The sequence below is a fragment of the Shewanella goraebulensis genome (assembly GCF_030252245.1).
In the GTDB taxonomy this organism is placed as follows: Bacteria; Pseudomonadota; Gammaproteobacteria; order Enterobacterales; family Shewanellaceae; genus Shewanella; species Shewanella goraebulensis.
Genome location: NZ_CP126972.1, coordinates 3229604 through 3344946 on the forward strand (window position 1 = coordinate 3229604; position 115343 = coordinate 3344946).

A 115343-nucleotide genomic window follows, 5' to 3' on the forward strand; every position below is an offset into this window, starting at 1 on the left:
CTAATTTTGCTGCCGCAATGATATCCGCTTTAGACGAATAAAGTGGTCAGCTTTCAACAAACATAGGTAAAATAATCTCAATAGAACCAAATTTGAGTATGAGCTTTGACCAATTTAACCACTGACTTCCCTATAGTTACCCGAGATTGTGCAACAATATCGACTAATTTTCCAAGTAGTTACTGTCAAAACCCTAATTATGCAGCAAGCATAAGGCATTATTATGAAACTGTCTTGTCAGATAAGCCAAACTCTCACAAAACCTTGTGTATTGGTCAGCTTGGGTTTGGAATTGGCATGGAAGTCATGCTGCTTTGGCAATTATCTGAACAATTTAGCCAATCGATCCACCTCAGTGTATTTGATGCATACAGCATTAATGCATTTGAACTAAGTCAGTTGATTCAACAAGCTCAGATTCAATTGACCCAAGATGTAACAAGTCATGAATTAACAACTCTTTCTTCCCCTTGGCATGATTATGTTGTGCAATTAACAACATCCTCTATTGCCAATATTAACGGATGCCAGCGGCTCAGTTTTAACCAAGGTCAATTTGTTGTTGATGTTTACTTTGGTAATCTACACAACAGCATTCAAACTCTTCCTTTTAGCCAACAAGGCCAGCTAGAGCACTGGCATTGCTTACCTCATACGACGCAAGAAGAGTATTTAGATCAACACTTCACTCAAAAGCTATTCTGGCAAATGGGTAGGATCAGCCTCGACAGTGCTAGCTTTTACACTTTTGATGAAAGAAATGCTCCATCAAAGCTAGTCCATTACGCTGAGAGTGCTGGATTTACCTTAGTTTCAAATCCGCAGAAACGTGAAAATGGCGTTTTAAAACTGCTTAATAATGAAATTCCCCTATGTGAGCGAAAAGCACTTCGCCAATTATTATTAAGCGAGTATGCCTATTGTTTACCTCACGAAAATTTGCCCGCTAAAGATGGTAATGAGTCCATTGCGATTATAGGCGGTGGCATTGCAGCCGCTCACCTTGCTTTGTCACTGGCTGAAAAAGGTAAAAATGTCACAATTTATTGTAAGGACCAAATGCTGGCTGATGGCGCATCAGGTAACAAACAAGGGGCTATTTACCCACTTCTAACTCCCGATAACGGTTTAATGAGCCAATACTTTCAACAAGCCTTTTTGTACAGTCGTCGCCGTTTAGAGGAGTTAACTGCTGCGGGCCATCAAATAGATCATCAGTTATGCGGCGTGTTGCAAACGGGCTTTGATGAACGTAGTGATGCAAGGTTAAATAAGATTATTGATGGTCAGCCTTGGCCAAACGAAATAGCATTTTCCGTAAGTTCCGCCAAAGCGAATGAGCTTGCCAATATTCAAATAGATAAGCCCGCATTTTATTACCCGTTAGCAGGCTGGATTTGCCCCCAAGAGTTTGCAGTGGCTGCAATAAAACAAGCACAGAAAATAGCCTCAAGTAAAGGCAATGAAGTGATTGTAAAGCTTAACTGCAAGATTTCAGCATTAACCAAAACAGATTCAGTTTGGCGACTAACCTCAACGGAGCATAATGAGTTAGGTACGCAGCATTATGAACACCCCATAGCTGTTGCAGCATCAGGCGCGCAGCTAACGGAGTTTGCACAAACTCGTTCACTGCAAGTCACAGGGTTTCGCGGCCAAGTGAGCCATATTCCCTCAAAAGGTAAACTTGCCGAATTACAAACGGTAATTTGCGCTCATGGTTACCTCACCCCTGAAAATAACCAGCATCATTGTGTGGGGGCAAGTTACGTTAAGTCACCTGACAACCTTGATTACTGTCCTGATGAACAACGAGAGAACGCTCAAAAAATGCATCATAGTTTCCCCGACAGGGATTGGGTAAATGATGTGGATGTTTCAGATGAAAAAGCTAGAGTCGGCGTACGAATGGTCACTCGAGACCATTGCCCTATGATGGGATTAGCGCCAGACATCGATAGCATATTCGCGCAATATCACACTGAGCCATTAGCAGACCATCAACTCACTGTTGCCAGTCGTAAATTTTGGCGCCAGCACCGCGCACCTTCACATCAAGGTTTATACGTTTTAGGTGGGTTAGGATCAAGAGGGTTAAGTTCAGGGCCGCTAGCTGCTGAGGCATTAGCCTCCATTATTTGCGAGCAAACGCCGCCAATCAGTTACGACATGTTCGCAATGTTAAACCCCAATCGCATGTGGTTAAGAAAGTTACTCAAAGGCAAATCTTTGATGGTCTAATTTTCTAATTTAACTAAAGTCTTCAGTCAGCAAAATGATGAAAACTCACTTAACATCCATACCCGAAACTTGCTATAGGAAGTATTATGAACCAAAGGATCCACCAAGCTTATTTAGGCGAGTTGTACGGCATCGCCTTTTTTACTTTATTTCAGAATGTAGAACAAAACCCTCAACGTCAGCTCCTTTGGAATAAGCTTGTTGAAGTAGAAACACTAACTGCTGAGTTACTATTATCATACCTGTTAAAGCAATCTGAACGCTTTAGCTACCCAGTCGATAAAATGACACAGAAAGGCCATGAAGATGCACAGAAGTGGCTGGGGTTAGAGTGGACTGAACTACTGCAAACTCTAAAGACTTGGGTGGAACCCTTTGAGGCAGAATACCGTCAATGGGCAAAAGACTGTACAGAAAATCAGGAGGTATTTGATTTAATCGCCGCCCATGAGACCGCCATACTGCAATGCTTTGAAGCCGAAATAATCCAAAAAAATGGCCAAGTTAAACTTGACCATTTTATTCAGCAACATAGTAAACCAGCTTAACGCTATTTGAGCCAAGTTTTGACTTTGGTGCGATTATTATTATCGCGACTCTCACGAATAAGCTCATCATCAGCCGCTACTTGGGCACTTTTTGATAAACGGTCATATAACAATACATTGACCGATGCCGCCAGATTCATACATCCCACAGTCGGTACATATACAACGTCATCTGCAGCATCAATAATTTGCTGTGGAATGGTGCCATCTTCAGGGCCAAAGATATAAAAAGCATTTTGCGGATGTTCAAATAACGGCAACGGCGTGGCACCAACCACTAAATCAACACAAATAATTTTAGCACCTTCTGGTGCTTGCTCAAGCAACGACTCCACCCGTGTTAACGGAATCGTTTTGGCTGCATTTTTAGTATCAACGTCATATTGCGCTTCGCCTGAGCGAGCAGCAAGTTCGTAACGATTACCAGTGTAAAGTACTGACTTTGCTTGATAACAACCCGCAGCGCGCATAATACCACCTACGTTAACTGGGGTTTTAGGGTTAACAAGACCAATAGCAGCCCTTGAGTGTTCGAGGGTACTATCGATAGTATTGATTTGTTCAGTCATGCAATATCACTTACTTTTACTATATATTTAATATCAGTGCTTAGTTAATAACTAATGCTTAATTAATAACTAGTGTTTAGTTGATATCGGGGCTTAATTCATTTCTGAGCTTACGTAATATCGCGTTATTTGATATCGCTGATAATTTGACGTAATTGTTGCCAAGCATTTTGCACTAATTCAAAGTCTGCTTGTTCTAATTCATCGTTAGCCAGTGCCAAACAATCAACCATTTTTTCATCTAACGCTTCAATACCGCTAAGTTGTTCTTGTTCAAGCTGAGAAAAAACCACTGCGATATGGCCTTGTAAGTAACCACTTGCAAATAGCGCGTCATCATCACCATTGGCAACTGTATGTTCAATCCAACCTTCTAATGCCGCATCGTACTTCTCTAACATGCTCTAACTCTCCGATAAATCTGGGTTGGCGACTTGGTACATCACGTAATCGTGGTATCCAGTGGTAATTTTATAATAACCAGCAAGCGCACTATCTAATTCAGGGTCGCCACTATCCACAATTAATGGCCTTCCTTCAAGTGCTTTTAACTTAGTTTTTGTTGCTAGAATAATAATATTGTCTTTTCCAATACGTTTAATCAGCTGTGGCGATAGTTGCTGATTACCTCGACCGAGAATATGCCCTTGTCCACCAATGAGGGTAATTACTAACTTTGCTGGTTTGTCTTCAGTTAATTCAAGTAACTGTTTTGCCGTTACATCTGATGCGATAAGTTGTTGATGCTGAATAACATCTACACCTAATAAGGTATTGTCGAGATGCAAGTCTTCCATCACTGCGGCAACCGTTGAGCCACTGCCAATAATATAAAGCTCATCTTCCATTTGATTAATAACATCTGCTGCAATATCTGCCAGAACTAATTCATCCACTTCTTTACCGCCCATTTTTACCGCTTGAATGTAACGCGGCTCGGCAGGTACTAGCATTTCACCAAAGCGTTTTGCTCTAACCGTGCCCTGCCGGAAAGCTTGTTCATCAATGTCCATCACATCGGCGCTCATCAAGCTAACTAACTCGCGTTTTAGCAACATACTGACGACGATACCCGCTGCATGTGGGGTAATGGCATAAACGCCAGAATGAATTTTCACGCCTGCAGGGACGCCTAAAACGGGCAATTGTGCAGGTAATGAGTCATCCATTACGGCATAAATATCACGGGCCGTGCCATCTCCGCCAGCAAACAACAATAAATCTAACGATTCATTTAAAAGAGCTTTGACAGCCTGCTGCGTATCATCAGCAGATGATTGATATACGGAGGATGATTGATTTGAGTCGGATGATTGCAGAGCAGTATCATTAGCTTGATATGAATGAATACAAGTGACTGAAAACCCCATCTCAACAGCAAGGTTTTGCCCCATATCGCCTGAAGCCGTAATTATATCAATTTGGTCTTTAAACGGCTCGATGACAGCCAAGGCTTGCTGCATTCTTAGACCTGCTTTGGGCTCAGCGCCTTTTTCAAACGCCAATTGCGCCACATTGTCAGAGCCTTTCAGACCGACACTGCCACCTAATCCTGCCAATGGGTTAATAATCAAACCTAATCTAAAACGCTTCACTGCAATGAATCCTTTATTTTTACCTTAAATCAGATGTGTAAATCTAATATCAAAACTAACAAGTGCTTTGACTATTTGGTTTTGTCTCTTTAATCGCAGCAGCTGCGATTAACGATAGTAGTGCACAAAAAGAGGCAAACAACCAGGTTTGGCCTGAGCCTGAACCGTCGCCCCATATCATTCCGCTTATCCATATCCCTATCGCGCCACCTAAGCCAAAACTTAAACTAGCATATAAGGCTTGGCCTTTACTGCGATGAGCAATATCAAAATTTCGATGAATAAACTGTATCGACGCAGCATGAGTTAAGCCGAAAGTGAATGCATGTAATGCTTGACTGATAGACAAGAGCAAAAGATTATCGACCCCGTAGGCAAGCAAAACCCATCTTAATACTGTAAAAGCAATACTGACAATCAATAATATCTTCACGCCAAATCGCCCCAGCAGTCTAGGCGCTAGCATAAACATTAAGATTTCAACAACCACGCCAAAAGCCACAAACAGCCCTGCTACGCCCTCAGAGTATCCTGCTTGTTTAAGATACAAAACGAAGAAACCATAAAATGGCCCAACACTCATTTGTAATAAAATCGCAGAAATCAGGAACCAAATAATAGGAGAAGTTAACTTCAGAGGAGGTCTAGAGGCGGCATCGCCAAGTGAGGCTCTATTATTTGGTAAGGCTAAGGCACATAGAAACATACCCACAAATAGCACCATGCCAATTGATGGCACAATTTCAGCCCCATACTCACTAATTGCAAAGCCTGCGAAAATCACTAAACAAATATAACCTACACTTCCCCAACTTCGTATAGCACCGTAACGATGCGATTCATCCCCTAAACTTTCAAGAGTAATGACTTCAAGTTGGGCCAAAATAGCATTCCAGAAAAAGGTATAGACCATCAGGCTTAAGGCAAGATACGTTAAGCTGCCGTCAAAGAAAAAGCTGATATAGGTTATCGCAGCGGCAGCTGAACCGAATTTGACTAATTCAGAACGCATTCCCGTTCTATCAGCCACCATAGCCCATACATTAGGCGCAATAATGCGCGTCCCCATGAGTATCGCCATCAGAAATCCAATTTCTTGCGCATTAAAGCCTCGGTTATCAAAAAAGACACCAAGATAAGGAACCATTAACCCAAGAATTGAAAAAAAGAAAAAGTAACAAGCGCTGAGCCAACGGACGTTAGGCTCAGCAGATAACGCATTAGGCATTTATTTCATACCGATAACAGGGGTTTGAGAAACCACATCCTGATTTTGAGCGCGATGACGAAGCAAGTGATCCATAAGAACAATCGCTAACATCGCTTCTGCAATAGGTACTGCTCGAATACCAACACAAGGGTCATGACGACCTTTGGTAACAACATCAGCCGTTGTGCCTTGTGCTGTCATACTTTGCCCTGGCACTGAAATGCTTGATGTTGGTTTTAGCGCTATATGAGCAACGATAGGCTGACCAGAAGAGATGCCACCTAAAACGCCGCCAGCATGATTTGACTCAAACCCAGCTGGAGACATTAAGTCGCGACCTTCTGAACCTTTTTGGGTCACGACGCCAAAACCGTCACCGATTTCAACCCCTTTTACCGCGTTAATACCCATGAGTGCATGAGCTATATCAGCATCTAGTCGGTCAAATACTGGTTCACCTAATCCAACAGGAACTCCTGTTGCTGCAACAGTAATTTTAGCCCCGACAGAGTCGCCTGATTTTTTTAAATCACGCATGTACTCATCAAGTTGCTCTAATTTAGAGGCATCAGGAAAGAAGAAAGCATTTTGCTCTACTTCATTTAAGTCAACCGAATCAGCGCAGATAGGCCCAAGTTGGGACATGTAACCGTTAATTTCGATCCCATGAACTTGTTTAAGGTATTTTTTAGCAACGGCGCCGGCTGCTACACGCATCGCAGTCTCACGGGCAGATGAACGTCCACCACCACGATAATCACGTAGACCATATTTTTGCTGATAAGTGTAATCAGCATGACCTGGACGAAATAAGTCTTTGATATTTGAATAATCTTGACTGCGCTGGTCAGTGTTCTCAATTAACAAACCAATTGAAGTACCTGTTGTTTTATCTTCAAAAACACCAGATAAAATGCGTACTTCATCAGGTTCGCGGCGCGCAGTTGTATAACGTGAGGTACCCGGGCGACGGCGATCTAAATCGTGCTGCATATCTTCAACCGTCAGTTCAAGACCTGGTGGGCAGCCATCAATAATACAACCTAATGCAACACCGTGACTTTCACCGAAAGTCGTTACGACAAAATTCTGACCTATGCTATTTCCCGACATGCTATCTGATTACCTCAACGTGATATATTTTTCTAATCGTTATTATTCACTATCTTTATAGATGGCGAAAAGTGATTCATTTTCAACTAGCTGATCATAGGTAAGAACAAACACACCGTCTCCGCCATGTTCAAACTCGACCCAAGTGAATGGAACATCTGGGAATTGCTCGTTCAAATGCACCATCGAATTGCCGACTTCGACAACCAATAAACCATCAGGAGTCAGATAATCTGCTGCATTAGCAAGAATACGCTTGGTTAAATCTAACCCATCACGACCTGATGCTAAGCCTATAGCTGGCTCATGACGATATTCATCAGGCATATCGCCGATGTCTTCTTCATCTACGTATGGTGGGTTCGATACGATCAAATCGTAATGTGGACCTTTTTCAATCGATGAGAAAATATCAGATTGAATGGGAAAAACTCGGTCTAATACATTTAATGATTCAATATTAATTTGAGCAACTTCTAGCGCGTCTTCACTGATATCCAATGCATCAACCTCAGCATCTTCAAACGCATAAGCACATGCAATAGCAATACACCCACTGCCAGTACATAAGTCCATAACACGTGACACTGGCTTGTTGTACAGCCATGGGCTGAAACCGTTATTGATCATTTCAGCTATTGGTGAGCGTGGCACTAACACACGCTCATCAACATAAAACTCTAGATCAGCAAAGCGGGCTTTGTTGGTTAGGTATGGAACCGGTAAACGCTCACGTACACGACGAATAATTAATTCAACAATCTTGTGTTTTTCACTGCTAGTCAGGTTTGAGTTAACCACCTGCTGACCGATTTCTTCAGGAAGATGTAATGCATGGAAAACCAAAGAAATAGCTTCATCCCAAGCATTATCAGTTCCGTGCCCATAATAAATGTTAGCATCGTTAAAACGGCTCACAGCCCAACGCAACATATCGCCAACGGTTCTTAATTCGGTGACAGCTTCATCTACAAAGATTTTATCCAAAACATAACTCCTGAAAAATTGTTCCTGACCATTGTAACTGAAGTCTATTAAGATGACCTAGAATTCAATACAATAGCGCTATGAATAAAGAAAATAATCCTGACTTTGCGCTGTTTTCAGAGCAATTTGACGGCGTTAAACCGTTAAATCAAGATAAACACCATTTTAAGCAGTCGGTCAAATCCAAACAACAAGTCGAAATAAAAGAGCAGCAAGTATATGCTGATAGTTATTTCTCGGATAATTATCAACCTATCTTGCCTGTTGAAGGGCCAATGCGCTGGTTGAACGAAGGCGTTGAAAAAATTGAGTTGAAGCGATTACGTCGCGGAGATTATCAGCCTGATTTATTACTTGATTTACATGGTATGCGCCAAGCTGAAGCTAAACTTGAATTAGCTGCGCTACTGCAGGCATGTGTCAAACAACATATTCTTTGCTGCTGCGTGATGCATGGTTACGGTTCTGGGATCTTAAAGCAACAACTACCTATGTGGCTCGCACAGCACCCAAAAGTGAAAGCTTTTCATCAAGCACCTAAAGAATGGGGCGCTGATGCAGCTTTACTCATCTTGGTTGATATTGGCGACCATGCTCATCGAAGATAATTTTAATAACAGTTTATGAGTGCTCGGTATTTCGATAACCAAGCACTCACAGACTTCACACTTTACAAAATGACTGAAACTAGATTTAAGCACTCATTTGCGTAGGGGTTTGCATCAATTCAAAATGACCGCCATGTTCATTTCGCTCAATTGACGCGATAGCTGAAGTGGCAAAAATAGGTGGTTCCATTCCGGCGACTAATTCACTGACCATGTAACCTAGAATGGGCATGTGAGCAATGACTAACACCTTGTTAGCGTCATAATTTTCTGCATAAGCCAAAATCGCATCAACAGCAATTTGTGGGCTTCCTGAAGGCGTAATATCATCTAAAACTAACCACTTATTCGGCTCTGGTAAGTGTTTAGCGACCTCTTGCCACGTTTGCTGAGCTCTTAAGTAAGGACTCACAATCACTAAATCTACACTAGCGACTTTTTCAGTTAGCCAGTTTGCCATGGCATTAGATTGAATGCGGCCTAATTGCGACAGCATTCTTTCTCTATCAGATGGTGCATCAAAGCTTGCTTCACCATGTCGCATCAAAAATAGCTGCATACTTCTATTGCTGCTCATTGTCGCCACTCATTATTATTGTGTTTGTTTTTCAATTGTAGCCTTAAAAAGGCCATCTACAAAGTATCAATGAAGTAAAATTAATTAGTCTTTAGTCGATATTTTCATTAGATATTTGCTAAAAGTCGTCAACGAGATCAATATATAACAAGCCTTCTTATCTGGAGCATTATCTTGACCATAAAGCCAGACACAGCACTTGATGCAAAAAATAACATCGTTACTAGCCCAAATGACCATCGCCAATATCGCCATATTGAGCTCGATAACGCATTAAAGGTCTTACTCGTTGAGGATAACACTTCGACACAAGCGGCTGCTTCCATGACAGTCTCTGTAGGCCATTTTGATGACCCAATTTCTCGCCCTGGCATGGCTCATTTTCTAGAACACATGTTATTTTTAGGCACCGAAAAATTCCCTGATTCTGGCGAATATCATCAATTTATCAACCAGCATGGTGGCTCAAATAACGCTTGGACTGGCACAGAACAAACCAATTTTTTCTATAGTATCGATTCCGAACACTTCGAAGAGTCATTAGATAGATTCAGCCAATTTTTTATTGCGCCAAAATTTGATTTAGATCTTGTTGACAGAGAAAGGAATGCCATCGACTCTGAATACAGTTTAAAACTAAAAGATGATATTAGACGTGTTTATCAAGTTCAAAAAGAGTCGGTTAATCCCGAACACCCTTTTAGTAAGTTTTCAGTGGGCAACCTTCAGACCCTTGCAGGGGATGAAGCAGAAGTCAGACAGGAACTTCTAGACTTTTATCGGTCGAAATACAGCGCAAATATTATGACGCTTTGTTTAGTTTCTCCACTTTCATTGGATGCTCAGGCTAAATTGGCACAACACTTTTTCAGCCAAATCAATAATCGAAATGTTGAGCTTAACTATCGTGATGTGCCTTATCTTCATGAAGATGCAAAGCTTAAACACATCAATATCTCACCGGTGAAAGACCAAAAAAGATTAAATATCAGTTTTGCCCTTCCTTGTATTGAGCCATTCTACCAACGTAAACCACTTACATTTATCAGCCACTTATTAGGCAATGAAAGCCCTGGTAGCTTGCTGTCTTATTTAAAAGAACAAGGCTATGCCAATAATTTATCAGCAGGTGGTGGCGTCAATGGCTACAACTTTAAAGATTACAGCATCAGTATTCAGCTCACAGAGAAAGGGCTTCAGCAAGTCGATACGATTATTGAATGTACTTTTGAATATATTGAGCTAATACGCACTTCAGGAATAGAACCTTGGCGTTATGATGAACGTTCAAGTCTGTTATCTACAGCCTTTAAATATCAAGAGCAAATAAAAATACTCGATTTAGCCAGCCATTTAAGCATCAACATGCAGCATTATAAGGTCGAAGATATTGTCTTTGGCGACTATCGTATGGATGGGTTAAATCCTGAAGAAGCATTAAGCTTATTAGAGATGTTCTCCCCATCCAATATGCGTACTCAGTTGGTTTCCAAAGAAGTCAGTACTAACCAGCAAGCTAAATGGTATTTTACCCCCTACTCAGTTGAAGATATTCCTGCTGAGAAAATAGCCCATTGGCAACAGGCAAAACCTAGAGCAGAATTGTCACTACCAACAAAAAACCCGTTTATTGTGAATAATCCACAATCTCGTGACGAAGCCAGTAACAGTGATGTACCTGTTGTGGTTGCTGAAGATGAAGGTTATCGAATTTGGCATCGTAAAGATGATGAATTTAACGTACCTAAAGGCCATTTGTACCTTTCTTTGGATTCAGAAAATGCGAGCCCAACACCTAAACATGCTGCATTAACGCGGTTATACGTTGAGATGGTTTTAGATTACTTAACAGAATCAACTTATCAAGCTGAAGTTGCTGGGCTTAATTACAACATATACCCTCATCAAGGCGGTATAACTCTACATCTAACCGGCTTTACAGGTAATCAAGAAACCTTATTGGCTTTAGTGATTGAAAAAGCAAGAGAGCGTAATTTTACTCAAGAGCGCTTTAAACTCATTAAAAAGCAGCTACTAAGAAGTTGGACTAACGTGGCTCAAGCTAAGCCTATTGCTCAACTATTTACTAGCCTTACAGTCACACTACAAAAACGCTCTTATGAGCCCGCGAAAATGGCAGAGATGCTCGAAGATGTCACCTTAGATGAGCTTCACGATCATGTGAGTGCATTTTACGAGAAAATTTATGTAGAAGGTTTAGTTTATGGCGACTGGCTTGTTAGCGAGACTCAGCAACTCGCAAAACGATTAAAGCAGGTTCTATCTTTAGTCACAAAGCCAAGCTCTGAGTCCAGTCGCGAACTGATAAACCTTAGTGACAGAGGCACGTTAATGCGTGAACTTTCTGTTGAACATCAAGACAGTGCAATCATCGTTTACTATCAGTCAAATGAAACCACAGCTAATACTGTTGGTTTATTTAGTTTGCTAAACCACACAATGTCGTCTACTTTTTTTCATGAACTAAGAACAGAAAAACAGCTTGGTTACATGGTCGGAACAGGATATCTACCACTTAATCGCCACCCAGGGATGATATTCTACATACAATCACCAACTACCGGACCTCGCGAATTACTCGAAGCCATTGATGAATTTATCGCTGACTTTAACTATGCAGTAATGCAAATTACAAAAGAGCAATGGGAAACGACTAAGCTAGGCTTAATTAATCAAATATTGGAAAAAGATGCCAACCTTAAAAGTAGAAGTCAGCGTTACTGGGTTTGCCTTGGCAATAGAGATTATGACTTTAAACAGCGAGAAAGAGTCGTTGAAGAAATCAAGAAATTTACTCGTGCAGACCTTATTAAGTTTATCGTGAGCAATATGCGCAGTAAACACAGTGACAGATTAGTGATGTTTAGTGCTGGTGAGCAACACACTCAATTAGAGCCAATGCCTACAGCGCAAGTGATTACGGACTTAAGAGGATTTAAACAAGATGCCAATAAGTTTGAATTCTAGTGATTTACAAGACGTTTAAAAATTTTTACAGAATTTATAAAATTATCATCATCGGTGCTTTTTACAGTGTAAAAAACTGCCTTATGAAGTAAATGGAGTCTATTTAGGATGATTTTTAATCATTGTAAGCCATTGTTTGTATAAATTTAATACAGAGTGTTGAAATATATTTTTTTTATTCTTACCAATTTTTGACAAAGTATTAACTTTCTGAAAAAGTGGAGTATTACGTTGAATAATTCTAAATCACAGAAGATAAAAGTATCCTGTTTATGCAAATGATAAGTCGGTTGTTAATTTGTACATTTCTCCTTGCTCATGCATTGACGAGCCTTGCTTTTGCTGATTCTGGTTCAAATTATGATCTGACACTTAATACAGAGATTTATAATACTGAAGATGGTTTATCTCAAGTAACTGTAACTAGTATTGTTGAGGATAAAGATGGGTTTGTATGGTTAGGTACCGTTAATGGACTCAACCGTTTTGACGGTACAAATTTCAAACACTTTTTTGCCGAAGATAATAATTCAAATTTACCCAGCTCTTTCATTAAAAGTTTACTCGTAGATAGTCAAAATAGGCTTATTGTTGGTACGGATTTAGGGTTAGCTTTATACAATGATACCTCAGAAACTTTCTCTTCAATAGAAGTCGATAGCAAGCCATTAACAGAAGCGATATGGTCTATATCTGCACTTTCTAAAGGTGTGGTCATTGGTCTAGACAACAAAATTTTAATTCTTAATGAAAGTTTAACAAGAGTTTTATGGGACTTTAATAGCGAAGTATTACAAGAAGTTAAAAAGGTTGTTGAGATTGAAGAAAGCTTATATATAAGAAATTATAATGGAATAGTCTTTAAATTAGAAGATAATAAACTATCAACCATAGCCTATAAGTCAAATGACATAGGTCTAATATCTAATCGGCTAATTATATCTACAAACGATGGTTTATTTAGCATTAAAAATAACAATAAAGAAAAAATTTCCGATGTTGTTATGACGTACTTAGAGCCTTCTAGAGGAGGTAATGAATTAACTTCTATTATTGATTCAGATATTGTTAGAATTGACGAAAATAACACTATTAAAAAAATTGGTTTCATTGATCAAGATGCATCTAGAAAACGTCCATATATAAAAGAAACCAAATCAGCGATATTTATAACTGATGTAAACTTGGGCGTAATAAAAATTGATAGAAACAGAAATTTAATTAAAAGTTCAAAGTTTATAAAAGATAATATTTGGGCTGCGACACAAACTGAAACCAATATATTCCTTGCTACTGACTCTCTTGACGTTAGAGTGTTAGACAAATCTTTAAAGTACCTTTACTCAATTGAAATTGAGAATGCTTCAGGCCCAAAATCAATAAGAGTATTAAATAATAATCTATACACAGGCAATATTACAGGTTTAACTAAAACTGATTTATCCACCTTAAATACCGTTCAAATACTTGACAGACATATAAGTAATGTAAAGTTGAGTGAAAATAAAGATTATATCTTCGCTTCAACAATTAACGGTAAAATTTTTGTAGTAAAGGATTCCACAGTGGTTGAAACACTAACTACTGGAGAACGTTACCCTATATTTGATTTAATTGAGAGAAATAATGAGTTATGGGTAGCCTCTCAGGGAGGATTATTTAGAATTAAAAATGGTAAACCAGATAAAATCTTCTCGGAGAGTATGGTTACCACCTTAAAATTCGACGGAAATGAACTCTATTTTGGTACCAGAAATTCATTACTAAGATTGAATATAGAAACCAATGAGTTAAAAGAAATATTCAAACATAACAAACTAATTTATTCGATTGAACTGTTTAACAATTTTTTAGTTTCAGCTTCCGCTATGGAATTGAACATAACCAATAAAACGAGCTTTAAAAATCTCAAGTTAACAACTAGAAATGGCGCTCAAGCTGATTATAACTCCCTAGCTTCAATAAAAATTGGCGATTACTCATTATTTGGCGGAGCTAAAGGTTTAAGTATTGTAAACCCAAATGAAATCTATAATGAGATTTTGATTTCTGGTAGTACAAATGCTGCACTGATTGATTTTTTATTATTTAATGTATCTGAAAGCATTGATGGTGGGATTCTTACACAGCCAATAAATAAACAAAAAAATATTACTTTAAAGTATTCCGATTACCCATTCACATTCACTTTTGTAACTCCAGGCCAGCCGCTAGAAGAGTTTGAGTTTTATTACCAAATGGAAGGTCTAAATGATAATTGGCTTCCTTCACAGAACATTAACTCAGCAACATACACAAACCTTTCTTCAGGAGTATACAATTTCCATGTTTACGCAATTAATAAATTATCAGGAAAACAAGGTGAAACAAAAACCATTCAAATAACTGTCACTCCACCTTGGTACTACTCTTTCGAAGCTAAACTTTCATATACTTTACTTGGCTTTATATTGTTCTTTATCATAACTAAAATAGTTTTACGACGACGTGAAATACAAAAACAGATTGCATTAAGTGAAGAAAGATTAAAGTTATCGCTCTGGGGAAGTGGCGATGAAATGTGGGATTGGGATATAGAGACTGGCGAGATTTACCGCTCTAATATTTGGGGAACACTAGAATTTCCTCAAGATGGACAACGTTCAGGTAAACCAGGTGAAGAAAGTAATATCCATCCTTTAGACCAAAATCGCGTTAAAACTGCGTTAAACGACCATTTTAAAGGTCTAACAGACCATTTTGAAGTGGCTTATCGTGTAAAAAGTCGCGAAAATCTGTGGATGTGGATTTTAGATAGAGCAAAAATTGTAGAAAGAGATCACAAAGAAAATCCTGTTCGAATGACGGGTACCATTAAAAACATCAATAACCTTAAACAAACAGAAGAACAGTTACGATTATTCGAACGTGCAATTGAAAATATTTCCGAAGGGATGTTTATCTTAGATGAAAAATATCGTTTTGTTGAAGTCAATGACGCTTGTTGTGAGTTAACAAACCAATCTCGAGAAGAGTTTATTGGCGGTTTATTTACTTTTGGACGTTACCCTGAGTCTTACACAAACCAAATACATGCCTCCCTTTCTCAGCAAGGTCGCTGGAGTAATGAATTAGAAGCAAATAAAGGCGATGGTAGCCACTTCTTAATGGAGTTAACAGTAGATGCCATCTATAACCAACAAGGCGAAACAACTCACTACGTTGGTGTTTTCTCAGATATTACCCGACGAAAACAGCAAGAAGAAGAACTTAGAAAATTAACCAACAGTGATATTTTAACCGGTCTACCAAACCGTTCTAGTTTACAAGTCACGCTAAACAATTTAGTCAAAAAAGACATTCACCATACTTTAATGGTTTTAGATTTAGATAACTTTAAACGCATTAATGATTCTTTAGGTCATCAAATAGGCGATGAGCTATTAGTGGATGTGGCGAAGCGCATTCAAAATAATGTGCCAAAACACGTAAGCTTATATCGTTTAGGCGGTGATGAGTTTGCAATATTAATCGACCATAACCCTGACATTGGTTCTTGTGCCGCGATTGCATCTCGAATTATAGATGCCTTAAAAGAAGAATTTAAAATAGACAATGAATCACTAGTAGTCGGTTTAAGTATTGGTATTGTGCTTTACCCTGAAGATGAACAAAATGAATTAGCTCTACTGCGTAAAGCAGACATCGCTATGTATCACGCAAAATCTGGTGGCGGTAACCGTTATCAATTCTATTCGGAATCTTTGAACCAAAATGCTTTACGTCAGCTTGAAATTGAAAATTTAATTCGAGAAGGTTTAAAGGAAGATTTATTTGAAGTCTACTATCAGCCAAAAGTTGACCTAAAAGAAGATAACCTTGTCGGTATGGAAGCATTAGTAAGACTAGTCCACCCTGAACACGGCATTATTTCTCCCAATGAGTTTATTCCTCTTGCGGAAGAAAATGGCCTGATTGTTGAAATCGGTGATTTAGTTTTAAGAAAAGCATGCTTTGCGGCGCAGAAATGGCGTGAACAAGGTATCTTTAACGGCCGTGTTGCGATTAACTTGTCTTCCAGACAGTTCGCCCTCCCTGATCTTCAACAACGTATTTCAAGCGTATTACAGTTAACCAAACTACCTGCTTGTCATTTGGAACTTGAGATTACTGAAAGCACGATTATTAAAAACCCTGAAAACGCGATTAAGGTCATGAACCAACTTGCCAAAATGGGAGTCACATTAGCGCTGGATGATTTTGGTACTGGTTATTCATCATTATCCTATTTGAAACGTTTCCCTATTCACTGTCTAAAAATTGATAAATCTTTTGTCGATGACATCAGTAAATCTGATCGTGATTTAAAAATGGTAGATAGTATCATTACTATTGCGCATAACATGGGGTTATCTGTGGTTGGTGAAGGCGTAGAGGATGACGCACAACTTAACATTTTAAAAGCGCTTAAATGTGAGGAGATCCAAGGTTACATTTTCAGTAAACCCGTACCCGAGAAAGATTTCACTGCGCTACTAAATGTAAATTTCAACAGACAAGAGAAAAAACGTATCAATAGTTAACATTGGCACAACAAGTGCAGCTAGCAGTTCAGACGTCAAATAAAAAACTTTTTATTAACCCTGAATTGAGAGATAAAAACAATGATTAACGGAATTATCATAGCTGCACTTTTAACTTCTACTTCTGCTGCTAACAATACAATGGAAGTTCTTCCTTCAGTACATCCTGAAATGGTAAAAACGGTTGGTCTGCCAAACATCAAGTTTGTTGACACTCAAGTAGCAGGCCTACCAAACATCAAGTTTGTTGATACCCAAGTCGCTGGTCTTCCAAATATTAAGTTTGTTGATACCCAAGTCGCTGGTCTTCCAAACATTAAGTTTGTTGATACACAAGTAGCAGGCCTACCCAACATCAAGTTTGTTGACACTCAAGTAGCAGGCCTACCCAACATCAAGTTTGTTGACACTCAAGTAGCAGGCCTACCCAACATCAAGTTTGCTGACACTCAAGTAGCTGGTCTTCCAAACATTAAGTTTGTTGATACCCAAGTCGCTGGTCTTCCAAACATTAAGTTTGTTGATACCCAAGTCGCTGGTCTTCCAAACATTAAGTTTGTTAATACACAAGTAGCAGGCCTACCCAACATCAAGTTTGTTGACACTCAAGTAGCAGGCCTACCCAACATCAAGTTTGTTGACACTCAAGTAGCAGGCCTACCCAACATCAAGTTTGCTGACACTCAAGTAGCTGGTCTTCCAAACATTAAGTTTGTTGATACCCAAGTCGCTGGCCTACCCAACATCAAGTTTGTTGATACCCAAGTCGCTGGTCTTCCAAACATTAAGTTTGTTGATACCCAAGTCGCTGGTCTTCCAAACATTAAGTTTGTTGATACACAAGTAGCAGGCCTACCCAACATCAAGTTTGTTGACACACAAGTCGCTGGCCTACCCAACATCAAGTTTGTTGAGACTCAAGTAGCAGGCCTACCCAACATCAAGTTTGTTGACACACAAGTAGCAGGCCTACCCAACATCAAGTTTGTTGACACACAAGTCGCTGGCCTACCCAACATCAAGTTTGTTGACACACAAGTCGCTGGCCTACCAAACATCAAGTTTGTTGACACACAAGTAGCAGGCCTACCCAACATCAAGTTTGTTGACACTCAAGTAGCTGGTCTTCCCAACATTAAATTCAGCAACTCAATCATCGCTTAAGGAAGTCATTATGTTTAATTCTTTAAAGAAAGCTCTTGGTATTGCACAACCACAGCGTAAAAAAGTTAAATTACCAGAAGGTTTAGAACACTTAGAAGTAATTAAAGCAAAAGCTTGGTGGAGTTAAGCTTGAACACTAAAAAGATCAATCTACTAGGCGAGCGATTAATTAGCTTTAGCCAATAAATACCAATAAAAAAGGGAGCATTTGCTCCCTTTTTTATTGGTATTTATTGGCTCAAAAATGATTAGTCTGCTCATTTTCTACAGATAGCTTTCTTATCAATAAATATTTATGACTGTTGAATAACGGGTACGCTAACGGCCCCATTAAAAAGCCTGCTAGTGACCATCTTTTGACAGCCATACCATTATAAAAAGCCTGATTACCTAGATAAAATCCAGAAATACACGACACAAAGATAATAAGAAATATCACTGAAACCTCTATAATTCATTCAGTTAACGTCATTCCATAATCATTGAACACCACAGCTAACCCAGCCGAGTGTAAAGATGGCGAGATTATAACCAATATCACAACCTATTACTAATAGCAGCAATAGGTAGTAAAGCATAACAATAGACAAGCTGACTACATTCTAGGCAATAACGTGCCACTTTTGTATGAAAAGGCGGCAACGTATTGCCGCTTTGTTATTTTGTCAATACTTAGAAGTATGAAATATGACTAATAAAACTTAGTACCACTTTCTGCCATTTGAACTAATTTGTCGCATGGCTCAAAACGATCACCGTGCTGCTGTTGATATTGACGTAATTTTGACACTAAAGTCGCAATCCCCATTGAATCCATATAACGGAATGGGCCACCTAAAAATGGTGGGAAACCAATACCGAATATTGCGCCAATGTCACCATCTCGAGGATTAGCGATAATCCCTTCATCGAGACAACGCACAGCTTCATTTAGCATCAACACAACACAGCGCATAGCGATATCACTGGCAGAACCTGTCGTTTGATTACTGACGCCTAGTACTTGATATACAGACTCATCAACGAGTTTAACTTTCGATTTCTTATTGCCATATTGATAGAAACCTTTGCCATTTTTACGTCCCTTTCGGTCGTCGGCAAGTAACTTATCAAATGCATCTGGCGCTCTAAAACGTTCACCTAACTCTTGAGTTAAAATTGGCGCAATCTTAGCACCGACATCAATACCGACTTCGTCAAGTAATGTAATTGGGCCGACTGGGAAGCCAAACTTAACCAATGCTTTATCTAAGCTTTCAACCTTTTCACCAGACAATAAAACTTGAGCAGCTTCATTCATATATGGCGCAAGAATTCGGTTGACGTAAAAGCCTGCACCGTCTTGAACAACAATCGGTGTTTTACCTTGTTTACGAGCAAAGGCTACTGTAGTTGCGATGGTTTCAGGCGATGTTGTTTTATGGGCAATAACTTCCACTAACGGCATTTTTTCGACAGGCGAAAAGTAATGTAAACCAATGACATTTTCAGGGCGCGATGCAGCCTCTGCTATTTGGCCAATAGGTAAAGATGAAGTATTAGAGGCAAAAATCGTATTTTCGTGACACTCACGTTCAACATCTTTTACCATCTGATGCTTCAGCGCTAAATCTTCAAATACCGCTTCAACAACGATATCGGCATCTTTTACGCCTTTGTACTCAGTGGTGGTTGTCATCAGCGCCATTAAGTTATCTCTAACTGCTGGCGTCATATGACGACGTTTAACACCTTTAGCCAATAATTTATATGCATAGGCTAATGCATTGCTCAAGCCTTTTTCATTAATGTCTTTTACGCGAGCTGGAATCTTGGCTTTCGTTGTCGTAACAGACGCAATGCCACCGCCCATTAAGCCACCACCAATCACAAACGCTTTATTCACTTTTCGAGGTTCAGCACCTTCAGCACCCGTTTCTTTTTTCATTTCAGTGGTTGCAAAGAAAATACTACGAAGTGATTCTGACTCTGGCGACATCACTAATTCAGCAAAATGACTGGCTTCAACTTCAAGCCCTTTTATCATTCCTTTATTCATGCCCTGTTTTACACAGTCAATGATTTTAGCTGGCGCAGGGTAATTACCTTGAGTCTTTTTTAATACCTGTTTTGCAGCTTGGTCAAAAATAATGTCGCGTGTGGTACTGGTTGATTCAAGTACCTTATTCAAGGCACTCTTTTTAGCAATCTTTGCAGCAGACTTGCCTTTTTTTGCCAACGCTATTGCGGTGTCTAATAAAATAGACTCAGGAACAACATCATCGACGAGAGCCATTTTCAGTGCTTGCTTAGGACGGATTTGCTTACCTGTCAGCATCATATCTAGTGCTGTTGTTATGCCTACTTGTCTAGGCAAACGTTGGGTACCTCCGCCACCAGGAAGTAAACCAAGCTGTACTTCAGGTACGCCCATGATAGTTTTTTTATCATCAGTACATACTCGTAAGTGACACGCTAACGCCAATTCTAAACCGCCACCTAAACAAGCGCCGTTAATCGCTGCAACAACAGGGATTGATAATTTTTCTAGTTCATTAAAAACCACATGACCTTTCTGTGAAAGCTCTTTAGCTGCCGATACACTGGTACAAGCGTCAAGCATACTGATGTCAGCACCTGCAACAAATGAGTCAGATTTCCCAGAAATAACGACTAAGCCTTTGACGCCTGCGTCATGCTTAATTTCAGCTAAAATCTCACTAATTTCTGGTCCAAATTCAGCTTTTAAGGTGTTCATGGTTTCACCAGGAACATCCATAGTTAAAATAGCAATACCGTCTTCGCGGCGAGATAAATTAAATGTCTTTTCCATGTTAATTACTCCACTTCTACAATCATTGCTGCGCCAAGACCACCAGCAGCACATGCTGTAGCGAGACCAGTACCACCACCACGTCGTTTTAATTCACGACACACTTGAGTGATTAAACGAGTACCTGTAGCCGCAAACGGATGACCATAAGCAAGTGAGCCACCTAATACGTTAAATTTACTCATATCGATTTCACCAATTGCTCGGTTTCGACCTAATTTTTCTTCAGCAAACTTTTTCGAACCAAACATCTGCATGTTTGCCAGTGTTTGAGCAGCGAAAGCTTCATGCATTTCAATCAGAGTTAAATCTTCAAGCTCCATACCTGCACGCTTTAATGCAAGTGGCGTAGCATAAGAAGGTCCCATTAACATGTCCTGCCATACATCAATCGCGGTAAACGCATAACTCTTAATGTAACCAATAGGTTCATAACCCAATGCTTTGGCTCTACCCTCACTCATTAAAATAATGGCAGAAGCGCCATCAGTTAATGGAGTGCTGTTAGCAGCGGTAACAGAGCCATGTTTACGGTCGAAAGCAGGACGTAGTTTAGCGTAAGACTCAAGCACTGAGTTTTCACGAATATTATTATCGCGGTCAATAAACTGCTTGTAAGGTGGTACATGAGCAGTCATCACTTCATCACGTAAGTTGCCGGTATTCCATGTTTCAGTAGCAAGAGTATGAGAGCGATGCGCCAGTGCATCTTGATCAGCACGACTAATAGAATACGTTTTAGCCATTTGCTCAGCAGTTTGTCCCATAGACAAACCAGTTGAGTATTCTGCTACTGCTGGCGGTACAGGCATTAAATCTTTAAGACCTAGACGACGAGCGATAGCAAACTTTTGTTTAAATGTGCGGGCTTTATTTAAATCAACGAGTGCGTGGGCTAGCTTTTTTGAAACGCCAATCGGTAATACCGAAGAAGAATCTGCACCGCCCGCAATACCAATTTCGACATTGCCAGTCATAATAGATTCAGCCACATTCACTGCAGACTGGAAACTCGTAGCACATGCCCGTGTTACGCTGTATGCATCAGTCGACACATCCATGCCAGTCCCTAGCACAATTTCACGAGCGATATTTGGCGCTGCTGGCATTTGTACGACTTGGCCGTAAACTAATTGTTCGATAGTTTTAGGATCTAGTTCTGAGCGTGATAGCAATTCATTAACCACCATTTTGCCCATATCTAATGCTGATACGCCGTGAAATGCGGTCGCTTGTTTTGCAAATGGGGTACGTAAACCCGCAACGATTGCAATGCGTTCCCCGCGGGCGTTGGTTACTTGTTGTCTATCACTCATTGTTCACCCTCTTGTAATTGTTTAGCCTTCAAATGGCTTGTCAGTGAATATCCATTTTTGTCAGACAGGTCTGGTCTGACCATAAAGTGTGATCTGATTCTAACTTTTAATTACCAAGTTTTAAACATCCGTATGAAAATAAGCTCAAAATAAACTCAAAAACACCAACCAACATACATTTATCTTGCATAAAATCAAAAGGTTAAAATTTAGAGCTTTAACTTTAAAATGTCATCTTTCTTAATTATTCTGGCATTAAATAACAACTTAACGACTATCTCGTTTGCGAACTAACAAATAAAAATGAAAATCTGTTAATCATACTAGCCAAAGGCTAATGAAATTCATTAACATGGTATTAATTAGAACAAATTTCAGCAAATAATTGAGTATCATCATGCCTTTGAGTCGATTTCATTCCTTACGCGCTTATTTAAATAATGTCATTTTGGGACAACCTGTATTAACAGAGAACTTGCTCATCGCACTCATTGCCGATGGCCATTTATTAGTTGAGGGCCCTCCTGGTCTTGCAAAAACACGTGCTGTTAAAGCGCTTTGCGATGGTGTTGAAGGCGATTTTCATCGAATTCAATTTACCCCAGATTTATTACCAGCCGATTTAACCGGTACTGACATTTATCGTGCTCAAACTGCCACATTTGAATTTGAAGCAGGACCAATCTTTCATAATCTGATTTTGGCTGATGAAATTAACCGTGCACCAGCTAAAGTCCAATCAGCACTGCTAGAAGCAATGGCTGAAGGCCAAGTTACGGTCGGTAAGAATAGTTATCCTCTTCCTGATTTATTCTTGGTTATGGCGACACAAAACCCACTTGAAAATGAAGGAACATACCCATTACCTGAAGCTCAATTAGACCGTTTTTTAATGCACTTAAACTTAGATTACCCAAGTGCTGAAACTGAACGTGAAATTTTGCGTCAATCACGCAATGAAGCCGTCACTAAACAACTGCCTACCATTGAGCCTGTGGCGCAATCAGATGTATTTGCTGCCCGCGAACAAGCGATGGAGCTTTACTTAGCTGAACCTCTAGAAAGCTATATTGTCGAAATTATCATGGCAACTCGACAACCTGAACGTTACAGCCCTGAACTTGCAAAGTGGCTTGAATATGGCGTGAGCCCGCGTGCTTCTATTTCCCTCGAGCGATGTGCCCGAGCAAGAGCCTGGCTTCAAGAACGTGACTTTGTTTCACCTGAAGATATTCAAGCGGTTGCGCCAAATGTACTCAGACACCGCTTATTGCTGAGTTACCAAGCCCAAGCAGAAGGCATAAATGCTGATCATGTTATTAACCACATTTTAAGCCAAGTTGCGGTCCCTTAAGTTTGACTCAGTCACTAAAAAAACTAAGTAACTCAAAATTTAGTCACCCTAAATTAAGTCACACTTGAACACTGTAAAGGCTAACACCTTTGGAGTTAGCGCCTTAAAATTGGAACCATTGCACTATGCCCGTTGAACAAACGCTTGAGGGTCCATTGCCATTATTTAGTAATGGCGTGAATCTAAATGAGCAAGAACTCATTAGCTGCCAAAGCACCGCTCGCGCGATGCCAGATAAACGCAGCCGAGCAAAAGCAAGCCAAGCTGGCCATCGAAGTAGCCTGATTAAAGGCCGCGGGATGGAGTTTGCTGAGGTGCGTCATTATCAAAATGGCGACGATGTCAGAACCATAGATTGGCGCGTCACCGCTCGAACAGGTAAAGCTCATACAAAGTTATTTGTTGAAGAACGGGAACGACCCATTATTCTGTTCGTCGATTTCAGCCACAGTTTATTTTTTGGTTCGCGCTTATTGCTTCAATCGGTTCAAGCGGCTCATGTTGCCGCAACACTTGGCTGGAATGCGATTAATCATGGCGATCGCCTCGGGGCGTTTATTGCCAGTGAAACTGAGCACCTTGAACTAAAACCACGCAGCCGTCGCCAAGGTATATTGCAGTTAACATCTGCACTTATCAAAATGCATGAGAATCAGCTAAATCACTTTGATGAGCTACCACAAGATCCACAACACATATTACGAGCATGTCAGCGCTTGCAACGAATTGCTAAGCCTGGATCTTTGGTGTGGATTATTACCGACGGACAGCACTTTACCCAAGAATGCTTAGCCGCATTAACCGAGCTTAAACGTCATTGCGACGTGGGTGCTTTTGTCATTAGCGATCCACTAAGGCAAGGTACACTTTCATTACCTAAACGTTTTGCATTACCCGTAAGAGATGGAAAGCAGCAACTGACATTAACTCGAAACAGTTACGATGCTTGGCTAAGTGGTCAACTTGCAAGTCAGCAGCAATTTATCGAACTGATGAACATGATAAAAGTCCCAACTCGTTTTATTGATGCAGGCAAAAGCCTCAGCCAACAATTGGAAGTATTACGCTAAATGAATACTGCGCAAGCTAACCCAGCATTATCACAACTGGAAGATATTATGCTTCCAGAGCAAATAAGCCAGTTACCCATCGCGCCTGGGTTTTGGATACTCGCCATAGTTTTTGTTGCTATCATTATTTTTGCCGTCACAAAACTTCAGCAGAACCGCCGCTATATTGCACCTAAAAAAGCAGCATTATCTGAACTTGAAATACTTGATGTATCAACACCTCAGTATGCAACTGACATTAATACTTTATTAAAAAGAACCGCCATGAGCTATTTTCCCCGTGAAGATTTTGCCAAATTAGATGGTGATATTTGGTATGCATGGTTAGCCTTAAGATTATCAGCGCAAGATGCGAATCAAATGAGCGAGCTACTGAAAAAGCGTTACCAAAAAGATGGCTTAGCACAAAAAGATTGTATGCAACTCAGAACCTTAACTGAAAAATGGCTCAACAAATCAGGTCATTTCATTGCGCTTAATAAAGTTCCAGTACAAGCCCAAAGCACTCCGAAGAATCAACAATCGGAGGCAACATGTTCTCAATAACTTGGCCATGGTTACTCTTGTTATTGCCGCTACCCTTTTTACTCAAACAAAAACAGGTAGCAAAGAACACAGGTGGTCATCTGCAATTACCTGGAATTGGCGAAACGGAGCAACAAGTTACTATCAGCCAACACAAACCAAGCCGAAAAGCTTATTGGTTGATGTGGTTATGCCTTTTGTGCGCCTTAATTCGTCCCCAATGGTTAGGTGAGCCAATAGAGCTACCTTCTGAAGGACGAGATGTTATGTTAGCCGTGGATTTATCAGGCAGCATGCAAATAGAAGATATGATTGTTGAAGGTAAGACCGTCGATAGGCTCACTCTTATAAAGCACGTGATCGGTGATTTCATTGAAAGACGAAACGGCGACAGACTCGGGTTGATTTTATTTGCCGATCACGCCTATCTTCAAGCACCGTTGACCCAAGATAGACGCTCTGTGGCTAAGTTTCTTGCCGACAGTGAAATCGGCCTTGTGGGTAAACAAACTGCCATTGGAGAGTCCATCGCCTTAGCAGTGCGACGTTTTGACATGGTTAATGACAGTAACCGTGTATTAATATTACTCACCGATGGCTCAAATAACGCCGGTAACATTGAGCCTGAAGTGGCTGCGAGAATTGCTGCTAAACGTAATGTCACGATTTATACCGTCGGCGTAGGTGCTGAAGTGATGGAGCGTCGCAGTATATTTGGCACTGAACGCGTGAACCCTTCGTTAGATTTAGATGAAGATCAATTGCAAAATCTTGCCGACATGACTAAAGGTCATTACTTTAGAGCTCGAAACAGTGAAGAGTTAGCCCAAATTTATCAAAAAATCGACGAACTGGAACCCGTTAGCCGAGATCAGCTGACTTACCGCCCTAAAAGTGAACTATTTTATTGGCCATTATTGTTAGCTCTACTTATGAGCGTGTTTATCAGCCTAAGAGGCCAATTCGCGAATAAGCTAAATCTTGCTGCCAGCAATCAAGCAAGTCTTAAGTCGAATATTAGTTCAGACTCAAGCAAACCAACTGGGGGACTATAATGAGTTTACACTTTATTCGTCCAGAATGGCTGTTGGCCCTCATCCCATTAATTACCATCGCAATATTCTTATGGCGAAACCAACAAAGTAATTCTGCATGGCAAAGTTATATTGCGCCGCATTTGGCTAACACCTTAATAAGTGAAACCAACCAAGTAAAAAAACAGCCTAAGTGGTTACTTATGTTGTGCTGGGTTATCGCGGTTATTGCGATATCCGGCCCCGCGGTTAATAAGCAAAGCTTACCCGTTTACAGCAGTGAACAAGGTCGTGTGCTGGTAATGGATATGTCCTTATCTATGTATGCTACGGATCAAAAACCTAACCGTTTATCCCAAGCAAAATATAGAGCCACAGACTTTTTAACCAATTTATCAGAAGGTGAAACAGGCTTAATCGCCTTTGCAGGAGATGCTTTTACCATCAGTCCTTTGACTCGCGATAAGTCTACTTTACTTAATTTATTGCCAACACTCACACCAGATATAATGCCTGTTAGGGGCTCAGATTTATCAGCCGCCATCGAACTTGCACAGCAATTACTTACTCAAGGTGGCCACATCACTGGTGATATTATTGTGATGACTGATGGCGTTAACCCACAGCAATACAGTGATGCAACCAAAGTACTTGATGGCAGCCGTTATCGAGTTTCTGTAATGGCATTTGGCACCAGCCAAGGCGCTGCGATTCAATTACCTGATGGGCAACTATTGCGTGATAACCGTGGCGAAATAGTGATTGATAAGACAGATTTTAAGCTACTTGAACAATTAGTCAGTCCAACGGGCGGACTCATGATCCCAGCGACCGCAGATGGTAGCTCGTTAAGTCGACTTGAAAATTGGCTCGCCAATGACGGCGATGCTAAAGCCACTGAACTTGAAGGTGAAAGCTGGCAAGATTTAGGCCCATATATTGCCATGTTGCTCATTATTCCTGTGTTACTCAGCTTTAGGTTTACCTTAGTACCAGTTTTTACCGCCCTTACATTAGGCTTTTTGTTTCAACCAAGTCCTGTTATGGCCAATACTTGGGATGATTTATGGAAAACCCAAGATCAACAAGCTAGCGAAACCTTTGCTCAAGCTCAAACAAGTGAAGAATTCGCCGATGCTGCAGAGCAATTTAACCAACCTCTTTGGCAAGCCAGTGCTCAATATAAAGCAGGCGATTATGAAAATGCACTTGCTGGATTTGAGCAAGATAGCTCCGCTAACGGTTTATATAATCAAGCCAATAGTTTAATGCAATTAAATAAGCTCGATGAAGCAATCAGTCGTTACCAACAAGCATTGAAGCAACAAGCTGAATTCCCCCAAGCTCAAAAAAACCTTGAACTTGCTGAGCAAATGAAACAACAGCAAGAACAACAATCGGGTGAAGGTTCTGATCAAAACCAGTCTGACCAAAATGATTCAAACGAAGGTGAATCAGGACAAAATGAAAAAGGTGATAACCAATCTGGCGACAAGTCACAGGACTCTTCTCAAGAGCAGTCTCAAGAACAGGAACAATCACAACAAAATGCTCAAGACAGTTCTAAACAAGATGAACAGCAGAGCGATTCAAACCCAAATGACTCTGATAGAAGTGAATCAAAAAAGAGTGACGCTAAACAGAATCAGTCAGACCAAGAAAATGAAAATGAGCAAAATCAAGCCCAGTCTGATTCTTCACAAAATGAGTCTGCTCCTTCTCAAAGTGAGGCAGATGAAGATAAGCAATCTGGAAACGAAGCTGAAATGCAAGCTCAAGCTCAACCTGAAAATGAGCCAGAATCAGCATCTAAGCCAGAGCAAGATCAATCTGCAGAACAACAAGCGCAAGCTATGGCTGCAGAAAAAGCACAAATGGAAGAGTCTGATAAGCAGCCAGAATCATCTCAAGCAGTTGCTTCATCACAGCTAGCAGAAGAACCATTACCAGCAGACTTAGAACGTGCTCTTCGCGCCGTAAGCGAAGACCCGCAAGTGTTAATAAGAAATAAAATGCAATTGGAATATCAAAAGCGTCGCCAAAGTGGCCAACTTCCTAAGGACAAACAACAGTGGTAAATAGAATCGTTATCGCCCTTCTTGCAATTCTTTTTACAGGGCAAGCTTTCGCAGTCAGTCAAATCCAAGCGACTGTAGACAGAAATCCTGTGATGCAAGGTGAATACTTTGTATTGAACGTCACTGCCGATGCCGATCTCAATGCAGGGTTATTAGATACCTCCCCATTATTAAAAGATTTTGTTGTGGGTCGCACCAGCGTCGGTAGAAGCACTCAAATAGTTAACTTTGACGCCACCAAAGAAACCCGATGGCAAGTATTACTATCAGCAAAAAACGCCGGAACAGTGACGATTCCATCGTTTACTATGGAAGGTGTAAAATCTAATCCTATTAACTTAACCGTTGCAAAAGCGGGCAGTCAGCCTCAGCAAATGCGTAATTTGTTTGTAGAAGGTGAATTGAGCACCAATGAAGCTTATGTTGGCCAGCTTATTACTTATAAAGTGAAGCTGTTTTTAGCTGCAGAGTTGCAACGTGGCGTTATTAGCGCACCTGAAATTGCTGGTACAGAGATAAAGCAAATCGGTGAAGACAAAGATTCTGTTGAAGTCGTCGATGGTCGCCGTTTTAGAGTTATTGAAAGAACCTACTCAATTATTGCTGATACCGCTGGTACTTTAGCAATAAAAGGGGCAGGTTTTTCTGGTGATATTCTTGTTGAAGCACCTAGACGAGGCGGCATGTTTGGTTTTAATGAAAGTAGACCAATGCAAGCAAGAGCAGAAGACACTCAAATGACGATTATGCCGATTCCTGATGTTTACCAAGGTGAATGGCTAGCAAGTGACTTATTAATTGCTAAAGAAGTATGGCCGGAAGATCAAGGCAATGAATTTGAAATAGGCACTCCAATTACTCGCACAATTAATATCGTTGCATCAAATGCTGACAGCAACAGTTTGCCAGACATTAAACTGACCATGCCAGACGGGTTAAAATCTTATCCAGAAAAACCAATTAGGCAAACAGTGGTACGTGATAATCAAGTCATTGCTCAATACAGTTTAACCAGCGCAATTGTCCCTACTAAACCGGGGACATTCACTTTACCTGAAATTACTATTCCTTGGTGGAACACCCATTTACGTCAGCAGCAATATGCCACTATTCCAGCAAGAACCGTCACTATTACTGGCACAATTGCAACAACTCCCGAAGTCGCTACTACGCCAACGCGAACAAACAATGAACAATCTAGTCTTTGGCCTTGGCTAACCTTATTATTTGCAACGTTATGGCTAATTACGTTGGCATTATGGATTAAGGCTCGAAGTAAAAAACAAGCTCAAATACCTGTGCTGCCAACTTCAAATACAACAGCGAAATCACCCGCTAATATTGATGAGATAGCTAAAGCCTGTGATAACAATGACGTCACTTTGGTAATTTCTTTGCTGCAACAGCTTTACAGTACAAGGCTTGCAAAACCAATGACCTTGTCTGATATCGCATATTTATCCGATGCTTTATCGAAAGCAATTCATCAAGTACAACAAGCAAAATACAGTAAATCATCCTCAATGATTGATAAGAATATGTTGTTAAGTGCAATTGAACAAACGCAAGTAAATCAACAACAAAATACCACTTCACCACTTAGTTCATTGAATCCTTGAGCATAATTATGCTTGCTATTCACAGCTAACCTTTTAAGCTATCGAACATAATATTTAACAATAAGTCATAAAATGTTCGATAGCTTGCGAAATAAAAAGTCCGAACCCACGGTCTTATCTGACATGCTAAATAAACAGCGACGATACGACAGCCTCGTCAGGGCACTTCACACTGATATCTTTCGATATGCCTATTGGTTAATCGGCGATAAACATGTGGCAGAAGACGTCACTCAAGAAACTTTTCTACGCGCTTGGCGCGCTTTAGACTCGTTAAAAGATGATAAAGCTGCCAAAGCTTGGCTAATTACAATTTTACGTCGTGAGAATGCGCGCCGGTTTGAGCGTAAACAGTTTGATTATAGTGATGTAGAGCAAGAATTGCTTGAAGATGAAAAATCATCCACCACTGAAGAACAAACTGAGCAGTACTGGCTACGTAAGCAAATTGGTCAATTAGAAGTTGAATATCGTGAGCCACTATTATTACAACTTATTGGTGGATTTAGTGGTGAAGAAATTGCTGATTTATTAGAGCTAAACAGAAATACCGTCATGACGCGATTATTTCGCGCCCGTAATCAATTAAAAGACGCTTTAGAGTCTCCCGAAGTTAGAGGTCAATCAAATGGATGATCTAAAATTTCGTCGCCATGCATATGGTGACCCAAATAGCCAAGACGAAGATTTCTTGGCACAGATTGCAGCGTCTGAATCTGATGCAAAACTCGTTAACGAGTTAAAAGCACTGGACAGTAAACTCACTAATGCACTAAATATTGATGTGCCTGATGACTTAGCCGATAAGCTTATTCTCAGGCAACAACTTAGCAAACATCAACAACAAAAGAAGCACACTCGTTATTTAATGGCGATGGCGGCATCTGTTGCTTTAGTGATTGGATTAAGTTTCAGCATGCTGCGCTTTACTCCTGTAGATTTAGCTGAACATGCTCTTGCCCATGTTTACCATGAACCAAAAGCGATGAACGTTGATCAAAATGTCGGCTTTGAAGATGTTAACTTTAAGCTCGCTGGTATTGGTGGATTAGAAAATGCCAAGTTCATCCAGCAGCCAGGAAAAGTGTTTTACACTTCATACTGTGATTTCCAAGGTGTAAAAAGTTTACACCTCGTCATGGAGGGTGAGCAAGGCAAGGTCACCTTATTTATTATTCCTACAGAAAATAGAATGGTGATTGAAGAATCGTTCGCAGATCAGAACTATCAAGGTTTAGGTTTTCAAACCGCAGACACCTTCATGTTACTGGTAGGTGAACAAGATGCAGACCTTCAGCTTGTAAGAAACGAAATTGAGCAAACTTTTATTTAAATTTCATACATCTAGCACACAAACCAGCTAATGAAATTTCATTGGCTGGTCAATAACTCTTCATACTTCCTTTCAAAATTGTGCACTATGTCAAACATCTGTTAGCATATGCCGCACAATAAAGAGAACAATACGGAAGTAGCATGGCAATTGAAGCTCCAATTCTAATTACATTCATTGGTTATCTCGCCCTAATGATGGGCATAGGCTATTGGGCCTACCGCAAAACAGACACAGTAGATGATTACATTCTAGGCGGCCGAAAAATGGGCCCAGCCGTGACAGCGTTAAGTGTCGGCGCATCAGACATGTCAGGTTGGTTATTACTCGGTTTACCTGGTGCAGTTTATTTAGGTGGTTTAGGCGAAGCATGGATTGGCTTCGGTTTAGTATTCGGCGCATGGCTAAACTGGTTATTTGTTGCAAGACGTTTACGTATATACACCCAAGCGGCAGACAACGCCCTTACCCTTCCCGACTTCTTTGAAAAACGTTTTGAAGACAAGCAAGGTTTTTTAAAACTCGTTTCTGCAATTACTATTTTAGTCTTTTTCACCTTCTACACCTCTTCAGGTATGGTTGGCGGCGCAATTCTATTCGAACAAATCTTTGGTTTAGATTACACCGTAGCCCTAATGATAGGCTCAGTCATTATTGTGGCTTACACCTTTGTAGGCGGTTTTTTTGCAGTAAGTTGGACTGACTTTTTCCAAGGTTGCTTAATGTTATTAGCACTATTAATCGTGCCAATCGCAATTTTCAGCAAGCCAGATACGCAAGTTGCACTAGAAACTCTCGATCCTAAAATGCTGTCACTACTGCACAGTAATATGACCACCATTGGCTTGATCTCTTTGCTCGCTTGGGGTTTAGGTTACTTTGGTCAGCCACATATTCTTTCTCGCTTTATGGCCATCGGCAGCCCTGATGATATTCCACTATCTCGTCGAATCGCGATGAGCTGGATGCTAGTTGCATTAATCGGTGCTCTCGCCACAGGTATTGCAGGCACTATCTATTTTGCAGATGCGCCTTTAGCGAACTCTGAGACAGTATTTATACACTTAGCGCAAGTTGCGTTCAATCCTTGGGTTGGCGGTATCTTAATTGCGGCAATTTTATCAGCAATTATGAGCACTATCGATTCTCAACTTCTTGTTTGTTCAAGTGTTATCACAGAAGATTTTTACCGTAAATGGTTACGCCCGCAAGCAAATGACAAAGAATTAATGTTAGTTGGACGCCTTGGAGTTCTTGCTATTGCGATTATCGCGATTGTGATTGCACTTAATCCTGACAGCAAAGTACTCGACTTAGTGAGTTATGCTTGGGCAGGATTTGGCGCAGCATTTGGTCCTGTAGTGCTACTTTCATTATTCTGGCAAGGCTATAGCCGCAATGGTGCTATCGCAACCATTATTGTAGGTGCTGTAACTGTTGTCGTTTGGAAGCAGCTTTCTGGCGGTTTATTCGACTTATATGAAATCTTACCTGGATTCTTATTTGCTACAATAGTCGGTGTAGTTGTTAGTAAATTATCTCCACCAGCTGAGGCAATCAAGACTCAATTCGCAAACTTTAAAGCCTCGCTTTAATTTCTAAACAGTCCGATTACTGACGATTAAGCAGTAATCGGACCTCTCAGCGTACAACTGTACTCTTTTTTACAAAATAATCTTGTTGCCTCCTTGTTACTTAATATTTCGTTATAATATTTCAGCCTTCTTAACAAAATTCTCAACAGCCCTACAGCACAGCGTTTATAGAGTATTTACTCAATTTGACCTAAAAACGTCAAAAGCAGAAATTAACTTAATGCTAACAATGACTAGCAACTGGTCGGAGTTGTAGAGGTAACAACTGTTACCTAATATGCCCGCAATTACTAAGTTGGTGTTAATTGGGGAGCCAGTACTAAGCAAGATCGAGCACTAAGCAAGATTGAGTACTGAGCAAATTAATAAACTGACGTACAACGATGAGATTAAAATGATGACTAAATTCAACAAGACTCTACTAGCTGCAGCGGTAACGCTTGCTAGCACACAATCAATGGCAGCTGGTTTTCAGTTAAATAGCCAATCAGCAACTGGTATTGGCCGTGCAATGGCTGGTGATGCAATCATCGCTGATAACGCGTCAGTTTTAGCACGTAACCCTGCTGCAATGGCATTGTTTGATGAGACAGCAATTTCTGTAGGCATGACATATGCTGACATCAATGTTGAAGTAAGCGACGTTCAGTATGACACTATGCTCGGTGGAACTAACCACTTAGGTAGCCTTGATAATGCCGCTGAAAATAAAGTTATTCCTAACTTTTACTACATCAACCCAGTTAATGAGAAAATCGCTTTCGGTTTTGCTGCATTCAGTAACTACGGTACAGGTACTGATCTTGGTGAATTAAATAACAATCAAGACTTCAACACGCCTATCGACTTGTTAGGTAACACCGAAGTTGTCACTATCAACTTAAACGCGAGCATGTCATACCGTATCAATGATTCTTTAAGCTTAGGTTTAGGTTTAGATATCATCCAAGGTTCTGGAACATTAACCCGCTCAGGTGATTTAACTCTGGCTCCTGGAATGGATCCAATTGCTTTGAACCTTGTTGATGTAGATGCTGATGGCTGGGCTGTTGGTGGTATCATTGGTTTAGCTTACGAAATCAATGAAAACCACAGATTTGGTTTTAGCTACCGTTTCAGCCCTGAAATGAAAGCTTCTGGTGACATCTCTTACAATGCGAACCCACTAACACCTGCTGAAAACTTTGATGAAATTGAAATTCCAATGGCTGACATTGCTCAGTTCGCTGGTTTCCATCAGTTAACTGAAAAATTTGCTGTTCACTATACAGCGCAATGGACTCAATGGAGCACATTCGACCATATTGGTTTAGTAGATGGTGATAAAGGTTCAAGTGAAGCGATCTTAAAAGAATATAATTGGAAAGACTCTTGGTTCTTAAGCTTTGGTGCAACTTACGATATCAATGAAAATTGGACAGTAAGAGCTGGTATCGCAAATGACCAAGGTGTTGTGGGCGAAGTTTCATCTTTATCAATTCCTGACTCAGACCGTATCTGGTACTCAGCTGGTTTCACTTACAACATCAACCAAAACTCTAGCCTCGACTTTGGCTACACTTTAGTTGACGGTGAGAAAGTACATGTTCTTGAACAAAGTGCATTAGTTGGTGAAGTTAGTGCATACACTGAGTCAGGCGCTAACTACTTCTCGCTTCAGTACAATTACAACTTCTAAGATAAACTAATAAATAGTTTAAAATATAAGTTAAAAGCCGCCTTAGTTTATTCAGGCGGCTTTTTTGTGTCTGAATTGCCGCTTCAAATATCAAAAATATCAAAAATATCACTCCATTAGATTTTTCCCATAAATAGATTGCACTATCCAACCAACTCATTAGGATTTTCTTATGGAATATTTTTACAGTTGGATAATTTTATATGCTTCACAATTTTTACTTTATGGTGGAAGCTTGGAAAGCACTTTTGTCAGCTTAGCTGATTCGTCGGATTACTTGCTGTTCGTCAAGCTAATCTAGTCGGAAGTTGAGTTTACAATGCTGAGGTTTCGTCTTGTTGACGACATTACTTTTCTGTCAACAGCAACAGAAAAGTAAGTAAAAGAATGCCGTTCCAACTCACTTTTTAATCTGCTAGAAATCCTCACTTTTTAACGCACCGCGCCTGAATCTAGGTCCATGTATTTGTAGGCACTAATAAAACCTTTCATGATTTTATTTGCTGAAGTGCGGTTCTTTATCAGAAAATTCGATGGAAGTTTGTAGATACACGAAGAGTTGTTATTAAATGTAGAATTTCAGGTTACGGTAAGACGATAAGAAATTGAAGGTTGCTACTTAGAAAATGTGTTTTAACTATTTAGATGTAAAGGAGGAAAAAAGCAAGATCAGACGTTCCCTCACGCCGAAACTGAACAAAGGGCTATAAATCATCACGCGAACAGAATTTCTATTAGTGCTATATATTCCATAATGCATTGACGATATGCCTCTATTTTACTACGTTTATTCAATTCATAATTAATCCATTAATCATTACTTAGCCATCATAGTGGCTAGCACTTAGCTAGGTAATGTTAACTTTATCTATGAATATAATGGAGTAAAAATATGCGTTCTACACTGTTATCAAGCCTAATCGGGGCCTCTCTGTTATTTACACAGCCTGCTCAAGCAGCGTCACTCTCTCAACAATGGACATTATCTGGTTTTTCGCAACCTGAATCTGTTTTTGTTTCTCCTAAGCATGAATGGTTATATGTTTCAAACGTAAATGGTGAAGGAAAAGGTTTTATCAGCAAACTTTCTAAAGATGGACAACTCAAACAAATGAAATGGGTTGATGATCTTGCTGGTCCGACAGGGATGGGCATGTATAACAATCACCTATATGTAGTCGATGGCCTTCAAGTCCATGTTATTGATGTTAAAAAAGGTAGGGTCGTAGATAGTATTCAGGCAAAAGGAGCTGTCATGCTGAATGACCTAAGTATTAGTGCTGAGGGGCAACTGTTTGTCTCTGATATTGCTACCGGTAAAATATATAACCTTGTCAACAATGAGCTGAAGGTTTGGTTTGAAGATAAACGCCTACCACACACCAATGGTTTACTGGTGAAAGGCAATACACTTATCGCTGCAAACATGGCGAGTAAGCTCGCTCAGGAATTTGAATCGGAAGAGTTCGGTTCTCTTTATAAAATTGATATTCCCACTAAATCAGTACAGATGATTAATTCAAGTTATAAACTGGGTGGTCTCGACGGCGTTGCTGCATTGGATGATGCACTGATTGTCAGCCACTTTCCTGCTGGTGAAATCTACAAAATTACCGATAAACAACGTGTTTTGTTAGGAACCGTTGATGCTAGCAGTGCTGATATTAATGTTGATGAGAGTACCCGCACCCTGTTTGTACCTGTTCTTTTCAATGGCACGGTTACTTCATACAAGATCAGCAACGACAAATAATAAGGCGCTGCTGGTATGCCCTTGTTTTAGCCTGTTGTTCATTATTAACAGGCTGATAAATCTTACAGACAGGAAAAAAACAATGAAAAATAAAACGATTATGTTTATTGCTTTATTGTCATTTTACAGCCATTTTTCTTTCGCTATTGATACTCTCTCTGTAACAGGTGAGGTAGAAAAAGAGGTGCCATTAAGATCTGAACGCTTTAACAAGGGGATTGAAAATGTTGATAGAATTAATGGTAAGGGGGCTGGACAAGGACTAATCGACGCGTTTAATGGCGTGTCTCCAGAGCTTGCCAATATCCTTGTGGAGTATAGTTTTGGCGAGGTGTACAACCGTGATATCTTGGATTTTAAGAGCAAGCAGATTGTCATTATTGCCAGTTTGATCGCCAGTGGTGCGCAAAATTCACAGCTTAAGACACACCTGAATGCGGGGCTTAATGTTGGCTGCTCTATAACAGAAATTAAGCAACTTATTATACAGATGACTGCTTATACTGGTTTTCCAAAAGCGAATAATGCGATGCTACTGTTAAAGGAACTCTTGGATGAAAGGCGTGTTAAGGGATTCAATGATTTACCCGATGAGGTAGAAAAAAAAAGCGCAAAGGACAGTGCTCAGCAAGATAAATCTCGCTATCAACAGGGGGTAGAGCAGTTCAATAAATTTGATAATGGTGCAGCACAAACACTGGAAGATAATCTTAAAGAAGTTTCCCCCGATTTGGCTAAATATATCATTGAGTACGAATTTGGAGATATCCTCTCAGAACCAGGTTTGAAGCTAAAGCAACGAGAGATCGCCACGATTGCTGCGTTGACAACCCTTGGCACAGCAAACTCACTACTTCGTTTTCACATGCAAGTTGCGATGCAGGCTGGCGTCAGTAAAGAGGAGGTTGCAGAAGTGATGATAATAACCAGTCTCTATGCTGGGTTTCCTGCTGCGTTGAATGCAAGCATGATCCTGAAAGAGCTTACTGTTAGAGAGTAACCAGGAGATCAATGTATGGACATGGCAACGCGTCTGGAACTGTTTATCGATATCGTTCAACACGGCACATTTGCGAAGGTTGCGGATATACACAACCTCGATCGCTCCGTTGTGTCAAAGCAGATAAAGGCACTTGAAACACAGCTGGGTATTAGACTACTCAATCGTTCGACGCGTGCTCTTGCGCTGACCGATGCGGGGGCTGAGGTATTAAAGCAAGCTGAAATTGTACGCAATGCCTTAGTCGATACAGAGAAACTTGCACAATCATTCCACTGTGAGCCTAAGGGATTACTCAGAATCACCAGTAATGTCTCCTTTGGCCATCTCTATCTTCGTCCTGCGATCAATCGGTTTATGGCAAAATACCCTGATACCTATATCGATTTGATGCTTGATGATAAGCGTACCGATATTATTGGCGACAAATTCGATATTGCCTTTCGCATTGGCCCGCCTAAAGACTCCAATTTAATCGCCAAAAAGCTAGCTTCTAATAAGTTAGCTATCTTGGCCTCCCACTCCTTTATTCAACAATATGGTAAACCTGCAACGATTGAAGCCTTGATTGCATTACCGGCGGTGATCTATTTCAATGGCGAGTTTCATTTAAACAAAATAGAGATAAGTGAGTCGCCTTCAGCAACCAGCAGCCGAATGGTTAAATATAATCAAAATGGACGCTTTAGAGCGAATGATGTTGGCTCTTTGCTGAGTGCTGTTGAAGCAGGGCTAGGATATTCGGTTATCTCGTTGACGACACTTGAACAGAGCATTGAAAAAAATGGACTTGTGCCGTTGTTAACTGACTATAAATTAGCAAACAATAGTGGTGGAATATATGCGGTCTACCCACATCGAAATCAAACACCATTGGTTAATAAATTTATCGAAATGGTGATAGACGTTATCGGCACGCCACCCATCTGGGAAGGTTATATCAATGACTATGAGTCATTCTATCAATAGTAAACAGGAGTAATAAATGCTCCTGTTTAGAATTACATTAGACCAAGTGGGGAGCCTACTTCAATCCCCTTAACTTAACGTTAATCTTCAAGGCTAAGGCGGTAGATAGCAACAGGATCCGGTTGTACACCGAAATCAGCCATTATTTGTAACGGGGTTCCGCCTTCATATTTAGTCCCTTTACGTGAGTCAGGACCAAGGTGCGATAGTAGTATTTGTACAGATGCCCAGCGCTCTGTTAGCCAAAATTCATTAGGGTTTTTCCAATCTCGTTGGAAGCCAAAATCAATACATCCCTCTTCTTCAAGTACATATGGCGTATAGTCTTTTAGGAACTCAGCAAACTTTTCTGTATTTTCTGCCGGTACTGGAAATTTTACGGTTAAACCAATTGCGCCAGTGTAATCAGTTGTTTTGAACCATTCTAATGTTTCTTCAAATGTAATATTGCTCATAAAATATCTCGCTTTTTAGTTATTTTTGGGGATTACTGTTTGTCGCTATATCCTGCGTTGTAATGAGTGCTAAACCAGTTGACGTGAGAGATTATGTACCTTGAGGCTAGATAGTTCGATAAGCAGAAAAGCAATGCATTGTTGATGTTTAAGCATCAATGATAACGGATATGCACCATGCTAAGCCTTTGCCGAATCTTCCTAATCATACAATTAGTAACATTCAACAAGTTTTTTAATGCGAGATCATAATTTTTCACTAATAATTATTGTGATCGCTCTAAGCACATTTGATAAATTAAGGACACTTGATGGGTTACTATCTGATTTAGATGGGACATTAATCAATTCTAGTGACGTTATCGTGCGGGCTTGGGCCACAATTGCACTTAAGCATGAAATGGATATCAATCAAATCCTTCTATACAAGGTGTGCCCTCGTTGGGGGAGATATCATTTTAAGGTCTAACACATCTGACAGTGATATTCTTCAAGCTAGCGAATGGTTGGCAACCATAGAAGCTAGTGATATGCGTGGTGTCGTTGCATTGCCTGGCGCCGTTAAATAGTTTGAATCGAGCATATTCCCTGGGCAATTGTCACCGACGGCACATTATCCTTTGCGCCATCGAGAATTGCAGCAACTTCATTACTAACTCCGGTCGGGGGTCATTCGACCATATCGGTTTAGTTGATAGTGATGCAGGTTCACGTGAAGCGATCTTAAAAGAATACAATTGGAAAGACTCTTGGTTCTTAAGCTTTGGTTCAACTTACGATATCAATGAAAATTGGACAGTAAGAGCAGGTATCGCAAATGACCAAGGTGTTGTGGGCGAAGTTTCATCTTTATCAATTCCTGACTCAGACCGTATCTGGTACTCAGCTGGTTTCACTTACAACATCAACCAAAACTCTAGCCTCGACTTTGGCTACACTTTAGTTGACGGTGAGAAAGTACATGTTCTTGAACAAAGTGCATTAGTTGGTGAAGTTAGTGCATACACTGAGTCAGGCGCTAACTACTTCTCGCTTCAGTACAACTACAACTTCTAAGATAAACTATTTAATAGTTTAAAATATAAGTTAAAAGCCGCCTTAGTTTATTCTGGCGGCTTTTTTGTGGGTGAATGAAAAACGCTTCATTAGATTTTTCTCATAAATAGATTGCACATAACAATAAAGTCCATTAGAATTTTCTTATGGATTATTTTTATTGTTGGATATATTTATGTGGCTAAATCGAGCTTCTCTTTTTACTTTTGCCTCAATTACGCTAATGAGTTGTTACTCGCCTTCGGTTAACGCAGTGGACTCAAACAAAGAAGCTAGTAAAGAGACTAGTAACCTTGCTTCAGCTGACAAACTGTTCACCGTTACTCCTGAAAAACGCATTACTTACCTACAGTTTGATGGTCAAATAGAGGCAACAAAAGCAGCCACAGTATCGGCGCAAACAGCGGGAAGAATTCTAAAGCTTAACTATGACGTAAACGACATTGTGCCAGCAGGCTCGGCTTTGTTGGAAATTACCAGTAAAGAACAAGGTGCAGGTCTAGCTGCTGCGGAGGCTGAATTAGCTCAAGCTCAAGCGAGAAATATTGAATCCCAAGCCCAGTTTAAACGCTATCAAGAATTGTTCCCCAAAGGGGCTATTTCTAAAGGGGCAATGGATGAAGCAACAGCCAACTCAGCCTCAAGCTTACAAGCTGTTACTGCAGCCAATGCCAAACTAGTACAAGCAAGAGAAACATTAAACTACACCACAGTTAGTGCGCCTTTTAGTGGTCGAGTTACAGAGCGCTTTGTTGAACAAGGTGAAACCGTCACTGTTGGTCAAGCCCTCTACGCAGGTTACTCAACCGAAAACATGCGCGCTATATTCCAACTTCCCCAGCGCTATCGTCAGTTAGTTAATGAAAATACCACTATTTCAGTAGAGTTAGCATCAGGATTACGTATAAATTCGAACCAAATTAATCCTTATGTTTTCCTACAAAATGCGAGTCAAAGTTACCAAGTTCGGATTAACTTACCCCGAACAGATCTGGCTGTTTCACCAGGAGAATGGGTCAAGGTGTTCATTGCTGATACAACCGTTAAGCAAATAGTCATTCACAGCCAAGCTATTTTTCAGCGGGGAGATTACACCGCTGTATTTCGTCAACACAATAACAAACTGGTGCAAACTCAGGTGAGGTTACGCAAAATAGATAATGAGCAATATGTTGTTGAAGCTGGCCTGATGGCAGGCGATAAAATAATCAGCGACGCAACAAGTCACCTGTTAAACACTGCAAATTCAGGCGAATAACATCATGACTGAACCTACATCTCTTGGTATTTCAGGTAAAATAGCTAACGCCTTTCAATCGAGTGCAATTACCCCATTATTAGCATTATTGGCGTTATTACTGGGCCTTTTTGCCACTGTGATTACACCAAAAGAAGAAGAACCACAAATAGATGTCACCTTTGCTGATGTTTATATTCCTTATGTTGGTGCTTCTCCTGAAGAAGTGTCTAGCCAAGTCACCTTACCCGCCGAAAAAATCATTTCTGAACTTAAAGGAATTGATACTTTATATTCATTTTCGATGAATGACGGCGCATTAATTATCGCAGTATTTGATGTGGGTGTTCCTCGAGATCACGCGATCGTTAATTTGTATAATCAGCTGCAATCTAACCAAGATAAATTTAATAATGCTGCAGGTATTGGCACGCCTTTAATCAAGCCTCGCGGCATTGATGACGTGCCCATTGTAGGTTTAACCTTATGGTCAAAAGATCCTCAGGTGAATGCAGAAGATCTCACCATTGTCGCCACTGAACTCGAAAAGGAGTTTAAGCGCGTTAAAGGTACCCGTGAAATCTACTCAATGGGCAGACAAGAGCTTGCTGTTAACGTCAGACTAGACCCGTTAAAAATGAATCATTATGGGGTAAGTTTTTCAGACTTAAAGCAAGTCCTCACCGATAATAACCAGATATCTATGCCCGGTGATTTGGTGCAACAAAACCAAGTTATCAAAGTTCAAACTGGTCAATTCTTGCAAACCATTGATGATGTGAGTCAGTTGATAATTAAAGTCAGTAACACTGATAAACAGTCTCAAGCTAGCCCGGTGTATTTATCCGATATTGCTCAAATCAGCTTAAAAGCCGATATCGCCACTGACAATGTTTGGCATGTTAACGCAACGGGGACTTATCCAGCTGTAACGCTCGCTATCGGAAAACAAAGTGGCGAAAATGCCGTTGAGATCACCGAACAGATCATGACTCGTTTAGCTAAAGTCGATAACGTGCTGATCCCAGATAATATCGAAGTTACAGTTTCCAGAAACTACGGTGAAACAGCGGGAAATAAAGCAAACACCCTAATATTGAAATTAATGTTTGCCACTATGGCTGTCGTGCTATTGGTATTAATCACCATGGGGAAACGAGAAGCCTTAGTAGTAGGCATAGCCATAATTGTCACACTGGCAATGACCTTATTTGCTTCTTGGGCATGGGGATTCACCCTCAATCGAATCTCGCTATTTGCACTCATATTTTCCATCGGAATATTAGTTGATGATGCCATTGTGGTGGTTGAAAATATTCATCGCCATATGGCTATGGGCAACAAAAACATCAAAGAGCTGATCCCATTAGCAGTTGACGAGGTTGGCGGTCCAACGATTCTAGCCACGTTTACCGTAATTGCAGCTCTTATGCCGATGGCATTCGTTTCTGGCCTTATGGGGCCTTATATGAGCCCTATTCCTATTAATTCTAGTATGGGAATGCTTATTTCTTTGGTTGTGGCATTTGTTGTCACTCCTTGGCTGAGTTTGAAACTGCTTAGACACAGCAATGCAAAGCCCAGCAATGCTCAGCACAGCAACTCTCAACAAATTAGCGCTCAGCTAATTAGCATTGAAGAAACTAAATCAGAAAATAGTGATAGCAAATTACAGCATTTATTCACCCGACTAATGAGCCCTTTTCTCATCGGTGAAAAAGCAGGGTTCGCTCGCTTAGGCTTAGCGGGCGCAATCTTATTATTAATCGCTATGGCAGTTGCCTTGCCTATTGGACAAGCTGTTATTTTGAAAATGCTGCCATTTGATAATAAATCTGAGTTTCAAGTGTTAGTCGATATGCCTGAAGGTACTCCTGTGGAGCAAACCCAACGTGCCCTTAAAGACTTGAGTGACTACTTACTTAATGTTGAAGAAGTTGAGCACCTGCAACTTTATGCTGGCACTCATGCCCCAATCAACTTTAATGGCCTAGTAAGGCATTACTTTATGCGACAAAGCCAAGAGTTAGGTGACATACAAGTTAACTTGGTGGATAAGTCTGAGCGAAGTCGTGATAGCCACGAAATCGCCACCTCAGTTCGCGCTAAACTGCACGAAATTGCCAAGCCTTACCGAGCAAATGTCAAAATCGTCGAAGTCCCACCAGGGCCTCCGGTATGGTCTCCGATATTGGCAGAGGTTTATGCTCCAACGACACAACTGCGTGAGCAAACCGCAAATGCGCTAGAGCAGCGGTTTAAACAAACTGAACACGTGGTTGATGTTGATATTTACCTACCGAGTAACGCTGCTCATTGGCGTTTACATATCGATAGAAGTAAAGCTCAGCTATTAGGACTGCATTACTCGGATATAGTCGAAACGATCTCAACTGCGGTAAATGGCCTTGATGTAAGCTATTTACACAATAAAGATTATCAATTACCCGTGCCAATCCGCCTACAAGCGACTGAAGAATCAAAGCTTAACTTACAACAAATACTCGCATTAAGATTAACCAATGCTGCAGGGAGGAGTATTAGTTTAACTGAAGTAGTCACAATAGAGCACGGCAATATCAATACACCGATTATCCATAAGAATATGGTTCCGATGATCATGGTTGTCGCTGATATGGCGGGGCCAACTGACAGCCCACTTTATGGCATGTTCAGCATGTTCTCGGGCGTTGAAGATGATAACGACTCTGGCGTTAACCCTCACCCAATTAAACAGCATTTGATTCATCAACCTGACGGTTTAGATGAAGTCGCGATTTTATGGGATGGTGAATGGAAAATTACCTATGAAACCTTTAGAGATATGGGAATTGCCTATGCCATCGGGATGATAGCGATTTACTTATTAGTCGTTGGTCATTTCAAGTCTTACCTAGTGCCTCTAGTGATTATGGCGCCTATCCCATTAACCATAATTGGCGTTATGCCTGGACATGCTCTACTGGGAGCTCATTTTACCGCACCTTCAATGATAGGCATGATCGCGTTAGCCGGCATTATTGTTCGTAACTCAATCCTATTAGTGGACTTTATTAAGCTAGAGACCGCCAAAGGTATGCCGCTTGAGCAAGCGGTTATTCAATCTGGTGCTGTACGTGCTAAACCCATCATGTTAACGGCATTTGCAGCGATGATTGGTGCGCTATTTATCATTGATGACCCCATTTTTAATGGCTTAGCAATCAGTTTAATCTTCGGTATTTTTATATCGAGCATTCTCACTCTGATTGTGATCCCCATTTTGTATTTTAGTGTTATGAAAAATCGACAATCCACTTAAGGAGAAGAAGTATGTCTTTAGAACGAATCATTATGGCTTTCGCAGGGTTTATGGTGTTACTGTCATTGGCATTAACCATGTTGGTGAACCATAATTTTGTCTGGCTAACTGTTTTTGTTGGCGCTAATCTATTACAAAGTGCTTTTACAGGTTTCTGCCCTGCTGCGATGGTATTTAAAAAGCTAGGAGCAAAACCTGCAGCCGAATTAGCCAATTTACAAAAAGAATGAAGGATTAATTGTGCAACAAGATAATTTACGCTTTTTTCAAAAAGCCTTATTACTGATTTTATGCAGCGTCTCATTGATGCTTGCGGTGGCAGCTAATGCTCAAGAGATGAGTCCAAGTGTTGCATGGGATAAAATTAATGCTGGTGCATTAGTGCTTGATGTCCGCACCGAACAAGAGTTCGCGGCAGGCCATTTGGAAGGAGCTGTCAATATCCCTTTCGAATTGGTGTTAACGCACTTAACTAAGCAAGGATTATCGAAAGACACTGACATCGTACTGTATTGCCGTAGTGGCAGACGCAGTGGCATTGCCAATGCTGACTTAGTTAAAGCTGGCTTTACACAAACCTATAATGGCGGCGGGCTTGAAATGTTACAGGCTCATTTAAAGCAAAGCGCTAACTAACATTTACTATTTGCACTTTTAAATAGCGTCAAAAAGCCTCACTTGTCTAAAACAAATGAGGCTTTTTTAATACAGTAACCATTAGAAAATCTATTGAAGGCAATCGATAGTAAGATAACTTACAGCATTTTCACCATTGGGATACAAGCCAATTCAATCCCCCTTGGCGAATGAAAAATAGCCTGTTTGCTGCCTTCAAAGCCACAATTACGATAAAAGTCAGCTGCATTTAACGATGAATCTAACATCAGCTTTTTACAGCTAGCTTGCTTAGCCAACGTTTCTAGATGTTCGAGCATTTTTCTACCTAAACCTTGACCAAAGGACTCAGGACGAACAAACATCGCGTCCACCATTCCAGTGTTAAGATCTATCATGCCAACACCAACAACTTTATTCGCTATTTCAGTCACAAAACCGTGTCTGGCAAAGTCATGAATAAACGTTTCAGGTACATCACCCTCAGTCCATTTAAGCAAGACGTCAGCGCTATAATGCCCTTTACATTGAGATAAAATTGCGAGATTGCGGATCTCAAATGCATCTTTTGCATCAACCATCGTTGCTTTTCTAATTAGCATATTCATTCCGTGTAAAAAGCTTTATTACACACTAATGATTGCTTATATAAAAAACAACACGCTATTGATATCACTTTGGCCTATACAGTGAATGCGTTAGCTGGCAACCTTCACCTTTTCAATACTATCTGCAATCTCCATAAAACTTGGATTTAAGTTCACATCCACAGGTAACTTGAGCTTACGGACAATATCATTAGCAGAAATAAGCCCTCTAATAACACCTAGCTGCTCATCGACAACTAAACAATGTTGATGCTGGGAGTGTTTCAAAGTATCAATCACATCGCTAATACGAGCTTTAGAAAGCTCCTGATAATCAATTGCCTTTAACGCATCTTTTGGCAACATAAAATCAGATAATAATAGCTGTTCTCTTGGAAAGCCTTGTGCAACATGCTTTTGCATTTCTTGGCTATGCAGCATTTGTAAGCTGACCAATCCCATAAAGTGACCTTTTTCATCAATAACAATTTTAAGCCTGACATGGGATTGCTTCATCAAATGTTCAACATCTACAGCTGCAGTGTTTAATTTAATGACTAAAGGTTTGAGGGTTTTAAAATCAGTAAAAACAGCAGAGGCGGCAGAGAATAAATTAATATGCTCGGCCACTTCCGGCCGAGCGAGTAGATCTATTTTTTCAACTGCTCGTAATGATAGCGTCTTCATTGTCACATCCTTCATAGACTGAACTAATACAAAATCCAATTTGTTATCGAGTCTATTGTTAGATGTTTCAATCAGTATCTATAGAAGATAGTCATGGCGGCCAAAATGCATATAATTTTAGTGCATATAATTTTAGTGCATTTAATTCTAGTGCATATAATTAAAGTCGATATGCTGCTTAAACACTGCCACAAAAGCTGGTGTAAACCCAATTTAGAACCAGTACGCATCGGTTTAACAAAGACAAGTTAACGGTTAAATTATAGTCTACTTTCTCAGCACTGTTACTTTAAACGCTCTGGCTGGATCATTAAGCTATTAGTGTCATCAGACAACCAAATTTCTCCATCGCTGATACTCACTTGAATTTTCATACTGCGAGCGACAAATACTTCCATTGCTTTAACACTGTCTTCATCAATATTGAACACTGATAAGTTTTTGTATCGCTGTAAAGCTTGCTCATTTTGTTGCCACCAAATCGGCACACTGCGACCAGCATAAGTAATTAATTGAACTTGCTTAGAACGCCCACAGGCTTTGCGAAGCCATTTTTCATCGGCTTGACCGAATTCAATCCAAAGATTGATTTCATCAGATAAACTTTTTTCCCACAGCTCAGGTTCGTCATCTACGCAAAGGCCTTTGCTGAATTGCAAAGAGTCTGAAGCATTCATGATAAAAGCAAGAATTCGCACCATCATGCGACTGTCAGTTTCTGAAGGATGCTGAGCAATCGTTAATTGATGATCTGCATAGTAATGTCTATCCATATCAGCAATTTGAAGTGCTGCTTTAAAGACCGTAGCTTTAGGCGCCATGAGGGTTCCATTTCAATAAAAAAACCGAGTTTATACTGTTTGTCGTCAGTATGAAACTCGGTTTAACTGAAGCTAACTATAAACAAGGTTTATTTCTTTAATCAGTTCATTTAAGTTTGCCAAATTAACGCTTTATCAATGTTATAAAGCGCCAGGTTGTAGATGTTTAGCCATAGGGAAATGTGCTTTAAGTTTATTGAGCTTCTCTTGGTTTACCACCAACAACATTCTATCGCCGTGCTGGTATTTAGTTGAAATGGTGCTCAGCGACGGTACAGGCTCACGGCTAGCATCACGCCTAACAAGCTCATTAATATCGGTAACAGATTTATTATCTATTTCCATAAGATGACTTTCTGCATTGTCGGAATAAAAAGTATCAATCTTTTGCAGCAAAGGCATCGCAGCAATCGGCAACATTGCGGCATTATCATTTTCATTGAAGAGTAAAATTTCACCCTCTGTGCCATAACTGCCAAAAGCATCTTGATAATGGGTTTCAGTCACACCATCAAAACGATCACTGTTTAAATTGAAAAAACGTTCCCAGAATAATCGACGTTCTTTACCTGAGATGATTTTTTGTTGCACTTCTATGCGCTTAGAAGCGACGAAATCAAATAAGGGACTTAAGGATTGCGGCAGCAACGTTTCGAGGCGTGAGCGAATCGTACGAGCAAATACAGGTGCTGCGCCTGCTGTGCTTATTGCCACCACTAATCTGCCTCTATCTACAATTGATGGGGTGATGAAGCGGCAAAAGCTTGGGTTATCTACAACGTTAACCCAAATGCCTTTTTGGCTGGCGATGACAGCATAATCCATATTGAGCTGTTCATTAGCTGTGGCCATGTAAATCACATCATAATCAGCAATATCTTCAGACTCTACTTCTCGGCGATATAATTTGATTCGGCCTTTTTTTTCATAAACGCGAATCTCATCTGCGATATCTGGAGCGATAACGTCTATTTCGGCTTCTGTACGAGACAATAAATCTAACTTTCTGGTTGCCACCTCACCCGCACCAACAATTAATACATTTAGATTTTTTGTGTCCACAAACAATGGAAAGTATTGCATTTATTCGTCTCGAAATATCAACATAGGCCGACTATAACCAATTTAACAAAGGGTTGTCCTAGTCAATTTGGCTATCAAAGATAATCAATTATTATGATCCAACTAAATATTAGTGTTAATTGTGTGGGGTGCTTTGAGGGGAGCTACATTGCCAACATAACTCAAAACTGCCGTCGTTCATTTCATGACAATGTAAACATTGCCACTCAGGACGATCCATATCATGGGATTCAAGAATAGTTTGAGCTTTTTCTAATTGATTTTGGTTTACCCATAAGTCAACAGTTTGCATTTCTGCAGGGAGTTCACCCACGCCTCCTACAAGTGCTTCACCTGTGAGTTCGACGGTAATACCATTGGTTTCCAGTAGCCCTTTCCAAGTGTGTGCTTGAAGTAAATTTCCACCGGTTAATAATACTTTTCTATCTTCCATTATTATTCCTACTGCTATTGCTCTGCTGGCAAATTTTTAATTATCCTACTTGCAAATGGTTCTTGCTGTCGAGCATTGATTAAACTTTATACTCAATATATGCTCATGATAGTTCTAAGAGGAGAACAATATGAACCTTCAAATATCAGGCATTTTTCAAATCACCAGCTGGGAAGAAACCACCGATATCCAGCACCCTGATGGCGCGAAACAGACCTCTGCCAGTATTACACAAATGTATTCAGGCGATCTAGAAGGCGTAAGTCAGCCCAAATACATTATGTGTTATACCGCCGACGGAGTTGCGGTATTTTGCGGTTATGAGAACGTAGAAGTCAGTGTAAATGGTAAATCTGGCAGCTTTGTATTACAACATGATGGGAAGTTCGAAAATGGTGTGGCTAGCAGCCGTTTCATGATCGTGCCCAATTCAGGTCAAGGAGAGTTAGTTGATATTCAAGGTCATGGCACATTTACCTCTGGTGAAAAAGGCCAAGCCAAGTACCAATTAGAAATAAACCAATTATGATGCCTTTTGCTATAAGTCGATTACATACTGAGTTTGGCATTATTAAAGCCCAAGGTTCATGGCATTCTCAATTTGTTGCTAATACCCAATTTATCACCTTAGAACAACTTTCAACTGACGGCTGGGTAGAACTCGATGTAGCTCACCCTGCCAATAGCCAGTTTATTGCGGTTATTTCCCCTTTAGTTCATCAGCACTTATTATCTCAACACAACTAAGTATCCAGATATTTTATATTTACCGACACTATAATTTACAGCCTAGCTTATTTACAGATGCTTTAATTTAAAGAAGTTGAGCATATAAAAAAAGCCACTCTATTGAGTGGCTTTTTTTATCGTTAAACTAAGTTATTTAACACATTATTGTATTAAATAAAGCAATAACTAAGGCATAACTGCGTCTTGGTCAGCACCTTCTTTTTCAATCTCAACTGGCATCATATGTTCGCGACAGATACCTAGTTTAACCGCTAGGAAGCTTGCTACGTAAATAGATGAATATGTACCTACAAAGATACCGCAAAGTAATGCTGTTGCGAAACCATGAATCATGGTGCCACCTTTAAGGAACAATGCAATCACTACAACAAGGGTTGTGCCCGTTGTAATAATGGTACGACTCATTGTTTGAGTAATCGACTTATTGACGACTTCAACAGGACCACCTTTACGCATCTTAAGGAAGTTTTCACGAACACGGTCATATACAACAATCGTATCGTTCAATGAATACCCCACAACGGTGAGCAAGCCTGCTAATACCGTCAAATCGAACTCAAGTTGTAAGATTGAGAATACACCTAAAGTCACGATAACGTCATGTGCTAGAGCCGCAACAGAGCCCATTGCAAGGCGCCATTCAAAACGGAATGAAACGTAAATAAGAATACAAATTAACGCAACAATAACCGCTAAACCGCCTTGTTCGGCTAACTCTTTACCCACTTGTGGGCCAACAAACTCAACACGCTTTTGAATCACGCTCGAATCTATTGCTTGAGCACCTTTCATGACAGCATTAACTTGGTCATCACTTTTAAGGTCTTCTAGAACCGGAAGGCGAATTAGCACATCTCGACTAGAACCAAAGTTTTGAACCACTGCACCATCGGATTCTTCTGTGTTAAGTTGGCCGCGAAGTTCAATCAAATCGACAGGCTTAGAGAACTCAAGTTCAACGACAGTACCACCAGTAAAGTCGAGTCCCCAGTTAATACCCTTAATACCTAAAGATGCTAATGAAGCGATAACCAATACCATTGATAGGATACTGATAGGCATTGCATGCTTTAAGAAGTTGATCGTTTTATTTACTGAAAATATTTGTAACATGGTCAACGTCTCCTTAGATAGACAGTTTCTTAACGCGTTTACCACCCCACATAAGATTCACGATGACACGTGTTCCTACGATAGAAGTAAACATTGACGTTGCGATACCTATCATCAAGGTCACAGCGAAGCCTTTAACGGCGCCAGTACCTACAGCAAATAGAATCAATGCAGTCATAAATGTTGTGATATTCGCATCAGCAATAGTTGAGAATGCGTTTGCATAACCTTCATGAATAGCTTGTTGAACACTACGACCAGCCAGTAACTCTTCACGAATACGCTCAAAAATAAGTACGTTGCCATCAACAGCCATACCAACTGTCAGAACCATACCAGCAATACCAGGGAGAGTTAAAACTGCACCTGGGATCATTGACATGACACCTACAACCATCACTAAGTTGGCAGTTAGTGCCAAGTTAGCAATTACACCAAAGGCACGGTAATAAACCAGCATGAAAATAAGCACAACAACCATGCCCCAAATCATTGCTAATTTGCCATTCTCGATGTTTTCTTTACCAAGGCTTGGACCAATAGTACGTTCTTCAACGATAGTCACTGGCGCAATCAATGCACCTGCACGAAGCAATAATGCAAGGCTTTGTGCTTCAGAATGGTCAAGACCATTAATCACGAAGTTACGACCAAGACGCGCCTGAATGGTAGCAACAGAAATGACTTCTTCAATCTTAGTCATTTTCACAGTGCCATCAGGGTTACGTTGCCCGCTGTCTTTGTACTCAATGAATAAAGTCGCCATTGGGTTACCAATATTGTCTTTAGTCACGTTTGAGAAAATATTACCACCTTTAGCATCAAGGTTAATCGATACTTGCGGACGACTATATTCATCAAAAGAAGGTTGTGCACCAGTGATATGATCACCTGTTAGCATCACTTCTTTTTTCAGTACTGCAATGCCACCAGAGCGACGAGGGAAGACTTCTGAGCTTGCAGGTACGCGGCCATTGGCTGCAGCTGCTTGGTCAACTTTATCGTCTACCATGCGGAATTCGATAGATGCCGTTGCGCCAAGGATTTCTTTAGCACGAGCAGTATCTTGAACACCAGGAAGTTGAACGATAATACGTTGAGAACCTTGACGTTGAACTACAGGTTCAGCGACACCTAACTCGTTTACACGGTTGCGGATAGTCGTGATATTTTGCTGTAGTGCTTCTTCCTTAATTTGTCTAAGGTAGTCCTCACTCATTGACGCATATAAGGCGTAGTTTTCACCAACGCTACCATCAGTGAATACCATTTCATTACTGAGCGATTTTAAGTAACGTTCAGCTTTGGCAAGATTATCAGCATCACGGAATTTGATTTCTAACCCTTTAGCAGTTTTGCGAACACCTGCATAACGGATTTTTTCTTCACGTAATTGGCTTCTAAAGTCAGCAATTTTGGCTTCTTCCATCTTACGGATGGCTTCCCCCATATCCACTTCCATTAAGAAGTGAACACCGCCGCGTAAATCAAGACCTAGCTTCATTGGCGAACCACCCATGGCTTCAAGCCACTCAGGGGTTGCAGGCGCTAAGTTTAATGCTACGGTATATTTATCGCCTAGGCTTTCAGCAATAGCTTCTCTTGCTAATAATTGCTGCTCTGCATCTTGAACACGGACAATTAATTGACCATCTTCGAGCTCAGCGCGTTTTACCGCAATGCCTTTGCTTTCAAGTATTCCATTTACTGACGTTAGAGTTGAAGTTGTAACTTCAGCACCACGAGTCGCCACGACTTGTACTGCATGATCCTCACCAAAAAGGTTTGGAATTGCATAGAAAGCACCGATGGTGATGACAAGCAGCACCATGATGTTTTTCCACATTGGGTATTTATTTAACACACCTGAGCCCTCTTGGCTTACAACGACTGGATAGAGCCTTTAGGCAATACCGCTGCAACATAATCCTTTTTAATAGTGATTTGGCTAGTTTCATTAATACTTAATAAAACGTAATCACTGTCGTCACTGATTTTAGCAATCTTGCCTAAAATGCCGCCGCTTGTTAGCACTTCATCACCTTTGCTCAAAGCTGACATTAGGTTTTTGTGCTCTTTAACGCGCTTTGACTGTGGACGGAAAATCATAAAGTAGAAGATCAAGCCAAAAACTACTAGCATGAAAATCAGTTCCATCGTGCCGCCACCTTGTGGTGCGCCAGCTGCGTTTGCGTATGCATTTGAAATTAACATATTACTCTCTTCTTGTTTTCTAGATTAAAAATCAGTCTTGCAACTCTGGTACAGGAGGGACTTCACGACCCAACTTGGTATAAAAATCCGTAACGAAGGCGTCTAATGTACCCGTCTGGATTGCACCACGCAAACCTTCCATCAAAATTTGATAGTAACGTAGGTTGTGAATGGTGTTTAAACGCGCACCTAAGATCTCATTACAGCGATCTAAGTGGTATAAATAAGCGCGTGAATAGTTCTTACAAGTGTAACAATCACAGCTTGCATCTAAAGGCGCAGTGTCATCGCGGTGACGAGCATTACGAATTTTAATCACGCCTTCTGGTGTAAATAAATGTCCATTACGGGCATTTCGAGTTGGCATAACACAATCAAACATGTCGACACCACGACGTACGCCTTCAACTAAATCTTCAGGTTTACCAACGCCCATTAAATAGCGTGGTTTTTCTTCAGGCAATTGTGGACATACATGCTCTAAAATGCGGTGCATATCTTCTTTAGGCTCACCAACTGCTAAACCGCCGACAGCGTAGCCATCGAATCCGATTTCAGTTAAGCCTTTTACACTTTCATCGCGTAAATCTTCGTATACACCACCTTGGACGATACCAAATAATGAATTTGGATTTTCTAAGCGGTTAAATTCATCACGCGAGCGCTGCGCCCAACGTAATGACATTTGCATTGATTTACGTGCTTCATCATGTGTTGCAGGATAAGGAGTACATTCGTCAAAAATCATCACAACATCACTGCCTAATGAGTTTTGGATTTGCATCGACTTTTCAGGGTCTAAGAAAATCTTCTCACCATTAATAGGCGAGCGAAAATGTACGCCTTCTTCAGTGATTTTACGAATGTCGCCTAAACTGAACACTTGGAATCCACCAGAGTCAGTTAAAATAGGACGTTGCCAGTTCATGAAATCATGTAAGTCACCATGCTTGCGCATGATTTCTTCACCCGGACGTAACCATAAATGGAAAGTGTTGCCTAACAGAATATCTGCGCCTGTTGCGCGAACTTCTTCTGGTGTCATGCCTTTAACGGTACCGTAGGTACCTACAGGCATAAATGCAGGGGTTTCAACCGTGCCACGTTCAAAAACTAAACGACCGCGACGTGCGCGTCCGTCTGTAGTATCAAGTTCAAAATTCATAAATCACCTTGCCAGATAAACAGTCTGACTCGTAGTTGTTGCATAAGACATGAGGGCATAAGTTATAACTTCAAGGCTGAAGTTAAAATTCGCCCAAAAAAAATACCCACCTCTGTGGGCGGGTATTTTAGATCAAAATCAATCGTTACGGGGCTTTTTTCGTTAAAAACATGGCATCACCATAGCTAAAAAAGCGGTATTTTTGTTCAATCGCATGCTGATAGGCCTTCATCACATTATCAAAACCCGAAAATGCACTAATTAACATAATCAACGTCGATTCTGGTAAATGGAAATTAGTCACCATTGCATCAATCACTTTGAACTCGTAACCAGGGAAAATGAAGATATCAGTGTCACCTTTAAACTCTGCAAGTGGATTATTACCGCTGGCTTTTGCTGCACTTTCAAGTGAACGCACCGAAGTGGTTCCTACGGCAATGACTCGATTACCCGCAGACTTGGTTTCAGCGATTAAATCGACAACCTCTTGAGACACTTCGGCCCATTCTGAATGCATCACATGCTCATCAATAGTTTCAACACGTACAGGTTGGAAAGTACCCGCTCCAACATGCAGTGTCACAAAAGCAACTTTAACGCCCTTTTCTTTTAGTGCTGTCAGCATTGCATCGTCAAAATGTAATCCTGCAGTAGGCGCAGCCACAGCGCCAGGTGTTTGATTGTAAACCGTTTGATAGCGCTCTTTATCGGTATCTTCGTCAGGGCGATCAATATATGGTGGTAGTGGCATATGGCCGACTTCTTCCAATACCTCTAAAATCGTTTTTTCAGAATTAAGTTCAAGTTCAAATAAGGCGTCATGACGTTTAAGCATTGTCATTTCGTAACCGCCATCTAGAATGACAATTGAATCAACTTTAGGCGACTTAGAGCAACGCACGTGGGCTAGAATTCGTTTATCGTCGAGCATTCTTTCAACAAGAATTTCGAGTTTACCGCCAGATGCTTTTTGACCAAATAAACGAGCAGGAATAACACGAGTGTTATTGAACACCATTAAATCGCCACTATTAACTTTAGATAGCACGTCAGTAAATTGCTGATCAGCTATTGCACCGCTATTGCCATCAAGGGTCAATAATCTTGATGCATTTCGCTCTGCCATTGGGTAGCGAGCAATAAGTTCATCAGGTAAATCAAAAGAAAAGTCAGCAACGCGCATATCAATACTCTTTTAAAGACAATAAAAACGGCCGCTAGTCTAGGACTACCGACCACTAATATCAAGTTTAGGGAGCTAAATAATGTGCTGTTTACACGAAGGGAACATACAAATACCGAAATTTGAATAGGTCAACTTATACCAGCAAAGGAAGACATTTAAATACTGACTAGTGATTAATTAAATCATCTATTGGTTATTTACCAGATAATAGCCAAAATCACTTAGGATTTGGTGATTCGAATTGATCAATGCTGCTTTCTAACTCAGCAGCAGATTTAGCCGCTTCAGTATCTTCAGCCAAAGTGTTTGTTTCAGGTAGAAAGGATTGTTTTTCAAAACGAAGGTCGACTTCAATTTTCGTGCGTTTACGACTAGGTTGTTGCCCTAACACTGACATGATCCAGTTTTTCATCATCCATGATCCTTAAACCGATTTTTATAATGTGACGCAACATCCTTGAAAATAATACCAATGACATTTGACTAGAAATCTATATGATTGAAACTAGACTTAAAAAACTCGTCAGTGGCGTTTAACTTTTCTATGCGTGGTTAAGCATCATACTGAAAAACTCAAAAATTAAAAGTACAAAATATGAACTTTCTTGCTCACCTACATTTAGCCGATATCAGTAATACTCATTTGGCAGCAAATCTTGCTGGTGACTTTGCAAAAGGCGATATAAAACACTTCCCTAAACCGTTACAGCAAGGAATTTGGCTGCATAGACAGATTGATCAAATTACCGATAGCCATGAACTTATTGTGGATTTAATTAAGCAGTTTCCAAAATCATCCCGTAGAGTCGCTCCAATACTGGTTGATTTAGCATTTGATCATTACTTAGCCTTTTACTGGGATGAATATCATCAAGAGTCATTAGCTGATTTTACTAAAAAAGCCTATCACAGCCTCGAGACGACATCAGACTTGCCAGAAAAGCTACAACAAATAGCGCCGAGCATCATTGAACAAGACTGGCTATCAGCTTATCAGACCAAAAAAGGGATGAATAAAGCCATTGAAGGGGTTAGCCGCCGTATTTCGAAGCCTGATTTATTCAAAACTGCCATTGCTGACGTCGATAAACTTTACGTTGATATCGAAATCGCTTTTAGAACCTTCTATCCACAGTTAATGGCCTACAGCCGCATTTACAGCAGAAAAACCCCTGCTCAGTACTTGCCTTAACCGTAAATTTTTGCATCACATAATACTTAAAACCTAATTGCTGCGTGTTAATCAATACTCGCAGCCAAATCTTTGCTAAAATACCCCACTATTTTTGTAAACCGATGCGACTTCATGCAAATTTTTGATTACCAACCACCTAGTATTCCTTGGCTCGATATCCGCTATAAAGACCGAGATATCATTGTTATTAATAAGCCTGCAGGATTGCTAGCGAACCCAGGTAAAGCACCTGCAACGCACGATTGTGCAATCACTCGTGTTCAGAAGCTATTTCCTGAAGCCATCTTAGTACATCGTTTAGACTGTGACACTTCAGGTATTATGGTATTTGCTCGCAATAAAAAAGCTGAGTCTCACTTAAAAACCCAATTTCAAGATCGTAAAACCAAAAAGGTTTATATCGCAGAAGTTAAGGGACAAATTGAAAGTGACACTGGTACTGTTGATTTATCACTGGCAGCCGACAAAACTAATCCACCTTTTCAGGTTGTTTCAGAGCAAGGTAAAACGGCAATCACTCATTATGAAGTGATTGAAAGACATGCCGAGCATACTTTAGTTAAGTTAATGCCAGAAACAGGAAGAACTCATCAGCTTCGCGTTCACATGCTTGCACTCAATCACGTGATCTTAGGCGATGCATTTTATGCAGACGAAGCCACTGTAGCATTACGAGACAGACTCAGTTTACATGCGCAAATGCTAACGATTACTCACCCTTACACTCAAAAGCAACGTACTTTTTTCAGTAAGCACCCTTTTAGTGACTAAGCGGTAGATATCAGCGATTAAGTTAAAAAAATCAGTAACTTAGTTTAAAAACAAGAAAAAGCCGCTCAATGAGCGGCTTTTTTATATCGGTTCAAAACCAATATTTAACTATTGGCTTTGTTCTCTGCAGCTTCACAAGCGGCTGCGGTAAATACCACATCAGTTGAGCTATTAAGCGCGGTTTCAGCTGAGTCTTGAACCACACCAATAATGAAGCCCACAGCAACCACTTGCATGGCGACGTCGTTCGAGATACCGAATAAACCACATGCTAATGGGATAAGTAGTAATGAACCACCTGCAACACCTGAAGCGCCACATGCAGAAACTGCCGCTACTACACTCAATAACACCGCAGTTAGAAAGTCGACTTGAATGCCTAGTGTATTCGCAGCAGCAAGAGTCAGTACAGTAATGGTAATCGCCGCACCGCCCATGTTAATGGTTGCACCCAACGGAATTGATACTGAATAAGTGTCTTTATGAAGCTTTAATTCTTCACATAAGGCCATGTTGACAGGAATGTTCGCCGCACTTGAACGAGTGAAGAACGCTGTAACACCACTTTCACGTAAACACTTAAGTACCAATGGATAAGGGTTACGTCTAATTTTCAAGTACACAATGATTGGATTAACCACTAATGCAATAAATAGCATTGCACCAACCAACACACCTAGCAACTGTGCATAACCTGCTAGTGCATCAAAACCTGTAGCCGCAATCGTGCCCGAAACCAGACCGAAGATACCAATAGGGGCAAAGCGAATAACAAAACGAACAATTTTAGTTACGCCATCACTTAAATCAGATACCACTTTCTTAGTCGACTCACTTGCATGATGCAAGGTAATCCCAAGACCCACAGCCCAAGCCAAGATACCAATGTAGTTACCTGTTAATAAGGCATTCACAGGGTTATCTACAATTTTAAATAGCAAAGTATTTAATACTTCAGCGATGCCTTGTGGTGGGTTAGAACCTTCAATACCGCCAGCCAACAGTAATGTTGTTGGAAATGCAAAACTAAATGCCACAGCTGTTAATGCCGCTGCTAAAGTACCGACTAAATACAAGCCAATAATAGGACGCATATTTGTCTGAGCATTTTTCTTTTGATTCGCTATCGATGAAGCAACGAGAATAAACACTAAGATTGGCGCGACGGCTTTCAAAGCTTCAACAAACAAACTACCTAAAAAAGATACCTGTGTTGCAGCTGAAGTTGAGAAAGTTGCCAGGATAACACCCAGAACAATACCGACGAGAATTTGTAGCACTAAGCTACCGCTAGCGACTCGCGCTAACAGAGATGGATTTTGATTCATTGCTTGACCTATGATTATTATATTTATGGCTTTTAGTAAGCTCTAATATTTGTACGGCTTTTAATAAGCTCTGATAGGTATATATCGGATGAATTGGCTAAAGTCTAGTCTAGGGGGGAAATGATGTACTAATATTACGCGCTATTACCAAACAAACCACATTTAGCCAACATGTGACTAATTATGATTCAATGCGTTAAATCATATGGTCGTTTCTATTTTACCCCACGAAGCATCGCATCGATCAATTCGTGAGCATCAAATTTGGTTAATGCTTCATCAGCGCCAACTTGTTTTGCCTGACTAACACTAATTTCACTAGACAATGAAGTATGCAAAATAATGTAAGCACTGGCTAAATCAGGGTTATTTTTAACCTCAAAGGCTAACTCATAGCCATCAAGTCCTGGCATTTCAATATCACTCACAAGGATATTCACAGGCTTTTGGTCATTAGCAGCTTGCTGCATGATAGCTAATGCATCATGCCCATCTGAAGTAACATCGTATGCAATGTTAATTGAATCCAGCGCATCTGATAACTGCTTTCGAGCAACTTTAGAATCATCCACTAACAAAATGCGTTTGGGCTTTAATTGTTCGCGCTGCACATCAGTTAAAATAGCGCGGTTAGTCGCAGGATCTTGTGGAAAAATTTTTGCCATTAACAATTCGACATCTAACAACTGAACTAACCGGTCATCTAGTCTAGTCACCCCGGTTAGAAAAACATTGTGACCTAAATTTGAGGCTGGCGCTTCAATATCTCGCCAATTACATTCAATGATTTTATCGATACCACGGACTAAAAAGCCAATCACCATTCGCTGACAATCTGTGATGATAATGTAGCATTTATCTTGCTCACTTTTATCGATAGGTCTGAACCCGATTGCACCAGCCATATCGATAACTGCAATAGTATTACCGCGAATATTTGCCGCGCCGAGGATCATTGGATGAGACTGAGGAATACTTGATAGTGCGGTAAAAGGGACTATTTCACGAATTTTAAGTGTACCAAGTGCAAACTGCTGAGTATGCGATAAATGAAATAGGAGTAATCCTTGGGATTGGCTAGCTTTACTCTTCATATACTCATCCGAAAAACATATTGAAATCAGTAAATCACAGGCTATATAACATAGCAAACCAAGCAAGAGAGTATATTGAATACTAAGCTTAAAGTTGTGACTCTATAGGCAATAATGATAAAAAATCAGCAAAAAACTTTCTCCAAAAACCTGCACCAGGTTCAGCATAAATAACTTTGTCATTAAAGTTATCTAACCAGACTAAGTCACCATCTTCAATGCTGAGCTCATAGGCTTTTTCATCTGCTGTAATGGCAATTCCATTTAAAATATCATGTGCAAATTGTTGATTTTCGATAACCAAACCCATTTCAGTATTAATTAATGCTGAACGTGGGTCAAAATTAAAAGAACCTACGAAGATAACGTCCTCATCAACAACAAAGGTTTTCGCGTGTAAACTGGTTTTACTGCTTCCTTTCCAACTCGATTTTTTTTCCGTTGGATCGCCTCGAACCTCATAAATTTTAACGCCACCTTCTACTAGCTTTTGTCGATATTGTTGGTAACCTGCATGCACAGCAAGAACATCGGTCGCTGCAAGGCTATTGGTGACTATGCTTATTTGCTTTCCTTCTTTAACTGCACTAATTAACTCATTAGTAGCTTCATCACCAGGGACAAAGTAAGGCGATACAATTAACAGTTTTTTCTGAGTTTGATTAAAAAAATAAGCCAAATCATCAAGTAAAATGCCATCTTCTCGCCCTTGTTCAAGCTTATTGGGTGGGTCGAACACCACATGTGCTTTTCCCCAATACCAATCAAGCGTTTTATTTTTAAGTCTCTCAATCAAACGACTGCTTTCAAGACGTTTGGCATACTCACTCTCAGTTAATGTCGCTTCGAACTCTGCCGCTTTGAGCTTCAACATCTCAAGATCAGAATTGAGCTCATTAGCATCGGTAAGTTGTTGAATGCTTTGCACCTGCTCGGAGTTCCAATAGGTATCAAACTGTGTAGAAACTTCATCCACAGCAGGACCAACTGCTAACACATCTAAATCACCAAACTCAACATTTTCATTAGCAGAAAAATATTCATCTCCAATATTTCGTCCGCCAACGATGGTAACTAAATTATCAATGGTCAATGATTTATTATGCATCCGATGGTTCATACGACCAAAATCGCTTAAGAAGGCTAAACCACGATAATGACGTTCGTATGATGGATTAAATAGCCTAATAGAAATGTTGGGATGATTAGCAATAGCCATTAAGCCATCATCATGATTAGCAGTCGTCAGATCATCCAAAAGTATACGGATTCTGACTCCCCGTTCAGCTGCTTTATATAAAAACAAGGTGAGCATTTTCCCTGTTTCATCATTCCGATAGATGTAATATTGCAGATCAACACTCTTTTGCGCGCTATCAATCATCGCCAGCCTTGCTATGAATGCATCAATACCATCTGATAAGGCTTTAATGCCTGTTAAGTTTGGTTTTTTCTGAGAGTTGATATAGGTGGCAAGGGATGTATCGGTTGGCGGAATAAGCTTATATTGCTTTTCAAGGGGCTCAAATTCTACCTTAGAGGCACACCCCGACACGATAAAAGCAAACACATAGCAAAGCAGTAATATGTATTTATTTTTAAGCATCAAGGTTCCCTTTCCTGAATTATTATTTTTGTAGCAATTAAGCTAATCTAAAACTTATCTTTCAAACTAGTCTAATAAACTAATCTCACCAACTAGTTTAATAAAATACGACCAGTTTCTTAATCTTGCAATGCGTACAGCACATCAAACACCAGTTGATCCCAGCCTTCAGAACTAAAAGCTATATCACGAATACAGCGAACTTGGCTAACAGCATGAACGGGAGCAGCCCCATTATCCATTAAATAATAGGCCATCATAATGCCCGTTCGGTCTTTTCCTGAACGACAATGGATTAATACAGGGATGTTGTCAGCTTCACATTGCCTAATAAATGCGAGCGCTTTAGGTGCTTGCTCAGTGAAAATTGCAACATCGCCCTCTTGCGGCGGAATATTTCTAGAAAAAGGTGTACATAAATAGCGAAGCCCTAAAGTTTCTAACTCTACTTTGTCGACACCTTCGCCGTTATTGAGCGACAAGATTGCTCCAATCCCTGATGCTTTAAGTTCAGCTAGATTCCATTCATCTTTATTTGGGCCACTGCGACCAGCAATGACTCCATCTACTAACCAAAATAACTGCTTCATATTTGATGGTTACTCTTAATCTATTACTTGGATGTATTAACTGTTGGTGTTATTCAAAATAGTCTAACGCCAGTGATTTAAATCTTTTCAATTTAAAACTTTGCGGCTTAAATCTTAGAGTCTTAAACCTCTGAGTTTATAGTCTGAGATTTTGTTAAAAATCGCTACTTGGTATCGTCTTTATTTGGGCTACCAGCCCAAATATCGACATTCACAGGGGCTTGTTTTTTCTTCTTTTTCTTACCTGTTCCGGCAGGTTTTGCCATCGGCTTTTCTAGAGCGAACTCATCATCTGGCATTTCTTCATCAGGCTCGAATCCAACAAAGGTTTCGCGCTCTAAGCGAATTTTGTTCTTTTTCTCGATGATGCCAAAATGATGATAATCAGCATGGGCAATTAGCGATAACGCTAAACCCACTTCACCCGCACGACCACTACGACCAATACGGTGCATGTAATCAGCAGGGCTTCGTGGAAGATCAAAGTTAATCACAACAGGTAACTTTTCAATGTCTAATCCACGTGCAGCAATATCTGTGGCAATTAACACTTCAATATCACCGGCTTTAAAGCCATCTAATACACGGTTTCGCGCGCCTTGACCTTTATCACCATGGAATACTTCAGCGGTAATCCCGCGCTTTGATAATTTGTCGGCTAAATGCTTACAGCTGTTTTTTGCATTGACAAAAATCAGCGCTTGGCGCCATTTATTTTGCTTAATTAACTCAGCAAGTAATGCAGTTTTCTTTTCTCGGTTTACCGTAAATACCCGTTGCACCAAAGTACTGGCATCTGCGCTTTGAAGCTGAATTTCGACAGGCTCTTGCAGCAGGCTATCTGTCAGTGTGCGAACTTCTTCTGGGAAAGTGGCAGAAAATAACAAAGTTTGTTTTTTCTGCGGCATTAACGCCAACAAGGCTGAAAGCTCTTCAGTGAAGCCAAGACTTAACATTCTGTCTGCTTCATCAAGTACGAGTGTTTCAACTTTATCAAGCTTAATGGCATTGCTTGAAATCAAATCCAGTAATCGTCCAGGCGTCGCGACTAACACATCGGTACCGCCACGAAGCGCTAACATCTGTGTATTGGCAGATACCCCACCAAATACAGCCGTCGACTTAATAGCACCGTTAAAATAAACCGCGTAAGACTTAACACTGTCAGCAACTTGTTTAGCAAGTTCGCGGGTCGGCACTAGCACCAAAGCAGAAACAAAATTACCTTTGTCTTTTTTAGTACTTAATTGAGCTCGATGAATTTTTTGCAGAATAGGCAACACAAATGTCGCAGTTTTACCTGAACCTGTATTGGCACCCGCTAATAAATCTTTTCCTGCAATCACACTTGGAATCGCTTGCTCCTGAATAGGCGTTGGCGTTTTATATTCCATTTCCGCAAGTCGGTTAGTGATCGGTGCGATTAAACCCAGTTCGGCAAAATCAGTTGCACTCTTTTGCAAGTTTTCAGGTGAATTATTAGCTGATGTCATTAAATTAGGATGCTCAAATATAATTAAAAATTGAATATAACTTTGGTGGTTATTTTAGCTTATTTGAGCAGCTTAAGTTAGCGATATTGCGCATGCTATGCGCAATTTTTGGGCTGAATGTAATTTATGGACGACTTTGGGTCACTTAAGTTGAAGATTGATTGATGAAATCTCACCAATGTTGTTTTTATGTTCGAGCAACATCAATCAAAATAACATGTCAGTTTTCAGTATTTACGCCTTCTAAACTTAATAGATATTGTTTCATCTCAAGTCCATAGGCATAACCTGTTAAGCTTCCATTTTTACCAATAACTCGATGGCAAGGAACAATAATCGCTATCGGGTTAGCGCCGTTTGCAGCGCCTACAGCTCTTACTGCTTTGGGGCGTACTATTTTGTCAGCAATCGCGGCGTAACTGCAAATTTCTCCAAAGTTTAATTCAGTTAACGCGTGCCACACTTGCTGTTGAAACTCAGTGCCTTTAGCAGCAAGTTTTACATCAAATGTTTGCCGTTCGCCTTTAAAGTATTGGCCTAACTCTGTTACCGCCTGAGTCACATAAGCTTTAGCCCGCTCTCGCTCAACTACAGATGGTTCAATTGCAGATGACTCTGTTACAAATGCATCTGCAACCCCATCTGTTTGCTGCTGAGCATTTGTTAAAGTGTCATTGGCAACAGAGTCTTGCTGCACCTGTAGATGAGTTAAACCATACTCTGATGCTTGCAATTTAAGGTTTCCCACAGGGCTACTAATAACCTGTTGGTATATCGGTGGATGATTATTAATTTTCATCGTTTTTCCATAATTGAAAGGTTAAATAACTGCCCCATGGGCTCACTTGATGACTAATTTGCTCAACTAGTTGTTGATATAACTTGGGAGTAAATTCCCTGTCTAAGCCTTTCATAGCATCTTGTTTGACAATTAAGGCTTTAACTCTGTTCTTGATGACCAAATCACCACCAAGAAAAATGTTAGGGTTACTTTCGCCGCGCATTTGAGCGTAAGCTATCGTCCAAGGACCAATTCCTTTAACCTCTATCCAAGTTTCAGGTGACGCTAACGGGTTTTGTGTAACAAACTGACCCAGTCCGTTCAAAGCACGCTTTCTTGCCCCCGGCATTTTAAACTCATCAAGTCCTGCTTCAGCCACTTGTTTGGGAGTTGGAAAAAATAACACTTCCCGCTCCCCAATAGTGCTTTTATCACCATAGTTAACCGCTAATACATTTAATAATTTACTGGCTTGAATCACACTCACTTGTTGACCAAGTACTGCGCGGCAACCCGCTTCAAATACTGATGCGGTGGCTGGGATCCTCAGTCCTGATGACACAGTCATCCCCATAGACACCAATGGCTCAAACGCTGCTTCAATAACATCCATATCGGCATCTAAATCGAGTAACTTGCGTACGTATTGTACGATTTGATACAAGAAGCCTATGTGTTGTTGCTCTTCAAATTGTACGTTCAATGAAAGCTGATTTTTTGCGTTAACCGGAGCGACTTCAAATGTGCCTCTAATTAATTTGTCGTCAAACATCACCGTAAAGCTGCGGCCATAAGACAGCGTTTTTTCGTTAAGCCACTCCATACCTTCAACCGCACGTAATTGATAGAACCTCCACATTTGAAGCCATTGAAAAGGCGGCCTGTAATCCAACAGTAAATTAATCCCTTGCGAACTAGTTTGCGGGCGATGTGAGCAAGCTTTACCTCTTGATTCGCCTGTTTTAGCGGTATTTGAGCGCCTTAATTGCGAGGGGGTTAATTGCAATTGGGACTTAAATACTTCGTTAAAACGCCTAATACTATTAAAACCTGCCGCCATAGCGACATCGGTCATTGAAAGCTGGGTCTGATGTAACAACTGTTTTGCGAACATCAGTTGACGATATAACGCATATTTTTTAGGAGAAGTGCCGAGTTGTTTGTTAAACAGCTGACTCAAATAGCGAGAGCTTATCCCAAGACGAGAAGATAAATCCGTCAATGACTCAGCGTGCTCGCCACTCAGACAACCACCATCAATTAAACGAATAGCTCTTTGTAAACTGGTGCTCGTTCCTTGCCATGCATTTGATTGCGGCGCACTATCTGGTCTGCAACGTAAACATGGTCTGAGCCCTGCTTCTGCCGCTTTAATAGCTGAATCAAAATAAACCACATTCTGTTCTTTAGGGGGCGATGCTGGGCAAATAGAACGACAAAAAATACCAGTAGTTTTAACACCAATGAAAAAGCGACCATCAAAACGAGCATCACGGCTTAATCTTGCCTGCCTGCAAACATCGTCTGACAAATGACAATTCACAGAACCTTGATTTGGTGCAGTATCGTGAGTTAATGAAGCAAAACTCGGTTCATTCGAACTATTGGTTTCATTAATATTAGAAGTCTTCATAACGGCTTAGGTTCGCTCACAACAACTTAAAGTAAATCTACTGTAACCAAAGTTAACCGTACTCACTAGCGGAAAACGGAACTCAATGATGATTCTTTTGACCATGAATTGTAATAATCAATTCAACACTTAGTTCACAAGTTACGGTATCCTAGCAATAACTAATATTTGTTTGAGCTGTTGATGTTTAAATTTTTCGAATCGTTAACCAATCCCCTTCCTCAAGAAGAACCATCCCAAGCCCCAAAAGGCATTTATGCTTTTTGCCGTCATTACACTCGTGGGTTTGAAAAGCATCTGATTATCATGTCGATGTTAACTGCATCGTTGGCCGTTTTAGAGGTCTCTTTATTTGGCTTTATGGGGAAATTAGTTGACTGGCTAGTGACTAAAAACCCTGAAACCTTATGGCAGGATGAAGGCAATACCTTAATCGGCATGTCAATTATCGTGCTGGTTGTGATCCCTCTATTAGTTTGGCTACACGCCTCTATCGTCCATCAAACCTTATTGGGTAATTACCCTATGGCGATTCGTTGGCAAGCTCATCGTTATTTGCTTAAGCAGAGTATTTCGTTCTATCAAGACGATTTTGCAGGCCGTATCGCTACTAAAGTGATGCAAACCTCATTAGCTGTGCGTGAGACAGTGATGAAATTACTCGATGTATTGATGTATATCCTGATTTACTTCACCTCAATGCTAGTCATGATCGCCAGCGCAGATATACGCTTAATGTTGCCCATGCTGATATGGTTATTTGCTTACGTCGCAATTCAATGGAAATTAGTACCTAAACTTAAAGCTATTTCAGCAAAGCAAGCCGATGCGCGTTCGACAATGACAGGACGTATTGTGGATAGCTACACCAATATTGCGACTGTTAAGCTGTTTTCTCACACCAAGCAAGAAGCTGATTACGCACAAGACAGTATGATGGGCTTTTTACACACGGTTTATGGCCAAATGCGTCTTGTCACCATCATCAACGTATTAGTCCAAGCCATTAACTACATGTTGGCATTCACAATTGCTGCAGTATCAATTTGGCTTTGGGCAGACAACGCCATTACCGTAGGCGCGATTGCTATTGCGGTGAGTTTAGCCTTAAGGCTAAATGGTATGTCGCAATGGATCATGTGGGAAATTAGTTCTTTATTTGAAAACATCGGTACTGTCACCGACGGAATGAACACGTTATCTAAGCCTATTGAAATTGAAGATAAGCCTGATGCCAAAGATATCATCGTCGATAATGGTAAAATTGATTTTAATGATGTTAGCTTTAACTATGGTGAAGATTCTGGGGTGATTAACGATTTAAATCTCAATATCAAAGCGGGTGAAAAAGTCGGCTTAGTTGGCCGTTCTGGTGCCGGTAAATCAACATTAGTTAACTTACTCATGCGATTTCATGATGTCGAAAAAGGCCATGTTGCCATCGATGATCAAAAAATTACCGATGTCACCCAAGACTCATTACGTTCAATGATTGGCATGGTTACCCAAGATACTTCTCTACTACATCGCTCAATCCGTGAAAACATACTTTATGGTGACCCAACGGCTTCAGATGAGCAGTTAATGGCCGCAATTGAGCAAGCTCAAGCCAGCGAGTTCATTCAAGACTTATCCGATCCTTTCGGTAATACCGGCTTAGATGCACAAGTGGGTGAGCGCGGGGTTAAATTATCGGGCGGCCAGCGTCAACGAATCGCAATTGCACGTGTATTACTTAAAAATGCGCCGATTCTTTTACTTGATGAAGCGACATCTGCGTTAGATTCTGAGGTTGAAGCTGCGATTCAAGAAAGTTTGTATGAGTTGATGCAAGGTAAAACGGTAATTGCTATTGCCCATCGCTTATCAACTATTGCAGCAATGGACAGATTGATCGTATTAGATAAAGGCAAAATAGTTGAACAAGGTACGCATCAAGAATTAATCAAATCTGGTGGGATATACGCACAGTTATGGGCACATCAAACAGGTGGGTTCTTAGGGATCGATTAAGCTTAAATTAAGTTTATAAAGCCGTTCAATGTAATCATTGAGCGGCTTTTTTATGGTTTAAACAACAATATGCAGAGTGGATATAGACTAGCTTTATCGTTAAAAACTCTGGTTCATGAAGATTTGCTCATACTTTACAAAAAGGATGAGTGATAGGTTCTGAAAACAAAAAGTGTAGAACACAGTAAAATTGAACAGAAAAAATGAACTGTTGGAGTATAAATCAGATTTGAGAATTTAATGAGGTAAAGCAAAAGAAATGGTGGTCGATACTGGGCTCGAACCAGTGACCCCCTCCTTGTAAGGGAGGTGCTCTCCCAGCTGAGCTAATCGACCTGGGGATTTCATAATGTTTTAATTCTTTATAAAAAGAATGGTGGTCGATACTGGGCTCGAACCAGTGACCCCCTCCTTGTAAGGGAGGTGCTCTCCCAGCTGAGCTAATCGACCTGGGATTTCATAATGTTTTAATTCTTTATGAAAAGAATGGTGGTCGATACTGGGCTCGAACCAGTGACCCCCTCCTTGTAAGGGAGGTGCTCTCCCAGCTGAGCTAATCGACCTGGGATTTCATAATGTTTTAATTCTTTATGAAAAGAATGGTGGTCGATACTGGGCTCGAACCAGTGACCCCCTCCTTGTAAGGGAGGTGCTCTCCCAGCTGAGCTAATCGACCTGGGATTTCATAATGTTTTAATTCTTTATGAAAAGAATGGTGGTCGATACTGGGCTCGAACCAGTGACCCCCTCCTTGTAAGGGAGGTGCTCTCCCAGCTGAGCTAATCGACCTGGGATTTCATAATGTTTTAATTCTTCATGAAAAGAATGGTGGTCGATACTGGGCTCGAACCAGTGACCCCCTCCTTGTAAGGGAGGTGCTCTCCCAGCTGAGCTAATCGACCTGGGATTTACACAATGATTTAATTCTCTATAAATAAAGAATGGTGGTCGATACTGGGCTCGAACCAGTGACCCCCTCCTTGTAAGGGAGGTGCTCTCCCAGCTGAGCTAATCGACCTCGCTGTGTGGGGCCGTATTATAGGGAGCAACGAAATACTGTCAACGACTTTTTCATTTAAAAAGCTTAGCCGTGGTAAAAACGTGCGGATTGTTGAATTGTTAAACGCTTTAAAGGCCATGAATGATGAAATAGACTGCTTAGAATACAAAATTGTTTATCCTTTCCTCTGGCCTTCTATCACTACAATGGTTATTTCGAATAACATTGAGCGTAAATTCATCATGCATGTATCAAAAGTTGTTCAGTCATTTAATTAATCGAACCTATTTATTGCTTTAGCTATTAAAAAAGAAACAACAGTCCAAAAAGCAACTAAATGGATTCACCTGGCTGATTTGAGGTTCAGTCAAAGTTTAATCGACCACTTTACTCATTCTTAACCTTAAAATTTCAATTTATAAGCAACCTCATTTCGGGTTAAGAGTTGAATAAGTGAGATTTAAATAGCCAATATTCAACTGCCTAGTTTCAAAATTGAGCTTTGGTCTCATAGCTAGGCCAATTTGCATATCAATAGCAAGCAAGAGAATTCAGCACTTTTAGATGTGCAACGAGCAGTTTGATATGCATCTATTAGCCCGAGTTGTGGTTAAGTAAGCAATTAGCACTTTCTTTGGCTATAGTTTTTTTGCTTATGATGTTCATTATGGCTCTGCTTAATTGACGCAGTTTAAATTATCAATAGTGAAACTCGCATAACAAGGTGGTTTGGGTATAGAATATCGGCCACTTAATTATATCAGTCTTTATATAGACGTTTTGAAAATAGGTCAGTGTCCCATTATGACAACAAAGACGCGTTTTGCTCCTAGCCCAACAGGCTTTTTACATGTAGGTGGTGCTCGTACGGCACTTTATTCTTGGCTTTATGCCCGCGCAAACCAAGGCGAGTTTGTTTTACGTGTAGAAGATACTGATATTGAACGTTCAACTCCTGAAGCTTGCGCGGCAATTCTTGAAGGAATGGAATGGTTAGGACTAACTTGGGACGAAGGTCCTTATTACCAAACTAAACGTTTCGATCGTTACAACGAAATCATCGCTCAAATGCTTGAACAAGGTACTGCTTATAAGTGTTACTGTTCTCGCGAACGTATTGAAACAATGCGTGAAGAACAAGCAGCAAATGGCGAATCACAGAAATATGACGGCCGCTGTCGCGATCTTGAACCTCGTGATACTGACGAGCCATTTGTTATTCGCTTCAAAAATCCAACCGAAGGTAGTGTTGTGTTTGATGATCACGTACGTGGTCGTATCGAATTTGCTAATGACACATTAGATGACTTAATTATCGCCCGTACAGAAGGTACGCCGACTTACAACTTCTGTGTTGTAGTTGATGACTGGGATATGGGTATTACTTGTGTTGTTCGTGGAGAAGACCACATCAACAACACCCCTCGCCAAATTAACATCCTTAAAGCATTAGGTGCACCAGTTCCTGAATATGCTCATGTATCGATGATTTTAGGTGATGACGGCGCAAAACTCTCTAAACGTCATGGTGCTGTTGGTGTAATGCAATATCGTGATGATGGTTACTTGCCAGAAGCACTTCTTAACTACCTTGTACGTTTAGGTTGGTCACATGGCGACCAAGAAGTATTTTCGATGGATGAAATGATTTCGTTATTCAAACTAGACGATATCAATAAAGCTGCTTCTGCCTTTAATACTGAAAAGTTAAATTGGTTAAACCAACACTACATTAAAGAGCTTGCTCCAGAATATATTGCAACACATCTTCAATGGCATATGGATGACCAAAAAATTGATACAGCAAATGGCCCAGCATTAGCTGAAGTTGTTACTGCATTATCTGAAAGAGCAAAAACCTTGAAAGAGTTAGCAGCTTCTAGCCGCTACTTTTACGAAGACCTCGATGCTTTTGACGAAAATGCCGCTAAAAAGCATTTACGTGGCGTAGCCATGGAGCCATTAAAGCTCATTCAACAAAAAATTTCTGCACTTCCTGAGTGGACAGTTGAAGCTATACATCAAGCAATTGAAGATACTGCTGCAGAACTTGAAGTGGGAATGGGTAAAGTCGGAATGCCTTTACGTGTAGCCGTTACAGGCACTGGTATGTCACCTGCTGTAGATTTAACCTTATTTTTGGTTGGAAAGGCTCGTTGCGAACAAAGAATATCCAAAGCGATTGAATTTGTAGCAGATAGAATAAATTCTTAAAAAACGAGTTGACACTTTTGGCGAGGCTGCATAGAATGCGCCTCGCAGTTGAGACACAACGTGATTATTTATCGCAGTATGTCCAAATGCATTAAGTATAGTTGAGGGGCTATAGCTCAGCTGGGAGAGCGCTTCGCTGGCAGCGAAGAGGTCCACGGTTCGATCCCGTGTAGCTCCACCAATTATACTTAAATCAAAGCGTTAAGTTTTAGCCTACAGAACTTAATGAGTCATTCACTCTTTGCAGAGTCTAATGCAGTCCGGGTCCCCTTCGTCTAGAGGCCTAGGACACCGCCCTTTCACGGCGGTAACAGGGGTTCGAATCCCCTAGGGGATACCACTATTTATTTTTTCTTGATGTATTTCGAGAAAATAAAAAAGCGTTAAGTTTTAGCCTACAGAACTTAATGAGTCATTCACTCTTTGCAGAGTCTAATGCAGTCCGGGTCCCCTTCGATTAAAAGAAGAGAGAGCCTAGGACACCGCGCTATTTTATTAAGAGCACGGCGGTTTCACTTTAACAGCCTTCTAAAGTGTTACTTATAGGTCTTCGTTATATTAGAAGTAAAACAATATGTCCGGGTCCCCTTCGTCTAGAGGCCTAGGACACCGCCCTTTCACGGCGGTAACAGGGGTTCGAATCCCCTAGGGGATACCACTATTTATTTTTTCTTGATGTATTTCGAGAAAATAAAAAAGCGTTAAGTTTTAGCCTACAGAACTTAATGAGTCATTCACTCTTTGCAGAGTCTAATGCAGTCCGGGTCCCCTTCGTCTAGAGGCCTAGGACACCGCCCTTTCACGGCGGTAACAGGGGTTCGAATCCCCTAGGGGATACCACTATTTATTTTTTCTTGATGTATTTCGAGAAAATAAAAAAAGCGTTAAGTTTTAGCCTACAGAACTTAATGAGTCATTCACTCTTTGCAGAGTCTAATGCAGTCCGGGTCCCCTTCGTCTAGAGGCCTAGGACACCGCCCTTTCACGGCGGTAACAGGGGTTCGAATCCCCTAGGGGATACCACTATTTATTTTTTCTTGATGTATTTCGAGAAAATAAAAAAGCGTTAAGTTTTAGCCTACAGAACTTAATGAGTCATTCACTCTTTGCAGAGTCTAATGCAGTCCGGGTCACCTTCGATTAAAGAAGAGAGAGCCTAGGACACCGCGCTTTTTTATTAAGAGCACGGCGGTTTCACTTTAACAGCCTTCTAAAGTGTTACTTATAGGTCTTCGTTATATTAGAAGTAAAACAATATGTCCGGGTCCCCTTCGTCTAGAGGCCTAGGACACCGCCCTTTCACGGCGGTAACAGGGGTTCGAATCCCCTAGGGGATACCACTATTTATTTTTTCTTGATGTATTTCGAGAAAATAAAAAAGCGTTAAGTTTTAGCCTACAGAACTTAATGAGTCATTCACTCTTTGCAGAGTCTAATGCAGTCCGGGTCCCCTTCGATTAAAAGAAGAGAGAGCCTAGGACACCGCGCTATTTTATTAAGAGCACGGCGGTTTCACTTTAACAGCCTTCTAAAGTGTTACTTATAGGTCTTCGTTATATTAGAAGTAAAACAATATGTCCGGGTCCCCTTCGTCTAGAGGCCTAGGACACCGCCCTTTCACGGCGGTAACAGGGGTTCGAATCCCCTAGGGGATACCACTATTTATTTTTCTTGATGTATTTCGAGAAAATAAAAAAGCGTTAAGTTTTAGCCTACAGAACTTAATGAGTCATTCACTCTTTGCAGAGTCTAATGCAGTCCGGGTCCCCTTCGTCTAGAGGCCTAGGACACCGCCCTTTCACGGCGGTAACAGGGGTTCGAATCCCCTAGGGGATACCACTCTCTTTTTTTAAGAGTTATTTAAACCACTTAATTGTGGTTTTTTTATACCTCAAATTTGTCAACCTCTTACCTTTCAACATATAGCCTTCTATAAACACATCATTAATTCAGGTATAACTTCTAATACTGCAGTATTTTTAACGCTCAAATGTTTATCTTATTCCAGCCGATTAAGCATTAACCCTACTTTCAGTGAACAACACAACTCGCTATTTTGGTCTTTAGCCTGTCATAAGCTAGACAGTAAAGAGATTTATTAAATACAGTGATAAATAGTGATTGCTATCGTTCACAAGCTAAAGCATAGGGTGTGTTTATCCATATCAATTATTCTCCTTAGTTGTTATTGGAACATTTAGCCGAGCCTTCAATTAAGCTATCTACACAAACACTCAACTAATTAATACCATTTCTCATAAACAAGCACTTTAAGTGTTCATGAAAATAGATATAAAAATAACCCGAATAATAGATATAAAAAAGAGGCCTACGGCCTCTTATATTTATTCTATAACTCGACAATAATTAGCTTGCTTGAACAACCTTTTCTAGTTCAATATCTTTTGATTGATAATAGGTCAGCCGCATAATTGCCACAGATAAAAAAGCTAATAATCCGCAAGATCCAATAACAACCCCTTGCCATTCTAATTGGTGCCAAAAAAGCATCAAATACGGCCCTCCAAGAGACGCTCCGAGATAATAACTACATAGGTACAAAGAAGTTGCTTTAGCACGATGTGTCGATGCTCTGATAGCCACAAATGAGTTACAGCAGCTATGAGTTAAAAAGAAACCACTCGCTGTGAGTAAGAATCCGAGCGTAATAGCAGCTAGGTTATCCATTAAGGTAAGCAGTGTCCCTAATAACATGACCAATAAGGCACCTTTAAACAAACGTAACGCACCAAATTTTACAACCCAATTGGATGAAAAATACGAGGTTAGCGTACCACTCAAATAGCACAAGAAAATCAGGGTAGCTGCAAAACGGCTAAAATTATATGGGTCATCCATAAGGTGCAGCTGAATAAAACTAAATTGATTCACCATCATCATGAATGCGAGCCCACCAATGGCATAAACCAAACGCATTTGATGGTCGGTTAAGTGATAAATAAAGCCACCAATATCTTGTTTTATCTTTGATAACACTCCAATAGAATCTTTAATTTTTTCAGGTTTTAGCTCTCGCCTAGGCAAGAGATACGTTACTAGGGTAATACCAATGAATGTCACAGCAAAATTGACCGTCATCGCTTGCTCCCAAGTGCAGTATTGCGATAACAAACCACCCATTAACCTACCGCCAATCCCACCTAAGCTATTGGCCATAATATATATACCGGCTGCTTTTAGCAGAAAGCTAGCTGGTAACTGGTCTTTAAAGTAAGCCATAGCAATTGCAGGAACAGCAGCTAATAAAACCCCTTGCAGTAATCTCACCATCAATAACGCATCAAAATCCTGTGCAAATATTAACAGAACATTTGAGGCTACTAGTAACCAAAGGCTCACCATTATGGGCGCAAGACGACCAATACGATCGGAAATAACCGCATACATTAATAATGAAAAAGCCAGTGAAAAACTGGTAACAGAAAGTATTAAAGTGGCTTTAGCGCCTGTAACATCAAAGTGTTCTGCAATCGAAGGCAGCATGCCTTGTACGGCATAAAGGTTAATATAGACAACGATAGAGGCTAAACATAAAGCCCAAATGAGTCGATGCTCAGAGCGAGAGTAATCTACTTCATTTACAGCATTAACACGCAAATCAGGCACAACTTAAGCCTCGATTATAAAAAGAAATGAAATTTGATTATTGCTTGTTAAGCAGCACATGCAATTAGCGATATAAGAAGATGTGATTTACGTCTTAATTCCTAGGAATAAAAATCAAGACGTAAACGAAATAACATCGATTTAGCTGAACTTGAATAGATTCTGTTTAACGTTCAACTTGCTTCATAATAACTTCGGTAGTGAATTTATCGTTATTTACAACAGGAAATTTATCATAGGTTTGAAAGATCACTTGCCCTTGATATGAAATCATTGCCACTACACCGTATTCAATATCATCATCTATGCTGTCCGCAGGTAACGTAAATTTAAATGGCACAGGAGCACGAGCGATATCAAAGTTTTTCTGCGAAATAATCAAGCCGGGCGTATTTAAGTCAATAATTGCAATATCAATTCGGCAGCCAGCAGGAAGAGTAACCCGCTCTAAATAGCCAGCATAGCCATTAATAACAACTGGCTCATCAGGCGTGACAGTGACGCATGCCGTCAATATTAGAGTTATTACCCCAAAGACCATTGCTTTAAAACCATTCTTCATCGTCATTACCCTTTCGTCATTCTTAATAGGCCTTCTTGAGTTGCTGAAGCAACCAAACGCCCTTGTTGATCAAAAAACTGCCCTTTAACAAAACCACGACCGCCACTAGCATTGGTACTTTCAACACTATAAAGCAACCAGTCTGAAAAATTAAATGGTCTATGGAACCACATCGCATGATCTATGGTTGCCATTCTCATACCTGGCGTTAAAAATGATACCCCATGTGGCTGTGCAGCTGTGACTAGAAAATTAAAATCTGAGGCATAAGCCAACAAATATTCTTGTACGCTATGATCTGTTGGGATATCGCCACTGGCGCGCATCCAAGTATATCGCTTAGGTTCAGTCGAGTCTGGCGCAATTGGATGCACAGGGTTAACCAAACGCATTTCAATCGGTGAATCAGCCATGAACTTTTCTAGTATTTTTGCCGGCACTTTATCACGCATCGTCAGCGCCAATTCTTGCTGGTTCAATAAGCCTTCTGGTCCAGGAACGTCAGGCATGATCGCCTGATGGTCATATCCAGCTTCGGGCGTTTGAAATGAGCAAGTCATATAAAAAATTGGTCGACCTTTTTGAATCGCCTTCACTCGCCTTGCACTAAAACTGCCACCGTCACGCATATTCTCCACATCATAAACAATTGGCAATTTCTCATCACCAGCGCGTAAGAAATATGAATGCAACGAATGCACATGCCTATCTTCGCTAACAGTTTGTTTTGCAGCGCTTAATGCTTGCCCCATTACTTGTCCACCAAACACATGGCCAAATCCCAAATCCTGACTTTGGCCACGATACAGACCAAGCTCTATTTGTTCTAGTGACAATAATGAAAGTAAATCATTTAATACCTGACTCATAAATACCCTAACGCTGTTGATACCATCTCAATTATCTAAGGTTACCTTAGAACCGCACATCAATAGTAAAAATAATCATAAATTTACGGTTATATGTACAAAATATGAAAAAAATCAGCACAAATAACAATAACTTTTTACCAAATTGCGCGATCACAATCTCGTACTTAATCGTAAAAAATTGCTATGCTATTAGGCAATCCTAATTTAACTCAATATCTTGAAGCCTTAACTATATGCAATCTTGGATTTTAGCTATTCGACCACGCACCCTACCCGCTGCAATTGGTCCTTTATTAATTGGTAATATTCTAGCGCTGCACCTAGAACAATTTAGTTTTACAATTGCATGTATCTCTATGTTGTGTGCCATTTTATTACAAATAGCAGTTAACCTAGCCAACGATTATTTCGACTTTAAGAACGGTATTGATACTGATGAGCGTGTCGGCCCTGTTCGTGTAACCCAAAGCGGTATGATTTCACCTAATAGCGTACGTAATGCCATGATATTGTGTCTTGTATTAGCATTACTTGTTGGTTCAGCATTGATTGTGCACGGTGGTTGGCCTATCGCCGTTTTAGCCGTTGCAGCATTACTTGGCGCTGTTTGTTATAGCGGTGGACCATACCCGCTTGCATCTCATGGACTAGGTGAAGTTGCAGCATTCGTATTTTTCGGCTTAGTGGCCGTAGTCGGCAGCTATTACATTCAAGCGGGTGATACCAGCACCAGCGCATGGCTGTTAGGTAGTGCAATAGGCATGTTTAACGCAGCGATTATGTTAGTCAACAATACTCGCGATATCCAAACAGATACTAAAGCAGGCAAAAACACACTTGCTGTGCGTATCGGTCAAGCCCAAGCTCGTGTGCTATACCAAGCATTAGTGTATTTACCATTCGGGATCATAATTGGTGGTTTCTTAATGGGATACTTACCAGGAATTCCCGTTTTATTAGCTGGACTTTCGTTAGTTTATGCCCGCCAGCTTAGCGGCGAATTTAGCAACACCAGCGGTGAAGCGCTTAACCCCATTCTTGGCAGAACAGCCAAACTGACCATGATATTTAGTTTTTTATTCAGTATCGGCTTAGTGATTAATTAGCGCTTAAAATCAATAAAAGCACTTCTCATAAAGAAGTGCTTTTATATAACTTGCACAGATAATGGATTTAATGATTAATTAACTGGCTTCCATAGCCGCGTTAGCATTGGCAGATATCTGCTTTCTATCAAAATCATCATTAAGTAAAATTACATCAGCAATAGATGCCCTTAACTTTATTGATGCAGGTGCTTTAGACGTCGTCCTCTGACTCAGTGACTCACGTAATAGCACCACTTCTAATAACTTTTCTAGCGCTTCATTATCTTTTGTCTCTAACGCTGGGAGTTGTTTTAAAGCAGCATTAGAATATTTATTATATTCGGTGGTAAGAACATCAATGGCTTCAACTAATCTTTTTTGCTTATCCGCTTTCGTTGACATGTATATTCCTTTATTTCAGTTAGTACCTTAGTTCAACCTATATTAGACTTGTGCCTTTTACAAGGCCTGATGAGTTTAGATAATATCTTAATTAATATACAGAATAACTGAATACGAATGATTCGTTATTAATAGTTAGTGCAGTTAAATTAAAACTCAATTTAAAAATTAAAAATTGGATACAAAAAACGCTTCTTAAAAGAAGCGCTTTTAAACGTAGACTATATTTTAACGGATTAAATTAAGCCACTTTTGCCTTTTAACAAAAACTAACAGCTTAATTAAAACTATACTTTAGATAAAGTTCGCTCTTTAGCACTCCAATCTAAATGATACTTTTCGCCAGCTGGCTTGTCAGTGCGTTCAAAAGTATGGGCACCAAAAAAGTCGCGCTGACCTTGCAGTAAGTTAGCTGGCAGCGTCTCACTACGATAGCTATCGTAATAAGCCACAGCAGAGCTAATACATGGTGCTGGAATGCCTTGCATTACTGACGCAGCTACCGTCTTGCGCCAATTCATATGCTTAGCTGATAAACTGTCGCTGAAGGTTTGAGCCATCAGTAAGTTTGGAAGCGCTGCATCATCTTGATAAGCTTTGGTAATTGACTGTAAGAAAGTTGCACGAATGATACAACCTGCACGCCAAATCTTAGCAATTTCAGCAAAATCTAAAGACCAATTTTGCTCTTTTGCCGCCATCGCCATTAATTGAAAACCTTGTGCGTAACAACACACTTTGGCGCAATATAATGCATCTTCAAGATTAGCAATAAACTCCGCTTTTTCAGCATCATTTAAAGCCACTTTGGCTGGGCCAGCAAGCTTTGAGTTTAAATTAACTCGTAAATCTTTTTGTGTGCTCACAGCGCGTGCATAGACTGCTTCAGCAATCGTTGGCGCAGGACAGCCAATTTGTAAACTGCTTACCGCAGTCCATAGACCAGTGCCTTTTTGACCCGCTTTATCCAAGATCATTTCAACCAGAGGTTTACCCGTTAACGGATCATCTTGTTGTAACACCTCTGCGCTTATTTCCATCAGATAGCTATTTAAACTACCTTGGTTCCAAGTATGGAAAATACTACCGACTTCATGAGCAGATAAACCTAAGCCATCATGCAGTAACTGATATGCTTCGCAAATGAGTTGCATGTCAGCATATTCAATACCGTTATGCACCATTTTAACGTAATGGCCTGAGCCTGCAGGTCCAATGTAAGTCGTACATGGCTCCCCTTCAATCACTGGGTTACCCGGCTCAAATCGCTCAATAGGCAAGCCAGTTTCAGGGTCGACTTTAGCAGCCATTGCTTTCCATACTGGAGCCACGTATTGCCAAGCATCTTTATCGCCACTCGGCATAAGCGATGGGCCAAAGCGCGCACCAACTTCACCACCAGAAACGGCAGAACTAAAGAACACAAACTTACCTTTAAAGCGTGCTTCACGTTCAACGGTATCAGTCCATAAACTGTTACCTGTATCAACGATAATATCGTCAGACTCGATACCAGCTTCGATTAATGCATTACACACACCATCAACCGGTCCACCAGCAGGCACAGATAACACAATGACACGAGGTTTAGCTAAAGAATCAAGCATTTCAGTAAGATTATTACAACCTAGCATTCGGGGAGCTAAGTCAGCTTTTCTTTCGGCTTGTTCTTGATTAATCGCACCATTTACTTTTTCACTGTCAAGATCGAAAGCCGCTACCTGATAGCCATTATCAGCAATATTTAACGCGAGATTTTTGCCCATAACACCGAGGCCGATAACGCCGATGTCTGAACGAAATGATTGGGTTTTCATTATTATTTTCCAAAGGTCACAGAGATTAATCGCGCGTAGCGAATCCATTTGAAGGGGGATTATACGGATTTATGTAACAAAATTACAGTCGCAAAATGTGCACACTCTATTGCATAAATAGGAAGAATAAAAAACAAACAATTTTTATTGAATAAACACAGATAGTTATAAGAAGTGCTAGTAAATGTAAATCATTAATGCATCACTAAAATACAGAATAAACAGTAATGATGAGTCTTAAATATTAAAGGCGTATATTAAAAAAGGGCTGTACGAGCAAATCGGAGTGATTTTTCAAACTCGTACAACCCTTTGGCAAGCGTTATGTCGGTTTAGTTAAAGCCGTGCATCACATCAATACCAAAGCCTTTGCCCTCACCATGACAGGTTTGACAAGACTCATCACCAGGTTGGTAAATAGCGCCTGAGCTTGCATCTTGCTGGAATACACCACCATAACTTGCAGCGTGGGCAGCCCAACTTTCAACATTGTTATGACAAGCTGAGCATGTAGCGACTGTTGGTGAATACTCGGCAACTTCGCCAGTCATGGTTGCATCAGGGGTTGCTACTACCACAGAGTCTTGCGCTGATAGCGTTTCCATATCAAGTTGGCCTTCGTCATGACATGCTCGGCAATCATTCGCCGCAGCAGGATAAGTCATATCTTCACGCTCGTTACCTTGATAACCCACAGTTGTTCGCGTATTGGCATGTAATGAATGCACTAACTCACGGTAGCTTAAGCTGTTATTGATGGTTCTAAATGCTTTGATGCTAGCATCACCAGGGGTGTGCTTACGCGTCGCATTCATGTATTTAACCATGTCGTTGGTATGACAGCTTTGACAGCTACCATCTGTCAATGTTGTTGCTACTTGCGGTGAATGACATGCACCACAGGTTGCGCCATTACCAGGAGTCGATATTTTACTGTGCGCATCATTGACACGTTGCTGGAATTGCTCATCATGACAAGCCACACATTTTTGGTTATTCACCAATTCAGCGTAAACATCTACATTGGCAGTTAAAGCAATTGCGCTGTCAGCAGGCACTTCGGCAGTAACAATGTTAGTATCTGAATCCAACGCATCACATGAAGCAGCTAACCCCGTTGATTTATCGCCACATGCCATTACTTTGGCAAATAATGTTCCTTTATCCTCTAAGCCAAAATCAGCAACACCGGCATTAGTAATTGTCACAGTCACAACAGAACTATCTCTAGTGAGTGTGATATCGTCAGCTCCTGAGACAATATCCCACACTTTACGTTGACCATTATCAGTTGGCATTACGTCTTGTTGATTATTACCTGAAGCGACAATCCATAGATTATCAATAGCAGGATCAGCAACTGGATTAGTGCTTAACTGATTAAAGGTTAAGGTGGCAGTTAACGTGTCCTGCGCCTCATCTACAACACTGTTAGTTAACGCAAACTGGTATTGCTGCATCAAGGTGTCTGTCACGCTCACAGTAGCATTGTGGAAAATGGTCGAACCTAATGGATTATTACTATCTGGGTGACAACCACTACAGCTCATCGCCCATGCATCAGGAAACACATCGCGATCATGGAATAAGCCTACCGCAGTACCATTCCAGGTATCAGGTGCATATTTCTCATGACAACTTAAACAGGTTTCTTGACCAGGATATTGGTAAAAGTCAGCTTGAGGCGCACCGTCTTCAATATGACATTGCTGACATTGATGCATGTCACCAGGGTAAGACAAATCACTATAGTCATGGACTGAACCTTTATAGCCAATCACTAAGTAATCACTCTTATGTATTTTATGTACTAAACTCGCCATACCAATGCTCACACCGGTTTCAGGATCACCTGAATAACTGGTATGACACATGACACAGCCTTCATAATCAAAGCGTTTGCTGCCATGCATTAATAAGCTATTGTCTGCCGATAAATCATCTGTATGACAGCGATAACAGCTTTGCTCAGCAGCCAGTAATATCCGAGTGTCTTCTGCTGCCGCAGCAATACCCGTTTGAGGATCAAAATCAAATGTGGTGTTAACTAACATAGTATTAATTTCGGCATCGGAATAAGGCAATAATTCTAAATAAACCCGATGAATATTTTCAGCAGTGTAGTCAGTATTGATACCATCAATATTTGAATAACTGTCTAAGGTTTGTGAAAACGTATAACGGTACAAACCATTACCTATTGCTTCAATACAACCTTCTTTACATGAAGATTCAATACTGGCTTGCCATTGAGTGCCTTTATTTTTATCCCAGCCCTCTTCTAAATCATTATCAGCAACGTCACCCGGCTCCACTATATTATTGATATAACTTGTCCACTGCGGTGACAAATCAGTTTCAGCCGTAGATTGAACGCTAGCGCTATCAGCTTCATTTAATGGTCTAACTCGTCGTTGCTGCTCGCCCAGTTTAGCAATACCCGCACCCAAAGTAGGAATTGACTCCAAATCAGCTAACCCACTGACAGCAACACCATTGACGTTACTCAAATAGAATTCAAAAGAGACGTTTAACGATTCATCAATCGTAACTTTTTCAATTTCAGCTTTTAATGAAGTCGCTGAAGAAATCGCAATATTAATGTCACCAGATTCGCCATCTTCACCATTACTTCCGTCATCACCGGAACATGCTGTAAGTGCAACCATTGGAACTAAAACAAGTGGTGTTACCCACTTCTTATATTTCCTAATTAACAATTTGCTCATCATTGTTATTCCTTTTATTAATTCACGGCATTTATATTTATTGTAATAATTATTTATTTATTAAAATCTTATTGTGACAAAAATCATGAATCCACCCAAAATATAAAAACAACGACTGACAAATAAGTATATTCCACAAACTAAAATACTGAATTTAAAAATAACAATTCTCAAACATGAAACCCAATACTATTTTCAGCAATTAAATAGAAAGTCAGTTTTTAATAAATGAAATTCACTGTAAAAAAATGTGACTCAAGATATATATTCAGACTAATTACAAAATCAAGAAAGTAAACGTGATCATAGTCAACTTGTTTTTAATTTAATTAAATAATACTCAACTCATAAATATAAACATAAAAGCAATATTTATAATTAAGAGGAAACAAATATGATTACAAGGAGAGCACTACTTGCTAATGGCGCTAAGGTCGCTGTCGGAACCGTTTATGGTGGAACATTAGTCGGTTTTTTAACTGGGTGTGGTAGCAGTGATGACGCAGAAACCCCGATAGTTGAAGTCATACCCGGTGGACTCATGGTCGTCAATCCTATCCTATGTGTAGGCTGCCGACGTTGCGAAATAGCCTGTAGCTGGAGCCACGAAAAATCAGCTGTCAGCCCAAGTACCTCAAGAATTAAAGTTGCCAAAAACCTCAACTTTGGCCCCCATGGCGTGCAGCCAAACTATCAAGACCAGCGTGGTGAGCAAGGTGATAGCACCATTGTGCCATCTACCTGTCGTCAGTGTGATGTCTGCATGACAGTTTGTCCCCAAGAAGCAATATCTGTTAACGAAGAAACCGGTGCAAGAGTTGTTAATGACGACTTATGTGTTGGTTGCGGTTACTGCGCAGATAAATGCCCGCAGCAGGTTATCACCATAGATAAAACCACTCGAAAATCTCTCAAATGCGATCTCTGTGAAGGCAGTCCTAATTGTGCCCAAGTTTGCCCGACTGGGGCAATTAAGTTTTATACCTGGGAAGACGCCATTGCCGAGGTTGAACTTCATGAAAAGTATTTGGAATTAGTTTAAAAACTAAAAAGGAATAATTATGACTACTACATATGGTGGCTGGGCCGGTTATATTTTAAGAGTTAATTTAACAACAAAAGTTATTACTAAAGAAACAACAGAAACCTACCATGATTATATTGGCGGCATGGGAATAGGTTATAAAGTTTTATGGGATGACCATGTCGACGGAATTAAAGCCACTGATGAAGAAAACCAATTGGTTATTTCAGCGGGACCATTAAGTGGCTCTGGCGCAATTTGTTCTGCAAGAACCACAATTACTTCTCGTAACCCTGTTATTCGAAATCACTTAATCACTGATGGCCACTTTGGCGGTCATTTTTCACCAGAACTTAAATTTGCTGGTTACGATGCAATTATTATCGAAGGTAAATCTGAAACCCCTGTCTGGCTAAAAATTGTTGATGACACTGTCACCCTAGAACCCGCTGACTCTTTATGGGGAGTAGGCATATTCGATACCTTTGCCAACATCAGTAAATTAATGGGACAACAAGCTCAAGTTGCAGCGATTGGACCAAGTGGTGAACACCTTGTAGCTCAATCAACTATTCAAACTCAAGGTGGCCACTCAGCAGGCGGTCATGGCGCGGTTTTGGGCTCTAAAAAGCTAAAAGCCATTGGCATTATTGGGACCGGTACAGTAGACATTGCAGAATCGACAACCAATGAGCAATTACGTGCATTAGACGATCATATTCTTGGGATTATTGGTGCTAACAATAATGGCGTAGTACCAAACCAACCGCAATCTTGGGCTGAATACAGTTCTACAGGCAGTCGCTGGCGCGGTGGACCTGGCGTAACATGGGGAGCTGCAGATAACCCAGTCGATGTGGGTGAAACACCATGGGATGACCGTCAGAAAGTGGGCATGCGTACATCAATGGCCGAAATGTATTTTGGCCGTGATGAAGCCAATAAAATCTTTAAACGTCCAGGTGGCTGCCACTCGTGCCCTATTCGCTGTTTTTGCGAAGTTAAAAACCCAAAAATGAAAACCGAATACAATCTGCCAACTGAAAACATTACTAATGTATGTTTAGGTTTTCTCGATCCTTGGTACGCCATGGGTAAACCAAGCAGTGGTGAAAAACGAACCGACATTCAAACCGTTGGTGCCTATTATATGGATGATAATGGTATTTGGAGTGCTTACGGCCAACTATCCCATTTAATGCGCGAATTTACCTCTCGTGGTTTTTGGGAAATCATTCTACCTGCAGAAGAATTTGCAGCGATTAACTGGGCACAATACGCCGATCTCGATGCCCATTTTATGCAAGATTTCTATACTCGTATTGCCTACAGTGAAGACTATCCTGGCTCAAATATTCTAGGGCGCTGCCTAGGTCGAGGCCTACATGAATTCATTAATGAAAATGGTGAACTGTACAACGTTGAAGATATTCTTAATGAGGTCGACACCCCTCGTATGGCTGAACTCACTTTTGAGCTTGAGTCTGACGCTGATTACGACCTAGTGGGTAAAACCTACAGTGTATTTCTCGATAAAAACATGAAAGTGTTTAACCGTTCAATGGTCGGTGGCGTTCACCATGCCAGTGAATCTGCAGGTCAAGTGGGAGCGCTGCTGAACACGGTATTTAACCGCGATCCGCAATGTCACTCGCACATCAATTTAATTAACTGTGGCCTCCCCCATGCCAAAATCGCCGAAGTGGCCGCATCACTTTGGGGCGAAGGCGCATTTGACCCGGTTAAACACTACACAGCAATGAACACCTCAAAAGCTAAATTTGCTAAATGGTGCCTCGTGAAAAATGTATTACATGATTCACTCACTCTGTGTAACTGGATGTTCCCGCTTGTGGTGTCACCAGATGCGAATCGAGACTATATTGGTGACAGCTCAATCGAAGCGCAAATGTTCAGTCTCGTCACAGGCATTGAAACATCAGAAGCCGAACTGGACGCCATGGCAGAAAGTGTCTTGCAATTGCACCGCGCACTTACCGTGTTGCAAATGAATGAAATCGATCAGCGTAATAAACATGATGTCTTGTCTGAATGGGTTTACGACTTAGACCATGATATGAGCTTCGGTGACGAAGGTACGATTAAGATGGACAGAGACGATATTCAAATTGGCTTGGATATGTTTTATGCCGAAATGGGATGGGATAAAGAAACTGGTGTTCCTACTCGCGCCACACTTGAAAAGTTCAAGCTAGGCTATGTAGCAGATAAGCTTGAAAGCTTAGCATTGCTTCCAGCATAAGTGAGCCATTTATGATTGAACTGGTTGATTATATTCGCTTGTTAAGTAAGGACGGTCGTCTTGTGACGGCCGAACAAGTCATTGCCCTTGCAGGTCTAACGCTTGAAATAGAAGATGTTGAACTCGCTCATCAACAATTGATTGAAGATAGCCAATACCAAGATATCGACATCATTAAAGGAGCAAGTGAACACTACTTTTATTCAAAAAGGTATATTGTTGCAGCTTACGCTAAGCAATGGATGGGTGTAAAAGATGGCAAGTTAATTGAAACTATGGCGGATTATATTCGCCGTTATTCTGCAATGGGTGAATTGGTCGCAGCAACTAACTTTACCCATCCACCTTATAAACTTGAGCGTACAGAGTTGATGTCATTAACTGAGAAGTTTAACGCTACTGCAGGGTGTGAAGATATTCAATTTCAGTTTGATGCCAAATCGGCTGAAACAGATAGCCAAGGCTATTACTTTTCAATCAATACCATGACGAATACATACGCGAAAGTATTGGCAGAACATGACCCATTTGAATGGTCTGCTTAAGCATGTTTTTGATTGATGTTACATAAAAAACTAACACCAATAAGAGCATCTAAAAGCAATGCCATTCTGCCAGTGTAATACTAATTAGTGCCAATCTCGGTTGGCACTAATAATTTTCTCTAAAATCACGCCCGACGAGTTTGTTACTTCAAAATACGCGCTTAACCTAGCCATTAGAATAAACTTTTGAATGATTTCTCTAGTACTATTCGTGAGTTAACACTTCAATGGTATAAGTCATACAAAACCGTGATTAAGGTACGAGTTTTATAATATTTCACTCCCAACCCACCTCTAAATTGGTACATTGGCTACAAGGTTAAACAATAATAAGCATGAACCATGATCCCTACAACAACACAGGAAAGGCTACTCAATCTCGACTACATGACCTTATTAGTGTTCTTAAGGTTGTACGAGTTTCAAAGTGGTAAATTAACAGCAGAATCATTTAACGTCCCCCAATCAAAAATCAGTCGCTGTTTATCCCGACTCAGAGAGGCATTCGACGACCCTCTGTTTATCAAAAAAGTATCAGGACTCGAAATTACCGATAAATCTCAGCGTTTATACCCAATACTAAAAAGAATCGAAATTAATCATATCGATCTTGCCCAAGAAATTGATAAAAGCATTGAAAGCTTGAATAACGATATCACTATTCATGCACCTTCAGGCTTCACAAATGGCGTATTAAGAAAACTATACAACTGCCAGTGTGACAACATCTGCGGTAATACCTGCGTCAAATCTGCAGTGCTGCAAGACAATGGTCCAAACGATGAAGAAATGCTGCTCAATAATCAGTGTGATATGGTCATTACTTGTAACCCATCAATACACGTTGGCATTCAGAGCCAGAAAATATGCGAAGTCACAGACACCTTTGTGGTAGCAAAACATGATCACCCAATCTGGGATGAAATCTATAAACCCATTCTAGATAGAGTACTGAACTACCCTGTGATCCTCACTGAGGTTTTACACTTTAACAGCGAGCTTGAAGCTACACCGTTAAAACAATTTGCCGATGGCAGAGATCGCGAACTAAAAGTGGCGGCTAAAACCAATAATCTCAATGAAATTTACGACTTTCTCACTGGCACTGACGCCATAACATTAGTGGTTTCTCAAGGTGCGGTAGATTACTTAACGAATGATGACTCACTGCGAGCGCAAATCGTCCCACAAACAGAGCGTGTAGAGTTAATGCGCAATAAGCCAAATATGACGCTGTATATGCAAACCCGTAAAACCGAACGTAAATTATCAAACTGCGTTAAAAATAAAATTGCAGATCTCATTTGCTCAGGCGCTAATGGTTGTATCAAAGCCTGCCAATTAGAACGTTAGTCACTGTATTAGTTACAGTACTAGTAAGAGTAATAGTAAGAGTACTAGTAAGAGTACTAGTAAGAGTACTAGTAAGAGTACTAGTAAGAGTACTAGTAAGAGTACTAGTAAGAGTACTAGTAAGAGTACTAGTAAGAGTACTAGTAAGAGTACTAGTAAGAGTACTAGTAAGAGTACTAGTAAGAGCACTAGTAAGAGTACTAGTAAGAGTACTAGCCACAATATACCTTTCAAAACTAACTCCAACTAGCCTGCTAGTTGGAGTTTTTATATCCGTAACCAGCCTCTCCTAAAATGACTGATTTGACACACAGACATGAAGCACGCAAGATAATCCATTAGAATAAAAGCACCAATAATGAAATAAATCAGAATTTTATAAAACACCAATAATAATATTGCGGCCATAACGCCAAGGCTAATGAGTCACAAAATTTGCGAAGAATGGAATCCTCATGTTCAGACAAAACATTATCATTACAGGTGCCAGCTCAGGGCTTGGACAAGGCATGGCACTTGAATTTGCTAAGCAAGGTGCCAACTTAGGTTTATGTGCAAGACGTACCGATCGTTTAGAAGAATTAAAATCACAAATTAACCAAACCTACCCCAATGTGACAGTGTGGATATTGGCATTAGATGTCAACGACCACCCACAAGTCTTTGATGTATTCGAGCAGTTCAATTCTCTGATGGGCACTATTGACCGAGTTGTGGTTAACGCAGGCATGGGCAAAGGCGGTTCAATTGGTACTGGGTTATTTGAAGCTAACAAACAAACTGCCCAAACCAATTTTGTTGCGGCATTAGCGCAATGTGAAGCCGCAATGAAAATATTCAGACAACAAAATACTGGTCATTTAGTGACAGTTTCATCCATTAGTGCTCTACGAGGTTTTAGACGTGCAATGACCGTTTATGCCGCTACAAAAGCGGGGTTAACGTCACTCACTGAAGGGATCCGATTAGATGTAATGAACACCCCAATCGCAGTAACTTGTGTCCATCCAGGTTATATTAAAACTGAAATAAACGATCACGCAGATGGCGCACCATTTATGGTGGATGCTGAAACAGGTTGCCGCGCTATGGTCAAAGCCATTAACAAAGAACCCGCTAATTGCTACGTTCCTAGTTACCCATGGGCATTTATCCAACTTATCCTGCGAATATTACCTGATAAGCTTTTACGAAAGATGAGCTAAAAACCAACAAACTGCAGATTTATCAAACCAAAACAAGGTCAAACTGCTCAATAAATAATTTGATACCGGTTCATCTAAAATAATTTTTCATATAAAAAAGAGAAGCTATTGGCTTCTCTTTTTTATTCAATCAATACTGTATATGTTTATTTCGAGGAGTATTAGCTACTTTAGCTCTGTAATATTAATCGAACCTTTACCATAAGTCGGGTGGCCTTTTTGTTGTTCTTCAGGCAATTGATTGATGCAGTAGTTAATATAGAAAATATTCAGTACCACAGTGAAGAACTTATTCATTTTTAAGTCGATACCGAAATTCACATGGGCATAATCTTGTAATGCAGCTCGCGCTCTAAAAGACCAAAATACATATAAAAAGAACGCCCCCATTAATAACAAGCTACCTATTCCACCCAGTAACCCTATTTCGCTATGTGACAATACACCACCAAAACCAAAGCAAACGGCAATGGATAATATGAACGAATCATCAGCGGTTCGAATAGAAGTAATTTCATCCATTTTCGGGTATTTGGCGAATAGCCAAATAATCGGATATATTCCACCTGTAAAAACAGTTAACCAAAACAGTCGGCTGGTTTTAGTATTAATTTTTTCAGGTAACTCTTTAATGTTGTTCATAAACGTTGTTCAAGCCTTTGTCTGCTTTAGGGTTAATTCTGACTGTTGGATAAAATACTCAAGCGATTATAGGGTAAAAAACAAATTAGTTTGATTAAATAACACTATAAATCAGCACTTAACTCCCATTTTAGACCAAATAACACTGTTATCCAGCTCTAAGATGTCCATTTCCAAGCCGTTAATAACATCCTAAATTTTATCATTTGATTTTTGCTGGCAATAAAAAGCGAGCCAATTGGCTCGCTGTTAGTTAACGCTTTAAGCATCTTTAATCTACACAGTTAACTCTTTAGTTAGCGAATCTGCATAGCCCATTTTCGTTAATGCACTGCGAACAATATCTAATGTCATTGGATCTTCAATTGTCGCAGGTACTGTGTACTCATTGTTATCAGCAATCTTACGCATGGTGGCGCGTAAGATTTTACCAGAGCGAGTCTTAGGTAACTTTTGCACTGCACTGACTAATCTAAACGAAGCGACTGGGCCTATTTCATGACGCACTAACGCCAGCAACTCTTTATAAAGTTGTTCATCAGATAAGTTAACGCCATTTTTAAGCACCACTAATCCTAATGGCACTTGGCCTTTAAGCTTATCTTGCACTCCAATGACAGCGGCTTCTGCAACAGCATCATGCTGACATAAGACTTCTTCAAAGCGCCCTGTAGATAATCTATGGCCGGCGACATTAATGATGTCATCAATGCGGCTCATAATATAAAGGTAACCATCCTCATCGATATAGCCCGCATCTCCCGTTAAGTAATATCCGTCATACATCGACAAATAACTGTCCACATAACGAGCGTCATTATTCCAAAGCGTGGTGAGATTACCCGGTGGCAACGGCAGTTTAATCACCACATTACCGCTTTCATTGGCAGAAACTTGCTCACCCATCGCATCGAGTACTTCAACTTGATAACCAGGAACGGGTCTTGCGGGCGATCCTGCCTTAATCGCAATCGGATCAACGCCCATTAAGTTAGCTGCCACAGGCCAGCCTGTTTCAGTTTGCCACCAATGATCGATAACAGGTTTGCTGAGTTTATCTTGAGCCCAATAAAGCGTATCAGGATCGCAGCGCTCACCTGCAAGAAAGACTTGTCCTAAACAAGATAAATTAACGCCTTTAAGGAGTTCGCCATTTGGATCTTCACGTTTAATAGCTCTGATAGCTGTTGGGGCAGTAAAAAAGCTTTTTACCTGATAGTTTTCAATAATACGCCAAAATGCGCCTGCATCTGGGGTGCCAACGGGCTTACCTTCATACATTAGTGTTGTGGCACCAGCCATTAACGGCCCATAAACAATGTAAGAATGACCAACCACCCAGCCCACATCAGATGCAGCCCAAAATACATCACCCGCTTCGATATTATAAATATGCTTCATTGACCAAGTCATCGCCACCGCGTGGCCACCATTATCACGCACAACCCCCTTTGGCTGCCCAGTGGTACCCGAGGTATACAGCACATACAAAGGATGAGTTGATTCAACAGGCACACAATCAACAAATGGTGCATCTGCTATCGAAGTCTGCCAATCAGCATCTCTCACTGGTTGCATCTCAGCACTATATTGGGGGCGATTTAAAATAACGCAGTGATTAACTTTATGAGTGGCTTGATTTAATGCTTCATCTAAAAGCGGTTTGTATTTCACCACCCCAGAAGGCTCGATACCACATGAAGCCGAGAGAATTAATTTCGGTTTAGCATCGTTAATCCGTGTGGCTAATTCATTTGCTGCAAAGCCGCCAAACACCACCGAATGAATAGCACCAATTCGAGCACACGCTAACATCGCATAAGCAGTTTCAGGCACCATAGGCATATAAATCACAACTCTATCGCCTTTTTCAATGCCAATTGATTGCATGTAACCTGCTAAGCGGCTGACTTGAGAAAGTAATTCTTGATAGCTAATACTGTATTGGTTTTGAGTCACAGGGCTCACGTATTCGATAGCAATTCTATCCCCATGCCCTGCCTCAACGTGCCTGTCGACAGCATTAAAACAAGTGTTCATTTTACCATCAGCGAACCATTGATAAAAAGGCGCCTTAGACTCATCTAACACTTGTTCAAATGGTGTAAACCAGGTCACAGCTTTTGCAGCCTCTTGCCAAAAACCTTGTTTATCAGCTAAAGACTGCTGATGCATCTTCATCCCTAATCCAGCCATCTTTTACTCCCCAGTCATATGCTATATCAGTTAATTTTTAATCACGGTGATTATTTTTATGTCATTATGGCGTGGTTAAAAAATAATCCCCATTAGACCAAGGGATATAACATTTAATCAGCAAGGAGTGTGTTAAATGGCACTAAAATAATTAGCTAAGACATTGAAATTCAAACACTCGTATAATTATTCATGACTATTAATTTATAAAACTTGGTATAGTGCTACGCTGCCAATACATGCATGTTTTGTAAAACTCCTCCGCATTTGGCAAGCACGATTTACAATAATTCCAACCCAAATTGCTTTTACAAACTGGCAGCAAACTTTACCTTTACGTAAACTTCATATATCTTGCATCAAAAGACGTACTTTTGGTGAAACGATGAGCGCAAATTTAAACCCACAATCTACATATTCAATCAGTGATTTATCAAAAGAATTTGATATCACAACAAGAAGTATTCGTTTCTACGAAGACCAAGGGCTAATAAAGCCAAAACGCCGTGGGCAAACTCGTATTTACAGTCTAAAAGACCGTGTACGTTTAAAACTAATTCTACGCGGCAAGCGCTTAGGGTTTTCGCTAGCGGAAACACGTCGTTTGTTTGAACTTTATGATGCAGATAAAAGCAGTACATCGCAGTTGCATACCATGCTTGATTTAGTAGAAGAAAAGAAAGCATCACTGCAACAGCAAATGGATGATATTAAAGTCGTATTGATGGAACTAAATTCAGCAGAGCAGCAATGCCGTGCAGCGCTTGAACAGGACAAATAAACTCAATAAGACCAAGGATGCGTGGCGCAAAAAGTATTAGAGATTAAAGCATTAATAAAAAAGTATTAAAGAAATACCAATAAAAATAGCCAAACTCATCGACGCTATTGATGCAACAAATTTATATCCAAAAAAGAAAGCATTGAGTCAAAAAGAATTCAAGCTTTCCGATGTTAGCAATAACAGCTAGACCATAAAAATTATAAGCCAAAGAAACAACATAGTTTCACGGCAGCAGTAACCTATATTCAACAGGACACAAGACAATGACATCACTCTACACAAGCCTTAATTTCGGCCTGGGCGAAGACGTGGACATGCTTCGCGACGCCATCAATGACTTTGCAACAAACGAAATTGCTCCAATCGCAGCGCAAGTTGATCAAGACAATGCATTTCCTAATCACATGTGGCCAGTTTTAGGCGAAATGGGATTACTTGGTGTCACTGTGCCTGAAGAATTTGGCGGCGCAAACATGGGCTACCTTGCCCATGTGGTAGCAATGGAAGAAATCTCCCGCGCATCAGCCTCAATCGGCTTAAGTTACGGCGCACATTCAAACTTATGTGTTAACCAAATCAACCGTAACGGTAACGAAGCGCAAAAAGCCAAATATCTACCTAAATTAGTTAGCGGTGAGCACATTGGTGCACTTGCTATGAGCGAGCCTAATGCAGGTTCAGATGTTGTTTCAATGAAGCTTAATGCCCGTAAAGAAGGCGACCGCTACATTTTAAACGGTAATAAAATGTGGATCACTAACGGCCCAGATGCTGACACCCTAGTGATTTACGCTAAAACCGATATCGATAAAGGCCCTCATGGAATTACCGCTTTTATCATTGAAAAAACCTTCAAGGGTTTCAGTACAGCGCAAAAACTCGACAAATTGGGCATGCGTGGTTCAAATACCTGTGAGTTGGTATTTGAAGATTGTGAAGTCCCAGAAGAAAACATTCTTGGCGGCCTAAACAACGGCGTAAAAGTACTAATGAGTGGCTTAGATTACGAACGAGTCGTACTGTCGGGTGGCCCACTAGGCATCATGAATGCATGCATGGATATTGTTGTGCCGTACATTCATGAACGTGAACAGTTCGGTAAATCAATCGGAGAGTTCCAGCTAATTCAAGGCAAAATTGCCGATATGTATACAGGCATGAACGCCGCAAAATCATACGTGTATAACGTGGCTAAATCATGCGATCGCGGTGAAACCACCCGTAAAGATGCTGCTGGCGCTATCTTATACAGTGCAGAACTTGCCACAAAAATGGCATTAGATGCGATTCAGCTACTGGGTGGTAATGGTTACATTAATGAATATGCCACAGGACGATTATTACGTGATGCCAAACTTTACGAAATCGGTGCTGGCACCTCAGAAATTCGCCGCATGCTGATTGGCCGAGAGTTGTTTAACGAAACGAAGTAGTTAGCCTAAATGAGCTAACCTTCAAACGACATAACCTAGACTGATGTTGGAAATAACCAACCATCGGAAATTAGAAAGTGTTTTGCGAAGTATGGTTGGGAGTTTCCCCCATTGTCTCGACCATGCTATCGCTCCCCTTGATTCAATAAGGATATGCATTGTGACGCAATTGAGCAGCCGTATTAACTCCCGTAGCGATGAATTTAAAGCCAAACATAATGACATGGCCGCCATCGTAGACGATTTGAAACTCAAACTCGCTAAGATTGAACAAGGCGGCGGTCCCGTTGCCCTTGAACGTCATCTTTCGAGAGGTAAATTGCTCCCTCGTCAGCGTGTCGAAAAACTCCTCGACCCAGGCTCGCCATTTTTAGAAATCTCCCAATTCGCAGCCTATGAAGTCTATGACGAAGCAGTACCTGCAGCAGGCGTAATTGCTGGTATCGGTCGCGTCAGCGGCGTTGAATGTATGATTATCGCTAACGATGCTACCGTTAAAGGCGGTACTTATTATCCGATTACTGTGAAAAAGCATTTACGTGCCCAAGACATCGCCAATCGCTGTCATTTGCCTTGTATTTACCTTGTCGATTCAGGCGGGGCGAACTTACCCCGCCAAGATGAAGTATTCCCCGATCGCGATCATTTCGGACGTATCTTTTACAATCAAGCACAAATGTCAGCCAAAGGCATTCCGCAAGTAGCAGTTGTAATGGGCTTATGTACCGCTGGCGGCGCATACGTACCAGCCATGGCAGATGAATCGATTATCGTAAAAGAACAAGGCACCATCTTTTTAGCAGGTCCACCGCTAGTTAAAGCAGCTACTGGTGAGGAAGTCTCCGCCGAAGAGCTTGGCGGCGCTGAAGTGCATACGAAAATTTCAGGTGTTGCAGATCACTTAGCTCAAAACGATGACCACGCACTTGAGCTGGCTCGTAAATCTATTGGCCGCCTAAATCATCAAAAAGAAATCGCTGCACAGCTAAGCCCAGTGAAACCACCTAAGTTTGATATTGGCGAATTATACGGCATTGTCGGCACAGATCTTAAAAAGCCGTTTGATGTAAAAGAAGTCATTGCCCGCGTAGTTGATGACTCTGACTTTGATGAGTTCAAAGCTAATTACGGTAACACCTTAGTGTGTGGTTTTGCCCGCATACATGGCTATCCTGTAGGCATTGTGGCAAACAACGGCATTTTATTTTCTGAGTCCGCCCAAAAAGGCGCGCACTTTATTGAATTGTGTTGCCAACGCAAAATCCCATTACTGTTCTTACAAAACATCACTGGTTTTATGGTGGGTAAGAAGTACGAACATGAGGGTATTGCTAAGCACGGCGCTAAAATGGTGACCGCAGTATCTTGTGCCAATGTGCCAAAATTTACCGTCATCATTGGCGGCAGTTATGGCGCGGGTAACTACGGCATGTGTGGCCGTGCATTCGAGCCAACCATGATGTGGATGTGGCCAAACGCCCGAATTTCGGTTATGGGCGGCGAGCAAGCTGCTGGCGTTTTAGCTACCGTTCGTCGTGACGGATTAGCCCGTAAGGGACAAGAATGGTCTGATGAAGACGAACAAGCCTTTAGAAAGCCCATTGTTGAGCAATACGATAAAGAAGGGCATCCATATCATGCAAGTGCAAGATTATGGGATGACGGCATTATCGACCCAGCGCAAACACGTGATGTTGTCGGGTTAGCGTTATCGGCGGCGTTAAATGCGCCTATTGAAGATACTAAGTTTGGTGTGTTCCGCATGTAATTGCGGTTATTCATTCAATATCAATAGGAGCATGCAAACATGGCAATAGCCAACCCATATCAATACATTCAATGCCAGCTTAACCAAGGTGTTGGTGAATTAATTCTAGACCGCGTTGAAAAACATAATGCCTTTGATGAAGTGATGATTAATGAAATGATCACCGCCATCGAAGCCTTTGCAGTAAACGATGACTGTCAGCAATTAATATTACGCGCCAACGGTAAAAACTTCAGTGCAGGCGCCGACCTTAACTGGATGCGCAAGCAAGCCCAAATGGACTTTGAGCAAAACCTCAATGACGCCCATGAGCTGGCTAAATTAATGCACGTGTTAGATAAATTTCCTAAGCCAACTATCGCCTTAGTCAATGGTGCAGCATTTGGCGGCGCACTCGGACTAATTTGTTGCTGCGATATCGCCATTGCCAATGAGCGTGCCAGCTTTTGTTTAAGCGAAGTCAAACTCGGCCTTATTCCTGCTGTGATTAGTCCTTATGTGGTCCGCGCTATGGGTAACCGCCAAGCAAGACGTTACATGCTCACAGCTGAGCGTTTTAGCGCCGACGTTGCGTTAACTCATCAAGTTATTCACGAAATTAATGATGATTTAAACGCTGCAGCACAACCCTTTATCGATGCTTTTAAGGCGAATAGCCCACAAGGCATGTCATGGGTTAAAACCTTAGTATCTCACCTTGAAGATGGCGTTATTAACGACGACACCCTTGCCTACACCAGTGAGCAAATTGCCCGCATACGTGTGTCAGATGAAGGCCAAGAAGGCCTCAATGCATTTTTTGAAAAACGCTCACCAGCTTGGAATGCTTCACTTTCCCAAAGCACTAAGCCTGATGCACAAGGAGCTCAATAATGTTTACCAAATTATTAATTGCTAACCGCGGTGAAATTGCTTGTCGCATTATTAATACCGCCCGCGCCATGGGTGTCCGCACCGTTGCGCTATATTCTGATGCCGACGCTAATGCCCGTCATGTTGCCATGGCAGATGAGTCGTTTCATATCGGCGGCAGTGCGCCTGCTGAGTCATACCTTAAAGGCGATTTAATTATCGATATCGCTAAAAAGGCAGGTGCTGAAGCTATACATCCAGGTTATGGGTTTTTATCTGAAAACGCAGACTTTGCTCGCAACTGTGAGCAAAACGGCATTGCCTTTGTGGGACCTGGCAGTGATGCCATTGACTCAATGGGAAGCAAAAGCGCGGCTAAAATCATTATGGGCGCAGCAAATGTGCCGTTAGTGCCCGGTTACCATGGTGATGACCAAAGCGATGAAACCTTACTCACTGAAGCTGAAAATGTTGGCTACCCAATGTTGATTAAAGCGGCATTTGGCGGCGGTGGTAAAGGCATGCGTATCGTTGAAAGCCAAGCAGAAGTGCTGGATGCCATTAACTCAGCACGTCGTGAAGCAGCATCATCATTTGGCAATGACAAACTATTAATGGAGCGCTACCTGCGCCAGCCTCGCCACGTCGAAGTGCAAGTATTTGCCGACACCTTTGGCAATACTATTTACTTATCAGACCGTGATTGTTCAATTCAACGTCGTCACCAAAAAGTGGTCGAAGAAGCGCCAGCGCCGGGTCTTTCAGATGCACTACGTAAGCAGATGGGTGAAGCCGCCGTTGCCGCAGCTAAAGCCATTGATTATGTTGGTGCGGGTACAGTTGAGTTCTTATTAGATACCGACGACAGCTTTTACTTCATGGAAATGAATACTCGCTTGCAAGTTGAGCATCCAGTGACTGAAATGGTCACAGGCCAAGATTTAGTGAAATGGCAGTTAATGGTAGCCAGTGGCAGCGAATTACCACTAAAACAAGATGAAGTCAGTATTCATGGCCATTCATTTGAAGTGCGCATTTACGCTGAAGACCCTCGTAATGAGTTTTTACCAGCAGCGGGCAAACTCAACTTCCTACGCGAGCCAGATCAAAACCGCTATGTCCGTATTGATTCAGGTATTCGTGAAAACGATGTCATCAGTAACTTTTACGATCCAATGATTTCGAAATTAATTGTATGGGATGAATCTCGCCCTCGTGCATTGCAGCGTTTAACCCATGCATTAAGCTCATACCAAATCAGCGGTCTGAAACACAATATCGAATTTTTAGCTAATATCGCTGAACATCAAGCCTTTGCAGAAGCCGATTTTTGCACCGACTTTATCGAGCGCTACTCAAGCAGCTTAATTGGCGATGTCACCAATGACTCAGATAATGCTTTAGCCCTCGCGGGGCTTTATCAAGTCCTTGCGCGTCAAAAGGCAGCAAAAGTCAACGCCACTAATAGTGACGACCCTTATTCGCCTTGGGGACAAGTCAGCGGCTTCAGACTCAATAGTGCAAGCGTTCATCATGTTGCACTATTAACTGACTCAGTGGCTAGTGATAGCAGCTCGGTTACCAACGTTGAGCAACCTGCCCTGCAAAACTTAGTGATTACTGATTTGGGCAATGCATTGCACCTAGGTCTTAACGGTCAAGCACTCAAGCTTGCAGGTTCAATTCAAGATGATGTGTTGCTGGCAGAAATTAACGGGCATAAAAGTAAAGTCCCAGTGAGCCATGAAGGTGATGACTTTACCCTCTTCTTACCTAGCGGCAGTTACCACTTTAAAGCAGTACTGGCTCAAGTAGCAGAAGACACGGTAGATAGCGCCGATAAACTCAAAGCGCCGATGAATGGCACTGTGGTCACCCATCTTGTTGAGGTTGGCGACAGTGTTACCGAAGGCCAAGGTTTATTAGTCATGGAAGCCATGAAAATGGAATACACCATTGAAGCGCCGTTTGATGGTGTCGTCAGTGAGTTTTATTTTCAAAGCGGTGAACTCGTTACCGATGGTGCCCAGCTTTTGAATGTTGAAGCTCTAAATGTAGAAGCTGCAGATAAGGAAGCCTAATGATGAATGCATCTAGTCTTCCTAAAAAGGTTAGCATTTTTGAAGTTGGCGCTCGTGATGGCCTGCAAAACGAAAAGCCTGTCACGACTCAAGATAAGCTTAACTTGATTGAGCAGCTTGCAGATGCGGGCGTCAAGCGTATCGAAGCTGGCAGTTTTGTGTCACCTAAATGGGTGCCACAAATGGCTGACTCAAAAGATGTGTTTAACGCATTGAATAATCAAAGTGGCATTCGAAAAGCTGGTGTCGTTTATTCAGCGCTAACCCCAAATCTAAAAGGACTGGAACTTGCGCTTGACGCTGGCGCCGATGAAGTAGCCATCTTTGGCGCAGCATCTGAAACCTTCAGTCAGCGTAATATTAACTGCTCAATTGAAGAATCGATTATACGGTTCGAGCCAGTCATGGCGCTGGCTAAAGCCCGTAACATTCCAGTACGTGGTTATGTCTCATGTGTACTAGGTTGCCCATACGAAGGTGATATTGATATTAATGAAGTCGCCCGCGTGTCTGAAATACTTTACAAAATGGGCTGTTACGAGATTTCACTTGGTGACACCATTGGTGTTGGCACGCCTATTAAAGCCCGTAAGATGGTTGAAGCGGTGGCTAAATTAGTGCCTGTTGAAAAACTCGCTTTGCACTTTCACGACACCTACGGTCAAGCACTTGCCAATATTGAGGCGTGTTTAAGTACAGGTATTAGCGTGGTCGACTCATCAGTTGCAGGCCTTGGCGGTTGCCCTTATGCCAAAGGTGCATCAGGAAATTTAGCCACTGAAGATCTGGTGTATATGCTTCACGGCATGGGGATTGAAACTGGCATAGATTTAGCTAAGCTTGCCAAAGCAGGCAACCAAATTAGCCAAGCATTAGGTCGCCAAAACGGCTCAAAAGTGGCACAAGCGATTAGCGCATAATGATTAAGTAAATTAATAGTTTCTAGTTTTAGTTGCTAGTTTTAGTTGCTAGGTTTAGTTACTCATTTTAGTTACTAGGTATAGAAGCAAGCGTTAGCGCATCAGTATTGATAAATCATTTATTACAGCAAGACTGAAAAGGACAAGATGATGGCAGGACTCAATAAAGTCGTTCATAGCTACGAAGAAGCCTTAAATGGATTAACCAATGACATGACTATCATGGTCGGTGGTTTTGGCCTTTGTGGCATTCCAGAAGGGCTAATTAACCACATGGTAAAAATGGGCGTGTCTGGTTTAACTGCCATTTCAAACAACGCAGGTGTTGACGATTTCGGCTTAGGCTTACTGCTTAAGCAACGCCAAATCGCCACCATGATTGCTTCGTACGTAGGTGAAAACGCCACGTTCGAGCAGCAAATGTTATCGGGTGAGCTTAACGTTATCTTGACACCTCAAGGTACATTGGCTGAAAAAATTCGTGCTGGCGGCGCAGGTATTCCCGCCTTTTTCACAGCAACAGGTTACGGCACCCCAATCGCTGACGGTAAAGAAACCCGTGAAATCAAAGGCCGTCATTATGTGCTTGAAGATTCGCTGACGTCTGACTTTGCCCTCGTTCGCGCATGGAAAGCTGACACTATAGGTAACTTAATCTTCCGTAAAACAGCAGCTAACTTTAACCCTATGATGGCAACTGCTGGCAAAATCACCGTGGTTGAAGCAGAAGAAATTGTCCAGCCGGGCGAGTTAGACCCAAACCACATTCATACCCCAGGTATTTACGTTGATCGAGTGATTCAAGCCAGCTTTGAAAAGCGTATCGAGCAACGCACTGTCAAACCAACCGAAGCGGCTGCAAAATAAGGAGCAAGACATGGCATTATCAAGAGAACAACTTGCTCAACGTGTAGCGCAAGAAATGCAAGATGGCTTTTACGTTAACTTAGGTATCGGTATTCCAACCCTAGTCGCTAACTACATTCCTGAAGGAATGAGCGTCATGCTGCAATCTGAAAACGGCTTATTGGGTATGGGCGAGTTCCCAACCGAAGACACCATTGATGCTGATTTAATTAATGCAGGTAAGCAAACAGTCACCGCTGTTGATGGTGCATCGTTTTTCTCATCAGCAGAAAGCTTTGCCATGATCCGTGGCGGCCATGTGGATTTAACCGTATTAGGCGCTTTTGAAGTTGATGTAAACGGCTCAATCGCATCATGGATGATCCCAGGCAAACTAATTAAAGGTATGGGCGGCGCCATGGATTTAGTGGCTGGCGCTGACAATATTATCGTCACCATGATGCACGCTGATAAAAAAGGTAACTCTAAGTTACTGCCACTATGTGAGCTGCCATTAACAGGCTACGGCTGTATTAAACGTGTCATGACAGACTTGGCCTTTATGGAAATCAAAGACGGCGCATTTCACTTGCTAGAGCGAGCTCCTGGGGTGTCGGTTGAAGAGATCAAATCAAAGACTGCGGGTAAGTTGGTCGTGCCAGAGCATGTACCAGAAATGGTGTTTTAGGTTTTTGTTTAAAACCTAAATTGTTGGTTATTTAACATCAAAAGCGAGCTTCATTGGAGGTTCGCTTTTTTGTTGGTGATTCGCAATTCAATTGGGATTGTTTATAACGGCAAAATCAAGGTCGTGGCGCTTCGCCCACACCAGACGAAAGGGAAACAACAGCATTTCCCTTCTCGACATCCCTTGCCGCTCCAACGAAGTGTTTTCCCTCTGACTACTAAGCCAATTCACTACCGCCTCAGATTCGCCATCCATGGCTCAACTGAGGCTATGTCGGCGTCCTGCCTCCATCACGTGAATTAACTTAACGTCATCGGACACTTCGAATGGAGATTGTTGAGTCGGCAGGTTGGTTTTTAACTTTGATAGTCTTTTTCTAAACTCTCAAATTTCAGTTATTTAACGCAAATTAGTTCACTGTTGTCTTGCAGACCGCTACTATAGCTCTAATAATATTTAAAATTTAAAGACATGTAGGTACTATCGTTGACATCATCCGTTCTTGTGAAAAATATAAATGAAATTTTTGAAGCTGCGTCTTTTATAAGCCAAGAACTAATAATTAAAGCAGATTTTTTTAGTGGCGGAGTTTTCGCTTTCAAGAATCAGGTAACTACACCAAGAAAATATTTGCAATGGGCTAAAAAAAACTCAAAAGATAAAAGCGAACATGGTCGTTCAGATGGAATAAATAATGTAAAAAAATCAATAGAGCTCGTTATTAATCAAAACCTCAAGTCTTTAAATATTTCTGTAGGGAATGATAACGTTAGTAAATTCCTGGGAAATAATGTTGACTTAGAAGAAGGTGGAAACACTAAAACAAAACTAATAGCAGCTTTAGGTATTGCACCTTCTATATTGATTTCGGATATCTGGAATCATAGAAATGATGCTGAACATGAATTTATAATCCCTCCTTATAGAACTGTTAAACAAGCAATTGAAGTCGCTGAATTACTAATCTTGAGTAACGATAAAAGAGAAGAAAGAGCTCTAACTATAGAATTTCGCGATATCAGAATTGAAAGCCTTGAGAAAAACTATAAAGACCCTTTCAGGCTTAAACCAATACCTACAGGGATAGTTTTCAGTTGGACATTGGGTGAAGAAAAAACACTTTTTAAACTCCAATATGATGAGTTTAAAGAAGGTAAATATCAAAGTTATATTTATGAATTCACTGGTGTTGAATATGAATTTTTACTACTTATTAAAGCTTCCTTCTGCGATAAAACTTATGACAGAGAAGTGTTTGAAAACACGATTACAGAGTTTTTAAATACCATCTACAAAGACAGCTTTAAAGTCCGTGAGTTTCAATATAATGACCCCCAGTTCCCCGAAAATAAGTGCGAAAAAAAAGTGGTGTCAGAGTAAACTTTCTATATCCAACACTAAATAAACCTGCTGGCTCAATGATCTCCGTTTGAAGTTGCTGAGGACGTTGAAGAAAATAGCGTGAGTCCAGACATGGATGTCTGGCTAGCTTTCGTTTGGCCATGGATGGCCTATCGAAAGCGTTAGCTATTTTCGAATAAGGCCGAAGGTGACAACTTCGTCGGAGCGGCATGGGAGATCCACGAGGGGGAATGCTGTTGTTTCCCCTCTTGGTCGGGTGTGGGTGGAAAACCCACGACTTTAAATCTTAGTGACCGAAGGTCATTAGTAAATATCTATGTAATCGTGACATTCATATACCCATATACATCAGATGCGAATCTGAGGCGGTAGCAAATTGGCTTAACTAGCATGAAGCTTATCTACTGCGAAAAGTCACTTCGTCGGAGCTGCATGGGATGGCTCTTAGAAAAAGTAAGAGGGGGATTGCTGTGGTTTCCCTTTCGTCACTCTTAATAAAGATTAGGGGGCGAAGCGTCACGATTTTAAATCTATGTGACCGATAGGTCATTAGAGTAAATCACATCAGAGAAATCATATCCGAAAACTCCAATGAACCAACCCTAATTCAGAAATAAAACACTAATCAAAAACATCACCCAAAGTACAACACGAATTGCGATAACTTTTTTAGGTTTTTTAACGCCCTCGCCGTATTCATTATTGCCAAACATCTCAAAGTCACTTTTATAGTCCAGTGACCACAAAATTAACGCACAAAAGTAGATACCAGCAGCGTAACTAATTTCAAGAAAATAACTAAAGGTCACACCCAAAATCGTACAAAATAACATCGATATAAAAACGGGTAATACAATGTTTTTCATTTTAATAAACTCATAATCCTAACCATGAAAATAGCCATTAATTCGTTTGATAAACCTAAGTGTAAAGGTATTCAGATAAGAAAATATTTGCAGAAGGCTGGATATTAATTCCTATAGTAAAGTCTAATATTATAAGACAGTTACCATTCGACACAAGCTAAAAACCACGATTAAATTGCAGCGTTTTTCTCCCTACTTTAAGTTAAAATAAGGATCTGGCTTAGGGTAAACTTACGAGAAAATTGCCAGTTTCATCTACTGGTTCATTTGGATATAAATTATATAGCGCTAGTCTTTTTAAGGAAAAATGCGTGACCAAATCAACAAGCGTCAGTTAACACACGAACAGAAGGGCCTTCCCCCTGAGGGTTTTGATAACGTACCTGACAACCGTACTCAGTGCGATTTCCAGTTGTTGGGGCACCACTAAAGAAAATGTAAATTTGGTTGTCACCAGACGCCTTATCGATGAAGAAGGGAGCTGCACTAGGGTTGTTCTCGATAACGTTTTTTCCAACAGAATCGATATTGAACCAAACTTGTACTTGGGTGTTAATTTGTTCGAATGAGTCTCCACCATCAACCGATGGATAACCTGCTAGAAGTGGTACTTGCACTCCGCTGATGGTGATTTCGTCTTCGCTGTTATCTTTGCCTTCAATAACCGCTTTACTATTCAAAAGCGCTAACGCTGACTCCATGCCAGCCCCTACACTTAACATGGTATTGGCTTTGGCATCTTGACTAAGATTGATAAATCGCGGCGCAACAATCACTGCTATCACGCCAAGTATGATGATCACAACAACAAGCTCTATCAATGAGAACCCTTGATTCTGTCGCATGGTGTGCCTTACTCCTGTCCATCACTACTAAGTTCCTTATAACACATTGTAATTGAGGAGGCTGTAACATAGTGTCAAAAAGTTAAATAAATGGGATCAATCAGGGTAAAATGAGACAGAGTTTACTTCTTCAAAACTCCAGCTTAATCAGCATACTCACCGTTTTCAATTGGAAGTGTCGAAATACGATAGTTGACTGAGTCGTAATAGTTAATTGGCTCGTAATAGTTAATTGGCTCGTAAAAGGTAGTCATTTTCGTGCATCCATGCACGCCATGACATACAGGGTCAGCCTATCGATGCAGGCATAAGCTTATATTGAATTATGATGAGTCTTTGGCATCCTGCCATCTGATATTAAAGGAGCATTAAGCTTCTATAACAAAGCTGCCTTGCATAATTGCCCAATGTCCAGGGAATGAACAAAAGAATCGATAAGCCGCTTTGCTATCTAACCCCTCAATACTAAAAGTAATTGACGTAGAACCACCACCGCCAATCACGTCAGTATGTGCTAGCACTCTTTCATCGCCCGCTTTGATATAGCTATTGTCAGCACCAGCAGGCATGCCATCATTTGCTATTGCCTGAACATGATCAGCTTTACTTAACACCCAGTTATGACCCATTGCTGATTTAGGTAAACTGCCAGAATGATGTAAGTTTAAGGTCACCTCTTTGCAGGTCGCTGGCACTGATAAGCTTTTCTTATCAAATTGCATCGCATCATTGGCCGTAATTGTTAGTTCGCACTCACTCGCGTTAACGTTTAGGCTCATTAACATTATGCCTAGTGCAGCAGTAGCTTTGATCATGTTGGTCATATCATTTCCTTGTGACTGTATAGATTGCAGTGTTATTAAAAACGAAGGCATACTAAAACAACTCACACTAAATGAGAACGATTATCAATTGTAAATAAGTTAAATATTGATTAGCACTTAGACAATAAACCCTTTGTAAATATCAAAAGAGTTAGCGCTTCATATTCTTTTAAGGTTCTTGCTTTATACATCTGTGTAAATAAAAAATCGATTACGTGACGTAAGAGCACTGTAATTTAATCTTTAATTACCGCTTTACATGTAATATAAGGTTTTTATCTTCCCAAATAGGTTCATCCCTATTGCCATTGTTAGGCTAATTTCATGACGTTTGATATTTTATTACTGTTACTTGCTGGTTTTTTGGGTGGAGTATTGAACTCATTAGCCGGTGGTGGCAGCTTTATCACCTTCCCTGCATTACTGTTTGTTGGCGTGCCGCCAATAATGGCGAATGCGACCAATACGTTTTCTTCCCTTGCTGGATATCTTAGTGGTGCCTTTGCCTTCAGGCATGAACTGAAAGCGCACAAAAAAGAGTTAATTATTATCATAGGTGCCAGTTTACTCGGTGGGAGTTTAGGTGCTTGGTTATTACTCATTGCCCCAGAAGCATTATTTCAAGAAGCCATTCCTTGGTTATTACTATTTGCCACTGTCCTGTTTATATTCGGTTCTAAAATTAATAAATGGGTCAGTAGCTTGTCAGGCAAGCATAAATACGCTTCTCAATTTGGCGCAGTGCTGCTGTTTTTAGTGCTGCTATTGGTTTGCACCTATGGCGGTTTTTTTAATGCTGGTTTAGGGATTATCGGGTTGAGTTATCTCGCTTTAGCAGGTCACAGTAATATTAATGCGATGAATGGCCTTAAGTTAGTCATTTCATCTTCAGTGTCACTCATTGCCATCATTTTGTTTATTTATAATGATGCCATTGCTTGGTTCGAAGGTTTTGTTGTTTTAGTTGGCACTCTGATTGGCGGGTATATGTCGGCACATATATCCAAGCAAATATCAGCAAAACACATGAGAACATTTGTGATTGCAATCAGCTGTGCTATTACAGGTTACTTCTTTATCTCAACATATTTTTAAAAATTAGATACATGTCGTTAGTTACTCATATTCTGGTTTCATTCTTAACAACAAAGCGGTGTTGATTGCAGATATAAGGTTATCGTTTCTGGCAGGTCACCGCTTTGTTACTGAAGTAACAATTCAGGGTTTAAGCAAAGTAAAACTCACTTCTATGCTTCAACCAAAAGTGCCATACCGAAGAGGCTTAAACTAAAATAAAATGAAATAATCCTGTAACAAGCAATAAACCCAATGAAAACCCAGACAGAAATAGTAAATGGAATTTACGATACTGAAAAAATGTACCTTACGATTGGTCAAGATTCAGTAGAGAAGCACTTTAAACCTTACCGTAAATACATTAGTCGGTATAACATCGAAAAAGAATCATTATTTAGACTTCAAAATATTAATGGAATCCCCAATTTAATCGACAGTGATGACAGAAAAACAACACTGGTGATGTCAAAGATTTCGGGTAAAACGCCAGTTCATCTAACCCGTGATAACTTGAAAGATTTGATTGAATTAGTCAATAAAATGCTCGATGCAGGTGTTGCCCGTCACGCATTACCCATAAGAGATATCATTGTTGATAATCAGAATAAATTAGGCTTAGTAGACTTCGAACGCTCTACTTTGCGTGGTTCAATCATTCGTCTTGATTGGTTTGTGGCTAAAAAAGTCACTCATTATCATTTGTACCGCTTAATCGCAGAGTTTCAGCCTGATCTACTTTCAAATAAGCAAAGCAAAAAACTTAATGCTGTGACTCGAATTCGACACTTCTTCAAACGCTAGTACAGCGTGCTTTTACTAAAAACAGCCGGCGATTATCATGCTTTAACTGCTTTAACTGCTTTAACTGCTTTCAGTGCAAATCAGTCTATTGGTTGATAGCGGTTGTTTTTAATCAAGATTAATCAGCCTAGTAAACTCACAATGTATCGTTAAATCAGTAAATTAGATTAAATTCGTTATTATATTCAACGTTAAATATCGCCTATTAATTCTGTTGGTTAAATCGTGCAATTTTTGCATTTTATATTAGGCTTAAAGATTGTCATCTATTGACATAAAGCAGTGATTTGACACACTTCTAAGGAGAGAAAAATGTCTAAGAAATTAATAGCGCTACTTATCTCAGGTCTATTGCTGGGTTGTGGTAGTAGTGATGATTCAGAAAATCCAGCTCCAGAGCCTGAAATACCGCAACCAGAGGTTGAAGATCCCGCTCCAACACCGTCCCAAGGTATCTTTATTGATAGTGCCGTCATTGGTATTGGATATCGAACAGAAACTCAATCTGGAGTCACTGATGAAGAAGGTAATTATAGTTACCTTGAAGGTGAAACTGTCACCTTCTTTATCGGCGATCTTACCTTTCCTGCGACACCTGCTTCCGGAATTGTCACCCCTTTCAATATTGCTGCATCTGAAAGTATTGATGACAATCAAGTGGTGAACATCGCAAGGTTACTACAAACACTTGACCAAGATGGCGATACTACCAATGGGATTACCATTACCGATACTGCTATCGCAACAGCTGAACCCGTTGATTTTAATTTAAGCACAGATGAATTTGCCGACGACCCAGCAGTTAAAACCACTATTGAAAATGGCGGTCAAGATACAGCAGTAACAGGCTTGGTTGATGCAGACGATGCTGTCGAACACTTAACCGAACAAGTTGCGGCTAATGGCGTTCAGGTCGGTATCACTGGTACTTGGCATTATCCTGATGATGATAATGATTTACTCACGTTAGTTTTCTTTAACGACGGCACCTATGCACATTTTGAAGTTGACTCAGAGGATGAAGAGGAAGAGTCAGGAATGGAATGGGGAACGTACAGCCGTGACAGCGAAACCAACCGTGTTATTGCCAGTCAAACATTTGATGAAAATGGCGATACAGGCTTAACTGATTTTACTGACATAGATGGTGCACCTTTATTATTCGCCGAAGTCATTGAAGAAAACCTAGTGCTCTCCATTGATGAAGACGCCAATGACTCAATTGATGAAACACTTAATTTTGATAAGCAAGGCAGTGATGGAGTTGTCGGCACTTGGTTAATTAAAGCAATTGACGACCAATTAGTTGATGAAAATGATTTGCTAATATTGTTATTTAACGCCGATGGTACTTATATTCATGCAGAAGTAGACCAAGATGATGCAACAGAAGACTCAGGCATGGAATGGGGAACCTACAGTATCGATAGTGAAAGTAATATGGTCACAGTAACCCAAACGTTTGATAGTAATGGCGATACAGGCTTATCTGGTTTTGCAGGCGAAGGCGGTTCAACCTTTTCAATGTCTGCACAAGGCAATACTTTACTGTTACGTATTGATGAAGATGGTGATGGCAACCTCGATACCCAAATGTCTTTTCAACGAAATTAAACAGATCAAATTAACAATATAGATTAAGACATAGGTATAAATCTGATTCAGCTCGCTATTAACTTGTTAATAACGAGCTGAATTTATTTTTAAGATAGCTAACTTATATTTCATTAACTGAAGCTACAACACCAGCCAATGACATTAGACATCCTTTAAAAATGATACCTAACGCCACCAATAGCCTCTAATTCTACTTTGACATCATCAATTAGGTACAAAGTAGGCTGCGCTTCGATGAAAAAAGTAAACCGCTCTACTTTAGTGTGAGCACCAAATACCGCTCTTGCGCCCAATTTAATATCATCATTTTTTTTATCAGCAATCTTGCCCCCCACGCCCCAATAAAAATGAGGGTGGTCCTTAAAATTAAATGTTTTATCTAAGGTAAATGAAAAGTCATCAAAACCCACCCCAAACTTATACTCATTCATTTTTACATTAATGCCTGAGTCGCTACCTACCATTAAACCTACTTCAGGCGCAGCATTGGCCTTAGGTGTAAAAATGATAACCAGAGAAAGCATGATTGAAACAAAGACGGTGACAAACTTCATGATGGACCTTGTTAGATAATAAAAGGCGACATCCTAGCGAGTTTGCTTTTAAGAGTAAATTTGACTAGTAACATTGGGACATTTTTAAACAAATAACACGAGTAAAGCGCCAGTATATATAACGATTTCATAGCGATTTTGCATCAAGTGTTTCAATGCTGGGCAAAAATAACGCACAATAAAATTAAGGCATATATGAAGCATGGATGCCAAAGTAGCATCCGGGTCGGAACCTATTCAAACTCGTCAGTAAATCATGAACAAGTCCCGATTATCTTACTTCAAGATAATTTCTCGCATTCTATATTCCCCTGTTAAGGTTCTCACTTCGGGGTATTTGGCAGAGATTTCGTTAGACATTTTTTCATCCGAATCACTCCATTTCTGCATAAATTGTTTGTATTTCTCCTTATTGGGTTCAATATCAGCCGCATTGTCAAAAGTCACCACCAGCAACATATTAAAGTCACCACTGGTTGCCAGATCGCTGCCGTATATTTTCCAATCTTTAATAAAGCCAAGCTCCTTTTGAATATTAACTGCTTTAACCCAGCTACTACGTAAACCGGCTAAGTATATATCTCCCATATTGGGATCCACTTTTACCGTGGTCATCATCATGATTTCACTGCCTAGATCGTAATCTTCATATACTTCTAATCTATCCTTTGAAAATACAGAACTACTAAATAAAACACATAATGCAATTATTAAGGTCTTGTTCATGTCGTTCACTCCTAATTGTTTACTTAATTGATTGATCACTTTTTAACCAAATTAAGCTTTAAGAGTATAGTCGAAAGGGTTATAAAAGCAGGAAAAATATAAACCTGAAAGTTATCAGTTCATTAGCGGTGAATATAAGAAAACGTGAAAAACAAGTCAGTCTAAAGTAATACAAACAATTGAGATTAAAGGATAAAAGTCGCACATAAAAAAAGAAATAAAAATGATTCTCGAAGTACGTTTAACGTATATAAAGTAAAACACCGCCCGAAGAGCGGGTTTTCACCACTCAAAAACGTATCACTTTAGACTTACATAAAAAGAGTTGTTAATTAAGCATCTTTAGCGGGGGCTGCAGTAAATAATCCCTGAATTTTCGGTGTGATGCTAATAAGTTGATTGGTCAATAAACTCATGCTGTAACCCAGCATGGCGCCCAATAATAATGGCGGTAGAATAGCTGCTAAATCAGCGCCTAATGCAAATGTAATACAACAGCCAATAAACGCACCTGGGATAAACGCCAGTTTTTGATAACTCGCCTGTAAACACATCGCCGCAGTAGCAACGCCAGTAAAGGCATACCCCACAATAGGCGAAATAAAGAAGCCACTACCCGAAATAATCAACCAGCCCCAAAATACACCAGATAAATTGGTACTCATGGCCATGAACATGCCTTTAAGACCAGTTTCAGTTTGAGCAAAGAAGGTACTGCAACTTAAAAAACCTACCCAAGTGACTAACTGAAATACATCCGCAACCCCAGCCCATAAAGCTGCCAGTAATCCTGCTGATATGGCTATTTGCCAACGATGTTCCATTGTTAACCCCTTGATAATAATTCCCAAATAAAAACTTAGCGTTCTTTAAATTGCACAATCAAGGGTAATTTACGCTATTTAACCGATAAAAAAAAGCGATCTAGAGCTAGTTTTGTAGAATAAAGCAGCAAGCAATGAATTAAACCACCATAAGCATTCAGTATTACTAATTCAAAATATACCCACATTTAAATCTTAGAGTCGCATTTTGTTTAGTTCATAAAACTTAAGCCTAAACATTAATTTAAATTAACCATTGAGTTTGTATTCAAACAAGTGATAGGAGTCAAATTTTTACTATTCAGTGACACCATATTTGTAGATATTTGTATTTTCATGCTTTGTGCAACAGTTTGGAATATTTAGCTAATTTAGGCTGATATCAATCTACTGAATTAGCATTAAACCAATGACTGCTGTTTCTATATGAATACATCCCATTGGTAAACTTAAAGTCTAAGGGCAGCTCATGAAAAAATTCTTATCTACATCAAGGTTGAACCTCGCCACTAGCAGTCTTGACTGGGCAATGGGCATGACGATTAAACAGTCGTTAAGTTTGAAAGATGCCGTGGCATTAAATGATGTGACTAAATTGGCTGTGCCTGACAAGCCAATCGAAACTTTATATATCCATATTCCTTTTTGTCACACCCTTTGCCGTTTTTGTTCATTCCATAAAATTAAATTCAATGAAGGCGTCGCTAAAGCCTACTTCAAAGCATTAAGACAAGAAATACGCATGGTTATCGCTCAAGGTTATCGCTTTAACCGAGTTTATATTGGTGGCGGCACCACAACGATTCTAGAAGATGAGCTAATTGAAACCATCGAGATGATTAAGTCGATTACTACCGTTCGAGAAGTCTCTTGTGAAAGTGACCCTATCTATTTTAAGGAAGGTAATCCGCATTTACTGAAAGGCTTAGTTGATCGCATGTCGATTGGCGTACAAAGTTTTGATGACAAGATTTTAAAAGCCAGTGGCCGCTTTGAAAAGTTCGGTAGCGGCTTGCAACAAGCTGAATATGTTAGCCGAGCGATTGAGGTAATACCAACAGTTAATTTGGATATGATGTACGGCTTTAAAATGCAAACACCTGAAACGGTAGCCAGCGATTTAGCCCAAACCATTCGTTTGAGCCCTGACCAAATAACGACTTACCCATTAACCGTTGGCATTGGCCAAAACCGTAAAAAAGCGGGTTGTTTAGCTGGCAATCCTGAAGATTTATGGCCACAGTTTTTAGCGGTAAAAGAAGCGATGGGCGAACGTTATATCATGGAGTTCCCTTGGACATTCAGTCGTAACTTTGGTCAGCCAGTAGAAAACAAATATGTATTAGACGGCGAAGACTGCTTCGGGGTTGGTTCTGGCGCATTTGGGCGTTTTGGCGAGCAGTTTAGAATTTCAAGCTTTGATATTCCTGACTATATCAACCGTATTAACGCTGGCCATACTGGCACGTGTTACACCAAACCATTAGAAGCAAAAGCGCTATTGCAGCATCATTTAATGATGATGATGGGTCACGGCCTGCTAGATAACCAACAATTTAAGGCCCATACGGGTAAATCTTTGTGGCAAGCCTTCCCACTTGAAATGAGCTATTTAATTTCTGCCGGAGCCCTGAATAAACAAGGTAATAACTACAAAACCACTGTTGAAGGACAGTTTATCGCATTGAAAATGTTTTCAGGCTTCCTTGCGGGAATGGACTACTTGCGTGAACAAGCAAGAGAATTACCGCTGACTATGTCTGTCGGAGAAACTGAAGATGACAACCAATCGTCTGCTATCATCACTTCATAATTTTCAAATGCCATAACTATCGAAAGTTATAACTAACAAAACGGCATAAGGGCATATCGATAATTTATCCCCCGTAATAACGACTATTATGGGGAATAACAACTATTGCGCTAAAGTCGGGGCGGTGTTTATTACTCTGATAATAGAAAGTCTATGGCTTGAGCTAATTTAGGCGAATCAGGATCTGAAATCCGTGTTAACCATACTAATTGTCCTGATCGGTTAATAAACACTGTCGTTGGTGTACCTGTTACGCCATAAAGCTCAGCAACACTGTCACCTTCAACCAAGGTTTTCATGCCAATACCCCGCTCTGCTAATGCAGCTGCTGGCATTGCACCTTTATCTTCATTGAAGCTGATAGCAATCATTTCAAGGTCGCTATCTAGGTGCGTTAATCGCAACCTTTCAAGACCAGGTTGCAGCTTTTTACAATAAGGACACCAAGTTGCCCAAAAATGAATGACAATGGGTTTACCTGCATGCTCCGCAAATGACCACTTGTTACCTTCCGCATCGTTAAGAGTAAATGCCTTAGCTTGAGGAAAGTCATAATCTGGAGTGGATTGCGAATCATCAGCGCGCACACCTGCCGAGAAAAACACCAATAACAAGGTTAGAACTGAAAAAGTCACTATCACGCCCAGTAATTCACGATACAACTCGTTAATAGGCTGCGCAGGTTTATCCTTTAATAATGGGCTTGATATCGATTGACTAGTCTTCATATGTTTAATCCTAATAATAAAGTCGCTAATGACTGCTTATGTATACGCGCTCCAATATTAAGACCGACTAAAGTGCACTTTATATTCAAGGTTTATTTCATTAAAGCTGCAAAAATGAATAGCACTTTATTAGGAAGAGCTAATTTCTGAGGCGTTTTACAAACTGGTCTAATCAGGTTAACTTTAAATAAAAAATAATGGATTATGTATGCAGAAATTGACTCAATGGCTGAATCAAGGCTACTTTCATAAGCACTGTTTTGCGAAACACTTTGAGAATAATGTCTTTGTAAAACAGACAGGTAATAAAGGTCTGCCTGCATTACTACTAATCCATGGTTTTCCTACCAGCAGTTACGACTGGCAACCTATTTGGGATGAGTTAACTCAGCACTTTCACTTAATTACGTTAGATATGGTGGGTTTTGGTTATTCCGATAAACCTACAGACTTCCCCTACTCTTTTGATGCTCAAGCTAATTTAATTGAAGATATTGTCGCATCGATAGGTATCGAAAAGGTCCATATTTTATCCCATGATTACGGTAATACCGTCACTCAAGAGTTACTTGCACGGCAACATGATGCTCAACAAAACCAAACCCCTTTAACTTTCGAAATTTTGAGTAGTGTATTGCTTAATGGTGGAATATTCCCTGAGGTGATTCATCCAATCCTAATTCAAAAACTGTTACTTAGTCCTATTGGCTTTATTGTCGCTAAAGGTATGGGCTACAACGCTTTTAAACGTAACTTCGATAATATTTGTAGCATCAATATTGAAGAAAACGAGCTGCGAAAATATTGGCAATTAATCCAACACAATCAAGGTAATCGTATCTTTCATAAGCTTATTCAGTACATGAAGGAAAGAGTTAAGTATCGCGACCGTTGGGTGGGCGCACTACAACAAAATACGTCACCAATGCGATTTATTAACGGTTTAGAAGATCCGATTTCTGGTCGAGATATGTTAAAGCGCTATCAAGAGTTAATCACTAACCCAGACACCATCAGTCTTGCAGGAGTCGGCCATTACCCTCAAGTGGAAGCACCAGAGCAAGTACTTGAACATGCATTCTTTTTTTGGAAAAAACACAATATTATCAACGAATAATCGACCTAATTACTTACACAATAAATTACCCAATAAATAAAGCTGAGTTTTTACTCGAAATTGGTTAAGGTAGTTTTAACGCTTAAGGAATAAGCTAAAAATCACAATAAAAGACACTAAAACAGTGAAGAAATAAACAGTCATGGATTCTGTTAGCCTTGCTTAGCTCGTATCAGCAGATTAACAGATAGCAAACAACAAAGGATCGTAATATGCCGATTTATCAAGCTCCCCTTCGCGACTATCAGTTCATATTATCTGAGTTACTGAATATTTATCAGCAAACAGACCTGCACGGTTTTAACGAAATCGACCCTGAATTGACCGATGCGATTTTACAAGGCGTGGCAGATTTCACCACCGACATCATGTTGCCATTAAACGCCTCAGGCGATCTTGAAGGTTGTCAGCTTGAAAACGGCAAAGTGATCACCCCAAAAGGATTTAAAGCTGCATACCAGAAATACATTGATGATGGCTGGGCAACGCTTACCTGCGATCCTGAATACGGCGGTCAAGGCTTACCCGAAGTGATTGGCACCTTTGCAACAGAAATGAAAACCGCCACCAATATGGCCTTTGCTATGTACCCGGGTTTAACCCATGGCGCCTATTCTGCCATTCATGTACATGGCAGCGATGCGCTGAAACAAAAGTATTTAGAAAAGCTCGTCAGCGGTGAATGGACTGGCACCATGAACCTCACTGAATCTCATGCAGGTACTGATCTAGCACTATTGCGCACTAAAGCTAAGCCCCTTGGCGATGACACGTTTGCTATTAGCGGCGAAAAGATATTTATCTCATCTGGCGATCACGACTTAGCTGAAAATATAATTCATCTTGTGTTAGCGAAATTACCAGATGCCCCTGATGGTGTTAAAGGTATCTCATTATTCGCGGTGCCTAAGTTTATGGTCAATGCAGACGGCTCATTGGGTAAATCCAATAGTTTAAGCGCCACTGCCCTTGAACATAAGATGGGTATTCACGGTAACTCAACTTGCGTGATGCTATTTGATGGCGCTATAGGCGAATTAGTCGGTGCGCCTCATCAAGGCCTAAAAGCCATGTTTACCATGATGAACCAAGCCAGACTAGGCGTTGGAATTCAAGGTTTAGGTGTATCTGACATTGCCTACCAAAATGCATTAGTTTACGCCAAAGATCGAATTCAAGGCCGCGCATTATCAGGTGTTAAACAGGCTGACCAAGCTGCTGATTCAATTTTGGTTCATGGCGATGTCCGTCGAATGTTGCTGTCACAGAAATCATTCAATGAAGGCACTCGTGCATTAATGGGTCAGCAGGCGTTATGGCTTGACCAAGCAGAGCGTCATAGCGATCCTGCTAAAGCAAAACAATCATCAGCTCTTGCCGCTCTATTTACCCCTATCGTAAAAGGTTTTGTTACCGACCAAGGATTTAAAGCTTGTGTTGATGCACAGCAAGTTTATGGCGGCCACGGCTATATTAACGAATGGGGCATGGAGCAGTTTGTCCGTGATATTCGTATCGCTATGCTTTACGAAGGAACTAACGGTGTGCAAGCCTTAGATCTTGTCGGACGAAAATTACTCTCAGATAAAGGCGCTACCCTGAGTCTGTGGTCTGATATGGTCAAACAGTTTATTGGCGAACACAGCACTAATGATGCCATGAAACCTTATATTGAAGGGCTAATGGATGCTGCAGGTGATTTAGAAAAAGCCACCGGCTTTATTGCCCAATCAGCAGCAACTAACCCCGATATGATTGGCGCGGCATCAA

94 protein-coding genes and 15 tRNA genes (1 of these 109 cut by a window edge) are annotated in these 115343 nt (G+C 40.6%); 59 read left to right on the forward strand and 50 right to left on the reverse strand.

Features of this window, described 5'->3' with window-relative positions:
• Window positions 1-234: 234 nt before the first annotated feature.
• Both mnmC and QPX86_RS13625 read left to right on the forward strand, forming a co-directional pair.
• Entirely contained in the window at window positions 235-2241 is a 2007-nt protein-coding gene (gene mnmC / locus QPX86_RS13620) for an FAD-dependent 5-carboxymethylaminomethyl-2-thiouridine(34) oxidoreductase MnmC (protein ID WP_285163010.1), read from the forward strand.
• An 86-nt stretch (window positions 2242-2327) separates the two neighbouring features.
• On the forward strand, window positions 2328-2789 hold the full coding sequence (locus QPX86_RS13625) for a hypothetical protein (protein ID WP_285163011.1): 462 nt from the start codon (window positions 2328-2330) through the stop codon (window positions 2787-2789).
• Window positions 2790-2791: 2 nt separating this feature from the next.
• Here the strand turns inward: QPX86_RS13625 and QPX86_RS13630 are convergent, their stop codons facing one another.
• The 6 genes from QPX86_RS13630 to prmB form a co-directional block, all read right to left on the reverse strand.
• The gene (locus tag QPX86_RS13630) at window positions 2792-3358 is read right to left on the reverse strand and encodes an RNA methyltransferase (protein WP_220754934.1); all 567 of its coding nucleotides are present in this window, start codon (window positions 3356-3358) and stop codon (window positions 2792-2794) included.
• A 125-nt stretch (window positions 3359-3483) separates the two neighbouring features.
• Window positions 3484-3759, reverse strand: a complete 276-nt coding sequence (locus QPX86_RS13635; protein WP_220754933.1) for a YfcL family protein — start codon at window positions 3757-3759, stop codon at window positions 3484-3486.
• A 3-nt stretch (window positions 3760-3762) separates the two neighbouring features.
• A complete protein-coding gene (locus QPX86_RS13640) occupies window positions 3763-4953 on the reverse strand; it encodes an ATP-NAD kinase family protein (RefSeq protein WP_285163012.1) in 1191 nt (396 codons plus the stop codon).
• Between the two features lie 55 nt (window positions 4954-5008).
• Entirely contained in the window at window positions 5009-6181 is a 1173-nt protein-coding gene (locus tag QPX86_RS13645) for an MFS transporter (protein WP_220754931.1), read from the reverse strand.
• Window positions 6182-7276, reverse strand: coding sequence for a chorismate synthase (gene aroC, locus QPX86_RS13650; RefSeq protein WP_220754930.1), 1095 nt, complete (start codon window positions 7274-7276; stop codon window positions 6182-6184). It abuts the gene before it with no gap.
• Between the two features lie 42 nt (window positions 7277-7318).
• Window positions 7319-8263, reverse strand: a complete 945-nt coding sequence (prmB, locus tag QPX86_RS13655; protein WP_220754929.1) for a 50S ribosomal protein L3 N(5)-glutamine methyltransferase — start codon at window positions 8261-8263, stop codon at window positions 7319-7321.
• A gap of 80 nt (window positions 8264-8343) precedes the next feature.
• Here prmB and smrB point away from each other — a divergent pair, with 80 nt between their 5' ends.
• A complete protein-coding gene (gene smrB, locus QPX86_RS13660; RefSeq protein ID WP_220754928.1) occupies window positions 8344-8871 on the forward strand; it encodes an endonuclease SmrB in 528 nt (175 codons plus the stop codon).
• Window positions 8872-8956: 85 nt separating this feature from the next.
• On the opposite strand, the gene sixA is transcribed toward smrB, so the two are convergent.
• Window positions 8957-9430: a phosphohistidine phosphatase SixA gene (gene sixA / locus QPX86_RS13665; RefSeq protein ID WP_285165171.1), complete on the reverse strand. Its 474-nt coding sequence runs from the start codon at window positions 9428-9430 to the stop codon at window positions 8957-8959.
• A gap of 192 nt (window positions 9431-9622) precedes the next feature.
• Between sixA and QPX86_RS13670 the strand changes: the two genes are divergently transcribed.
• From QPX86_RS13670 to QPX86_RS13680, 3 genes are all read left to right on the forward strand, one after another.
• The gene (locus QPX86_RS13670; protein WP_285163013.1) at window positions 9623-12436 is read left to right on the forward strand and encodes an insulinase family protein; all 2814 of its coding nucleotides are present in this window, start codon (window positions 9623-9625) and stop codon (window positions 12434-12436) included.
• A 272-nt stretch (window positions 12437-12708) separates the two neighbouring features.
• Window positions 12709-16998: an EAL domain-containing protein gene (locus tag QPX86_RS13675; protein WP_285163014.1), complete on the forward strand. Its 4290-nt coding sequence runs from the start codon at window positions 12709-12711 to the stop codon at window positions 16996-16998.
• Between the two features lie 81 nt (window positions 16999-17079).
• On the forward strand, window positions 17080-18162 hold the full coding sequence (locus tag QPX86_RS13680; protein ID WP_285163015.1) for a hypothetical protein: 1083 nt from the start codon (window positions 17080-17082) through the stop codon (window positions 18160-18162).
• A 691-nt stretch (window positions 18163-18853) separates the two neighbouring features.
• Here the strand turns inward: QPX86_RS13680 and fadJ are convergent.
• Together fadJ and fadI are read right to left on the reverse strand one after the other, a co-directional pair.
• Complete coding sequence (gene fadJ, locus QPX86_RS13690; RefSeq protein WP_285163016.1) at window positions 18854-20974, reverse strand: fatty acid oxidation complex subunit alpha FadJ; 2121 nt, start codon at window positions 20972-20974, stop codon at window positions 18854-18856.
• 5 nt (window positions 20975-20979) lie between these two features.
• Window positions 20980-22290: an acetyl-CoA C-acyltransferase FadI gene (fadI, locus tag QPX86_RS13695; protein WP_220754759.1), complete on the reverse strand. Its 1311-nt coding sequence runs from the start codon at window positions 22288-22290 to the stop codon at window positions 20980-20982.
• A 397-nt stretch (window positions 22291-22687) separates the two neighbouring features.
• Between fadI and QPX86_RS13700 the strand changes: the two genes are divergently transcribed.
• The 13 genes from QPX86_RS13700 to QPX86_RS13760 all read left to right on the forward strand — a co-directional run bounded on the left by QPX86_RS13700 (window position 22688) and on the right by QPX86_RS13760 (window position 38298).
• Window positions 22688-23644: an AAA family ATPase gene (locus QPX86_RS13700; RefSeq protein ID WP_220754760.1), complete on the forward strand. Its 957-nt coding sequence runs from the start codon at window positions 22688-22690 to the stop codon at window positions 23642-23644.
• 125 nt (window positions 23645-23769) lie between these two features.
• Complete coding sequence (locus QPX86_RS13705) at window positions 23770-24714, forward strand: DUF58 domain-containing protein (protein ID WP_285163017.1); 945 nt, start codon at window positions 23770-23772, stop codon at window positions 24712-24714.
• Window positions 24715-25260, forward strand: a complete 546-nt coding sequence (locus tag QPX86_RS13710; protein ID WP_220754762.1) for a DUF4381 domain-containing protein — start codon at window positions 24715-24717, stop codon at window positions 25258-25260.
• A complete protein-coding gene (locus QPX86_RS13715) occupies window positions 25248-26294 on the forward strand; it encodes a vWA domain-containing protein (protein ID WP_285163018.1) in 1047 nt (348 codons plus the stop codon). Before QPX86_RS13710 ends, QPX86_RS13715 begins: the two co-directional genes overlap by 13 nt.
• Window positions 26294-28351: a VWA domain-containing protein gene (locus QPX86_RS13720; RefSeq protein ID WP_220754764.1), complete on the forward strand. Its 2058-nt coding sequence runs from the start codon at window positions 26294-26296 to the stop codon at window positions 28349-28351. Before QPX86_RS13715 ends, QPX86_RS13720 begins: the two co-directional genes overlap by 1 nt.
• Complete coding sequence (locus QPX86_RS13725; protein ID WP_285163019.1) at window positions 28345-29970, forward strand: BatD family protein; 1626 nt, start codon at window positions 28345-28347, stop codon at window positions 29968-29970. Before QPX86_RS13720 ends, QPX86_RS13725 begins: the two co-directional genes overlap by 7 nt.
• Before the next feature lie 72 nt (window positions 29971-30042).
• Window positions 30043-30606, forward strand: coding sequence for a sigma-70 family RNA polymerase sigma factor (locus QPX86_RS13730; RefSeq protein ID WP_220754765.1), 564 nt, complete (start codon window positions 30043-30045; stop codon window positions 30604-30606).
• Entirely contained in the window at window positions 30599-31303 is a 705-nt protein-coding gene (locus tag QPX86_RS13735) for a DUF3379 domain-containing protein (RefSeq protein WP_220754766.1), read from the forward strand. The genes QPX86_RS13730 and QPX86_RS13735 overlap by 8 nt, the downstream gene beginning before the upstream one ends.
• Before the next feature lie 143 nt (window positions 31304-31446).
• On the forward strand, window positions 31447-32898 hold the full coding sequence (gene putP, locus QPX86_RS13740) for a sodium/proline symporter PutP (RefSeq protein WP_220754767.1): 1452 nt from the start codon (window positions 31447-31449) through the stop codon (window positions 32896-32898).
• 397 nt (window positions 32899-33295) lie between these two features.
• Window positions 33296-34576 carry an OmpP1/FadL family transporter gene (locus QPX86_RS13745; RefSeq protein WP_285165172.1) on the forward strand — a complete coding sequence of 427 codons (1281 nt, stop codon included), beginning with the start codon at window positions 33296-33298 and terminating at the stop codon, window positions 34574-34576.
• A gap of 892 nt (window positions 34577-35468) precedes the next feature.
• Window positions 35469-36329, forward strand: coding sequence for an SMP-30/gluconolactonase/LRE family protein (locus tag QPX86_RS13750; protein WP_220754768.1), 861 nt, complete (start codon window positions 35469-35471; stop codon window positions 36327-36329).
• Between the two features lie 82 nt (window positions 36330-36411).
• Entirely contained in the window at window positions 36412-37329 is a 918-nt protein-coding gene (locus QPX86_RS13755; protein ID WP_285163020.1) for a carboxymuconolactone decarboxylase family protein, read from the forward strand.
• Between the two features lie 15 nt (window positions 37330-37344).
• Window positions 37345-38298 carry a LysR family transcriptional regulator gene (locus QPX86_RS13760; RefSeq protein WP_285163021.1) on the forward strand — a complete coding sequence of 318 codons (954 nt, stop codon included), beginning with the start codon at window positions 37345-37347 and terminating at the stop codon, window positions 38296-38298.
• An 80-nt stretch (window positions 38299-38378) separates the two neighbouring features.
• Here QPX86_RS13760 and QPX86_RS13765 read toward each other — a convergent pair whose 3' ends face one another.
• Window positions 38379-38753: a putative quinol monooxygenase gene (locus QPX86_RS13765; protein ID WP_285163022.1), complete on the reverse strand. Its 375-nt coding sequence runs from the start codon at window positions 38751-38753 to the stop codon at window positions 38379-38381.
• Window positions 38754-39290: 537 nt separating this feature from the next.
• Between QPX86_RS13765 and QPX86_RS13770 the strand changes: the two genes are divergently transcribed.
• From QPX86_RS13770 to QPX86_RS13790, 5 genes are all read left to right on the forward strand, one after another.
• Window positions 39291-39809 carry an OmpP1/FadL family transporter gene (locus QPX86_RS13770; protein WP_259651363.1) on the forward strand — a complete coding sequence of 173 codons (519 nt, stop codon included), beginning with the start codon at window positions 39291-39293 and terminating at the stop codon, window positions 39807-39809.
• A 175-nt stretch (window positions 39810-39984) separates the two neighbouring features.
• A complete protein-coding gene (locus tag QPX86_RS13775) occupies window positions 39985-41067 on the forward strand; it encodes an efflux RND transporter periplasmic adaptor subunit (RefSeq protein WP_285163023.1) in 1083 nt (360 codons plus the stop codon).
• Window positions 41068-41071: 4 nt separating this feature from the next.
• Entirely contained in the window at window positions 41072-44347 is a 3276-nt protein-coding gene (locus QPX86_RS13780; protein WP_285163024.1) for an efflux RND transporter permease subunit, read from the forward strand.
• A gap of 11 nt (window positions 44348-44358) precedes the next feature.
• Window positions 44359-44577 carry a YgaP family membrane protein gene (locus tag QPX86_RS13785; protein WP_220754775.1) on the forward strand — a complete coding sequence of 73 codons (219 nt, stop codon included), beginning with the start codon at window positions 44359-44361 and terminating at the stop codon, window positions 44575-44577.
• A 76-nt stretch (window positions 44578-44653) separates the two neighbouring features.
• Window positions 44654-44983 carry a rhodanese-like domain-containing protein gene (locus tag QPX86_RS13790; protein WP_220754803.1) on the forward strand — a complete coding sequence of 110 codons (330 nt, stop codon included), beginning with the start codon at window positions 44654-44656 and terminating at the stop codon, window positions 44981-44983.
• Between the two features lie 119 nt (window positions 44984-45102).
• On the opposite strand, the gene QPX86_RS13795 is transcribed toward QPX86_RS13790, so the two are convergent.
• The 5 genes from QPX86_RS13795 to QPX86_RS13815 form a co-directional block, all read right to left on the reverse strand.
• Entirely contained in the window at window positions 45103-45564 is a 462-nt protein-coding gene (locus tag QPX86_RS13795) for a GNAT family N-acetyltransferase (protein ID WP_220754776.1), read from the reverse strand.
• A gap of 96 nt (window positions 45565-45660) precedes the next feature.
• On the reverse strand, window positions 45661-46236 hold the full coding sequence (locus tag QPX86_RS13800; protein ID WP_220754777.1) for a CBS domain-containing protein: 576 nt from the start codon (window positions 46234-46236) through the stop codon (window positions 45661-45663).
• A gap of 284 nt (window positions 46237-46520) precedes the next feature.
• Complete coding sequence (locus QPX86_RS13805) at window positions 46521-47057, reverse strand: YaeQ family protein (protein WP_220754778.1); 537 nt, start codon at window positions 47055-47057, stop codon at window positions 46521-46523.
• Between the two features lie 141 nt (window positions 47058-47198).
• Entirely contained in the window at window positions 47199-48140 is a 942-nt protein-coding gene (locus QPX86_RS13810) for a precorrin-2 dehydrogenase/sirohydrochlorin ferrochelatase family protein (protein ID WP_220754779.1), read from the reverse strand.
• A 115-nt stretch (window positions 48141-48255) separates the two neighbouring features.
• The gene (locus QPX86_RS13815) at window positions 48256-48573 is read right to left on the reverse strand and encodes a putative signal transducing protein (RefSeq protein WP_220754780.1); all 318 of its coding nucleotides are present in this window, start codon (window positions 48571-48573) and stop codon (window positions 48256-48258) included.
• Between the two features lie 130 nt (window positions 48574-48703).
• Between QPX86_RS13815 and QPX86_RS13820 the strand changes: the two genes are divergently transcribed.
• Window positions 48704-49102, forward strand: a complete 399-nt coding sequence (locus QPX86_RS13820) for a DUF3224 domain-containing protein (protein WP_220754781.1) — start codon at window positions 48704-48706, stop codon at window positions 49100-49102.
• Window positions 49099-49320, forward strand: coding sequence for a globin family protein (locus QPX86_RS13825; protein WP_220754782.1), 222 nt, complete (start codon window positions 49099-49101; stop codon window positions 49318-49320). The genes QPX86_RS13820 and QPX86_RS13825 overlap by 4 nt, the downstream gene beginning before the upstream one ends.
• A 168-nt stretch (window positions 49321-49488) precedes the next feature.
• On the opposite strand, the gene secF is transcribed toward QPX86_RS13825, so the two are convergent.
• The 6 genes from secF to QPX86_RS13855 all read right to left on the reverse strand — a co-directional run bounded on the left by secF (window position 49489) and on the right by QPX86_RS13855 (window position 55419).
• Complete coding sequence (secF, locus tag QPX86_RS13830) at window positions 49489-50436, reverse strand: protein translocase subunit SecF (protein WP_220754783.1); 948 nt, start codon at window positions 50434-50436, stop codon at window positions 49489-49491.
• 13 nt (window positions 50437-50449) lie between these two features.
• Entirely contained in the window at window positions 50450-52300 is a 1851-nt protein-coding gene (gene secD / locus QPX86_RS13835) for a protein translocase subunit SecD (RefSeq protein WP_220754784.1), read from the reverse strand.
• A 17-nt stretch (window positions 52301-52317) separates the two neighbouring features.
• Window positions 52318-52650 (reverse strand): preprotein translocase subunit YajC, encoded by a 333-nt coding sequence (gene yajC, locus QPX86_RS13840; protein ID WP_220754785.1) that lies wholly within the window; start codon window positions 52648-52650, stop codon window positions 52318-52320.
• A gap of 31 nt (window positions 52651-52681) precedes the next feature.
• Window positions 52682-53815, reverse strand: coding sequence for a tRNA guanosine(34) transglycosylase Tgt (gene tgt, locus QPX86_RS13845; RefSeq protein WP_220754786.1), 1134 nt, complete (start codon window positions 53813-53815; stop codon window positions 52682-52684).
• Window positions 53816-53960: 145 nt separating this feature from the next.
• Complete coding sequence (gene queA / locus QPX86_RS13850) at window positions 53961-55001, reverse strand: tRNA preQ1(34) S-adenosylmethionine ribosyltransferase-isomerase QueA (protein ID WP_220754787.1); 1041 nt, start codon at window positions 54999-55001, stop codon at window positions 53961-53963.
• Window positions 55002-55221: 220 nt separating this feature from the next.
• Window positions 55222-55419, reverse strand: a complete 198-nt coding sequence (locus QPX86_RS13855; protein ID WP_220754788.1) for a hypothetical protein — start codon at window positions 55417-55419, stop codon at window positions 55222-55224.
• 180 nt (window positions 55420-55599) lie between these two features.
• On the opposite strand from QPX86_RS13855, the gene QPX86_RS13860 reads away from it, so the two are divergent.
• Window positions 55600-56196 (forward strand): acyl carrier protein phosphodiesterase, encoded by a 597-nt coding sequence (locus tag QPX86_RS13860; RefSeq protein ID WP_220754789.1) that lies wholly within the window; start codon window positions 55600-55602, stop codon window positions 56194-56196.
• A gap of 114 nt (window positions 56197-56310) precedes the next feature.
• Window positions 56311-56970, forward strand: coding sequence for an RluA family pseudouridine synthase (locus QPX86_RS13865; protein ID WP_285163025.1), 660 nt, complete (start codon window positions 56311-56313; stop codon window positions 56968-56970).
• A gap of 104 nt (window positions 56971-57074) precedes the next feature.
• Here QPX86_RS13865 and sstT read toward each other — a convergent pair whose 3' ends face one another.
• From sstT to QPX86_RS13900, 7 genes are all read right to left on the reverse strand, one after another.
• Complete coding sequence (sstT, locus tag QPX86_RS13870) at window positions 57075-58298, reverse strand: serine/threonine transporter SstT (protein WP_285163026.1); 1224 nt, start codon at window positions 58296-58298, stop codon at window positions 57075-57077.
• 215 nt (window positions 58299-58513) lie between these two features.
• Window positions 58514-59392: a chemotaxis protein gene (locus tag QPX86_RS13875; RefSeq protein WP_220754792.1), complete on the reverse strand. Its 879-nt coding sequence runs from the start codon at window positions 59390-59392 to the stop codon at window positions 58514-58516.
• An 88-nt stretch (window positions 59393-59480) separates the two neighbouring features.
• The gene (locus QPX86_RS13880) at window positions 59481-60998 is read right to left on the reverse strand and encodes a phospholipase D family protein (protein WP_220754793.1); all 1518 of its coding nucleotides are present in this window, start codon (window positions 60996-60998) and stop codon (window positions 59481-59483) included.
• Window positions 60999-61117: 119 nt separating this feature from the next.
• Window positions 61118-61588: a phosphatase domain-containing putative toxin gene (locus QPX86_RS13885; protein WP_285163027.1), complete on the reverse strand. Its 471-nt coding sequence runs from the start codon at window positions 61586-61588 to the stop codon at window positions 61118-61120.
• Between the two features lie 164 nt (window positions 61589-61752).
• A complete protein-coding gene (locus QPX86_RS13890) occupies window positions 61753-63081 on the reverse strand; it encodes a DEAD/DEAH box helicase (protein ID WP_285163028.1) in 1329 nt (442 codons plus the stop codon).
• A gap of 220 nt (window positions 63082-63301) precedes the next feature.
• Window positions 63302-63880, reverse strand: a complete 579-nt coding sequence (locus QPX86_RS13895; protein WP_285163029.1) for a methylated-DNA--[protein]-cysteine S-methyltransferase — start codon at window positions 63878-63880, stop codon at window positions 63302-63304.
• Window positions 63870-65495: a DNA-3-methyladenine glycosylase 2 family protein gene (locus QPX86_RS13900; protein WP_285163030.1), complete on the reverse strand. Its 1626-nt coding sequence runs from the start codon at window positions 65493-65495 to the stop codon at window positions 63870-63872. The genes QPX86_RS13895 and QPX86_RS13900 overlap by 11 nt, the downstream gene beginning before the upstream one ends.
• 183 nt (window positions 65496-65678) lie before the next feature.
• Between QPX86_RS13900 and QPX86_RS13905 the strand changes: the two genes are divergently transcribed.
• Complete coding sequence (locus QPX86_RS13905) at window positions 65679-67508, forward strand: ABC transporter ATP-binding protein (protein ID WP_220754798.1); 1830 nt, start codon at window positions 65679-65681, stop codon at window positions 67506-67508.
• A gap of 260 nt (window positions 67509-67768) precedes the next feature.
• Here the strand turns inward: QPX86_RS13905 and QPX86_RS13910 are convergent.
• The 7 genes from QPX86_RS13910 to QPX86_RS13940 form a co-directional block, all read right to left on the reverse strand.
• Window positions 67769-67844 (reverse strand) — tRNA-Val (locus tag QPX86_RS13910).
• 38 nt (window positions 67845-67882) lie between these two features.
• Window positions 67883-67958 (reverse strand) — tRNA-Val (locus tag QPX86_RS13915).
• A gap of 37 nt (window positions 67959-67995) precedes the next feature.
• Window positions 67996-68071 (reverse strand) — tRNA-Val (locus QPX86_RS13920).
• Between the two features lie 37 nt (window positions 68072-68108).
• Window positions 68109-68184 (reverse strand) — tRNA-Val (locus QPX86_RS13925).
• A gap of 37 nt (window positions 68185-68221) precedes the next feature.
• Window positions 68222-68297, reverse strand: a tRNA-Val gene (locus tag QPX86_RS13930).
• A 37-nt stretch (window positions 68298-68334) separates the two neighbouring features.
• Window positions 68335-68410, reverse strand: a tRNA-Val gene (locus QPX86_RS13935).
• A 40-nt stretch (window positions 68411-68450) separates the two neighbouring features.
• Window positions 68451-68526, reverse strand: a tRNA-Val gene (locus tag QPX86_RS13940).
• A 786-nt stretch (window positions 68527-69312) separates the two neighbouring features.
• On the opposite strand from QPX86_RS13940, the gene gltX reads away from it, so the two are divergent.
• The 9 genes from gltX (at window position 69313) to QPX86_RS13985 (ending at window position 72561) form a co-directional block, all read left to right on the forward strand.
• Window positions 69313-70722: a glutamate--tRNA ligase gene (gltX, locus tag QPX86_RS13945; protein WP_285163031.1), complete on the forward strand. Its 1410-nt coding sequence runs from the start codon at window positions 69313-69315 to the stop codon at window positions 70720-70722.
• 105 nt (window positions 70723-70827) lie between these two features.
• Window positions 70828-70903, forward strand: a tRNA-Ala gene (locus QPX86_RS13950).
• An 83-nt stretch (window positions 70904-70986) separates the two neighbouring features.
• A tRNA-Glu gene (locus QPX86_RS13955) sits at window positions 70987-71062 on the forward strand.
• A 242-nt stretch (window positions 71063-71304) separates the two neighbouring features.
• A tRNA-Glu gene (locus QPX86_RS13960) sits at window positions 71305-71380 on the forward strand.
• A 106-nt stretch (window positions 71381-71486) separates the two neighbouring features.
• Window positions 71487-71562 (forward strand) — tRNA-Glu (locus QPX86_RS13965).
• 107 nt (window positions 71563-71669) lie between these two features.
• Window positions 71670-71745: transfer RNA gene (locus QPX86_RS13970), tRNA-Glu, on the forward strand.
• 241 nt (window positions 71746-71986) lie between these two features.
• Window positions 71987-72062 (forward strand) — tRNA-Glu (locus QPX86_RS13975).
• 242 nt (window positions 72063-72304) lie between these two features.
• Window positions 72305-72380: transfer RNA gene (locus QPX86_RS13980), tRNA-Glu, on the forward strand.
• 105 nt (window positions 72381-72485) lie between these two features.
• Window positions 72486-72561 (forward strand) — tRNA-Glu (locus tag QPX86_RS13985).
• 528 nt (window positions 72562-73089) lie between these two features.
• Here the strand turns inward: QPX86_RS13985 and QPX86_RS13990 are convergent.
• From QPX86_RS13990 to tesB, 3 genes are all read right to left on the reverse strand, one after another.
• A complete protein-coding gene (locus QPX86_RS13990) occupies window positions 73090-74340 on the reverse strand; it encodes an MFS transporter (protein WP_407696634.1) in 1251 nt (416 codons plus the stop codon).
• Between the two features lie 175 nt (window positions 74341-74515).
• The gene (locus QPX86_RS13995; protein ID WP_374758531.1) at window positions 74516-74911 is read right to left on the reverse strand and encodes a YbaY family lipoprotein; all 396 of its coding nucleotides are present in this window, start codon (window positions 74909-74911) and stop codon (window positions 74516-74518) included.
• A gap of 5 nt (window positions 74912-74916) precedes the next feature.
• Window positions 74917-75780: an acyl-CoA thioesterase II gene (gene tesB, locus QPX86_RS14000; protein ID WP_220755632.1), complete on the reverse strand. Its 864-nt coding sequence runs from the start codon at window positions 75778-75780 to the stop codon at window positions 74917-74919.
• Between the two features lie 236 nt (window positions 75781-76016).
• On the opposite strand from tesB, the gene QPX86_RS14005 reads away from it, so the two are divergent.
• Window positions 76017-76889, forward strand: a complete 873-nt coding sequence (locus QPX86_RS14005; protein WP_220755633.1) for a 1,4-dihydroxy-2-naphthoate polyprenyltransferase — start codon at window positions 76017-76019, stop codon at window positions 76887-76889.
• A 78-nt stretch (window positions 76890-76967) separates the two neighbouring features.
• Here QPX86_RS14005 and QPX86_RS14010 read toward each other — a convergent pair whose 3' ends face one another.
• From QPX86_RS14010 to QPX86_RS14020, 3 genes are all read right to left on the reverse strand, one after another.
• Window positions 76968-77273: a hypothetical protein gene (locus QPX86_RS14010; RefSeq protein ID WP_220755634.1), complete on the reverse strand. Its 306-nt coding sequence runs from the start codon at window positions 77271-77273 to the stop codon at window positions 76968-76970.
• Window positions 77274-77560: 287 nt separating this feature from the next.
• A complete protein-coding gene (gene gndA / locus QPX86_RS14015) occupies window positions 77561-79090 on the reverse strand; it encodes an NADP-dependent phosphogluconate dehydrogenase (protein ID WP_220755635.1) in 1530 nt (509 codons plus the stop codon).
• Between the two features lie 332 nt (window positions 79091-79422).
• A complete protein-coding gene (locus tag QPX86_RS14020) occupies window positions 79423-81822 on the reverse strand; it encodes an OmcA/MtrC family decaheme c-type cytochrome (RefSeq protein ID WP_285163033.1) in 2400 nt (799 codons plus the stop codon).
• A gap of 391 nt (window positions 81823-82213) precedes the next feature.
• On the opposite strand from QPX86_RS14020, the gene QPX86_RS14025 reads away from it, so the two are divergent.
• From QPX86_RS14025 to QPX86_RS14045, 5 genes are all read left to right on the forward strand, one after another.
• Window positions 82214-82861, forward strand: coding sequence for a 4Fe-4S dicluster domain-containing protein (locus tag QPX86_RS14025; RefSeq protein ID WP_285163034.1), 648 nt, complete (start codon window positions 82214-82216; stop codon window positions 82859-82861).
• A gap of 19 nt (window positions 82862-82880) precedes the next feature.
• A complete protein-coding gene (locus QPX86_RS14030) occupies window positions 82881-85106 on the forward strand; it encodes an aldehyde ferredoxin oxidoreductase (protein WP_220755184.1) in 2226 nt (741 codons plus the stop codon).
• A gap of 11 nt (window positions 85107-85117) precedes the next feature.
• Window positions 85118-85651, forward strand: coding sequence for a hypothetical protein (locus QPX86_RS14035; RefSeq protein WP_220755183.1), 534 nt, complete (start codon window positions 85118-85120; stop codon window positions 85649-85651).
• Between the two features lie 342 nt (window positions 85652-85993).
• Window positions 85994-87004, forward strand: coding sequence for a LysR family transcriptional regulator (locus QPX86_RS14040; RefSeq protein ID WP_220755182.1), 1011 nt, complete (start codon window positions 85994-85996; stop codon window positions 87002-87004).
• 455 nt (window positions 87005-87459) lie between these two features.
• Window positions 87460-88209, forward strand: coding sequence for an SDR family oxidoreductase (locus tag QPX86_RS14045; RefSeq protein ID WP_220755181.1), 750 nt, complete (start codon window positions 87460-87462; stop codon window positions 88207-88209).
• Between the two features lie 165 nt (window positions 88210-88374).
• On the opposite strand, the gene QPX86_RS14050 is transcribed toward QPX86_RS14045, so the two are convergent.
• Together QPX86_RS14050 and QPX86_RS14055 are read right to left on the reverse strand one after the other, a co-directional pair.
• Window positions 88375-88851, reverse strand: coding sequence for a hypothetical protein (locus QPX86_RS14050; RefSeq protein WP_220755180.1), 477 nt, complete (start codon window positions 88849-88851; stop codon window positions 88375-88377).
• Window positions 88852-89127: 276 nt separating this feature from the next.
• Window positions 89128-91047, reverse strand: a complete 1920-nt coding sequence (locus QPX86_RS14055) for a propionyl-CoA synthetase (RefSeq protein WP_285163035.1) — start codon at window positions 91045-91047, stop codon at window positions 89128-89130.
• Between the two features lie 385 nt (window positions 91048-91432).
• Here QPX86_RS14055 and QPX86_RS14060 point away from each other — a divergent pair, with 385 nt between their 5' ends.
• The 9 genes from QPX86_RS14060 (at window position 91433) to QPX86_RS14100 (ending at window position 101799) form a co-directional block, all read left to right on the forward strand.
• Window positions 91433-91828 (forward strand): MerR family transcriptional regulator, encoded by a 396-nt coding sequence (locus tag QPX86_RS14060; protein ID WP_220755178.1) that lies wholly within the window; start codon window positions 91433-91435, stop codon window positions 91826-91828.
• Between the two features lie 266 nt (window positions 91829-92094).
• Complete coding sequence (locus QPX86_RS14065; protein ID WP_220755177.1) at window positions 92095-93264, forward strand: isovaleryl-CoA dehydrogenase; 1170 nt, start codon at window positions 92095-92097, stop codon at window positions 93262-93264.
• Window positions 93265-93424: 160 nt separating this feature from the next.
• Window positions 93425-95032, forward strand: coding sequence for a carboxyl transferase domain-containing protein (locus QPX86_RS14070; protein ID WP_220755176.1), 1608 nt, complete (start codon window positions 93425-93427; stop codon window positions 95030-95032).
• Between the two features lie 39 nt (window positions 95033-95071).
• Entirely contained in the window at window positions 95072-95905 is an 834-nt protein-coding gene (locus QPX86_RS14075) for an enoyl-CoA hydratase-related protein (protein ID WP_285163036.1), read from the forward strand.
• Complete coding sequence (locus QPX86_RS14080) at window positions 95905-97965, forward strand: acetyl/propionyl/methylcrotonyl-CoA carboxylase subunit alpha (protein ID WP_285163037.1); 2061 nt, start codon at window positions 95905-95907, stop codon at window positions 97963-97965. The genes QPX86_RS14075 and QPX86_RS14080 overlap by 1 nt, the downstream gene beginning before the upstream one ends.
• Window positions 97965-98885, forward strand: a complete 921-nt coding sequence (locus tag QPX86_RS14085; RefSeq protein ID WP_285163038.1) for a hydroxymethylglutaryl-CoA lyase — start codon at window positions 97965-97967, stop codon at window positions 98883-98885. Before QPX86_RS14080 ends, QPX86_RS14085 begins: the two co-directional genes overlap by 1 nt.
• 150 nt (window positions 98886-99035) lie before the next feature.
• The gene (locus QPX86_RS14090) at window positions 99036-99752 is read left to right on the forward strand and encodes a CoA transferase subunit A (protein ID WP_285163039.1); all 717 of its coding nucleotides are present in this window, start codon (window positions 99036-99038) and stop codon (window positions 99750-99752) included.
• Window positions 99753-99762: 10 nt separating this feature from the next.
• Entirely contained in the window at window positions 99763-100419 is a 657-nt protein-coding gene (locus QPX86_RS14095; RefSeq protein ID WP_285163040.1) for a 3-oxoacid CoA-transferase subunit B, read from the forward strand.
• Between the two features lie 486 nt (window positions 100420-100905).
• Window positions 100906-101799 (forward strand): hypothetical protein, encoded by an 894-nt coding sequence (locus QPX86_RS14100; protein WP_285163041.1) that lies wholly within the window; start codon window positions 100906-100908, stop codon window positions 101797-101799.
• A gap of 584 nt (window positions 101800-102383) precedes the next feature.
• Here QPX86_RS14100 and QPX86_RS14105 read toward each other — a convergent pair.
• The 3 genes from QPX86_RS14105 to azu all read right to left on the reverse strand — a co-directional run bounded on the left by QPX86_RS14105 (window position 102384) and on the right by azu (window position 104307).
• Window positions 102384-102647 (reverse strand): hypothetical protein, encoded by a 264-nt coding sequence (locus QPX86_RS14105; protein ID WP_285163042.1) that lies wholly within the window; start codon window positions 102645-102647, stop codon window positions 102384-102386.
• A 320-nt stretch (window positions 102648-102967) separates the two neighbouring features.
• A complete protein-coding gene (locus tag QPX86_RS14110; protein WP_285163043.1) occupies window positions 102968-103492 on the reverse strand; it encodes a prepilin-type N-terminal cleavage/methylation domain-containing protein in 525 nt (174 codons plus the stop codon).
• A 368-nt stretch (window positions 103493-103860) separates the two neighbouring features.
• Window positions 103861-104307 carry an azurin gene (gene azu / locus QPX86_RS14115; protein ID WP_374758524.1) on the reverse strand — a complete coding sequence of 149 codons (447 nt, stop codon included), beginning with the start codon at window positions 104305-104307 and terminating at the stop codon, window positions 103861-103863.
• Between the two features lie 333 nt (window positions 104308-104640).
• Between azu and QPX86_RS14120 the strand changes: the two genes are divergently transcribed.
• From QPX86_RS14120 to QPX86_RS14130, 3 genes are all read left to right on the forward strand, one after another.
• On the forward strand, window positions 104641-105411 hold the full coding sequence (locus QPX86_RS14120) for a sulfite exporter TauE/SafE family protein (RefSeq protein WP_285163044.1): 771 nt from the start codon (window positions 104641-104643) through the stop codon (window positions 105409-105411).
• Between the two features lie 234 nt (window positions 105412-105645).
• Window positions 105646-106194, forward strand: coding sequence for a BUD32 family EKC/KEOPS complex subunit (locus tag QPX86_RS14125; RefSeq protein WP_220755166.1), 549 nt, complete (start codon window positions 105646-105648; stop codon window positions 106192-106194).
• Between the two features lie 312 nt (window positions 106195-106506).
• Entirely contained in the window at window positions 106507-107808 is a 1302-nt protein-coding gene (locus QPX86_RS14130; protein WP_285163045.1) for a hypothetical protein, read from the forward strand.
• Between the two features lie 155 nt (window positions 107809-107963).
• Here QPX86_RS14130 and QPX86_RS14135 read toward each other — a convergent pair whose 3' ends face one another.
• The 3 genes from QPX86_RS14135 to QPX86_RS14145 form a co-directional block, all read right to left on the reverse strand.
• Window positions 107964-108365, reverse strand: a complete 402-nt coding sequence (locus tag QPX86_RS14135) for a hypothetical protein (protein WP_211030954.1) — start codon at window positions 108363-108365, stop codon at window positions 107964-107966.
• 276 nt (window positions 108366-108641) lie between these two features.
• A complete protein-coding gene (locus QPX86_RS14140) occupies window positions 108642-109091 on the reverse strand; it encodes a hypothetical protein (protein WP_055026061.1) in 450 nt (149 codons plus the stop codon).
• A gap of 332 nt (window positions 109092-109423) precedes the next feature.
• Entirely contained in the window at window positions 109424-109915 is a 492-nt protein-coding gene (locus tag QPX86_RS14145) for a DUF1097 domain-containing protein (protein WP_220755163.1), read from the reverse strand.
• Window positions 109916-110384: 469 nt separating this feature from the next.
• On the opposite strand from QPX86_RS14145, the gene QPX86_RS14150 reads away from it, so the two are divergent.
• The gene (locus tag QPX86_RS14150) at window positions 110385-111728 is read left to right on the forward strand and encodes a coproporphyrinogen III oxidase family protein (RefSeq protein WP_285163046.1); all 1344 of its coding nucleotides are present in this window, start codon (window positions 110385-110387) and stop codon (window positions 111726-111728) included.
• Between the two features lie 131 nt (window positions 111729-111859).
• Here QPX86_RS14150 and QPX86_RS14155 read toward each other — a convergent pair whose 3' ends face one another.
• Window positions 111860-112456: a TlpA family protein disulfide reductase gene (locus QPX86_RS14155; protein WP_220755161.1), complete on the reverse strand. Its 597-nt coding sequence runs from the start codon at window positions 112454-112456 to the stop codon at window positions 111860-111862.
• A gap of 208 nt (window positions 112457-112664) precedes the next feature.
• Here QPX86_RS14155 and QPX86_RS14160 point away from each other — a divergent pair, with 208 nt between their 5' ends.
• Both QPX86_RS14160 and QPX86_RS14165 read left to right on the forward strand, forming a co-directional pair.
• Window positions 112665-113573 (forward strand): alpha/beta fold hydrolase, encoded by a 909-nt coding sequence (locus QPX86_RS14160; protein ID WP_285163047.1) that lies wholly within the window; start codon window positions 112665-112667, stop codon window positions 113571-113573.
• A gap of 212 nt (window positions 113574-113785) precedes the next feature.
• On the forward strand, window positions 113786-115343 hold the 5' portion of the coding sequence (locus tag QPX86_RS14165; protein ID WP_285163048.1) for an acyl-CoA dehydrogenase C-terminal domain-containing protein. Its footprint extends 233 nt past the window's final position; the window shows 1558 of its 1791 coding nt (coding positions 1-1558); the start codon lies at window positions 113786-113788; its stop codon lies off the right edge, out of view.

What these genes read in the sequence shown, in the direction of transcription:
- QPX86_RS13625 (WP_285163011.1), top strand. Translation starts at nt 2,328, where the DNA reads ATGAACCAAAGGATCCACCAAGCTTATTTAGGCGAGTTGTACGGCATC.
- QPX86_RS13630 (WP_220754934.1), bottom strand. Translation starts at nt 3,358, where the DNA reads ATGACTGAACAAATCAATACTATCGATAGTACCCTCGAACACTCAAGG.
- QPX86_RS13635 (WP_220754933.1), bottom strand. Translation starts at nt 3,759, where the DNA reads ATGTTAGAGAAGTACGATGCGGCATTAGAAGGTTGGATTGAACATACA.
- QPX86_RS13645 (WP_220754931.1), bottom strand. Translation starts at nt 6,181, where the DNA reads ATGCCTAATGCGTTATCTGCTGAGCCTAACGTCCGTTGGCTCAGCGCT.
- aroC (WP_220754930.1), bottom strand. Translation starts at nt 7,276, where the DNA reads ATGTCGGGAAATAGCATAGGTCAGAATTTTGTCGTAACGACTTTCGGT.
- smrB (WP_220754928.1), top strand. Translation starts at nt 8,344, where the DNA reads ATGAATAAAGAAAATAATCCTGACTTTGCGCTGTTTTCAGAGCAATTT.
- sixA (WP_285165171.1), bottom strand. Translation starts at nt 9,430, where the DNA reads ATGCAGCTATTTTTGATGCGACATGGTGAAGCAAGCTTTGATGCACCA.
- QPX86_RS13675 (WP_285163014.1), top strand. Translation starts at nt 12,709, where the DNA reads ATGCAAATGATAAGTCGGTTGTTAATTTGTACATTTCTCCTTGCTCAT.
- QPX86_RS13680 (WP_285163015.1), top strand. Translation starts at nt 17,080, where the DNA reads ATGATTAACGGAATTATCATAGCTGCACTTTTAACTTCTACTTCTGCT.
- fadJ (WP_285163016.1), bottom strand. Translation starts at nt 20,974, where the DNA reads ATGGAAAAGACATTTAATTTATCTCGCCGCGAAGACGGTATTGCTATT.
- fadI (WP_220754759.1), bottom strand. Translation starts at nt 22,290, where the DNA reads ATGAGTGATAGACAACAAGTAACCAACGCCCGCGGGGAACGCATTGCA.
- QPX86_RS13700 (WP_220754760.1), top strand. Translation starts at nt 22,688, where the DNA reads ATGCCTTTGAGTCGATTTCATTCCTTACGCGCTTATTTAAATAATGTC.
- QPX86_RS13705 (WP_285163017.1), top strand. Translation starts at nt 23,770, where the DNA reads ATGCCCGTTGAACAAACGCTTGAGGGTCCATTGCCATTATTTAGTAAT.
- QPX86_RS13710 (WP_220754762.1), top strand. Translation starts at nt 24,715, where the DNA reads ATGAATACTGCGCAAGCTAACCCAGCATTATCACAACTGGAAGATATT.
- QPX86_RS13715 (WP_285163018.1), top strand. Translation starts at nt 25,248, where the DNA reads ATGTTCTCAATAACTTGGCCATGGTTACTCTTGTTATTGCCGCTACCC.
- QPX86_RS13720 (WP_220754764.1), top strand. Translation starts at nt 26,294, where the DNA reads ATGAGTTTACACTTTATTCGTCCAGAATGGCTGTTGGCCCTCATCCCA.
- QPX86_RS13730 (WP_220754765.1), top strand. Translation starts at nt 30,043, where the DNA reads ATGTTCGATAGCTTGCGAAATAAAAAGTCCGAACCCACGGTCTTATCT.
- QPX86_RS13735 (WP_220754766.1), top strand. Translation starts at nt 30,599, where the DNA reads ATGGATGATCTAAAATTTCGTCGCCATGCATATGGTGACCCAAATAGC.
- putP (WP_220754767.1), top strand. Translation starts at nt 31,447, where the DNA reads ATGGCAATTGAAGCTCCAATTCTAATTACATTCATTGGTTATCTCGCC.
- QPX86_RS13745 (WP_285165172.1), top strand. Translation starts at nt 33,296, where the DNA reads ATGACTAAATTCAACAAGACTCTACTAGCTGCAGCGGTAACGCTTGCT.
- QPX86_RS13750 (WP_220754768.1), top strand. Translation starts at nt 35,469, where the DNA reads ATGCGTTCTACACTGTTATCAAGCCTAATCGGGGCCTCTCTGTTATTT.
- QPX86_RS13755 (WP_285163020.1), top strand. Translation starts at nt 36,412, where the DNA reads ATGAAAAATAAAACGATTATGTTTATTGCTTTATTGTCATTTTACAGC.
- QPX86_RS13760 (WP_285163021.1), top strand. Translation starts at nt 37,345, where the DNA reads ATGGACATGGCAACGCGTCTGGAACTGTTTATCGATATCGTTCAACAC.
- QPX86_RS13765 (WP_285163022.1), bottom strand. Translation starts at nt 38,753, where the DNA reads ATGAGCAATATTACATTTGAAGAAACATTAGAATGGTTCAAAACAACT.
- QPX86_RS13775 (WP_285163023.1), top strand. Translation starts at nt 39,985, where the DNA reads ATGTGGCTAAATCGAGCTTCTCTTTTTACTTTTGCCTCAATTACGCTA.
- QPX86_RS13780 (WP_285163024.1), top strand. Translation starts at nt 41,072, where the DNA reads ATGACTGAACCTACATCTCTTGGTATTTCAGGTAAAATAGCTAACGCC.
- QPX86_RS13785 (WP_220754775.1), top strand. Translation starts at nt 44,359, where the DNA reads ATGTCTTTAGAACGAATCATTATGGCTTTCGCAGGGTTTATGGTGTTA.
- QPX86_RS13790 (WP_220754803.1), top strand. Translation starts at nt 44,654, where the DNA reads ATGCTTGCGGTGGCAGCTAATGCTCAAGAGATGAGTCCAAGTGTTGCA.
- QPX86_RS13795 (WP_220754776.1), bottom strand. Translation starts at nt 45,564, where the DNA reads ATGCTAATTAGAAAAGCAACGATGGTTGATGCAAAAGATGCATTTGAG.
- QPX86_RS13800 (WP_220754777.1), bottom strand. Translation starts at nt 46,236, where the DNA reads ATGAAGACGCTATCATTACGAGCAGTTGAAAAAATAGATCTACTCGCT.
- QPX86_RS13805 (WP_220754778.1), bottom strand. Translation starts at nt 47,057, where the DNA reads ATGGCGCCTAAAGCTACGGTCTTTAAAGCAGCACTTCAAATTGCTGAT.
- QPX86_RS13810 (WP_220754779.1), bottom strand. Translation starts at nt 48,140, where the DNA reads ATGCAATACTTTCCATTGTTTGTGGACACAAAAAATCTAAATGTATTA.
- QPX86_RS13815 (WP_220754780.1), bottom strand. Translation starts at nt 48,573, where the DNA reads ATGGAAGATAGAAAAGTATTATTAACCGGTGGAAATTTACTTCAAGCA.
- QPX86_RS13820 (WP_220754781.1), top strand. Translation starts at nt 48,704, where the DNA reads ATGAACCTTCAAATATCAGGCATTTTTCAAATCACCAGCTGGGAAGAA.
- QPX86_RS13825 (WP_220754782.1), top strand. Translation starts at nt 49,099, where the DNA reads ATGATGCCTTTTGCTATAAGTCGATTACATACTGAGTTTGGCATTATT.
- secF (WP_220754783.1), bottom strand. Translation starts at nt 50,436, where the DNA reads ATGTTACAAATATTTTCAGTAAATAAAACGATCAACTTCTTAAAGCAT.
- yajC (WP_220754785.1), bottom strand. Translation starts at nt 52,650, where the DNA reads ATGTTAATTTCAAATGCATACGCAAACGCAGCTGGCGCACCACAAGGT.
- tgt (WP_220754786.1), bottom strand. Translation starts at nt 53,815, where the DNA reads ATGAATTTTGAACTTGATACTACAGACGGACGCGCACGTCGCGGTCGT.
- queA (WP_220754787.1), bottom strand. Translation starts at nt 55,001, where the DNA reads ATGCGCGTTGCTGACTTTTCTTTTGATTTACCTGATGAACTTATTGCT.
- QPX86_RS13855 (WP_220754788.1), bottom strand. Translation starts at nt 55,419, where the DNA reads ATGATGAAAAACTGGATCATGTCAGTGTTAGGGCAACAACCTAGTCGT.
- QPX86_RS13860 (WP_220754789.1), top strand. Translation starts at nt 55,600, where the DNA reads ATGAACTTTCTTGCTCACCTACATTTAGCCGATATCAGTAATACTCAT.
- QPX86_RS13865 (WP_285163025.1), top strand. Translation starts at nt 56,311, where the DNA reads ATGCAAATTTTTGATTACCAACCACCTAGTATTCCTTGGCTCGATATC.
- sstT (WP_285163026.1), bottom strand. Translation starts at nt 58,298, where the DNA reads ATGAATCAAAATCCATCTCTGTTAGCGCGAGTCGCTAGCGGTAGCTTA.
- QPX86_RS13875 (WP_220754792.1), bottom strand. Translation starts at nt 59,392, where the DNA reads ATGAAGAGTAAAGCTAGCCAATCCCAAGGATTACTCCTATTTCATTTA.
- QPX86_RS13880 (WP_220754793.1), bottom strand. Translation starts at nt 60,998, where the DNA reads ATGCTTAAAAATAAATACATATTACTGCTTTGCTATGTGTTTGCTTTT.
- QPX86_RS13885 (WP_285163027.1), bottom strand. Translation starts at nt 61,588, where the DNA reads ATGAAGCAGTTATTTTGGTTAGTAGATGGAGTCATTGCTGGTCGCAGT.
- QPX86_RS13890 (WP_285163028.1), bottom strand. Translation starts at nt 63,081, where the DNA reads ATGACATCAGCTAATAATTCACCTGAAAACTTGCAAAAGAGTGCAACT.
- QPX86_RS13895 (WP_285163029.1), bottom strand. Translation starts at nt 63,880, where the DNA reads ATGAAAATTAATAATCATCCACCGATATACCAACAGGTTATTAGTAGC.
- QPX86_RS13900 (WP_285163030.1), bottom strand. Translation starts at nt 65,495, where the DNA reads ATGAAGACTTCTAATATTAATGAAACCAATAGTTCGAATGAACCGAGT.
- QPX86_RS13905 (WP_220754798.1), top strand. Translation starts at nt 65,679, where the DNA reads ATGTTTAAATTTTTCGAATCGTTAACCAATCCCCTTCCTCAAGAAGAA.
- gltX (WP_285163031.1), top strand. Translation starts at nt 69,313, where the DNA reads ATGACAACAAAGACGCGTTTTGCTCCTAGCCCAACAGGCTTTTTACAT.
- QPX86_RS13995 (WP_374758531.1), bottom strand. Translation starts at nt 74,911, where the DNA reads ATGAAGAATGGTTTTAAAGCAATGGTCTTTGGGGTAATAACTCTAATA.
- tesB (WP_220755632.1), bottom strand. Translation starts at nt 75,780, where the DNA reads ATGAGTCAGGTATTAAATGATTTACTTTCATTATTGTCACTAGAACAA.
- QPX86_RS14005 (WP_220755633.1), top strand. Translation starts at nt 76,017, where the DNA reads ATGCAATCTTGGATTTTAGCTATTCGACCACGCACCCTACCCGCTGCA.
- QPX86_RS14010 (WP_220755634.1), bottom strand. Translation starts at nt 77,273, where the DNA reads ATGTCAACGAAAGCGGATAAGCAAAAAAGATTAGTTGAAGCCATTGAT.
- gndA (WP_220755635.1), bottom strand. Translation starts at nt 79,090, where the DNA reads ATGAAAACCCAATCATTTCGTTCAGACATCGGCGTTATCGGCCTCGGT.
- QPX86_RS14020 (WP_285163033.1), bottom strand. Translation starts at nt 81,822, where the DNA reads ATGATGAGCAAATTGTTAATTAGGAAATATAAGAAGTGGGTAACACCA.
- QPX86_RS14025 (WP_285163034.1), top strand. Translation starts at nt 82,214, where the DNA reads ATGATTACAAGGAGAGCACTACTTGCTAATGGCGCTAAGGTCGCTGTC.
- QPX86_RS14030 (WP_220755184.1), top strand. Translation starts at nt 82,881, where the DNA reads ATGACTACTACATATGGTGGCTGGGCCGGTTATATTTTAAGAGTTAAT.
- QPX86_RS14035 (WP_220755183.1), top strand. Translation starts at nt 85,118, where the DNA reads ATGATTGAACTGGTTGATTATATTCGCTTGTTAAGTAAGGACGGTCGT.
- QPX86_RS14040 (WP_220755182.1), top strand. Translation starts at nt 85,994, where the DNA reads ATGATCCCTACAACAACACAGGAAAGGCTACTCAATCTCGACTACATG.
- QPX86_RS14045 (WP_220755181.1), top strand. Translation starts at nt 87,460, where the DNA reads ATGTTCAGACAAAACATTATCATTACAGGTGCCAGCTCAGGGCTTGGA.
- QPX86_RS14050 (WP_220755180.1), bottom strand. Translation starts at nt 88,851, where the DNA reads ATGAACAACATTAAAGAGTTACCTGAAAAAATTAATACTAAAACCAGC.
- QPX86_RS14055 (WP_285163035.1), bottom strand. Translation starts at nt 91,047, where the DNA reads ATGGCTGGATTAGGGATGAAGATGCATCAGCAGTCTTTAGCTGATAAA.
- QPX86_RS14060 (WP_220755178.1), top strand. Translation starts at nt 91,433, where the DNA reads ATGAGCGCAAATTTAAACCCACAATCTACATATTCAATCAGTGATTTA.
- QPX86_RS14065 (WP_220755177.1), top strand. Translation starts at nt 92,095, where the DNA reads ATGACATCACTCTACACAAGCCTTAATTTCGGCCTGGGCGAAGACGTG.
- QPX86_RS14075 (WP_285163036.1), top strand. Translation starts at nt 95,072, where the DNA reads ATGGCAATAGCCAACCCATATCAATACATTCAATGCCAGCTTAACCAA.
- QPX86_RS14080 (WP_285163037.1), top strand. Translation starts at nt 95,905, where the DNA reads ATGTTTACCAAATTATTAATTGCTAACCGCGGTGAAATTGCTTGTCGC.
- QPX86_RS14085 (WP_285163038.1), top strand. Translation starts at nt 97,965, where the DNA reads ATGATGAATGCATCTAGTCTTCCTAAAAAGGTTAGCATTTTTGAAGTT.
- QPX86_RS14090 (WP_285163039.1), top strand. Translation starts at nt 99,036, where the DNA reads ATGGCAGGACTCAATAAAGTCGTTCATAGCTACGAAGAAGCCTTAAAT.
- QPX86_RS14095 (WP_285163040.1), top strand. Translation starts at nt 99,763, where the DNA reads ATGGCATTATCAAGAGAACAACTTGCTCAACGTGTAGCGCAAGAAATG.
- QPX86_RS14105 (WP_285163042.1), bottom strand. Translation starts at nt 102,647, where the DNA reads ATGAAAAACATTGTATTACCCGTTTTTATATCGATGTTATTTTGTACG.
- QPX86_RS14110 (WP_285163043.1), bottom strand. Translation starts at nt 103,492, where the DNA reads ATGCGACAGAATCAAGGGTTCTCATTGATAGAGCTTGTTGTTGTGATC.
- azu (WP_374758524.1), bottom strand. Translation starts at nt 104,307, where the DNA reads ATGATCAAAGCTACTGCTGCACTAGGCATAATGTTAATGAGCCTAAAC.
- QPX86_RS14120 (WP_285163044.1), top strand. Translation starts at nt 104,641, where the DNA reads ATGACGTTTGATATTTTATTACTGTTACTTGCTGGTTTTTTGGGTGGA.
- QPX86_RS14125 (WP_220755166.1), top strand. Translation starts at nt 105,646, where the DNA reads ATGAAAACCCAGACAGAAATAGTAAATGGAATTTACGATACTGAAAAA.
- QPX86_RS14130 (WP_285163045.1), top strand. Translation starts at nt 106,507, where the DNA reads ATGTCTAAGAAATTAATAGCGCTACTTATCTCAGGTCTATTGCTGGGT.
- QPX86_RS14135 (WP_211030954.1), bottom strand. Translation starts at nt 108,365, where the DNA reads ATGAAGTTTGTCACCGTCTTTGTTTCAATCATGCTTTCTCTGGTTATC.
- QPX86_RS14140 (WP_055026061.1), bottom strand. Translation starts at nt 109,091, where the DNA reads ATGAACAAGACCTTAATAATTGCATTATGTGTTTTATTTAGTAGTTCT.
- QPX86_RS14145 (WP_220755163.1), bottom strand. Translation starts at nt 109,915, where the DNA reads ATGGAACATCGTTGGCAAATAGCCATATCAGCAGGATTACTGGCAGCT.
- QPX86_RS14150 (WP_285163046.1), top strand. Translation starts at nt 110,385, where the DNA reads ATGAAAAAATTCTTATCTACATCAAGGTTGAACCTCGCCACTAGCAGT.
- QPX86_RS14155 (WP_220755161.1), bottom strand. Translation starts at nt 112,456, where the DNA reads ATGAAGACTAGTCAATCGATATCAAGCCCATTATTAAAGGATAAACCT.
- QPX86_RS14160 (WP_285163047.1), top strand. Translation starts at nt 112,665, where the DNA reads ATGCAGAAATTGACTCAATGGCTGAATCAAGGCTACTTTCATAAGCAC.